Below are 112,677 nucleotides of genomic sequence, written 5' to 3'. Positions count from 1 at the left end.
ATGAAAAAAGCCTTTCAAAACCCGTCAAAAAGGAGTCATGCCGGCGGCCGAGGCGGCATTTTCAATCGGCACCGCAAAACCGATGCCGACAAAAGAGCGCTGCCCGTTGGGGTTGTAGATGGCCGTCACGATGCCGATCACCTCGCCTTCCATGGTGACCAGCGGGCCGCCCGAGTTGCCGGGATTGGCGGCGGCATCGAACTGGATCAGGTTGGTGATGGCCTGATCACCCTCGGGCGAACGAAAGGTGCGCTTGAGTCCCGAGATGACGCCGCTGGACGCCGACGGGCCAATGCCAAACGGATAACCCACGGCGACCACGCCGTCACCCGGCGCCAGGTCCGTCGTCGAGCGCAGCGTGGCCGCCATCAGGTCGTCGGGAATCTTGTGCGCCTGCAGCACCGCCAGGTCGTTCTCGGGTTGCACGCCGGTGATGCTGGCGGTGGACTCCAGCCCGTCGGCAAAGGTGAGCTTGATGATTTGGGCACCCTGCACAACATGCAGGTTGGTCAGGATGATGCCCTTGTCCGTGATGACGACGCCGGTGCCAACGCTGCGGTCGGTGTGCTCGTCGCCGTCCTTGTCCTTGGTTGGCTTGCCCAGCCCGGTCACGCGTACCACCGACGGAATGATGGCCTCGTAGGCCTTCACCGCTGGAGAGGGAAGCACGGTCGTTTCCAGGGTTTTCAGCACGGCGGCGTTGATGTCCTTCTGGGTCAGCTTGCGGACGCCAGGCTGCATCGAGGAAATCAGGCTGATCGCCAGCAGTAGCGCCAGCAGCCCGACCACCGACCACAGCAGGTGAATGTTGTGGGCGGACAGATGCCGCATGAGGCGCGCGGTGCTGGAGACGGGCTGCTCGGGCCGTTTGACTTCCAGCGGCGCAGGCTCGGCGCCATCGGTGCCCACTGGCCCCGGCGCGGGACGCTGGCGTTGGGAGCTACTGTAGAGGGCATGCCTGCGCATCCGTTCACCTGTGAGGTTGTGTCAAAAACCGGCGGACAAGAAATGCACCGTATCATGATTTCTGCTTTGATGCACATGCTGAACGCCACGCCAAGGGCTTGTTGAAACAACCGCTTTCGGTTTGTTTCAACTGGTCTCATGAAGTGCCGGCTTGCGCGGCAGCGCCATCACGCATGCGGCATTTCATCTTGAAAAAGCTGCACCAGTGCTGGTTTCATTTGTATGTCAACATGCCAGACCAGGCCAACCCCTTTTGCTTGACGCCACCCCCTTCATGACCTTCTGGATCGACACCCATTGCCATCTTGACGCCGCCGAGTTTTCAGCCGACCTGGGCGACGTGCGCGCGCGCGCTTCAGCCCAAGGAGTGGCGCATTGCATCTTGCCGGCCGTGGCGGTGGGCAACTTCGAGGCGGTCCGGCTGCTGGCGCATCGTTTTTCCGACAGCTATGCGCTGGGCATTCACCCGCTGTGCGTGCCCGGTGCGCAGGAGGCCGACCTGCAGACGCTGGATGCGGAGTTAAGCCTTCGCCGTGACGACCCACGCCTGGTGGCGGTGGGTGAAATCGGACTGGATTATTTCGAGCCTGCGCTCAAGCAAAGCCTGATGCGCGAACGCCAGGAATTTTTCTACCGCGAGCAGCTCAAGCTGGCGCGCCAGCACGGCCTGCCGGTCATGCTGCATGTTCGGCGCTCGGCCGACAAGCTGCTCAAGCACCTGCGCGAGCTCAAGCCCGGGGGCGGCTGGCGCGGCATTGGCCACGCCTTCAACGGCAGCGAGCAGCAGGCAAATGAATTCATCAAGCTGGGGCTGAAGCTCGGCTTTGGTGGCAATGTGACCTTTGACTCGGCGCTGCAAATCCGGCGCCTGGCCAGCCGCTTGCCGCTGGAGGCGCTGGTGATGGAAACCGATTCGCCCGACATTCCGCCGCACTGGCGCTACCGCACCGCAGCGCAGCGGGAGGACGGGCAGGGCCAGGGGCGCAACGAGCCGGCCGAACTGCCACGCATTGCCGGCGTGCTGGCGCAGCTTCGCGGCTTGACGCCTGAGGCGCTGGCCCGGGCCACCACGGCCAATGCGCTGCAGGCTTTTCCCAAGCTCCAGGGGTTGATGCCGTGCTGACCGGCCTGGCGCCGCTGGTCTCTGGCAACACCCGATTGCTGATCTTGGGCAGCTTTCCCGGTGTGGCCTCGCTGGCCGCGCAGCAATACTACGGCCATCCGCAAAACCGGTTCTGGAAAATTTTGCAAGCCATTTGGCCCTCTTGCGCAATGCCCACCGGCACTAATAGCTATAAAATACGTAGCGAATGGTTGCTCGACAGGGGGCTGGGCCTGTGGGACGTGTATGCCGCCTGCGAGCGCGAAGGCAGCCTGGACAGCCGCATCCGCAAGCCGCAGGTGAATGATTTTTCGCCGTTGCTCTGCTGGTGTCCGGACCTGCAGGCGATCGCGCACAACGGTGGTGAGAGCTTCAGGCAGGCGCAGCATGTCAGCGCTGCGCTGACAACCGTGGCATCTCCTCTGGCCAAGCAGGGGCCGCAGGACCGGCTTTGCCGGACTGCCGGCGCAGCGGCCCCCTCGGGGGGCAGCGCACTACACGAAGTGAAAAGCGTGGGGGTACTATTTCACAAACTCCCGTCCACCAGCCCGGCCAACGCGTCCTGGTAGTTTGAACGCAAGCTCGCTGCCTGGCGCGAGGTTTTTGAAGCACATGGATTGACTGACAAGCAATGAGCAAACTTCCGTTTCCCTCGACCACCGAGGACGTTTTCAAGGCCTGGGCGCTGGAGCGTGCCACCCAGCGCAAGGGCGGCCTGTCGCCACGCTCGCTGGCGTCCTACCATTCACTCTGGACCGGCTGGACCGAGTATTTGATGACGCACGGCCCGCTGGCCTGGAACGAGGCCAAGTCAATCGACGTGCGTGCCTACCTCGAAGCGCTGAGCCCGCGCGGGCAGGCGCGCGGCATGCTGCATGTCAGCACCGTGACGCAGCGCCGCTACTACCGCGTGCTGAAAAAGATCTATGCCTTTGCCCAGGCGCAGGACTGGGTGGCCGACAACCCGGTCGATGCCGGCGCGTCGGTGTCGCCCACCGAGCAGATGGATTCGCTGGTGTTCCATGCGCTTGACTGGGACGCGCTGCTGCAGGCTGTGGCGCCGCCCATCGACCCGCCGCCGCAGGACCAGCCCTGGCTGGAAGTGCGCGACCAGGCCATCCTGCGCCTGATGATGCAGGCAGCCCTGACGGTGGCCGAACTGGCCGGGCTGGACATCGGCGACGTGCAGCATCCCCGGCTGGGTTCTGCCCGGGGCGTGGCCGAACTCTGGCCGACCGGTGACACCGCACCCGGCGGGGAGGCGTCGGCGGTCATGCTCGACCTGAGCGGCGCCCGAAAGGCGCAGGACCGGCGTGTCACCTTGCCGGGGGAAGCCAGCGCGGCCGTGCTGGCCTGGCTCACGGTGCGCGCCACGCTGCCGCTGCCGCAGGACGCCGGCACGCCGCTGTTCGTGTCGCGCAAGAAGGCCGGCCGGCTGACGCCGCGCGCGCTGTTCCACCTGGCCAACCGCCATGTGAGCAGCACGCTGGGGCCGCGCTACCCCGACACCGTTCTGGCGCATGCCGGGCCGATGACGCTGCGCAACTCATGCATCGTGCGCTGGCTCGATGCCGGCCTGCACGACGACGACATCCTGGCCCGCGCCGGTCTGCGTGAAGCCCAGGCCTTGCTGCGCCTGCGCAAGCATGTGCATGCCGCCGCTGCAGCCGATGCTGGCGCGCTGCAGGCATGAGGTAAAAATGGGGTTTGCGCCTGTGGCGTATCCCTTGAAAAAATTCCTGATCGCTATCCATGTCATCCAAAGAAAATCCAAATGCCCGGGTCCTGCCCGAAGTCAACTTTTCCGACTTCGGCGACGTGCGCTTCCTGCACCTGGGGACCGAATGGGTGCAGGGTTCGATGCTGAAGGACGCGCCCTACGACATCGAACTGGAGTATGTGCAGCGGATGATGGCCGGCCTGCTGTTCCTGGACGCCGAATCGGTGGCGAAGAAGCATGCGATGCAGCTCGGGCTGGGGTCGGCTGCGCTGACCAAGTTCTGCCACAAGAAGCTGCGCATGAAAACCACCGCCATCGAGATCAACCCGCAGGTGGTCACCGCCTGCAGGCTCTGGTTCAAGCTGCCGCGCGATGATTCAAGGCTGCAGGTCATCGAGGCCGATGCCGCCGACGAAATCAAAAAGCCGGCGCACCGGGGCACGGTCGATTTGCTGCATGTGGACCTGTATGACCATGAAGCGGCCGCGCCGGTGCTTGACGATGCCGATTTTTATGCCAACTGCCGTGAACTGTTGACAGACAGCGGCGTGATGACGGTCAACCTGTTCGGCCGCGATTCGAGCTACGAACAGTCGCTGGTCAAGATGGCCGAGGCCTTCGGCCCGGAGTCGATCTGGGCCTTCCGGCCGACGCGCGAGGGCAACACCGTGGTTCTGGCCCAGTTCGAGCCGACGCGGCCTGAACGCGAGGAGTTGCTGCAGCGCGCCGGCACCATCGAGTCGCGCTGGGACCTGCCGGCCAGAAAATGGCTGCGGCTGTTCAAGCCGGTGCTGTGAATTTCAATTTTTTCCAACAACCCTTGTGGTGAAGAGTCATTCATGCGTGCTGTGCACCCCCCCATACCACCCCTGAATCCGGGCTTTGGAAGGCTGCATGCCGGGCCTTTGGACTGGCGCAAGCTGGTCGAATGGCTGGGCGAAGATGGCCTCATCAGTGCCGCCGACGCGCAGCGCACCATCGCCCGCTGCGCGCAGGTGCAAAGCGCCCAGCATCCGATCGTCCGGCTGGCCAGCATTGGCATGACGCGGGTGCCAGACGGCAAGCCGCTGGACGCGGACGCGATCAGCGAGTGGCTGGCCGGACGTGCCGGGCTGCAATACCTTCGCATCGACCCGCTCAAGGTCGATGTCGGCAAGGTGGCCGACTCCATGTCGGCGGTCTATGCCGAGCGCCACAAGGTGCTGCCGGTGCAGGTCACGGCGCAGGAACTGGTGATTGCCACGTCCGACCCATTCGTCACCGAATGGGTACCCGAGGTCGAGCGCCAGTCCCGGCGCAGCGTGCGCCTGGTGCTGGCCAATCCGCTGGAAATAGCCAAGTTCACGGCCGAATTCTTTGCGCTGGCCAAATCGGTCAAGGCCGCGCTCAAGTCAAACAGCGGCTCGGGTTCGGCCAGTTTCGAGCAACTGGTCGAGCTGAACAAGACCAGCCGCCAGCTCGACGCCAACGACCAGGGCGTGGTGCAGGTGGTGGACTGGCTCTGGCAATACGCCTTTGACCAGCGCGCCAGCGACATCCATCTGGAGCCGCGCCGCGAGCAGGGCGTGATCCGCTTTCGCATCGACGGCATTTTGCATCCGGTGTACCAGCTGCCGATGGGCGTGCACAACGCCATGACGGCGCGCATCAAGCTGCTGGGCCGGATGGACGTGGTTGAAAAGCGCCGGCCGCAGGATGGCCGCATCAAGACCCGCAACCCGCGCGGCGACGAGGTGGAAATGCGCCTGTCCACGCTGCCCACGGCCTTTGGCGAAAAGATGGTGATGCGCATTTTTGACCCCGACACGACGGTCAAGAACCTCGATGCGCTGGGCTTTTCGGCGCATGACGCCGAGCGCTGGGAGCAGCTGGTCAAAAAGCCCCACGGCATCATTCTGGTCACCGGTCCGACCGGTTCGGGCAAGACCACCACGCTGTATTCAACGCTGAAAAGGCTGGCGACCGAGGAGGTCAACATCAACACGATTGAAGACCCGATCGAGATGATCGAGCCGGCCTTCAACCAGACCCAGGTCCAGCCGATGCTCAACTTCGGTTTTTCCGAAGGCCTGCGCTCGCTGATGCGCCAGGACCCGGACATCATCATGGTCGGTGAAATTCGTGACCTGCCCACCGCCGAAATGGCGGTGCAGGCTGCGCTCACCGGCCACCTGGTCTTTAGCACGCTGCACACCAACGATGCGCCCTCGGCGGTCTCGCGCCTGATGGAACTCGGCGTGCCGAATTACCTGATCAGCGCCACGCTGCTCGGCGTGCTGGCCCAGCGGCTGGTGCGCACGCTGTGCAGCCAGTGCCGCCAGCCCGATGAAGAGGCCCGGCGCGAAACGCTGGCCGAACTGGTCAAGCCGTGGCAGGTCACCGGCAGCTACCGGCCCTACAAGCCGGTGGGCTGTGTCGACTGCCGCATGACCGGGTTCCGGGGGCGGATGGGGCTGTACGAGTTGCTGACCGTGAGCGAAGCCTTCAAGGAAAAAGTCTCCCGGGAGCCGAGCATTGACGCGCTGCGCCGCCAGGCCATCAGCGAAGGCATGCGGCCGCTGCGGCTGGCCGGTGCGCTGAAAGTTGCCGAAGGGTTTACCACGATCGAGGAAATCCTCGCCACCACGCCGCCCCTGTCCTGATATCGCCAATCCGGAAATCGGACCGTATTCGGAATTCTTGACTCTGGATGAACTGCTAGGGGTATCCCCGATGTAGGTGAAAGCCACATTATTCGGCAAGGTCTTTGAATGCACAATCCAGCGATTCACACTTTATCGAGGAGACATACCGTGAGAATCAAGAGTCAAAAAGACTTTTTTTCCGGGCTCATGTTCATGGGCGTCGGCGTGGCGTTTGCCTGGGGGGCAACGACCTACAACGTGGGCAACGGCGCGCGCATGGGGCCAGGCTACTTTCCGCTCTACCTGGGCGTTCTGATGACGATCCTGGGCGCAGGCATCACCTTCAAGGCGCTGGTGGTGGAAACCATGGGCGGCGACAAGATTGGCAAATGGGCCTGGAAGCCGCTATTTTTCGTGATTCTGGCCAATCTGGTGTTTGGCGCGCTGCTTGCCGGCTTGCCGTACTTTGGCATTCCTGCCATGGGCCTGATCGTCGCCATTTATGCGCTGACCTTCATTGCCAGCATGGCAGAAGAAGGCTGGAGGTTCAAGCCCACTTTTGTCTTGGCGTCCGTACTGGCCGTCGGCAGCTACCTTGCTTTTGTGATTGCGCTGAAGCTGCAGTTTCCGGTGTGGCCCGAATTCATTACCGGTTAAGGAGAATAAAAAAATGGAACTGATTGAACACCTTTCGCTGGGTTTTGGCGTGGCCTTCACGCCGATCAACCTGCTGTATTGCCTGGTCGGCTGTATTCTGGGAACGCTGATTGGTGTGCTGCCCGGCATTGGCCCGGTGGCGACCATCGCCATGCTGCTGCCAGCCACTTACGCACTGCCGCCGGTTTCGGCGCTGATCATGCTGGCCGGTATTTATTACGGCGCGCAATACGGCGGCTCCACCACAGCCATCCTGGTGAATTTGCCGGGAGAGTCGTCCTCGGTCGTCACCTGTATTGACGGCTACCAGATGGCCCGAAAAGGCCGGGCGGGTCCGGCACTGGCGGCTGCGGGTCTGGGTTCGTTTTTCGCCGGTTGCGTCGGCACCCTGATCCTTGCGGCGTTTGCGCCGCCGCTGACCGAATTGGCTTTCAAGTTTGGCCCGGCCGAATATTTTGCACTGATGACCCTGGGCCTGATTGGCGCGGTGGTGCTGGCTTCGGGTTCGCTGCTCAAGGCCATTGCCATGATCGTGCTGGGCCTGCTGCTTGGCCTGGTGGGCACCGACGTGAATTCGGGCGTGGCCCGTTTCAGCTTTGACGTTCCCGAACTGACCGACGGCATCGGCTTCGTGGTGATTGCCATGGGCGTGTTTGGCTACGGCGAAATCATCAGCAACCTGGCGCAGCCGGAGCATGAACGTGAAGTGTTCACCGCTGGCGTGTCGGGCCTGTGGCCGACCAAGCAGGATTTCAAGGACATGACGCCCGCCGTGCTGCGCGGCACTTTCCTGGGTTGCGCGCTCGGTATTCTGCCCGGTGGTGGCGCCTTGCTGTCGGCTTTTGCCGCTTATGCGTTGGAAAAAAAGATGAAGATGAAGCCGGGCGAAGTGCCTTTCGGCCAGGGCAACATCCGCGGCGTGGCGTCTCCCGAGTCGGCCAACAATGCCGGATCGCAAACCTCCTTCATTCCGCTGCTGACACTGGGCATTCCGCCCAATGCCGTGATGGCGCTGATGGTGGGTGCCATGACGATCCACAACATCCAGCCCGGACCGCAGGTCATGACCAGCAACCCCGAACTGTTCTGGGGCCTGATTGCCTCGATGTGGATCGGCAATGCGATGCTGGTGATTTTGAACCTGCCGCTGATCGGCATCTGGATCAAGCTGCTGACCGTGCCTTACCGCTACCTGTTCCCGGCCATCGTGCTGTTCTGCGCCATCGGCGTGTACTCGACCAACAACAACACCTGGGACGTGTGGATGGTGGGCCTGTTCGGCATCATCGGTTACATCTTTGTCAAGCTGGGCGCTGAACCCGCCCCCTTGCTGCTGGGCTTCATTTTGGGCCCGATGATGGAAGAAAACCTGCGCCGGGCGCTGCTGCTCTCGCGTGGCGACTGGAGCGTGTTTGTGACCCGTCCGATTTCTGCCGGCCTGCTGGCGGTGGCCGTGTTGATGCTGGTGATCGTGCTGCTGCCCGCCGTCAAGAACAAGCGGGAAGAAGCCTTCGTCGAAGAATGACGCTGGCGCCCTGAAGGCCTCCACAAAAACGGCACCTTCGGGTGCCGTTTTTCGTGGGCGCTGCCGATTCCCACCGGCAGTTCGACAAGGAACGGCCGGCCTTCTCTAATCAAGGGGAGTGCCGCCCGAATGCTAGATGCCGCCAGCCGCCCGGCCCGTGCCAAACTTCAGGCCATGCGACATGCAGGTTTTCGCGGCGTTCCGGCCGTGTCGAGTAAGCCCCTTTGAACAATATTTCTGAATCAAATACAACTCCGCCGCAAGGCGAGCCTGCACAGATAGCGCCTAAAAGCATAGCTGGCGGATTGCTGCTGGCGAGTTTTGGCGCGATCGCCTTCAGCGGCAAAGCAATCATCGTCAAGCTGGCTTACCGGCATGGCGTCGATGCGGTCACGCTGATCATGTACCGCATGCTGTTTGCGCTGCCGATCTTCGCGCTCATGGCCTGGTGGGCGAGCCGGGGCAAGCCACCGCTTACCCGCAAGGACTGGCTCGGCATCGTGTGGCTTGGCGTGACCGGCTACTACCTGGCCAGTTTCCTGGACTTTGCAGGTCTGGCCTATATCAGCGCCTCGCTGGAGCGGCTGATCCTGTACCTCAACCCGACACTGGTGCTGCTGCTGGGCCTGGTGTTTTACCAGCGACGCATTGCGCTGCCGCACCTCATCGGCATGGGCCTCAGCTATGCCGGCGTGGCGCTGGTGTTCGGCCATGAGATCACGCTGCAGGGCAGCGAAGCCGCCTGGGGCGCGCTGCTGGTGTTCGGCAGCGCCATCAGTTATGCGCTGTACCTGGTCTACAGTGGCGAGATGGTCAAGCGCCTGGGTTCGTTGCGGCTGGTCGGGCTGGCCACCAGCGTGGCCTGCCTGTGCTGCCTGCTGCAGTTCGCCCTGTTGCGCCCCTTGAGTGCCGCACTGGTGGCGCCCGAGGTGATCTGGCTGTCGGTGCTGAACGCCACGCTGTGCACCGCTGTGCCGGTGCTGATGGTGATGATGGCGATTGAACGCATCGGCGCCAGCCTGGCCGCGCAGACCGGCATGATCGGCCCGCTGTCCACCATCCTGATGGGCGTGGTGATTTTGGGCGAGCCGTTCACCGCTTGGGTGGCCGCCGGCACGGTGCTGGTGATCGCGGGGATTTTTGTCTTCACACGGGCGGCGCGCTAGCATTTCATGGCGAAAGCCGGCGGGCCAGACTTCGTATCATGGATGTTTTTTGGCTCTCACGCCCTTTAAGGAATCAACATGGATTTAGGAATCGCCGGTAAACATGCGCTGGTCTGCGGCGCCAGCAAGGGGCTGGGTTTTGGCTGCGCGCAGGCGCTGGTGCGCGAAGGCGTGCATGTGCTCATCGTGGCGCGCGGCGCCGAAGTGCTGGAAGCCTCTGCTAATAAATTAATAGCTGACAGCGCCCGTCCAGCATGCGCAACAGTCCAGTTTGTGGCTGCAGACATCACCACGGTCGAAGGCCGTGCTGCTGTCTTTGCGCTGCGCAAGGAGTTCGACATCGTCGTCACCAACGCTGGCGGCCCGCCGACGGGAGACTTCCGCGACTGGGACAGGGATGCCTGGATCAGGGCCGTCGATGCCAACATGCTGACGCCCATCGAACTGATCAAGGCGACGGTCGATGGCATGGCCGCACGCGGCTTTGGCCGCATCGTCAACATCACGTCCAGTTCGGTCAAGTCACCGATTGACATCCTGGGCTTGTCCAACGGTGCGCGCAGCGGGCTGACGGGTTTTGTCGCCGGCGTGGCGCGTACCCAACTCGCCGCGCAGGGCGTCACGATCAACAACCTGCTCCCGGGCAAGTTCGACACCGACCGCATTGCCACCACCGTGCGCGCCGCGTCCGAGAAGTCGGGCAAGAGTGTTGAAGAGATTCGACGCACGCAACAGGCGCAAATCCCTGCCGGCCGTTACGGCACGCCTGAAGAGTTTGGCGCCATCTGCGCGTTCCTGTGCAGCCAGCAGGCCGCCTACATGACCGGCCAGAACGTGCTGGCCGACGGCGGGGCATTCAGCGGTACCTTTTAAACCAGATTGGAGTTCTGCAAAAAAATTTTGCAGAGATTCCAAATTCACCGGAATAAAGCGTGGGGCAGTTCCGTCTATCCGGTTGTCTGCTACAGACTTCAACCTAAGGACTCACTCCCATGAAAATCCAGTTATTTCCAGCCTTGATGATTTCCTGTGCTGCTGCACTGTTTGCGCCGCTGTCCCATGCCGAAGCTCCCATCAAGGCCACGGACGGCGTGATGGTCACGGCCGCAGGCAAGACGGTTTACACCTTCGACAACGACACGGCCGGCAGTGGCAAGAGCGTTTGCAACGGGCCTTGTGCCGGCCTGTGGCCACCAGTGGTAGCCGGCGCCGATGCCAAACCAGAGGGTGATCTGACGATCATCACCCGCGACGACAGCGCCAGGCAGTGGGCTTACAAAGGCAAGCCGATCTACCTCTACGCTTCGGACACCAAGGCGGGCGACCGCAGCGGCGACAACTTCAAGAACGTCTGGCATGTCATCAAGCCTTGAGCCCGATATGAATTGAATTGTTGTCGACTCAAGCCACGCCCATTCCATGCGCGCTCAGGACGAAGCCGATATCGTTGCCTGCATCCCGAGCCTGCGCCGCTATGCGCGCGGGCTGAGCGCTGACCGCGAGCGCGCCGACGACCTGGTGCAGGACACGCTGGAGCGCGCCTGGGGACGATTCGGGTTGTGGCAGCGGCGCGGTGAGGTCAGGGCCTGGATGTTCGGCATCATGCACAACCTGTTCATTGACCGGCTGCGCAGCCAGCGCAGCGCGCCCGAGCAATCCGCAGGCGATGCGTTTCCTGAATCGCCTGATCGCGCGACGCAAGCCGACCGGCTGGAGGTGCGCGATCTTGACCGGGCGCTGCAACGCCTTCCGCCTGAACAACGGGCGATTCTGCTGCTTGTCGGTGTGGAGGAAATGAGCTACCAGGAAGTGGCCGGTGTGCTCGGCGTGCCGTTGGGCACGGTGATGTCGCGGCTGTCGCGCGGGCGCGAGCGCCTGCGGGCTGAACTCGAAGGCCGCGAAGTGAGCCGCACACTTCAGCGTGTGAAATGACATGGAAAAAATCAAGCCAACGCCCCCCGGCACAACGCCCATCACCGAAGCGGATTTGCATGCCTATGCCGACCATCAATTGCCGTCGGCACGACGGGCCGAGGTCGCGCAATTTTTGCGAACCCGGCCCGATGAACTGCGCCGGGTACAGGACTGGCAAGGCCAGAACGAGTCGCTGCGCCAGATGCTCAATCCGGTGCTTGAGGAGCCGCTGCCCCTGCGACTGCCGCTGCAGCCCGAGGCCATTGCATGGCCCTGGCGCGGTCTGGCCGCGGGTGTGGCCATTGCCGTGGTCAGCGCGAGTTCGGCTTGGTTCACGCGTGGATCGATGGATGACCGTGCGGTCCAGCTCGCCTCCCGCGCGAATCCTTCTCTTTCAGCCTACAAAGATGGACACCTGAGCGGTTTTGCCCGCCGGGCGGCTGTGGCCCATGTGGTTTACAGCCCCGACATCCGGCGTCCGGTAGAGGTGGGCGCCGACCAGGAGCAGCAGCTGGTGACCTGGTTGTCCAAGCGTCTGGGCACTGAGGTGAAGCCGCCCAGCCTGAATGCCGTGGGTTATGAACTGATCGGCGGGCGCTTGCTGCCGGGAGATTCCGGGCCCGTGGCGCAGTTCATGTACCACGACGGCACGGGTCAGCGCCTCACGCTCTACGTCACCCGTGAAGTGCCCAGAACGGCAGGCCCGTCAGAAACGGCTTTCCGGTTTGGAAAGGACGGTCCGGTCAACGTCTTTTACTGGGTCGACAAGGACTTTGGTTACGCCATTTCGGGCGGATCGGACCGCGAAGAATTGATGCGCGTGTCCAAAGAGGTCTATCGGCAGCTCGGTCGGGGGTGAACTTGCCAAACGCAGAGGCTGCTTGGACTGGCCGCCGCGCTTGTTCCTTTTTCCTGGCAAGCCCTCCAGCTTTCAAGCCTCTCTTTTTTAACTGAAACCAAATTTGTCAAGGACGCATTCATGAACGCCAATCGCCGGGATATTCTTAAATACACCGCTGCGGCAGCCGCTGCCACAGCACTGCCCGCCAGCTTTGCCCAGAACACCACAGGTGCAATCGATTCACGCGACCGAGTCTTCATCACCAATGAAGACTCGAATACGCTGGTGGTCATCGACCCCCGCACCAACACGGTTGAAACCACCATCAACCTGACCAGCTTTGACGAAGATCCGCGCCCGCCGTTTCGCTACATCACCGCTGGCGTCGCACCGACCCATGCGGCGATGATCCACAAGCCGCTGTACCACGGCTGCATCGACGCCCACGGCGCCGTGCCCTCGCCCGATGGCCTTTTGCTGGCCACCAGCGGGCGCGGTTCCAGCAATATTTATTTGATCGACGCGGTGGAAAAGCGCGTCATCGGCAACACGCCCAATCCGGTTGCCGGACCCACCACCACTGCGGAGCGCCTGTCCAGCGGCATCCTGCTGGGACGCGAGCCGCATGAGCCGACGTTCAGCCGCAATGGCAAGGAACTGTGGGTGGCCTTGCGCGGCGAGGGCCGCATTGCCATCCTGGATGTCGAGCGCGCCCTGCGGCAGTTGCGGGGCTCCGAAGTTTCGTCGGTGCGCCAGTTCTTGCCCACGCTGAACGGCCCGGCGCAGGTCTGGTTCAACCGCCAAGGCACGCTGGCCTTTGTGGCCAGCCAGAAGGTGGCGAAGGTCGATGTGTTTAGCGTCAACCTGGACGCCAACGGCCACTCGCAGCCGAAGCACCTGCGCACGCTCGATATCAGCGCGCAGGACAAGCTGGGCTTCACGCCCTTCATGAAAACCACGCCAGACGGCAACGAACTCTGGTTCTCCCACAAACTGGCGGATGCGCTGTCGTGCCGGTCGACGCGCGAGGGCTTCGAGTTGCTCGACAACGTGTCGCTGGGGGCCATGGGACGGCCCAACCATGTGGAGTTTGTGGCCAATGCCCAAGGCAGTGTGGTGTATGCCAGCCTGGCGCGAGTGGACGACAGCGGTCCCGGCGGCGTGGCATCGAGCCAGATCGCGATCATCGACCGCAGCGCAAAAACCGGCGAGCGCAAGATGGACAACAGCTTTTTCAGCCATGGCCGCGAATCACACGGCCTGTGGACCAATCCTGAAAACACCTTGCTCTACGTTGCCCACGAGCAGGACGAACTGCCCGGCACGCCCAACGCCGGCCAGACGGTATGCAGCGCCTTCGATGTCAGCGACCCGTTCAAGCCGAACTTCATCGCGCAAATTCCGCTCGGCAACCTGGCCCTGCCGTCGGGCGGCCTGCGCAACAAGAAGAGCATCAACCTGGTGTACGTGCGGCCCGGGGTGAAAGGCCAGACGGCATGAACGGCGCCGCCAGGATTCGTACACGACTGACGCTGGCCGTCGCCATGGCCTTGCTGGCGTGCAGCGCTGCGGCGCAGCAGGCCTCTGGACATGGCCAGGCAGCCATGCAGGCAGACTCGGCATCCCGGTTTCAGGCAGACATGGACGCGGGCATGGCGCGCATGATGCAGGACATGCATGCGCTGGACTACAGCGGCAATGCGGACGCGGATTTTCTGGCGATGATGATTCCTCACCATGCGGGTGCGGTCGACATGGCGCGGCTGCTGCTCAGGCATGGCCGCGATCCGGCAACCCGCCAGCTGGCGGAAGAGATCATGGCCGGTCAGACCATCGAGATTGAAAGCATGACGCGGCGGCTTGCCGCATTGCGTCAACCCGCATCTGCCAGCCCCAGGCCGGAGTTTCCGTCCCTGGGTGGCAACCGCGGAAATTGAGGGTGCCTGCCTAACGCCGCGCCGACCCCGCGATGCCGCCGACGATCAGCAAAAATGTCAGGCCGTGGTAGAGCTGCGGCAGCTCGCCCAGGAAGGCCGCTGACAGCAGGGCGGCAAACAGCGGCGTCAGGTTGGTGAAAAACCCGGCCATGGCCGGACCGACCCGCTGCATGCCCAGCCCCCAGCAACGACAGGCCACGACCGCCGGCCCGATGGCGATGTACAGCAGCGCCGCGACCAGCGACCAGCCCCAGCGAATGTGCGCATCCACCAGCGCCCATTCACCCGCTGCGAGCAAGCCGGACCAGCCCAGCCCGAAAAAGACCTGTGCGATCAAAAAGGCTGCCCAGTCGGTGCGAAGTTCAGCAGGCTCCCTGGGTTGCGACAGCAACCAGCTGTAAAACGCCCAGGCCAGCGTGGCCAGCAGCAAATACATGTGGCCCGGCACCAGCCGCACTTGCAGCAGCAACGACCACTGGCCCCGCGACAGCACCACCAGCACGCCGGCCATCGACAGCAGCGCCCCGGCGATCTGCTGGCGCGACACCGGCCTGCCGAGGCAGACAGCGCCCACCCCCAGCGCAGGAAGTTCAGCGTCATCGGCGGAATCAGCGCATGGACCGCGCGGCCCACCACCGCATTGCCAGCCCACAGCAGGGGCGGCAGCGTCAGCAGCAGGGCGGTGGCGGGACTCAAGCGTTGATTCATGGGCGAGACTTTACCAAGCTGCCGGCCAGTTTCCGCGCAGTCGCTTCGGCGCCCTGTGGCCGCCAGCGGCAGGCCGCGATTCGTGTCACCATGGCGGCCCAGCGCCTTTCGCTGACCCAACGACCCCACCAAGGAACACCTGATGACCGTCATGACCTCCCAAGCCGTCCGCATCGACCAGCACGGCGGCCCCGAAGAACTCAAACTGGTGCAGGTGCCGGTGGGCGAGCCCGGCCCCGGCGAGATCCGCATCCGTCACAAGGCCATCGGGCTGAACTTCATCGATGTGTACCAGCGCAGTGGTCTTTATCAGTTGCCCATGCCCCTGCAGCTCGGCATGGAGGCATCGGGCATCGTCGAAGCCGTCGGCCAGGGCGTCACACACCTTAAGGCAGGCGACCGTGCCGCCTATGCCAGCCAGCCGCCGGGCAGTTACTGCGAAGTGCGCGTCATGCCGGCCAAATGCGTCTGCAAGCTGCCGGATGCGATTTCGTTCGAGACCGGCGCCGCCATGATGCTCAAGGGCCTGACCGCGCAATACCTGCTGCGCCGCACCCAGCCGCAGGGCGGGCTGAAAGAGGGCGATTTCGTGCTGTTTCATGCTGCTGCTGGCGGTGTTGGCCTGATTGCCTGCCAGTGGGCCAAGGCCATGGGACTGCAACTGATAGGAACCGCCGGATCAGACGATAAATGCGCGCTGGCCAGGGAACACGGCGCGGCGTTTGCCATCAACTACGCCAAGGAAGACTTCGTTGCCCGCGTCAAGGAAATCACCGCTGGCCAGGGCGTGAAGGTTGTCTATGACTCGGTCGGCAAGGACACGTTTGACCGTTCGCTCGACTGCCTGCAGCCCTTTGGCCTGATGGCCAGCTTTGGCAATGCCTCCGGCCCGGTTGCGTCGTTTTCTCCCGGCATCCTCGGCCCCAAGGGCTCGCTGTATGTGACGCGCCAGACGCTGTTCAGCCACATCACCACGCGCGAAAGCACGCAGGAAATGGCCGATGACCTGTTCGGGATGGTCACCAGCGGCAAGGTGAAGATTCGCATCGACCAGCGCTTTGCCCTGGCCGATGTGGCCGAAGCGCACCGGGCGCTGGAAGCGCGCAAGACCACCGGCTGCACCATCCTGACGCTGTAGCTTTTGAAGGCGTGCGCTGGCGTCCTGTCAGCGCCTGCGGTAAATCTGTGTAAAGCCGCAGATTGAAGGCAACGCACACTGCTGCCCATGCGTTACAAGCTCAGGCAGGAGATACAGATGCACAAAACCTTCATCGCAAGCCGCCTGGTCGCAGCCACTGTCGCTGCACTGACCAGCCTGCTGGCAAGCGCACAAACCAGCACCGTTCCCGTCGGCATGAGCCACAGCGGCCCGCCTGCGGTGTGGCGCGCCACCTCGCGCCTCGGTTATGCCCCCACCCCTGACCAGACGGCAGCGCTGACGCCCCGGACATGGGCTTTAAACCAAATTGATCTGGCCTACGCGGCGAGTCAGCAAGCGCCTGCCATTCCTCCCGAACTGGCCCGGATCAATTCCCCGCTGGGCGACATTGCGCGCGACTTCCAGGCCGAGCGGGAAGCCCGCAAGGTGCTGCGTACGCCGGTCGCGGCTGAGGGCATGTCCCGGCTGCCCGCTGCTGCAACTGCAGCTGTAGCGGGCGAGCAGGGGTTCAGCCGCGAAATGGCGCAGTCAGCCGCCGCCTGGCGTGTCATGGCCTGCAGCGACCCGGCGCTGGAAAACCCCTTGCTGGCGCGCATGACCGAGTTCTGGTTCAACCACCTGAATGTGTTTGCGGGCAAAGGCAATGTGCGGCCGTTTGTCGGGCATTACGCGGTCAATGTGATTCGCGCCCATGCGCTGGGCCGTTTCGAGGACTTGCTGCTGGCCAGCGCCAGGCATCCGGCCATGCTGTACTACCTGGACCAGGCGCAAAGCAGCAATCGGGGCCTGAACGAAAACTATGCGCGCGAACTGATGGAATTGCACACGCTGGGCGTGGGCGGCGGCTACACGCAAAACGATGTGCATGAACTGGCCCGCATCCTGACCGGCTGGACCGTCAACCTGCGGGACGGCGAAGGTTTCCGGTTTGCAGACCGGTTGCACGACAAGGGCGACAAGATTTTTTTGGACCGGCGTTACACCAACCAGGGCCAGCAGGAGGGCGAGGACGCCATCCGCTTCCTGGCGCGCCAGCCGGCAACGGCGCAGCGGGTGTCGGAACGGCTGGCGACATTCTTTGTGGCAGACAAGCCGCCCGCCGCCTTGGTCGAGCGATTGCGCCAAACCTTTCTGGCCAGCCAGGGCGACATGCGCGAGGTGATGCGCGCGCTGGTGTCGTCGCCCGAGTTCTGGACCGCAGACAACCCGCTTTTCAAAACCCCGATGGACTTTGCCTGCTCGGCACTGACCGCAGGCGGCGGCGTGAAAGACCGGCGCGACATCGCCCAGACGCTGGGCTTTCTGGCCCAGGCCGGCCAGCCCATGCACGGCTGGCCGACCCCCGACGGTTATAAAACCGACGCCGCCACCTGGCTGGCTGCTGAGGCGCTGACGCGTCGCGCCGACTTTGCCATGGGCCTGGCGGCGCGCATTCCGGATGTCTTGTACCTGAATGCCTTTTTGAGCCCGGCCACGCAGGAGCGCATCGCCCGTGAGCCGGCCCGGATGCGAACCGGCCTGATATTGTCAAGCCCCGATTTCATGCGCAAATAAACCAGGAACGCCCACACCATGAATAGCCCAGTTTTTTCTGCTCAAGCCTTGCTGCGCCGCCGCAGTCTGCTCGGCCTCGGGGCCTTGTCCGCGCTGGCGGTTTCCGGCGTTTCACGCCGCGTATGGGCACAGCCCGCGCCAGGGGACGGCAAGACGCTGCCGGGCGGCGGCCGTCTGGTGGTGGTGTTCCTGCGCGGCGCCTGCGATGGCCTGTCGGCTTTTGTGCCTTACGCCGACCCTGACTACTACGCCATTCGGCCCAACATCGCGATTGCAGCGCCCGACGGCACGGCGCAATCCGCCCTTCGGCTTGACAGCACATTTGCCCTGCATCCCGCGCTGAGTCCCTTGCTGCCCTTGTGGCAGCAAGGTGTGCTTGGCTTCGTGCCAGCGGCCGGCCTTCCCGCACCCAACCGGTCGCATTTTGATGCCCAGTACCAGATGGAAATTGCCCGGACTGGCAAAACCAGCAGTTCGCCGGGCTGGCTCAACACCGTGGCCGAATTGAATGCCCGGTCCGGCAAGGCAGGCGGCACTTCTGGCGATGGCAGCGCCGTGGCGATCGGTGTCGGGGAAGCCAATCCGGTCATTCTGGGCGGACCGGCTGCCGTCAGACTGATTGCGCGTGGGCAGACCGCCGAGAAAACCGGCGTGCTGGCCAACGACAAGACGCGTCAGGTCCTGCTGGACCTGTATGGCGGCAATGACAGCCTCAGCGTGGCGTTCCGGCAAGGCGCTGGCAGCCGCATGCAAAGCGCACAAGAACTGACCTCCGAAAAAATGCTGGAGGACGCACGCCGTGACATGTCGATGCGGGAGGCTCAGCGCCTGCCAGCCCGCAGCAGCCTGGACCGCGACGGGACACCCGCCAATCTCCAAATGCAGTCAGCGCAGATGCTCGCCGCCAGCAACGGCGCCGCTGATCCGGTCGGGCTGCAGCTTGATGCGCAGCATCTGGGCACCTTGATGCGCAATGACCGCAAACTGCGCCTCGGTTTTTTGTCAGCCGGCGGCTGGGATACCCATGCCAACCAGGGCGCAGCCACCGGGCAATTGGCCAACAACCTGGGCAATCTGGGGCGCGGCATCGCGCAGCTGCGGCAGATGTTTTCTGAACCCGGCGATGTCATCGTGGTGATGAGCGAGTTTGGCCGCACCAGCTCTGAGAACGGCACGCGCGGGACGGACCACGGTTTTGGCAACGCCCTGTGGCTGATTGGCAACAGCGTGGCGGGCGGGCGCTGGCATGGCGAGTGGACCGGGCTGGCCCATGGCAATCTCAATGAAGGGCGCGATCTGCCGGCACACCATGACTACCGCGCCGTGCTGGCGCAGGTGCTGCGCAGCACCTTTGCCCTCGGCGATTCCCAGCTGGCCAGCGTTTTGCCAAACAGCAGCTGGGACCATCGGCTGGATGGATTACTGAAAAAAGCCTGAGGGGGCGGCGGCACACCGGCTCGCATCAGGCTCGTGGCCGGTCTGGAAACTGAATCAAGGCCCGACCTAGTCTTGCACCACGAAAAATGTTGACGAAAAAGCCTTTTTGCGCAATACCAGTATGCAAAGTCTGCTATTAAAAACGAATCATCCTCAAGCTTTGTCCAGCACGGCAGCTGGCCTCAGCCGGTTGGGCGCCAGCGCGCCGGCCGAATCCAGGATCGGGTAGGCAATCGAGCAGATGTGCGAGTTGATGCGTTTCAGGTCGCTGATCAGGTCGATGTGCAACGAGCTGGTCTCCTGGCTTTGCAGGGTGTTGGCCGACAGCCTGCCCAGATGGCTGGTGGCGTAGGCCCGCTCCAGGTCCCGAAAGCGCGCTTTTTCCTCGAGCAGCTTCTGCGCATCGCGCACATTGCCGTTCAAAAAGACACTCATGCCCAGCCGCAGGTTGCCCTCCAGGCGCTGATGCAGTTCGGTGATCTCGGCCATGCCGGCTTCCGAGAACTGGCGGCCGTGCTTGATCTTCTTGTCCTCGATGTCGATCAGCACCCGCTCGATGATGTCTCCGATCTGCTCCATGTTGATGGTGAAGCTGATGATGTCGGTCCAGCGGCGGCTTTCCTGCTCGTCCAGCGCTTCGAGCGAGATTTTCGTCAGGTAGTACTTGATCGACGAATACAGCTCATCGACTGTGTCGTCCATCTTGCGCAGGGTTTCAGCCAGCCGCAGGTCGTCCTTGCGGATCACCTCGAGCATGCCGCGCAGCATGGTTTCGACCACGTCGGCCTGGTGCAGTGCCTCGCGCGCCGCGCACGAAATGGCCAGCGAAGGCGTGGCCAGGGCCGACGGATCCAGGTGGTGCTGCCGGCCGCTGGCGTTGCCTTTTTCGGGCGTTGGGAGCAACTTTTGAACCCAGCGCGCAATCACCTGCGTCCAGCCGATGAACACCAGGCCGACCAGCACATTGAAGGTCAGGTGAAACATCACCACCACCGTCGCCGGCTCGCCCAGGAACGGGCTGACATGGCGCAGCCACAGACCGACGAAGGGCGCGGCCACGACAATCCCCAGCGCCTTGAACATCAGGTTGCCCAGTGGCACCTGCCGCACTTCAATGGCCGAGCGCGCCGTGGTGATCACCGCCAGCAACCCGCTGCCCAGGTTGGCGCCCAGCACCAGGCCCAGGGCAACATCGCTTGGAATCACGCTGGTGCTGACCAGCGTGGCCGTCAGCAGCACCACGGCCAGGCTTGAATACGACACCACCGCCAGGAAAGCGCCCACGGTGATTTCAAGCAGCATGTCGCTGCCCAGCGACTCCAGCAACGCCCTGACGGCGGGTGCCTGGGTCAGGATCTGCGTGGACGCACTGACCAGTTTCAGCGCCATCAGCATCAAACCCAGGCCAATCAGCACCCGGCCAAAGCGGCCGGCATTGGTCTCGGGTCGCGAGATGAACAGCACCACGCCTGTGAAGATGCACAGCGGCGACAGCCAGGACAGATCGAACGAGAACACCACCGCCATCACGCTCGTGCCGATGTCCGCGCCCAGCATGACGGCCAGCGCCAGCGGCAGCGCGACCAGGCCCTGGCCCACGAAGGAAGAGACGATCAGCGAAGTGGCGGTGCTTGACTGCACCAGCGCGGTCACGCCGACGCCGGACAGGGCGGCCGTGAACCGGTTGCTGATGCTGCGTGCCAAGATGTGGCGCAGGCTGGCGCCGAACACACGCAGGATGCCGGTGCGTACCAGGTGCGTACCCCATACCAGCAGGGCGATGGCGGCCAATAAATTCAAAAGATGCTTCATAGACTTAAGGTAGAAGGCGGCATCCTAGTTTCCTCCTGAAATGTTGTCAGGCGCATGCGGCCGTTAAATTATCTTGTGGCCGGCCCACAGATGGTTCGGCGTGGACGCGACGGGCTGCATCAGGAACTCCGCTGCTGCTGGTCTCTGGCAGGCGCATAGACTGCAACCGCGCCTGCGGACAAAGCCTGCGTCCATGGCGGCAAAAAGCGCGTGCTGTTAAGGGACAGAACGGATGAACCACGGCAAAGCAGCGGGATAAGAGGTTAACTGCTGGCCGACGTCATTGGCTTGCTTCAGGCCTTTGTCCGCACCGGAGCCAACCCTCAGGGCATCGCAACGTCAGCAAAGAGCGTATTGTTCGTACGGCTTTGGGTTTCATGAAGCATAATGCGGGGCTGCGGGTAGGAAATCTACTTGCACAGGATAGGTGATCGGTTCGTTTCGCGCGCTACGGCGGTACTTTTCAGGTGTGTTGTGCTTTCGGGACCCCATCGCTTTTGTTTTTATGTGTTTTTAAGGAGTCCCCATGGGCAACAAACTTTACGTCGGCAACCTGCCATACACGGTTCGTGACGAAGACCTGCAACAATCTTTCGGCGAATTTGGTTCCATCACCAGCGCCAAAGTCATGATGGAACGCGACACCGGTCGCTCTAAAGGCTTCGGTTTTGTCGAAATGGGCAGCGATGCCGAAGCGCAAGCTGCAATCGCCGGCATGAACGGCCAGTCGCTTGGCGGCCGCAGCATCACCGTGAATGAAGCCCGTCCGATGGAGGCACGTCCTCCCCGTACCGGCGGCTTCGGCGGCGGTGGTGGTGGCTACGGTGGCGGTGGTGATCGTTCCGGCGGTGGCGGCTACGGTGGTGGCGGCGGTGATCGTTCCGGCGGTGGCGGCTACGGCGGCGGCGGCGGCGGTCGCGGCGGCTACTAAGCCCTGCATCCCTGTCAACGGCAGCGATGTCGTTGAACAATAGCTGTCTCAGTCCCGCGCTGAGCAAAGCAAAAAAGGCTTTGAAACTTTAGTTTCGAAGCCTTTTTTGGTTTGGATACAAAAAATCGCGTTGCCAAAATTGACTTGTGAGGATTGATGAATGCGCTGCTGGCTGGTTCCAATACGGCTTGTGCCAGCCGCTGCGTCGTCGCCTGCACGTCACGCTCGGATTGCAGCGCCTCGTGCCTTACTCAGTGACTCGCCTACAACAGCTTACAGGTGGTGAAAGGCTCTGCCAGTGGCTGCGTGGCGGCTTATTGGGTGCGATGATCTTGCGTCATCTGCGCGTCCACCTTGCAGAAAGAACGGGCCATCCCATCAACCGTCAAATTCCAATCATTGTGGCGCGTTGACGAGTTTTTCGTTGCCGTTTGTGCCAGCGTCGCACCGACCGGCAAGCGCAAATCGATGGTGTTCGTCAGCGACGAAAATCAGGTCTGGTATCAGAACGGCAAGGAATTGCCAAGCGGGCCGCGACACGCTGCCTTTCATCGACATCGGTACCTACCCTAGCCCTATGGCGCCCTGAATTGCCCTCAAGCTGCTCCTGCCAAATGCCAAATGCCAAATGCCAAATGCCAAATGCCATCGCCGGGCCGCCCGAGAACCTGGCGATCACGCCTGTCGAAACCCTGGCCATCGTCGCGAACTCGCTCAATGCAGTCGAGGAAACGGCGCCTTCAAGCACGTGCCCGACCACCGCCTGTGGGTGATTGACCTTGCAGCGTTGCCGCCCCGGCTGATCGACACCGTGCTGGTCGGCCGTCAGCCTGCAGAATGTCGATCAACAAGGCCGGCAACCTGGCGCTGGCGGCCAACCGCGCCGACGACTCAGTCATCGTACTGGGCATCAGCGGCAGCAAGGTCGAACTGATCGACGAGGCCGCCATGCACGGCAAGATGACGCACTGAGCAAGGAATCCTTATTTGGCCCGGCGCACCCGCACCAGCTCATCAAGGATCAGGCAGATGGCGCCGATGGTGATGGCGCTGTCGGCAATGTTGAATGCCGGAAAATGCCAGTTGCCATAGTGGAAATCCAGAAAATCCACCACATAGCCGTGCAGCGTGCGGTCCACTACATTGCCGATGGCGCCGCCCAGGATGCACGCCATGGAAAACGAAAACAGTTTTTGCCCTGCATGCGACTTGAGCATCCAGATAATGAAAATGGCCGCCGCCACGCCGATACCGGTGAAAAACCAGCGCTGCCAGCCCGATTCGGATGCCAGAAAGGAAAAAGCCGCGCCGGTATTGTGCACACGGACGACGTTGAAGAAGCTGGTGACATAAGTCGCATCGCCCAGCCGGTAGTAGCCCAAGATCAGGACTTTCGTAAACTGGTCGGCGATCAGCAGGATCAGCGCCAGCCCCAGCCAAGGCAGCATGGCGGTCGTGGTGGATGTTTTCTTGAAGCTCGTCCGGCTGCCGGTGCCGGGCTTGGGTGCGGTGCGGGTGGCCATTATGCGAACTTCCTGTCTTCGCCCAGGCCAAACAGATTGGTCGTGCACCGGCCGCAAATCGTCGGATGCCCGGGATCGATGCCGACATCGTCGCGGTAATGCCAGCAGCGTTCGCATTTGGCATCCATACTGGCGCTTACGCTTGCCTGTAGTCCATCGCCAGCTATTAATTCAATAGCGGAGGTGATGAAGACGAACTTCAGGTCAGCGCCCAGGCTGGACAGCAGCGCATGGTCGTCGGCGTTGACCTGCAGCGCCACGTTGGCCTGCAATGATGAGCCGACCTTGCCCTCAGCGCGCAGGGTCTCGATGTCCTTGTTGACCGCATCACGCAGCTCGCGGATGCGGGTCCATTTAACCAGCAGCGCTGTATCGGCTGCGGGAAATTCGGCATAGGTCTCGATGAAGATCGATTCCGACGCGCCAAAAATCTTCCATGCTTCCTCAGCGGTGAAGCTGAGGAAAGGCGCCATCCAGCGCAGCATGGCGTGGGTGATGGCATGCAGCGCGGTTTGCGCACTGCGCCGGGAAAGCGACTTGGGGCCGGTCGTGTAGAGCCGGTCCTTCAGGATGTCGAGGTAGAACGAGCCCAGGTCTTCGCTGCAATAAATTTGCAGTTTCGAGACCACCGGGTGGAATTCATAGACCTCGTAGTGCGCCAGGATGTCGGCCTGCAGTTGCGCTGCGCGGCTCAGCGCGTAGCGGTCGATTTCAAGGAGTTCGTCAAAAGGCACGGCGTCCAGTGCCAGGTCGAAGTCGCTGACGTTGGCCATCAGAAAGCGCAGCGTGTTGCGGATGCGGCGGTAGGCATCGACAACGCGGGCCAGGATCTTGTCGTCGATGGCCAGGTCGCCCGAATAATCGGTCGAGGCGCACCACAGGCGGATGATCTCGGCGCCCAGCTTGCCGCTGACGGCTTGCGGCGCGACGACATTGCCTTCGCTCTTGCTCATCTTGCGGCCCTTGCCGTCCACCGTGAAACCGTGCGTCAGCAGTCCCTTGTAGGGCGCGCTGTCGTACATGGCGCAGGCGGTCAGCAGCGACGAGTGGAACCAGCCCCGGTGCTGGTCATGGCCTTCGAGGTACAAATCCGCCGGCCAGGCCGACTGCACGGCATGGCTGTGGCGCAGCACATGGTCGTGCGTCGTGCCCGAATCGAACCACACGTCCAGAATGTCGTTGACTTTGGTGTACTGCGCGGCGTCGGCTTCGCCCAGGATGTCGTCGGTGCTGACCTTGCTCCAGGCTTCGACGCCGCCGGCATCGACCATGTCAGCCGCCTGGTCCATGATTTCCATGGTGCGCGGGTGCAACTCGCCGGTGGCAGTGTGCAGGAAAAACGGCAGCGGCACGCCCCAGTTGCGCTGGCGGCTGATGCACCAGTCGGGCCGCCCGGCAATCATGCTTTGCAGGCGCAGCTTGCCGTTTTCCGGGTAGAAGCGGGTTGCGTCGATGGCGGCCAGGGCCAGCTGGCGCAGCGTCTTTTCAGCCTTGTTGCTGGCGAAAACGCCTTGCGTGCCGGCGGTTTCTGCGTCCATGCGGATGAACCACTGGGCCGCAGCGCGGTAGATGACCGGCGTCTTGTGGCGCCAGCAGTGCGGGTAGCTGTGAACGATGTCGTGTGTGGCGAACAGCCGGCCATGCTCGCGCAGCTTTTCGATCACCAGCGGCGCGGCTTTCCAGATGTTCAGGCCGCCAAAGAATGGCAGTTCATTGACATAACGGCCATTGCCCTGCACCGGGTTCAGGATGTCGTCGGTTGCAATGCCGTTGGCGACGCAGGAGTTAAAGTCTTCCACGCCATAAGCCGGCGACGAATGCACGATGCCGGTGCCGTCGTCGGCGGTGGCGTAGTCGGCCACAAAGATCGGGCTCAGACGGCGGTAGCTGTAGTTGCCGCCCTCATCGCCCACGTCATGAAACGGGTGCATGAAGTTCAGCAGCGCCAGGTTCTTGCCCTGCGTGGTGGCCAGCACAGTGCCGGTGAGTTGGTAACGCGCCAGGCATTTTTCGACCAGTACAGACGCCAGCAGCAATAGACCGCGTTCGGTATCGACCAGCGCGTAGTCCAGTTCCGGGTTGAGGTTCAGCGCCTGATTGGCCGGAATGGTCCAGGCGGTGGTGGTCCAGATGACGGCGAAAGCGTCTTTGGCCAAGCTTTCAAGTCCAAAGGCGGCGGCCAGTTTTTCAGGCTCGGCGCATTTGAAGCCGACATCGAGCGTCTGCGATTTTTTGTCAGCGTATTCGATCTCGAACTCGGCCAGCGACGAGCCGCAGTCAAAACACCAGTAAACGGGCTTCAAGCCCCGGTAGACAAAACCGCGTTCGATGATGCGTTTGAGCGCGCGGATTTCATTCGCCTCGTTGCCGAAATCCATCGTGCGGTAGGGGTTGTCCCATTCGCCCAGAACGCCCAGGCGTTTGAAGTCGGCCATCTGTCCGGCGATCTGCTCGGTGGCGAAGGCGCGGCTCTTGGCCTGCACCTCGTCGCGCGGCAGGCTGCGGCCATGCAGTTTTTCAATCGCGTTCTCGATCGGCAGCCCGTGGCAGTCCCAGCCCGGCACATAGACCGCGTCCAGCCCCTTGAGCTGGCGTGCCTTGACGATCATGTCTTTCAGGATCTTGTTGACCGCATGGCCGATGTGGATCTGGCCGTTGGCATACGGCGGGCCGTCGTGCAGCACAAACTTTTCCGCCCCGCAGCGCGCAGCGCGCAGCTTCTTGTAGATGCCTTGCTCTTCCCATTCCTGGGTCCAGCCTGCCTCGCGCCTGGGCAGGTCGCCACGCATCGGAAAAGGCGTGTCAGGCAGGTTCAGGGTGCTGCGGTAATCGGTTTTTGTATCGGACATGAGGTACTTTGATGGCGCTATTAGGGAGGGGCGGCCTGAAGGGACGTAGCCGCGGGGCAGGGCAGTTGGAGCGCCATTCACCGGAAAAAAGTCAATGGGCGAAGGCAGACGCGACGAGATCGTCTAAATTCGGTCGCGCGTGGTCTGGCGGGTGGTTTCAAGGTGCATCGAGGCGAAAAACGCACGCGCATCTTGGCAGTCCCGGGCAATGCCGGTTTTCAGGCTGTCGAGACCGTCATATTTCAATTCGTCGTGCAGTTTATGTAGCAGTTCCACACGGATGATTTTACCGTACGCTCCCTCCGCACCAAGGCGGGTGGGCCAGTCGAGGCAATGCGTTTCCAGCAGCACACGGCCGCCGTTGACATCATCCGGATCGAGCGAAGGCCGGATGCCCAGATTGGCCACGCCCCGCAGCGGCTTGTTGTCCAGGCAGTACACCAGCACTGCAAAAATGCCGCTGGCTGCCGGTTTCCAGTGCGAAAAACGCAGGTTGAGCGTGCGAAAGCCCAGGTCGCGCCCCAGCTTGCGTCCGTGTACAACATGGCCAGAAATGCTGTAGGGCCGCCCCAGCAGGCTGCAAGCCCGGGCCATGTCGCCCTGCGCCAGTGCATGGCGAACGGCCGAACTGGACACCCGCGTCTTGCTCACTTCGTAGCTGTTCATGCGCGCCACATCGAAATCGAGCCGGTCGCCGGCGGCGTCGAGCATGGCATAGTCGCCTGCGCGCTTCAGGCCAAAGCGGAAGTCGTCGCCCACCAGGACATAGCGCGCGCCCAATCCCTTGAGCAGCACTTCCTCGATGAATACTTCAGGCGGCTGCGACGCCAGCCGGGCGTTGAAGGGCAGGATCACGCACTGGTCAATGCCGCAGCGGTCGAGTTCGACGAGCTTGTCGCGCAGCGTGGCAATACGTGCAGGCGCCAGCTCAGGCTTGCGGGCAAGTGCCGCAAAATAGTCGCGCGGGTGTGGCTCGAAGGTCACGGCGCAACTGGGAACGCCCCGGTGCCGCGCCTCGTTTTTTAGCAGGGCCAGCATGGCCTGGTGGCCCCGGTGGACGCCGTCGAAATTGCCAATGGTCAGGGCGCACTCGGATGCCAGCTGAGGATGGTGGTGACCGCGGAAAATTTTCATGCAACGGATTATCGTTTTTATGGCGCCACGGCCCGGCTGTCAAAACATGAAAGGCGGGAAATGTCGATTGGAGCAGTTTTCACACCAGTTTCACCATTTCACTGTATATTGACCCATTGACCGTTTGCCCTCGTGTTTCCATGTTGATGGAGGTTCGTTTTGAAGGTCCTGAAACTCTCCGCCCAGGGATTGCCCCAAGCCTGGATCAGCCTTGAACTGGCCGTGTTGCATTACGCGGCTGACGAAGTGCGCTGGGAGATGGGCGCGCGCGTCGCCACCTTCCACGGCGGGCACAACGCCATCACGGGCGAGCAGTCGATCATCCATGTCAACAGCATCATCGGCACCAAGGGCGTTCCCAGCATCAACCCCTTCGACCTGGTGCCGGGGCTGACCAACAGCAAGCTGTTCATCCGCGACCGCAATGTGTGCGCTTACTGCGCCGATCATGTGGACGAGGACGACCTGACGCGCGAACACATCATCCCGCTGGCGCAGCGCGGGGTGGACACCTGGATGAACGTGGTCACCGCCTGCCGCGCCTGCAACCACCGCAAGAGCAACCGCACGCCCGAGCAGGCCCACATGCCGCTGCTCTACACGCCTTATGTTCCCAGCCTGTGGGAAGACTTCATTCTGCGCAACCGCCGCATCCTGGCCGACCAGATGGAGTTCCTGATGGCGCATGTACCCAAGTCGTCGCGCCTGCTCAGTTGAGACGCGACTGGTTTTGAATCGCGGTGCTTTGTGTTGCGGCGCTATGATCAATTAAGGGTTTCCCCTTAATCATTTTTTATGATCGTTCGTGATCGGCCTTCCGGCATCCGTCTTTTTCTTGTGGTGCGCGGCTCGATCCTGAAACGGATTCACCTCACCTTGCTGGTCAACACGCTCAGTGCGGTTGTGGTGACGGTGGTGCATGGCAACTTTTTGCCCTCAAGATCACGCTGACGACGATTCCGTTCACCCTGATGGCCCTGCCGCTGGCCATTTTTCTGGGTTTTCGCAACTCGGTCGCCTATGACCGCTACTGGGAAGGCCGAAAGCTGTGGGGCGAGTTGGTGCTGCGCTGCCACTCGCTGTCCCGGCAGTGCCAAAGCTTTATCCAGCCGGATTCAGACATGCCTGCCCAGATGCCCGAGGTGCTGGCCGCGCGCCTGCGACTGGTGTACCGCACCATCGCCTTTGTGCAGGCCCTGCGCCTGCAGTTGCGTGACCAGACCGATTACAGCGAAATCCGCCGCTGGGTGCCCCAGGCCGAGTGGTCCCTGCTTCAGGCCGCGTCCAACAAGCACGACCGGCTGGTGCTGGAAATGGGCAAGGAACTGGGGCAGTGCCAGCGCATGGGCTGGATTGACCCCTGCCTGACGGTGACCATTGACCACACCTTGTCGGCCCTGAACGCGGCGGCAGCTTCTTGCGAACACATCAAAAGCACCCCCGTTCCCTTTTCCTACACACTGCTGCTGCACCGCACGGCCTACCTGTACTGCTTTTTGCTGCCCTTCGGTCTGGTCGATACGATCGGCTTCATGACGCCGTTCGTGGTCGCCTACACCTTTTTTGGCCTGGAAGCCAATGATTTGCCACTCGACACGCTGTGCCGGGCAATTGAAATCAACCGGCTCGAATCGCTGGATGAAAGCGTGTTGCCTCCCAAACTGGAACCGGTCAACTATTGCCTGACCTGACCTGACCTGACCTGACTTTGGACGACGTGCAGTTGCGCTCCATCTTCGGCAAAGCCAGGGGTTGTCAGGCGAAAACGCCCGCCGTGTCCTGCATGTGGCTGGAGACTTCACCCAGGTGGTGCAGCGTGTCGCCAAAGCTCATTTCAAGTTGGGTCAGTTTCTTGAAGTAGTGGCTGACGATGTACTCGTCGGTCACGCCGATACCGCCGTGCAGCTGCACCGCCTGCTGGCCAACGAAGCGCATCGACACACCGAGCTGGTACTTGGCCCGGGCCAACGCCCGGCGGCGTTCGTCCGCCGGCGCATTGAGCTTGAGCGAGGCGTAGTAGCTCATCGAGCGGGCGAGTTCGAGCTGCATTTTCATGTCGGCGATGCGGTGGCGTAGCGCCTGAAAGCTGCTGATGGTCACGCCGAACTGCTTGCGCGTGTTCATGTACTCGACCGTGACGGCCAGCGCCCGGTCCATCACGCCGACGGCTTCGGCGCAGGTGGCGGCGATGCCGATGTCGATGGCGTACGCCAGCGCCTCCAGGCCGTCCAGCGTGAGCAGCGTGGCGGGCGCGTTGTCCAGCGTGAGGTCGGCGGCGCGCGCGCCGTCCTGCGTGCCGTAGCCGCGCGTCGTGACGCCGGCCGCCGAGCGTTCCACCAGAAACAGTGCCATCTGGCCGTCGGCCATTGCGGGAACGATGTAGGCATCGGCCTGGTCACCGGCAGGTACTATGCTTTTAATAGCTGTCAGCGCCCATCCATCCTGCGCAGAAGCCGCTTTTGCTTCACATTTTTCTAAATGGTAGCGTGCGGAGCGCTCTTGATAGGCCAGCACGACCAGGCTTTCGCCCGTCGCGATTTTTGGCAGCCAGGCCGCCTTGACAGCTTGCGGCGCATGCACAGACAGCACACCGCTGGCGATCAGGGTCTGGGCAAAGGGTTCGAGCACGATGCCACGCCCGAGTTCTTCCATGACGACCATGCCCTCGACCGGCCCCATGCCGATGCCGCCGTCGTCCTCGGCAATGTAAAGGCCGGTCAGGCCCAGGTCGGCCAGCTCGCCGTAGGCTTCGCGTGAAAATCCGCCTGCCTTGACGATGTTGCCGCGCCGTTCAAAGTCGTAACCCTTGTCAACCCACTTGCGTGTGGCGTCGCGCAGTGATTCCTGGTCATCGGTGAAATCAAAATCCATGATGTTTGTCCTTTAAGTCTTGTTCACTCAACCAAGCGCGAACTGCGCGACGATGTTGCGCTGGACTTCGTTGGAGCCGCCGTAAATCGTCGTCTTGCGCAGGTTGAAGTAGGTCGAGGCCAGCGGCGCATCGGCCACCTCGCCGCCGGGGAAGTCGCCCTGCCAGCCGGCCTCCATGGCTTCCTCGATGAACGGCAGGCTGAACGGGCCGGCGGCCAGCATCATGAGTTCGGCATAGCGCTGCTGGATTTCGCTGCCCTTGATCTTGAGCAGGCCGGCGATGTCGAGCGAGTTCTTGCCCGACTTGTCCGCCGACAGCACGCGCAGCACCAGCATTTCAAGCGCCACCACATCGACTTCGAGCTTGGCGATTTCGTCGCGAAAGCGCAGGTCATCGTAGACGCCTTCGGTCTTGGCGATGCGCTTGAGGCGTTCGAGTTCGCGTTTGGAGCGGTTCACGTCGGCGATGTTGGTGCGCTCGTGGCCGAGCAGGTATTTGGCGTAGGTCCAGCCCTTGTTTTCCTCGCCAATCAGGTTTTCTGCCGGCACTTCGACGTTGTCGAACCAGACCTCGTTCACTTCACACTCGCCGTCGAGCAGTTTGATCGGACGGACGGTGACGCCAGGCGAGGCCATGTCGATCAGCAGAAACGAAATGCCGGTTTGCGGCTTGCCTTCACTGGACGTGCGCACCAGGCAGAAAATCCATTCGCCGTACTGGCCCAATGTGGTCCAGGCTTTTTGCCCGTTGACAATGAATTTGTCGCCCTGACGCTCGGCCTTGCATTTGAGCGATGCCAGGTCGGAGCCGGCACCCGGCTCGCTGTAGCCTTGGGACCACCAGACATCGCCGCTGGCAATGCCGGGCAAAAAGCGCTGTTGCTGTTCCGGGCTGCCAAAGGCCATGATGACGGGCGCCACCATCACCGGGCCAAAGGGCACGACACGCGGCGCCCCGGCCAGCGCGCATTCTTCCTCGAACAGGTGTTTTTGCACCGCATTCCAGCCGGGGCCGCCAAATTCCTTGGGCCAGCCGTGGCCGAGCCAGCCCTTTTGGCCCAGGATCTTGGCCCAGCGCTGCATGTCGTCCCGCGACAGGCGCAGGGCGTTATGCACCTTGTGCGAAATGTCGGATGGCAGGTTGTCATTGACCCAGGCGCGAATTTCTTCGCGAAAGGTTTGTTCTTCGGGGGTAAACGCTAAATCCATGGGTGGTGTCTCCAGTTGTCTGATTTTTAGCACGGACCAGCGTGCCGACCTGTCAGGCCTGTGACAGCCCGAGTTCTTTATACAGGTGCGCCACCTGGCTTTCAAGCAATTCAATACGCTGTTGCATTCGTTCGGCCTGGCCCAGGGAAACCGGCTCGGTTTCCCGGTTGACCGCCTCATCGCCCGTGCCCGCCTGTGTGTAGGGCATTGACAGCGATTCGCCGCACAGCAGGTGCGCCCAGCGTTGCTCGCGCATGCCGGGCGCGCGCGCCAGCTGCACGACCATCAGCGCGCCGCTGTCGTCGCCGCGCGCTTTCAGTTCGGCCAGCGCGTCTTCGACGCTGGCGATGTCGGCAAACTTGTACCAGCGCTCGCTGCTCAGCCGCAACTCGCCCGGCGTCTGCGGCCCGCGCAGCATCAACAGGCCGAGCAGCACCGCCTGCGGCTCGCTCACGCCAAAGCCGCGCTGGAAATTGTGCTCGAAGCGCGGCACGCGGCTGGAACTGGCCTCGAACACCAGGCTTTGTTTTTTCAGCGTGTCGATGGCGGCCTGCGCCTGCGCTTCGGTCAGGTCCATCACCGGGTCGCGGCTGGTTTTCTGGTTGCAGCCAAGCACCAGCGTATTGAGCGACAGCGGATAGCTGTCGGGAACGGTGCGGGCTTTTTCCATCAGCGTGGCCAGCACGCGGGCTTCGTGGGGGGTCAGTGGTCTCATGGGGATAATCTTAGAACAATGAAAAACATCGTCATCCTGATTTCAGGCAGCGGCTCGAACATGGCCGCGATCGCCCGCTCTGCGCAAAAAGAGTACTGGCCAGACACCTTGGGCGTTCGGGTTGCCGCCGTTATCAGCAACAAGCCGGACGCTGGTGGCCTGGCGCTGGCCAGGGACTTGGGCATTGCCACCGATGTTGTGAACCACCGTGACTTTGCGTCGCGCGAGGCGTTCGACGCAGCCTTGATGTCGTGCATCGAGGCGCATGCGCCGCAACTGGTGGTGCTGGCCGGCTTCATGCGTATCCTGACGACCGGCTTTGTCGCGCACTATGCCGGCCGGCTGGTCAACATCCACCCGTCGCTGCTGCCGGCCTTTGCCGGCCTGCACACGCACCAGCGCGCCATCGACATGGGCTGCACGCTGGCCGGCACCACTGTGCACCAGGTGACTGCCGAACTGGACCACGGCCACATCCTGGCCCAGGCAGCGGTGCCGGTGCTGCCCTTTGACACGGCGGACACGCTGGCTGCCCGCGTCCTGACGCAGGAACATTTGATTTATCCCCAGGCGGTTCGCGCTTTTTTTGCGCGCAACCTGCGTTGATCAGGTGGGCAGAACATCCTTGATTCCAGGTGAACTGGATGGAGGCAACTTGTTGCAAGAAGTAAGGATTTGAATCCGGCTGGCTCATGGCACCGTATTTAGTACAGCTGGTCGCGAATCCATCTTGATTCCGGCAGGCGAGGAACCTCAACCCACCTCAACTTCATTTCAAGGATTCAACATGCAAACAAAACACAAGCTCGCATCCATTGGTCTGGCCATGGCCCTGTCCCTTTCGGCTGTGCCCTCATTTGCACAGGTGATGGTCGGTGGCGCTTCGATGCTGCCAACCAAGGACATCATTGACAACGCCATCAACTCCAAGGACCACACCACGCTGGTCGCCGCGGTCAAGGCTGCCGGCTTGGTGGAAACGCTGAAAGGCCCCGGTCCGTTCACCGTGTTTGCGCCGACCAACGCCGCTTTTGACGCGCTGCCCGCCGGCACGGTCGACACCCTGCTCAAGCCTGAAAACAAGGCCATGCTGTCCGGCATCCTGACCTATCACGTTGTGGCCGGCAAGATGGACGCCGCCGCGCTGACCAAGGCGATTGCCGCAGGCAAGGGCAAAGCAACGCTGAAAACCGTGGCCGGCGGCAACCTGACCGCCACTGCCAAGGGCGGCAAAGTCATGGTGATGGATGAAAAGGGCGGCTCGGCCACCGTGACCATCGCCGACGTGATCCAGTCCAATGGCGTGATCCATGTCGTGGACAAGGTGCTGCTGCCCAAGTAAGCCTTGTTGGTGATACGCCGACCCTGAAAGGGCGGCTTGCGGTCCGTGGACTGCAGGCCGCCTTTTTTGCATTCAGGTGGCATGGTTTCGGTTTGCGCCCCGCGTGTAGCACCAGGCCCAGACAACGGGCACGAGCTGCATTGGCAAACGCAGCCACAGCCCCGGAACACTGAACTGCGGGAACAGCTCGGGATGCAGCGCCATCTGCACATTGGCAGGAAACACCGCCACCGAAACCACGACGATTCCCCAAGCGCCCACCACCTGCCAGCGTCGCCGCAGCAGCAGGGCGCCGACGCCTGCCTCGGCAATGCCGCTGGCATACACCAGCGCCAGCGGCCAGGGCAGGTAGGGCGGCATCATGGCCACATAAAAATCGGTGTGCCAGAAGTGGTTCAGCCCTGCGCCGATGAACAGCGCGCCCAGCAGGTAACGGGAAAGTGTTTTGAGGCTTTTCATGCGTGACATGATTCGACGGATGCTGAATGCTATAAAAAAAGTAGCTGTCAGCGTATGTCCAGCATGCGCAAAAGCCATGAAACACTACATTTTTGACTGAAACACCAGCCCGGCGTGCTCGCGCAGCGCATGGAACTTGATCTTGGGCCACTGTTGCTCGACGGCGCGCAGCGTGGCGCTGTGGTCCACCAGCAGCGTCGGCGCATCGACGGCGTCCAGCGCGACACGGTGGGCATTGGCGTCCATGAATTTTTTCAACTCGTTCGGGTCATCACAGGTCACCCAGCGCGCCAGGTTGAAATTGCTTTGCATGATGCGCGCCTTGACGCCGTATTCATGCTCCAGCCGGTGCGCCACCACTTCGAACTGCAGCTGGCCGACGGCGCCCAGCAGCAAGAGCGATCCGGCAATCGGACGGAACACCTGAATCGCGCCTTCTTCACCCAATTGCGTCAACCCGGCGCGCAGCTGCTTGCTGCGCAGCGGGTCGGCCACTTCCACGGCACGGAACATTTCCGGCGCAAAGAAGGGCAGGCCGGTGAACTGCAAGGCTTCGCCTTCGGTCAGCGTGTCGCCCAACTGCAGCACGCCGTGGTTGGGAATGCCGATGATGTCGCCTGCAAACGCCGTGTCCAGCAGCTCCCGGCGCTGGCTCATGAAGCTCACCACCGTATTGGGCCGCAGTTCCTTGCCACTGCGAACGACTTTCAGCTTCATGCCGCGCGTGAATTCGCCGCTGGCCACACGCAAGAAGGCAATGCGGTCGCGGTGCGCCGGGTCCATGTTGGCCTGGATCTTGAACACCACGCCGGAAAATTTCTTTTCTTCCGGATGCACGATGCGCTGCATGGCCGGGCGGTCGGCAGGGGCCGGCGCCAGATCGACCAGCGCGTCGAGCACCTCCTGCACGCCGAAGTTGTTGATCGCCGAGCCGAAGAACATCGGCGTCTGCTTGCCGGCCAGGAATTCCTCGCGGTCGAATTCGGGTGACGCGCCTTCGAGCAGTTCGAGCTCGTCCTGCGCCTGGGTGAATTCGGCGCCAAAGCGTTTGGTGGCCTCCAGGTTGTCAAGGCCCGCCAGGATTTCATCGTCGCCGCCGGCCTTGTCCTCGCCGGGGCTGAAGACGCGCATGCGTTCTTCGCGCCGGTCATACACGCCGTGGAACAGCTTGCCCATGCCGACCGGCCAGGTGAAGGGAACGACGGCCATGCCGAGTTCGCGCTCGATCTCGTCCATCACGCTCATCGGGTCCTGCACTTCGCGGTCCATCTTGTTGACGAAGGTCAGGATCGGCGTGCCGCGCGCGCGGCAGACCTGCAGCAGACGCCGGGTCTGCGGCTCGACGCCGTTGGCCGCGTCGATCACCATCAGCGCGGCATCGACGGCGGTCAGCACACGGTAGGTGTCTTCGGAAAAATCCTGGTGGCCGGGTGTGTCGAGCAGGTTGATGACGCAGTCGCGGTATTCCATCTGCATGACCGACGAGGCGACGGAAATGCCGCGCTGCTTTTCGATTTCCATCCAGTCGGACGTGGCATGGCGCGCGGCTTTTCTGGCCTTGACGCTGCCGGCGATCTGGATGGCGCCCGAGAACAGCAGCAGCTTTTCAGTCAGCGTGGTCTTGCCCGCGTCAGGGTGGGAAATGATGGCAAACGTGCGGCGGCGCTTGACTTGCTTGGCGATTTCAGTGGTTTCGGACATAACCGCTGATTATCAGTGGAATGGCCCCCACGCTTGTCGCTTCGCGTACTGCGCTGCCCCCCGAGGGGGCCGCTGCGCCTGCAGCCCGGCAAAGCCGGTTCTGCGGCCCTGGCTGGTGAGGAAGGGCAGTGCCAGGCTGTGGCCGTTGTTGCTATCGAGAATATCTTGCGTTTATCGCAATACTTCATCGGGCAGGCGGGCAAAGCGCGGCTGGCTTACGCCGTCAATCACCACTTCTTCGTTGAACATCGCCGCCGGCCGCACCCACAAGCCGCGCTCTCCATACAGCGCACGGTACAGCGTCATCGGCTCCAGGGTTTCACTGTGGCGCACCGTACCGATGACTTCGTAGGGCAGGTCTTTGTAGTGGCGGTAAAGTCCCGGCGAGGTTTCAATCAGTGGCGGCAAAGAATCTGGCATGGGCAATTAACAGGCAAGAGAGAAGCTGGGACAATAGGGCGATGCATCCTAACGCCTTACTCGACTGTTGTACCGAGCTTCTTAAGCAGGTTCTTAAATTTGACCATCCTGCCGACATGGTGGTGTCGCGCTATTTTCGCGAAATGCGGCTGGGCCCGCGTGAGCGCGCCACCGTGGCTGAAACCATCTATGGCGTGCTGCGCAAGAAAAACCTCTATGTCTACATGGCCCAGCACGGCTATGGCGTGCCCGAGCGGCGCCTGGCCATCCTGGGCTTTGCTGCGCCGCGCGACTTTCTGTCTGGCGCACTGACCGACCAGGAGCAAGACTGGCTGTCGCGCTGCGACCAGGTCAAGCCGGCCGACCTGATGGAGTTGCACCGCCACAACCTGCCGCAGTGGCTGGTCGAGCCGCTCAAAGCGCAGCTGGGCGACGACTTCTGGCCGCTGGTCGAAAGCCTGAACACGCAGGCCGGGCTTGACCTGCGCGTCAACACCTTGAAGGACAAGAGGGCTGACGTGCAGAAGGAGCTTGCACGGGCAGCCATTAAAACCGTGGCAACGCCGTATTCACCCTGGGGTTTGCGCCTGACCGACAAGCCGCAGCTGGCGAATGTGGACGCCTTCAAGCGCGGCGCCATCGAAGTTCAGGACGAAGGCTCGCAGCTGCTGGCGCTGCTGGTCGATGCCAAGCGAGGCGAGATGGTGGTGGATTTCTGTGCCGGCGCCGGTGGCAAGACCCTGGCGCTGGGCGCGTCCATGCGCACCACCGGCCGGCTGTATGCCTTTGACACGTCGGCGCACCGGCTGGCCGCGCTCAAGCCGCGCCTGGCGCGAAGCGGCCTGTCGAACGTGCATCCGGTGGCCATTGCGCATGAACGCGACGACCGCATCAAGCGGCTGGCGGGCAAGATCGATCGGGTGTTGGTCGATGCGCCGTGCTCGGGCCTGGGCACGCTGCGGCGCAACCCCGACCTGAAATGGCGCCACAACCCGAAGGCGATTGAAGAGCTGACCGCCAAGCAGACCGCCATCTTGCAGAGCGCTGCGCGCCTGGTGAAGCCGGGCGGACGGCTGGTGTACGCCACCTGCAGCATCCTGCGCGAGGAAAACGAGGCGATTGCCGAGGCCTTCAGCGCGGCGAATCCGGACTTTCAGGTGCTGGAAGCGGCGCCCCTGCTAACCCATATCGGCGTCGAGCATGCCAACAAACTCTGCCGGGGTCCGTACCTGCGGCTTTGGCCTTACCTGCACCAGACCGACGGGTTTTTTGCGGCGGTCTGGCAAAAGGCCTGAGGCGGCGTCTGCCTGAAAACCCTTTGGCGAGGGAGGACCTGCCTTGTTGACGAAGCCGGTCTAAGGTATTGCAGCCGTTGCTTCCTCGCTGAAGGGTCTTTAAGATTCAGGCGCATCAATTTATAATCCAAGGTTGTCTGGCGCCACCTTGGAGACAAGCCTTGAATGCGTGGCGGTCCTGGACTTATCCCAAAGGACTTTTATGTTTTTGTTCGATGCCGCCCTTGACTGGCTGGCGCATGGCCTCCTGGCAGCAAGCTGGTGGCAAATCGTGCTTTACGCGCTGGTGACGACGCATATCACCATTGTCAGCGTGACGCTTTACCTGCACCGTCATCAGGCGCACCGCTCGCTCGACCTGCATGCCATTCCCGCACATTTTTTCCGCTGCTGGCTGTGGCTGGCCACCGGCCAGGTCACCAAGGAATGGGTTGGCGTGCATCGCAAGCACCATGCCAAATGTGAAACTATGGAAGACCCGCACAGCCCGCAGGCCCATGGCATCAAGACCGTGCTGTTCACCGGCGCCGAACTGTACCGGGCCGAGACGAAAAACCTTGAAACCATTACCAAATATGGTCGCGGTACGCCCGATGACTGGATCGAGCGCAATCTCTACACCCGCTACAGCTGGCAAGGCGTCGGCCTGATGCTGATCCTCAATTTGGCGCTCTTCGGCGCTGCCGGGCTGAGCGTGTGGGCAGTGCAGATGATGTGGATTCCCATCACGGCGGCCGGCATCATCAACGGCATTGGCCACTACTGGGGTTATCGCAATTTCGAGGCGTCCGATGCCAGCACCAATGTGTCGCCTTGGGGCATCATCATTGGCGGCGAAGAACTGCACAACAACCACCACACCTATCCCACGTCGGCCAAGTTTTCTGTCAAACCATACGAGTTCGACATTGGCTGGGGCTATATCCGCGCCATGGAGATGGTCGGTCTGGCGGCTGTGAAAAAGGTGCCGCCAAGGCTCAAACTGGGTGCGGTGCAGCCGGTGGCCGACGAGAAAACGCTCGAAGCCCTGATCGCCCACCGCTATGAGGTCATGGCCGGTTATGCCCGTGAACTGCGCCGCGCCGGCGAGGTTGAAATTGCCTTGCTCAAAGCCAAAAAAGCTGATGTTTCGATGTTGAAGCTGGCCAATCGCTGGCTGCACCGCGACGAAGACAAGGTGCCGGCAGCCGCCAGGCCGCAAGTGGCCCAGGTCCGCGCCGAGTATCCGGTGCTCGACAAGATGGTCACGATGCGCGAGGAGTTGCGCCAGTTGTGGCTGAGCACATCAGCGTCGCGCGAACAACTCGCCGCTGACCTCCAGGTTTGGTGCCATCGGGCCGAAGAAAGCGGCATCGCTGCGCTGCGCGAATTCTCTATGAAACTGCGTTCTGCCCGCGCCTGATCATTCTCCACAGGCGTTTTTTGAAAAACGCGAAAGCCGCTGCAGCGAACCCTCGCTGAGGCGGCTTTTTTTTGCATCGACGAACACGGCAGGCAAGGGAAGTGGGGAAGTGGGGAAGTGGCAATGTACAGCCGCCCTGTCAAATCCCGCATTCCTTGCCGGCAGGCGGCCAAGCTGAACGGCTTGGGCATAAAAAAACCCGCTGCGGTGACAGCGGGTTTTTTAGCAACACCTGAAGGCGTGGAGGAGGCAAGTTGAATTACTTCAACTTGATTTCCTTGTATTCCACGTGCTTGCGTGCCTTGGGATCAAATTTCATGATCAGCATTTTTTCAGGAGTGGTCTTTTTGTTCTTGTCGGTCGTGTAGAAATGACCGGTGCCTGCAGTCGACTGCAGCTTGATTTTTTCGCGTCCGCCTTTAGCCATGGTAGTTCTCCTTAAACTTCACCGCGGGCACGCAGGTCCACCAGGACTGCATCGATGCCGTTTTTGTCAATCAAGCGCAGACCTGCTGCAGTGATGCGAAGGCGCACGAAGCGCTTTTCGCTTTCAACCCAGATACGGCGGTACTGCAGATTGGGCATGAACCGACGCTTGGTTTTGTTGTTTGCGTGAGAAACATTGTTTCCCACCATCGGGCCTTTGCCCGTTACCTGACAGACGCGTGCCATGAGCGCACTCTCCGTAAAAAATTAGAAATAGGATGCTAAAAAACCCAACGGGCCTGTGCTGGACAGACCCTACGAATGCTCAGCTAAGCCATAAATTATAGCCCGAAAAAAAAATTAGCCGAAATCCAGCGTTTTGGCTGCCCCGGAAACAACGGCATGCGTCACTGGCCCGAAAGCCGACTTTACTCGGTTTGTTCCAGAAACCGTTGGGCATCCAGCGCGGCCATGCAGCCCGTGCCGGCGCTGGTGATCGCCTGCCGGTACACGTGGTCCTGTACGTCGCCCGCGGCGAACACGCCCGGAATGCTGGTCATCGTGGCCATGCCTTGCAGGCCGGTCTTGGTGATGATGTAGCCGTCCTTCATCTCCAGCTGGCCGGCGAAGATGTCGGTGTTCGGATGGTGGCCGATGGCGATGAAGCAGCCCTTGAGCGCCAGGTCCTGCGTGGCGCCGGTTTTCGTGCTTTTGAGCCGGACGCCCGTCACGCCGGAAGCGTCGCCCAGCACCTCGTCGAGCGTCTGGTGCAATTGCAGCTCGATCTTGCCGCTGGCGACTTTTTCATGCAGCTTGTCGATCAGGATGGCCTCGGCCTTGAAGGTGTCGCGGCGATGCACCAGCGTGACCTTGCTGGCAATGTTGGACAAGTACAGCGCTTCCTCGACCGCCGTGTTGCCGCCGCCCACCACGCAGACTTCCTGTTCGCGATAGAAAAATCCGTCGCAGGTGGCGCATCCGGAGACGCCGCGCCCCATGAAGGCGGTTTCCGATTCCAGCCCCAGGTATTTGGCTGATGCGCCGGTGGAAATGATCAGCGTGTCGCAGGTGTAGGTGCCGCTGTCGCCGGTCAGCGTGAACGGACGCTGGCGCAGGTCCACCTGGTTGATGTGGTCAAAAATGATTTCGGTATTGAACCGCTCGGCATGCGCCAGAAAGCGCTGCATCAGCTCGGGTCCCTGGACGCCGTCGACATCGGCTGGCCAGTTGTCCACGTCGGTGGTGGTCATGAGTTGGCCGCCCTGGGCCATGCCGGTGATCAGCACCGGCTTGAGGTTGGCGCGTGCCGCATACACGGCAGCGGTGTAGCCAGCCGGGCCTGAGCCAAGAATGAGAACTCTGGAATGTTTCATGATGAAGGACCCGATGGGAAAATGTTGGAACTCAGGTAGAGTCGGCTCGCGTATGTGTTCAGCAAGGTAAAAACTTTGACAGTATCTGTATTTTGCAAAAGCGCGGCCATTGTAAGAAATCGCCCGGCAATTGTCGGCCATGGGGTTGAAGGGGCAAGCGCATGACCGCCACCATGGTTTCCCGGCTGGACCTGCTTCGCCGCGTGCCTCTTTTTTCAATGCTGACCGCCAGCCAGGCGGTGTCGGTTGCCGATGCCGTGGTCAAGCGGCGTTACCGCAAAGGCGAGGCCATTCTTGAGCAGGGAGAAAATTCCTGTGATCTGACCATTTTGCTGACCGGTCGTGCCCGCGTTGTGTGCCGGGATGCGCGTGGGCGCGAAGTGATCCTGGCCACCTTGCATCCTGGTGATTACGTGGGCGAGATGAGCCTGATCGACCAGGCGCCGCACTCGGCGTCCGTTGTTGCCGAGGTGCAGACCGATGCGCTGGTGCTGGACCAGGTGGAATTTGCGCGCTGCCTTCCCGACAGCAACTCGATGGCCTACGCGGTGCTCAAGGGACTGGTGCATCGCCTGCGCCAGGCCGATCGCAAGATCGAGTCCCTGGCCCTGATGGACGTTTACGGCCGGGTGGCCAGCGCACTGCTCGAATTCGCCGGGCAAGCCATGCCCGGGGCGGACGGCGCGGCCATGATTCGTGGCAGGGTATCGCGCCAGGATATGGCGAAAATGGTCGGCGCTTCCCGCGAGATGGTCAGCCGGGTGATGAAGGACCTGGAGGAGCGCGGCTTTATCGAAACGCAGGACGACGGCTCGCTGCTGGTGAGGCCGCACCTGGACTCGCTGGTCTGACCGCACGCGCTTACAGTCAGGGGCTTGCTCCCGACCAGAAAGCTTCACCCAACTGCGTTAAGCTCCAAGACCCGTTTATGACTTACTCGCTAGACACCCTGAACTCCAGAAATTCCCCTGCTGCGGGCGCGCCCGGCGGCTTTAAACGTGTAGCCCGCGAAGTTGGCCTGATCCTGGGGCTGGTTGGCCTGATCCTCTGGATGGCCGCCTTGCTGAGCTACTCGCCGCAGGATTCGGCCTGGTCAACCTCCGGCAATCCGGACGCCGCCAGCGGCACGCTGGTGGCCGCCAGGAACTGGGGCGGCCATCTGGGCGCCTGGCTGGCCGATGCCAGCTACTTCTTGCTGGGCTTTTCGGTCTGGTGGGCGCTGGCAGCCGGTGGCTGGGTATGGGCGCAGTCGGTCACGCGAGGGCTGCGGCGAGATGTGCTGGCACCCGAGCCTGCCGCGAGCCGCATCCGGTTCTGGCTTGGGCTGTTCCTGCTGCTGGCGGCCAGTGCGGCGCTGGAATGGTCGCGCCTGTACCGTTTCGAGTTCCGGCTGCCGGGCCATGCAGGCGGCGTGATTGGTTATGTGCTCGGCAACCTGGGCGTTAAATGGCTGGGGTTTGCCGGATCGGGCCTGGTCTTCATTGCGCTGGGTTTGATTGCCGTGGCCAGCGTCTTTAATTTTTCCTGGGCCCGCGTGGCCTTGCGCCTGGGCACCAGGATCGACAGCGTCATGGCCCTGCGCCGTGAGAAGCGCGAGTTGGCGCAGGATCTCGCAGTGGGCAAGCAAGCCGTCCGCGAGCGCGAGGAGACGCTCAGCGATGAACGCATCGGGATCGAGGCGCACCACCCGGTGCCGGTCATCATCAAGCAGCCGGTGGTTGAACTGCCGAAAAGCGAGCGCCCTGCGAAGACCAAACCAGGATTGCCGGCAATCACCACAGCGACGGTGACCGCGATCGCACCGGCCGCGCATTCGCCCGTGCCTGGGGTGTCGCATGTGCCCGCCGCCTCGGTTCCGCAGGCCACGGCATGCTCGTCTCATGCCGATTCCCACTTGCCGCAGGTCAGCCTGCTTGACACCGCGCTGCTGAGGCAGGAAAGCGTTGCGTCCGAAACGCTGGAAATGACCTCGCGGCTGATCGAGAAAAAGCTCAAGGACTTTGGCGTCGAAGTGCGGGTTGTGGCCGCAGCGCCCGGCCCGGTGATTACCCGCTATGAAATTGAACCCGCCACTGGCGTCAAGGGCTCGCAGGTCGTCACCCTGGCCAAGGACCTGGCGCGCGCGCTGAGCCTGGTGTCGATCCGGGTGATCGAGACCATTCCCGGCAAGAACTACATGGCGCTGGAGCTGCCCAACGCCAAGCGGCAGATGATCAAGCTCAGCGAAATCCTGGGCTCCAAGGTGTACAACGACGCCACCTCGCTGCTGACCATGGGCCTGGGCAAGGACATTGCCGGCCATGCAGTCGTCGCCGACCTGGCCAAGATGCCGCACTGCCTGGTGGCCGGCACCACCGGTTCGGGCAAGTCGGTCGGCATCAACGCGATGATCTTGAGCCTGCTGTACAAGGCCGATGCGCGCGATGTGCGGCTGCTGCTGATCGACCCGAAGATGCTGGAGATGAGCGTCTATGAAGGCATTCCGCACCTGCTGGCGCCGGTCGTCACCGACATGCGCCAGGCAGCCCATGGGCTGAACTGGTGCGTGGCCGAAATGGAAAAGCGCTACAAGCTGATGAGCAAGCTCGGCGTGCGCAACCTGGCCGGCTACAACGCCAAGATCGACGAAGCCAATGCCAGCGAGGAATTCATCTACAACCCCTTCAGCCTGACACCTGACGAGCCTGAGCCGCTCGAGCGCCTGCCTTACATCGTGGTGGTGATTGACGAGCTCGCCGACCTGATGATGGTTGTCGGCAAGAAGATCGAGGAGCTGATTGCGCGGCTGGCGCAAAAAGCCCGGGCCGCCGGCATCCACCTGATCCTGGCAACGCAGCGCCCCAGCGTCGACGTGATCACCGGCCTGATCAAGGCCAACATTCCAACGCGCCTGTCCTTTCAGGTGAGCAGCAAGATCGACAGCCGCACCATTTTGGACCAGATGGGCGCCGAAGCTTTGCTGGGCATGGGTGACATGCTTTACATGCCGAGTGGTACAGGCTTTCCCATCCGCGTGCATGGTGCGTTTGTGAGTGACGAGGAAGTGCACCGGGTCGTGGCCTACCTCAAGCAGCAGGGAACGCCCAACTACATCGACGGCGTGCTCGAAGGCGGCACGGTCGAAGGGGAGGGCGGCGATCTGGCGGGCGATGCCGGCGGCGAGAAAGACCCGATGTACGACCAGGCAGTAGAGGTGGTGCTGAAAAACCGCAAGGCCAGCATTTCCCTGGTGCAACGTCACCTCAAGATCGGCTACAACCGCGCCGCGCGGCTGGTCGAGGACATGGAAAATGCCGGGCTGGTTAGTGCCATGAGTGGCAGCGGCCAGCGCGAAATCCTGGTGCCCGCAAGGGCGGAGTGATGCTGATGAAACGTTTTTTCGCTACTTTTTTGATAGCTGGTTTCGCCCATGCAGCCTGCGCAGACGGCCTGGAAAGCCTTGAATCCTTCGTCAGGACGGTCGGCAGCGGCCGCGCCGACTTCTCGCAGGTGGTCACCGCGCCGGCCCGGGAAGGCCAGACGGCGCGCAGCAAGACTTCCAGCGGCACCTTCGAGTTCTCGCGGCCGAACCGTTTCAAGTTCATTTACCAAAAGCCTTTCCAGCAAAGCATCGTGGCCGACGGCCAGACCCTGTGGCTCTACGACGTTGACCTGAACCAGGTCACGGCGCGCAAGCAGTCCGCCGCACTGGGCTCGACGCCTGCCGCGCTGATTGCCGCCGCGCCTGATCTGCGAGCGCTGCAGGCCGATTTCACGCTGGCCGCCGCGCCTGAAAAGGACGGCCTGGAATGGGTGGTGGCCACGCCCAAGGCGAAAGACGGGCAGCTGCAGGCGGTGCGCGTCGGCTTTCGCGCCGGCGAGAAACCCGCCGGACTGGCGGCGCTGGAAATCCTCGACAGCTTCGGCCAGCGCTCGGTGCTGACCTTCAGCAAGGTCGAGGTCAACCCAAGCCTGCCCAAAGACGCGTTCCAGTTCAATCCGCCCAAGGGTGCGGACGTGATCCGGCAGTAAACCGGCTGCCTTGCCGCGCAGGGCGCGGTAGCGGCAGCCAAAGCAAGGCGCCTATTTCATGGCCAAGTCCACCACATCGTCCCATCAACCCCTGGCCGAGCGTCTTCGGCCGAAAAACCTGGGTGAAGTCATCGGCCAGCAGCATTTGCTCGGCGCTGGTCTGCCGCTGCGCATTGCGTTCGAGTCGGGCGAGCCGCACAGCTGCATCCTGTGGGGGCCGCCGGGCGTGGGCAAGACGACGATCGCCCGGCTCATGTCGGGCAGCTTCGACGCGCATTTCATCACCATTTCCGCCGTGCTCGGCGGCGTCAAGGACATCCGCGAGGCGGTCGAGCAGGCGACCATCTGGCAGGTGCAGGGCGGCCGGCGCACCATCGTGTTTGTCGACGAAGTACACCGCTTCAACAAAAGCCAGCAGGATGCCTTTTTGCCGCATGTCGAAAGCGGCCTGTTCACCTTCATTGGTGCGACCACCGAAAACCCGTCCTTCGAGGTCAACTCGGCCCTGCTGTCGCGTGCGGTGGTCTATGTACTGCAGCCGCTAACGGAAGCGGATCTCAAGAAAATCGTCGCCAGAGTCATTTCGGAACATGCGCTGCCAGCTATAGAAACCATAGCGGATGAAGCGGTGGACCGTTTGGTGGCCTATGCCGATGGCGATGCCCGCCGTTTGCTCAACACGCTCGAATCGCTCAGCGTGGCCGCCCGAGCTGAAAAGATCACCGAAGTGACCGATGCCTGGCTGCTCAAGGTGCTGGGCGAGCGCCTGCGCCGCTATGACAAGGGCGGTGAGCAGTTCTACGACACGATTTCGGCGCTGCACAAGTCGGTGCGCGGCTCCGACCCCGACGCCGCCCTGTACTGGTTCATGCGCATGCTCGACGGCGGTGCCGAGCCCAAATACATGGCGCGCCGCCTGATCCGCATGGCCAGCGAGGACATCGGGCTGGCCGACCCGCGCGCGCTGCGCCTGGCGCTCGATGCCGCCGAGGTGTATGAACGGCTCGGCTCACCCGAGGGCGAACTCGCACTGGCGCAATGCGTGGTCTACCTGGCGGTCGCGCCCAAGTCCAATGCGCTTTACAAGGCCTTCAACGAGGCCAAAGCGTTCATCAAGCAAGATGGCACACGACCGGTGCCTTTGCACCTGCGAAATGCACCAACAAAGCTCATGAAGCAGCTCGACTACGGCAAAAACTACCGCTATGCGCATGACGAGGAAGGCGGCTTCGCGGCAGGTGAAAACTACTTTCCCGAAGGCATGGCCGCGCCGGGCTTTTACCGCCCCGTCAACCGCGGCCTGGAGATCCGTATTGCCGATAAGCTCAATGAACTGAAGGCAAAAAACCATCAGAAAAACTGATGCCCCGGAAATCCCGCTGATACAGCTTGGGTGCGTCAAAAAATGCGAATTCCACAAGGGTTTACCCCGGAAAAACTGTCCCGTTGGCGCGATTCTCGCTAGAAGCCTGTCGCTACAATTCGCCCATTAGCTCGCCACCTTCACCAGTCAACTGACTGGCGACAGGCGGGCTTTTTGTTAACTCGCGTGTTTTCATGGTGACCCTGTGCAAGCACGACGCCGGCAGAGTTGGCTCATTCAATCAAACGGAGCGGATATGGAAGTTTTGCTACAGCAAATCATCAACGGACTGGTTCTGGGCAGCATGTATGCCCTGATCGCCCTGGGCTACACCATGGTGTACGGCATCATCAACCTGATCAATTTTGCACACGGCGAGGTGCTGATGGTCGGCGCGCTGACCAGCTGGACCATCATCGGCTGGATGCAGGAAGCCATGCCCGGCACGCCTGGCTGGCTGATCCTGCTGATTTCGCTCTTGATTGCCTTCATCGTCTGCGCCGCGCTGAACTTCACGATTGAAAAGGTCGCCTACCGGCCGCTGCGCAACAGCCCCAAGCTGGCGCCCTTGATCACCGCCATCGGCATGTCGCTGCTGTTGCAGACGCTGGCCATGATCATCTGGAAACCCAACTACAAGCCGTATCCGACGCTGCTGCCGTCCGAGCCTTTCCAGTTTGGCGGCGCGGTGATCACCGTGACGCAGCTGTTCATTCTGGGCGCCACCGCCGTGTCGCTGTCCATTTTGATGTGGCTGGTGCATTACACCAAGCTCGGCCGCGCGATGCGCGCCACCGCCGAGAACCCGCGCGTCGCCGCGCTGATGGGCGTGCGCCCCGACACCGTCATTTCCGCCACTTTCATCATCGGCGCCATCCTGGCCGCGCTGGCAGGCGTCATGTATGCCTCCAACTACGGCACGGTGCAGCACACCATGGGTTTCCTGCCCGGCCTGAAGGCTTTCACTGCCGCCGTGTTCGGCGGCATTGGCAACCTGGGCGGTGCGGTGCTCGGCGGCATCCTGCTGGGCCTGATCGAGGCGATTGGCGCCGGCTATATCGGCCCGCTGACCGGCGGCGTGCTGGGCAGCCAGTATTCCGACATCTTTGCCTTTATCGTGCTGATTTTTGTGCTCACGCTGCGCCCCTCGGGCCTGCTGGGTGAACGTGTGGCGGACCGGGCCTGAGGTCCGCATCCACCACACCCACGGAGAAAACCCCATGAAAACCAAAAAAATCGCGACCTTCCTGATCGTTGCGCTGGCCTTGCTGGTGCTGCCGCTGCTGCTGCAGCAGGGCGGCAATGCCTGGGTGCGCATCGTCGACATGGCGCTGCTGTACGTGCTGCTGGCCCTGGGCCTGAACATCGTGGTCGGCTATGCCGGCCTGCTCGACCTGGGCTATGTGGCCTTCTTTGCCGTCGGCGCCTACCTGTTTGCCCTGCTCGGCTCGCCGCACCTGGCAGAGGCCTTTCCCTGGATCGCAGCGAATTTTCCGGAAGGCCTGCACCTGCCGATCTGGGCCATCATCCCGGCAGCCGCCGCGCTGGCCGGCCTGTTCGGCGTCATGCTGGGCGCGCCGACGCTCAAGCTGCGCGGCGACTACCTGGCCATCGTCACGCTGGGGTTTGGCGAGATCATCCGCGTGTTCCTGAACAACCTGGATCGCCCGATCAACCTGACCAACGGCCCCAAGGGCATCAACCAGATCGATTCGATGAAGTTCTTCGGCTTCGACCTGGGCCAGTCGCACACCTTTTTCGGCATCGAATTCGCCTCGGTGTCGATGTACTACTACCTGTTCCTGGCGCTGGTGATTGTCTCGGTCATTATTTGCCACCGGCTGCAAACGTCGCGTATCGGCCGCGCCTGGATGGCCATTCGCGAGGACGAGATTGCCGCCAAAGCGATGGGCATCAACACCCGCAACATGAAGCTGCTGGCGTTCGGCATGGGCGCCACCTTCGGCGGCGTGTCCGGCTCGATGTTTGCGGCCTTCCAGGGCTTTGTCTCGCCCGAATCGTTCAGCCTGATGGAGTCGATCATGATTGTCGCCATGGTGGTGCTGGGCGGCATCGGGCATTTGCCCGGCGTCATCCTGGGCGCGCTGCTGCTGGCCGCGCTGCCCGAGGTGCTGCGCCATGTGGCGGGGCCGCTGCAGGCCATGACCGACGGCCGGCTGGACTCGTCCATCCTGCGACAGCTCTTGATCGCGCTGGCCATGATCACCGTGATGCTGATGCGCCCGCGCGGCCTGTGGCCGTCGCCCGAGCATGGCAAGTCGCTGAACAAGCGCGCCGGCAAAGACCCCATCCAGTCAATCAATCCCTAAGGAGAATGGACATGAGCGAAACCATTCTGAATGTCTCGGGTGTCTCCAAACGCTTTGGCGGCCTGCAGGCGCTGAGCGATGTCGGCATCAAGATCGAACGCGGCCAGGTCTATGGCCTGATCGGCCCCAACGGCGCCGGCAAGACCACGTTTTTCAATGTGCTGACCGGGCTTTATACGCCCGACAGCGGTACGTTCGAGCTGGCCGGCAAGCCCTACAAACCCACCGCCGTGCACGAAGTGGCCAAGGCCGGCATTGCCCGCACCTTCCAGAACATCCGGCTATTTGCCGACATGACGGCGCTGGAAAACGTCATGGTCGGGCGCCATGTGCGCACCCACTCCGGCCTGATCGGTGCGATGTTCCGCACGCCCGGCTTCAAGCGTGAAGAGGCCGAAATCTCGCAGCGCTCGCAGGAACTGCTCGACTACGTGGGCATCGGCAAATACGCCGACTACAAGGCGCGCACCCTGAGCTACGGCGACCAGCGCCGGCTGGAAATCGCCCGCGCGCTGGCGACCGACCCGCAGCTCATCGCGCTCGACGAGCCCGCCGCCGGCATGAACGCCACAGAAAAAGTCCAGTTGCGCGAGCTGATTGACCGCATCCGCAAGGACAACCGCACGATTTTGCTGATCGAGCATGACGTGAAGCTGGTCATGGGCTTGTGCGACCGCGTGACGGTGCTCGACTACGGCAAGCAGATTGCCGAGGGCGTGCCGGCCGAGGTGCAGAAAAACGAAAAAGTGATCACCGCCTATCTGGGCGCAGGCCACTAAAGAAAGCAAAACCATGGCAGCAAACACACTTCTGAAAATTACCGGCCTGCAGGTGGCCTACGGCGGCATCCAGGCGGTCAAGGGCATTGATTTCGAGGTCCACGAGGGCGAGCTGGTCACGCTGATCGGCTCCAATGGCGCTGGCAAGACCACCACCATGAAGGCCATCACCGGCGGCTTGCCGATCCTGGCCGGCGACATCGAATACCTGGGCAAGAGCATCAAGGGGCGCGGCGCCTGGGACCTGGTCAAGGAGGGCCTGGCGATGGTGCCCGAGGGCCGCGGCGTGTTTGCCCGGATGACCATCACCGAGAACCTGCAGATGGGTGCCTACATCAGGAACGACAAGGCCGGCATTGCCGACGACATCGAGAAGATGTTCGTGCTGTTCCCGCGCCTGCGCGAGCGCAAGGACCAACTGGCCGGCACCATGTCGGGCGGCGAGCAGCAGATGCTGGCCATGGGCCGGGCGCTGATGAGCCGGCCCAAGGTGTTGCTGCTGGACGAGCCGTCGATGGGCCTGTCGCCAATCATGGTGGACAAGATTTTCGAGGTGGTGCGTGATGTGTCGGCGCTGGGCATGACGGTGCTGCTGGTCGAGCAGAACGCCAGCCGGGCGCTGGGCATTGCGAACCGGGGCTATGTGATGGAGTCAGGCAATATCACGATGAATGGCGATGCCAAATTGCTGCTGGACGATCCCCGGGTGCGGGCGGCTTATCTGGGTGAGTGATTTTGGTTGTTTTGGTTGTTTTCGCATAGCCTGCTTGCTTGGAAGGCTATTTAAATGATAGCGATTATTTCGCTGCTTGGTTTGGCTGGCCGGGGGTAGCCCGGCGGCTACTTACTTGTCTTTTGCTTCGCCAAAAGAAAGTAAGCAAAGAAAAGGCGACCCGGCTGTCTGGGTCCCTGCGCTTCGCTTCGGGCAACCTGCGCTGCCCCAAAAAAACGGGGGTCGGCGCAAACTCGCTTCACTGCGTTGCGCTCAAACAGCGCGCCGCCCTGATCCCGTTTTTTCGGAGCATCACAGGCCTAGCCAGAACGGGTGGGGATAAATACCAAACACTCGTTTGCTTCTCTTTGCGTTGCCAGATTGCTATGAACTAAATAGCTGCTTACGCAAGCTGGATATGCACCAGAGCCCTGAAAGGCTCTTAAGATTATGACCATGTAACTTGCTGGATGTAATTCCGTCTTACTCCCTCTCCCTCCGGGAGAGGGCTGGGGTGAGGGCTCCCCGATGGCGATTTTGATGATCCGTAGGCGATGCGGACAGGTCAAAAAAATCAATCCACCCGCGCGCCGGAAGCTTTCACCACTTTTTCATACTTCGCCCGCTCGCTTTTCATGAAGGCTTCGAACTGCTCGGGCGAACTGGCGACCGGTTCGGCCATCAGCGTGCTGAACCTGGTCTTGTTTTCGGGTGCCTTCAATGCGGCGACAAATGCCTCGTTCAGTTTGGCGACCACGTCGCGGGGCGTGGCTGCTGGCGCCACCAGTCCCCACCAGGTGTCGATCTCGAAACCTTTCAGCGTTTCGGCCACGGCCGGCACGTCGGGCAAAAAGGCGCTGCGCTGGGCCGTCGTCACCGCCAGCGCCTTGAGCTTGCCGGCCTTGATGTTGGCAGAGGCCGTGGCCAGGTTGTCGAAGTTGAAATCGACCTGGCCGCTCAGCAGCGCCAGCTGGGCCGGGTTGCCGCCGTTGTACGGAATGTGCAGCGCAAAGAGGCCGGCCCGCGACTTGAACAATTCGCCGGCCAGGTGGCCCGCGCTGCCGTTGCCGCCGCTGGCGTAGTTGAGTTTGGCCGGGTTGGCCTTGGCATAGCGGATCAGGTCGGCCAGCGTGTCGATGCTCAGGCGGCGCGCGGTGTCGGCATTCATCACCAGCACATTGGGCACGCGCACCATCTGCGTGATGGCGGCAAAGTCGCTGGCCGCGTCGTACGGCATCTTGCTGTAGAGCCATGGGTTGATGGCCTGCGTGGCGACTGCCGCGATGCCGATGGTCAACCCGTCGGGCGCGGCCTTGGCAATCGCATCGACGCCGATGTTGCCGCCGGCGCCGGGCCGGTTTTCAATGATCACCGTGCCCAGCGATGCCTTCACGCTGTCGGCCATCAGCCGCGCCGTCACGTCGATCGGGCCGCCCGGTGCATACGGGACGATCAGGCGCATGACCCGGGCTGAAGGGGCGGCCGGCTGCGCCAGGGCAGCTGGCGAGGCAGCAGCCCCCAGGACGGCGCCCAGCGCCAGCGCGCCCGTGGCGAGCAGTGAAGTGCGGCGCAAGCGGCAAAAGAGGGCGGAATTGTTTTTCATCAAATTTTCTCAATCAAAAGTGCCGCTGGCGCATGGCTGGCTTGCACTGTCTGCTATCAATTTTGGACTCAAGCGCTTCAAACTTTCCAGGCGCTTCAGGTCTTTTGCGCCTTGTCGGCTTCTGTGGTGAACGCATCGGCAAAGAATTCTTCGGCTGGCAGTCCCGCCAGCGCGGTGTAGTCGTCCCGCGCCGACTCGACCACGATGGGCGCGCCGCAGGCATACACCTGGTGGCCCGAGAGGTCGGCAACATCCTCCAGCACCGCCTGGTGGACAAAGCCGGTGCGGCCCAGCCAGCCGTCTTCGGGCAGCGCGTCGGACACCACCGGCACATAGCGCAGGTTCGGCATCTCGGCCACCCGGGCCTCAATCCAGTCGTTCATGTACAGGTCGGTGGGGCGCCGCCCGCCCCAGTACAGCACGGCGGGGCGCGTGATGCGCTTGAACTGCATGTGCTCGATGATGGCCTTGATCGGCGCAAAACCGGTGCCCGACGCGACCATCACGATCGGCTTGGCGCTGTCTTCGCGCAAAAAGAAGCTGCCATAAGGCCCTTCGATGCGCAGGATTTCCTTTTCCTTCATGGCGGCAAACACATGGTCGGTGAACTTGCCGCCCGGTGTGTGGCGCAGGTGCAGTTCGATGCCCGGCGTCTCCAGTTGGGTGTAGGGCGCATTGGCCATCGAGTAAGAGCGCCGGTCGCCATCGCGCAGCAAGAACTCGACATACTGGCCGGCGTGGTATTTCATGGTGTCGCTGGCGGGCAGCTGCAGGCGCATGACCATCACGTCGGGCGTCGCGCGCACCAGGCTGGTCACGCGCGCCGGCATCTTGCGGATCGGGAACGCGCTTTCGTCGGTCACCTGGCGCGACTCCAGCACCACGTCGCTGTGCGCCACGCCGCAGCAGGTCAGGATGAAGCCGGCGGCTTCTTCCTCGGCCGACAGCGCCTTGGACTGGTGCGCGCCGTGCGTCACCTGTCCTTCGAGCTTCCTGCATTTGCATGAACCACAGGCGCCGTCCTTGCAGCCATAGGGCAGGCCGATGCCCTGGCGGATGGCGGCGGCCAGCAGGGGCTCGCCGGCATTGGCGCTAAAGCTGCGGCCACTGGGCAGCACATTCACGTTGAAACTCATATTCGGTATCCTTGGGCGTTCTGCTGTCTGTCGTTGTGTCACCTGACGTGCCGGTTTCCCGGCCACACCCAATTTTGCCTTCAAACCTGAATCCCCTTGGCGCGCTGCCTGCGCGTTTTCGCCGCCAGCGCGTGCTCATCATCGGTTGTGGCGATGTCGGCCTGCGCCTGGCCCGGCAACTGCCGCCCCGGCTCAAGCTCATCGCGCTGACGTCTTCGCCGGACCGGCTGCCGGCCTTGCGCCGGGAGGGCATCACGCCCTTGCTCGGCAACCTCGACGCGCCGGCCACGCTGCGCCGGCTGGCGGGGCTGGCAACGCGGGTGGTGCACTTGGCGCCGCCGCCCGGCCACAACCCGAACTGGCGGGATGACCCGCGCACTCTGGGCCTGCTGCGCGCCCTGCGGCTGCGCAGCCTGCCAGACGCGCTGGTGTATGGCTCGACCAGCGGCGTTTATGGCGACTGTGCTGGCGCGTTGGTTGATGAAACCTGGCGCCTGAGCCCGAACACGCCGCGCGCGCAGCGCCGGGTGCATGCCGAAGGCGAGGTGCGGCTGCTGGGCCGCGCCACCGGAACGCCGGTGCATGTCCTGCGCATTCCTGGCATCTATGCCACCGACCGCGAAGGCGGCACGCCGCGCGGCCGGCTGCTCAAGGGCACGCCGGTGCTGCGCCATGAAGACGATGTCTACACCAGCCACATCCACGCCGACGACCTGGCGCGCGCCTGCATCGCGGCGCTGTGGCGCGGCAAGCCGCAGCGCATCAGCAACGTCTGCGACGACACGCAGCTGTTGATGGGCGACTATTTCGACCTGGCTGCCGACCTGTACCGCCTGCCCCGGCCGCCCCGCGTGGCGCGCAGCGCGGCCAACGAGCAGCTGCCGCTGATGCTGCTGAGTTTCATGAGCGAATCGCGCCGGCTGGACAACCGGCGGATGAAAAAGGAACTCCGGCTGGCGCTGCGTTATCCAACTGTCAGCGATGGGTTGAGCGGCTTGAAGGGCTAGCGGTAGTTTGTCAAAGCCAAAGGTAGAGGTTGATGCCGTGGCCGGTGCTCAAGGCGCCCAGCAGCGCGGCGAGCTCGGCTGGCGGGGGTTCGCTGGCAAAGGCGGCCCAGCAGCGTGCCAGCCAATGCGCCGGGGTCCGCCAGGCGCGCACCGCGCGCAGCAGGAGAGGCCAGTGCGGCAGTGGTTTTTCGACGTTGGTTTCCCCCCCCCCCGCCTCGGGCGGTGCCAAGGACTGACTCGCACGGTTTTGCATGGCCTCATTCCACCCGCAAGAAGCAAACGCGCAGCACACGAGCGTCCAATGGCGGCGGATCGCCCGGTCGCTCCTGACCATGAAGTCGGCCCAGCCAAGCTCGTCCTTCATTTGTTTGTAGCCTTGTTCGATCCAGTTGCGCAAGCCGTACAGACGCACCATCTCGGCCAGCGGCGCGGGCAGGTTGGTCGTTAGATACCAAGTCGACAAAGCCGGCAACGCGCGCCGATCGGTCGTGGCGCAGATCGCGCGCACTGGCCGGCCCGGTCCATACCCGAGCAGTGTGAGCTCGGCCGCCCACCAGCGCTCGGTGTGGCCATCCCGAAAGCGGCGAGTGACTTCGCGCCAGGCGCGCAGCGGCAGCGACGGCGCCGCATCCTTGAATGAATGGTCTGCCTCTGCTGGCGCCCAGCCGCGCCCGAGCGCACCGTGGCGCGCCAGCACATGGGGCAGGCGGCGCTTGAGCAGCGCCGCTTCGAGCGCATGGTTATCGACGCAAAAACAGTCGGCCACGATGGCGCAAAGCGGGATGCCGGCGGCCTGCGCGCGGTCGACCAGGTCCAGCGCGATTTGCGGCTTGGTACGAAACGCCGGATCCTGCTTTCCCCCTGCGAGCCGCTTCTCGGGCGTGTAGGGCGCCACATGCAGCGGGTAGTAGCAACGTTCGTCGGCCCACAGCGTGGTCACCGCCACGATGCCGTTGTCGACCTTGCCGAGCGAGCCCAGGTACTGGCGCGCCACATGATCGGTGGCGCTGCCGTCCTTGCGGTCACCCGTGTTGTCAATGCCCAGCACCCTTGCAGCCGAGGGCGCCGTCGCGGGCTCTTCTTTGAGCCGTCTCAGGCGTTGCGCATTGACCGCTTCGGCGTCCCAGGTGGCTTCCGACAGGAAAAACTGCAGTCGTTGCACATCGGCCGCCTGGGCCTGCACGAGCGGCTCGGCGCCTACCAACGCTGTGAGTGTCTTGAAGCGGTCGCGCGGCAGCAGCAAGCCGGACAAATAGGTGCGAAAGCCCTGGCGCTGGGCCAGCGTCTGGAGTAAGGGGTCGAACTGCACCGCAAAGGCCTCCAGGGTTTCGGGTGCAAGAGGACATGAAAGACGAGCAGACATGCTGTGAACCCTCCTGCCACTTGGACAAAAGGGCAATCCTTGGTTCCAAAAATTACCGCTGAGGAGCTGGCAAATAACAACTTCCCGTCCGTCATTACCGCGAAGGCGGGAATCCAGCAACACGGCCTGAAACGCTCACATGAATCTGGATACCCGACTTCGCGGGCATGACGCGGGAAGTTATTGCCAACCGCATCCTAAAGCTGGCCCATTGATCCGATGCCCGCCGCCAGAGAATGGGCCTGGCATCGGTAAATATAGCCATTCAGCCACTTTGTGCTTTCCGTATAAACATCTACAGCTATAGAATAAATAGCATTGAGCGCCAGTTTCATTGCCTTGCCGGCTGCCCTGGGCGACTGGACGCAAGCCTTGTGAGATGGCCCAAAAAGCCCGAAGCACCCAAAGTGCGACAATATAAAGCTAAATGACCTCATCTTTTTCGAACCTTTCGCTGGCAGAACCGCTGGCACGCGCCGTAGCCGACATGGGCTACGAAACCATGACCCCCATCCAGGAACAGGCCATTCCGGTCGTGCTGCAGGGCAAAGACGTGATGGGCGCCGCCCAGACCGGCACCGGCAAGACCGCCGCGTTCACGCTGCCCCTGCTGCAGCGCATGATGAAGCACGAGAACGCCTCGACCTCGCCGGCGCGCCACCCGGTGCGGGCACTGGTGCTGCTGCCCACGCGCGAACTCGCCGTGCAGGTGGCCGAACAGGTCAAGCTCTATGCCAAGTACACCAACCTGAACTGCGCGGTGGTGTTTGGCGGCATGGACATGAAGCCGCAGACGCTGGAACTCAAAAAAGGCGTCGAGGTGCTGGTCGCCACGCCGGGCCGCCTGCTCGACCACATCGAGGCCAAGAACACGGTGCTCAACCAGGTCGAATACGTGGTGCTTGACGAGGCCGACCGCATGCTCGACATCGGCTTTTTGCCCGACCTGCAGCGCATCCTGAGTTACCTGCCCAAGCAGCGCATCACGCTGCTGTTTTCGGCGACCTTTTCGCCCGAGATCAAGCGCCTGGCGTCCAGCTTCCTGCAGGACCCGGTGACCATCGAGGTGGCGCGCTCCAACGCCACCGCCTCCACGGTCGAGCAGCATTTCTACAGCGTCAGCGCCGACGACAAGCGCCGCGCCCTGCATCAGATCCTCAAGGCCCGCGACATGAAGCAGGCGTTTGTCTTTGTCAACAGCAAGCTCGGCTGCGCCAAGCTGGCGCGTTCGCTGGAGCGCGAAGGCCTGAAAACCACCGCGCTGCACGGCGACAAGAGCCAGGACGAACGCCTCAAGGCGCTCGAATCGTTCAAAAGCGGCGAGGTGGACCTGCTGGTCTGCACCGACGTGGCCGCGCGCGGGCTGGACATCAAGGACGTGCCGGCGGTGTTCAACTTCGACGTTCCCTTCAACGCCGAAGACTACATCCACCGCATTGGCCGTACTGGCCGCGCCGGGGCGTCGGGCCTGGCCGTGAGCTTTGTCGCCAGCAGCGACCAGCGTCTGGTCACTGATATTGAAAAGCTCATCAATACCAAGATCGAGATCGAGCCGCTGGAGTTCGAGGAAGACACGCCGCGCATCAGCGTGCAGGGCCGCATCAACGACGGCCGGCGCATGTACCGCGAAGGTGACGAGGGCAGGGCGCCCGAGCTGCGCGCCCCCCGGGAGCACACCGAGCGCCGGGAGCGCCGCGAATACACGCCGCACCGCCAGCCCGCCGTGTCGCGCGACCCGTTTTTTGACCGGCCGTACGAGCCCGGCGCGGCGGCAGAATCCCTGCCTTCCTGGGAGGCGTCTTCCAAGGCCAATCCGGCGCGCAACGGCGTGTCGGCCAACATCAAGCCAAAGAAGAAAGTCGCCGCGCTGTTCAAGTCTGCCTGACGTGCCCCGGGCGACGGCACGTGGACTGCGGTCTTCGCCAGCCGCGCCGTCATCGGCCCTTGCCTACGGTGCCTGAAGCGGCTGTCCGGTGACCGGTTCTTTTGGCGGCTGTACGCTATTTGAATGATGGTTGCTCCTTCCTCCCGACTCCAGGCGCTGGCTGCGCTGGGGCTCTCATTGCTTCAGAAAATCTACCGCCCGCTGTGGCGCGCGCTGAACCAGTGGGTCGATGCCGATGGCCTGCGCATGAGCGCGGCCATGTCGTTCTACGGCATCCTCAGCCTGGCGCCGCTGCTGGTGCTGCTGGTGGCCGTCATGGGCTGGTGGCTGGACCGCACCTTTATTGAAAGCAGCCTGATCACGCAGATTGCCAGCGTCATCGGCGAGCAGGGCGCGCAGGTGATCCAGCAGGCCATGACCAGCGCGCAGGAGCCGTCCGAAGGCATCACCGCTTCACTGCTGGCCTTCGGATTGCTGCTGTCCGGCGCGACCGGCGTCTTTGCGGAACTGCAGAATGCATTTGAGCGCCTGTGGCGCCAGGGCGGCGGGCAAACGCCCAGGCAGAAGTGGTGGTACGGCGCGAGCCTGCGGCTGCGCGGCGTCGGCTATATCCTGGCGCTGGGATTCCTGCTGCTGGTGTCGCTGGCCGTCTCGACGTTCACCAACCTGATCTCAAGCTGGGCCGGAAGTTACCTGCCGCTGGAAAAAGTCGTCTGGGTGCTGAACGAGGTGGTGTCGATCGCTTTTTGCATGGCCCTGTTCCTGGGGCTGATGCGCATGAGTTCCGGCCCCAAGCCCGCCTTGCGCTTTTTGGTCATGGGTTCCGTGGCCGGGGCTGTCCTGTTCCAGGTGGGCAAGTACCTGATGGCTTATTACCTGTCCACGGCGGCGGTCGTGTCGGCCTACGGCGCGGCCGGCTCGCTGGTGGTGATCCTGATGTGGATTTATTTCTCGTCCGGCGTGCTGCTGCTGGCGGCCAGCATGGCGCGTGCATGGGCCGACGAGGATGCGCTGGCGGACAAAGAGACGGCAGACGCTTTGGCGGCGTAACCAAGACCGTCTTCCGGTGGGGCCAGGCATCAAGGGCCTGCCCTGCAGGCAGGCATCGAACCGGCTGACCTTTTACTTGCCGGGCTTTTGCGCCTGCTCGCAAGACACCTGAATCAGCTCGAACGCACCGGCAGTCCCCAGCTTGGCAGCCGTCAGGCAACCGCCCCAAACGCAACCGGTGTCCAGCGGCAGCACATGGTGCCGCAAGCCGGTGTGCCGGCGGGCGTCGGCCACCAGCGTGGACCAGTGCCCGAACATGATCAGCGTGTCCTGCGTCAGCCGCCCGGGCACTTCCAACCATGGCAGGTAGCCTTCAGGCGCGCTGCCGGCGCCTTCGTTGCTGCCAAACTCCATTGCCCCTCGCGGGGTGCAAAACCGCAGGCGCGTCAGCGCATTGACGATCACCCGCAGCCGGTCCTCGCCTTCCAGGCTGTCCTGCCACTGGCACGGCGTATTGCCGTACATGGCGCTCAAAAAGCCTTTCAGGTCCGGGCCACGCAAGGCGTCTTCCACCTCTTTGGCCAGCATCATTGTTTGCACTGCGCTCCACTGCGGCAGGACGCCGGCATGCACCATCAACCAGCCATGGTGGTGCAGGGCCATGGGGCGGTGGCGCAGCCAGTCCAGCAGTTCGTGGCGGTCCGGCGCCTGCAGGATGTCGTTCACCGTGTCGTGGCGGCCCGGTAGGCGCACGCCTTGCGACAGCGCCAGCAGGTGCAGGTCGTGGTTTCCCAGCAGGCATTGCGCGGCATCGCCCAGCGCTTTCAAGCTTCGCAGCGTGCCCAGCGAGTCGGGCCCACGGTTTACCAGATCGCCCAGAAGGAACAACGTGTCACGGCTTGGGGAAAAATCAATTTTCTCCAGCAGCCGATGAAAGGGGTCGTTGCAACCCTGAAGGTCGCCGATACAGTAAAGTGACATGGTCTTCATTTTGCCTACGGATCCATGGATTTCCTTCTCATCGTCTTCTTAACGCTGCTCAATGGCGTTTTTTCCATGTCCGAACTGGCCCTGGCCTCCAGCCGAAAGGCCAGACTGAACGCCATGGCCGAGGAGGGCGACAAGGGTTCCCGGGCCGCGCTCGACCTTCTCACCAATCCCACGCAGTTCCTGTCGTCGGTGCAGGTCGGCATCACCTCGATCGGCATGCTCAACGGCATCATCGGCGAAGCAGCCTTCAGTGGCGGCGTGTCCGTGTGGCTTCAGTCCCTTGGCGTGTCCGTGCGTGCGGCCGATATTTCGGCGACGGCGATTGTCGTGGCGGTGATCACCTACGTCACCATTGTCTTTGGCGAACTGGTACCCAAGCGCATCGGTCAGCTGTACCCCGAAACCGTGGCGCGCCTCGTGTCGCGCCCCATGATGCGGGTGGCGGCCGGCGCCAAGCCGTTTGTCTGGCTGCTGTCGGTCAGCACCCAGGCCGTGCTCAAACTGCTGCGGGTAGACAACAGCGCCGGCCGCGCCGTGACGGAAGAGGAAATTGCCGCCAGCCTGGTCGAGGGCGTCGATGCCGGCCTGATCGAGGCGCATGAGCATCAGATGGTGCAAAACGTTTTTCTTCTGGACGACCGCTTGCTGACCTCCTTGATGCTGCCGCGCGGAAGCATCGAATGGCTTGATGCGTCCGCTACGCTGGCCCAGGCGATTGACAAGGCCAGCGTGACAGGCCACTCCTGGTACCCGGTCTGCCGGGGTAGCCTGGACGATGTGGTCGGCGTGGTGAATGTCGCCAAACTGCTTGCGCTGCGGGGCCCGATCCAACTGGCATCCTCCAACGAGGCTTCGGGTTCGGTTCCCACGGTCGCAGACCGCATTGGCCTTTATGCGGTTCCGGCGGTATTCGTTCCGGAAACGCTGACCGGCATGGAACTTCTGGAGCAGTTCCGCGCCCGCTCCACCCGAATCGTTCTGGTCGTCGATGAGTACGGCGTGGTGCAGGGGCTGATGACGCCCATGGACATGCTGGAGGCCATCACGGGCGAGTTGCAGACCGGCACCACCCAGGACGCCTGGGCGACCCGTCGCGAAGACGGCAGCTGGCTGATTGACGGCCTCATGCCCGTCTCCGAACTGAAAGCGCGACTTGACATCAGGGATTTGCCGGAAGAAGACCGTGGGCGCTACAACACCGTGGCCGGCCTTTTGCAGTCGGTTTCGGGTCATTTGCCGTCCACTGGCGAGCGCATCGCCTGCGCCGGATGGCAGTTTGAAATCGTCGATCTCGATGGCAAGCGGATCGACAAGGTGCTGGTGACCGCAACCAGCTAAGTACGTGGTCAGAAATAGTGCCTCTCCTGTCTGATCAGAATGCAGGGCTGCCCAAAGGGCGGTCTGCAGACGCACAGCGGGTGTGTAAATCCAGGTATGAGTATATGGACGGGTTACCGGCAGGACCTCGGGGTGAAGATGAAACGGCTGCTTGGGACGCTGTCGGAAAAAGGCCGGCGGCGCCCTCTGGCGACCGAGGTGGCCAGGCCAGCAGCTTGAAACATCTCGCGTCGCGTCATGCGCAAAGTGCAGGGAGATCGCGTCGATTGCCAGCGAGAACCGGCAGTTTGTGCATGACGCAACACCTAAGGAGGATGCTGTTGAAAAAATGAAGCCATCAAATTTCGATACCGATCAGCAACGCCGCCAAGCCATGCCTTTGCGGGTCTGGCGACTGTCTTTTGGAATTTGCGTGCTGGCTGTACTGGTGCTGGCCCTCATGCCGATGGACGTGCCTGTTCCCAATACGGGTTGGGACAAGTCCAACCATCTGCTGGCGTTTTCCGTCATGGCGCTGCTGGGGCGTCGTGCCTATCCGGGCCGTACGTTGACGGTGCTTGCGGGCCTGCTGGCCTATGGTGCGCTGATTGAAGTGTTGCAGTCCTTCACGCCCAGCCGATCTGCGGATTGGCATGACCTCGTGGCCGATGCCGTGGGCCTGGCCCTGGGATGGGGTGCCGGGAAGCTGTCGCAGGCCCTGAGCAGGCTGCGCGCCAGTCCGTAGACACGATCTTCTGCTTACTGATCCCCACAGGGTGTCCCATGGCTCAGCTTATTGAATAAAATAGCCGACTCAGCTTGCGCCCCATGAGGTCGCGGTGGTTTCAACCCCGGCTTGGCGACAGGCCCTGATTTGAGAAAGTACCCTGATGTCGCCTCGTCTCGCCTGGAGCCTGTTCAGCCTGCATCTTCTTGCGCTGTTTGTCGGTACGCAAATGCCCAATGCCTGGCGCAACGGTTTGGAACAAAGCCTTCACGTCCCGTTTTCACTGTCGTCGTGGGCGCATTTTGTGGTGTTCTGCGGCATGTCGCTGCTGCTCATGATGCGGCCTCTGGCTTACACCGCCCGACGGGTGATCTTGCTTGCGCTGGTGTTGGGGGTTGTGACGGAAGCACTGCAGTTTTTCGCCGCCGACCGGCACCCGCGCTTGCGGGATGTGGGCATCGACATGGCGGGCACCATGCTGGCCGTGTTGATCATGACGTTGCGAAACAGATGGGCCGACGTTAGCCGTCCAGGTCGGCGGTGAACGGTTTTCGTCAGGCGAGCTTAGAAACCATGTTTCCAAAAACAAAAATGATCCACTTTTTCGCAGACCTGGTTTAGCCTGTCAATGCCTTGCCTTTCAGCATCATGGCGGCTGCGCTTTGACCGGTCCTGCTTGGTTTTTCGAAAGAGATGTAATGCCATTTCACCCGCAGGCACGACGATATGGAAAACCTGGGCTGGGTGATTGCCGGTGCTGCCATCCTCGTCTTGTGCTTCAAGTCGCTGCCCATCGGGCTGTGACGCGTGCGGATTGTTTCTGGCTGTCAAATTGCTGAAGAAGAGATATGTCCTCCGGTAGCACTTTTTCTATCTGACCGTAAGCGCATCACGCAACAAAAAACCCGCCATGCCGATACGGCATGCGGGTTATGGATCTGTCTGGTTCTACTGAATGGTGCCCGGGGCCGGAATCGAACCGGCACGCCTTTCGGCGGGGGATTTTGAGTCCCCTGCGTCTACCAATTTCACCACCCGGGCAGTAAAACTCAAGAACGAAATTATGGCACAGTAGTGGGCTATGAAATTTCCAACGATTGAAGACGCCATCGGAAAAACACCGCTGGTCGCACTGCAGCGAATCGCTGCTGCCGAAAACACCGTACGCGGCAACATCATCCTGGGCAAGCTCGAGGGCAACAACCCGGCCGGGTCAGTCAAGGACCGGCCGGCGCTGGCCATGATCCAGGGCGCCGAGGCGCGCGGCGAGATCCGGCCGGGCGACACGCTGATCGAGGCCACGTCGGGCAACACCGGCATCGCGCTGGCCATGGCCGCCGCCATCAAGGGCTACCGCATGATTTTGATCATGCCGGAGGACCTGAGCATCGAGCGTGCGCAAACCATGAAGGCCTTTGGTGCCGAGCTGATCCTGACGCCGAAAAGCGCCGGCATTGAATACTCGCGCGATCTGGCCGAGCGCATGCAGCAAGAAGGCAAGGGCCGGGTGCTGGACCAGTTTTCCAGCCCCGACAACCCGCGCGTGCATTACGAAACCACCGGCCCCGAGATCTGGAACGACACGGCCGGCACGGTGACGCATTTCGTCAGCGCCATGGGCACCACCGGCACCATCACCGGCGTGTCGCGTTACCTGAAGGAAAGAAATCCGGCGATCCGGATCATCGGCGCGCAGCCGAGCGAAGGTTCGCGCATTCCAGGCATCCGCAAGTGGCCCGAAGCCTACATGCCCAAGATCTACGACCCGCGCCATGTCGATGAACTGGTCCTGGTCAGCCAGCTGCAGGCCGAAGACATGTGCCGGCGCATGGCGCGCGAGGAAGGCATCTTTGCCGGCATCTCGGCTGCCGGCGCCTGCTGGGTGGCGCAGGAAACGGCCAAAATGGTGAAGGACGCGGTGATCGTGTTCATAGTGTGCGACCGGGGCGACCGCTACCTGTCCACCGGTGTGTTTCCTGCGTGAAAATCAGGGTTTGGCAACAAAGACATTCATGAACATCGACAAAGAACTCGACACCCGCGGCCTGAACTGTCCGCTGCCCATCCTGAAGGCCAAGAAAGCACTGGTCGACATGGCCAGCGGCCAGCTGCTGCGCGTGGTGTCAACCGATGCCGGATCGGCCAGGGACTTTCAGGCATTTGCCAAGCAGACCGGCAACGACCTGGTGGACCAGCAAACCGTGGGCAATGAATACATCCACGTGCTCAAGCGCCGCTGATTCCGGTTTGCCTTGACGTCGCCAGGCCGGCGGGATTTCGCCTGGTTCTGGCTTTCAAGAAAGACCGGAACCAGGCCGTGCGCTGCTACTTTCCCAGGTTTTCAGCCCGGCGTTCCCTGCCCGACCAGCCGATCTGCAGATGGTCCAGGTAGTTCCTGAAATACACGCCGACTTCAGGGTGCTGCAAGGCAAGCTCCACCGTCGCTTCCAGAAAACCTTCCTTGCTGCCGCAGTCGTAGCGCTTGCCCTGGTACTGGAACGCGTAGACACTTTCGTGTTGCATCAGCCCGGCAATGCCATCGGTGAGCTGGATTTCTCCGCCTGCGCCCTGGGGCTGGCTGCGGATCTGGTCGAAAACGGCTGGCGTCAGGATGTAGCGGCCCGCCACGGCCATTCGGGAGGGCGCTGCTTCGGGCGCCGGCTTTTCGACCATGTGGCTGACCTTCATCAGGCGCTCGCCCGCCATTTCACCGGCCACGATGCCATAGCGCCGGGTGTGCTCGGCCGGCACTTCCTGCACCGCCAGAACCGATTGCTGAAGCGTGCGGAACTGCTCGGCCATCTGCGCCATCACCGACACGCCGCCCGGCGGGCCGACCATCAGATCGTCTGCCAGCAGGACGGCAAACGGTTCGTTTCCGACCAGGTGTTCAGCGCACAGCACGGCATGGCCCAGGCCCAGCGAGCGGGGCTGGCGGACAAAGGCAACGGTCATGTCGTCGGGCTGAACTGAACGCACCAGCGCCAGCAATTCATGTTTGCCAGCTTTTTCCAGTTCGGTTTCCAGCTCGTAAGCCGTGTCGAAATGGTCCTCGATGGCGCGCTTGTTGCGGCCAGTCACGAAAATCATGTCCCGGATGCCGGCTGAATAGGCTTCTTCCACCGCGTACTGGATCAGCGGCTTGTCCACGATAGGCAGCATTTCCTTGGGGCTTGCCTTGGTGGCGGGCAGAAAGCGGGTTCCGAGGCCGGCGACGGGAAATACAGCTTTTCTCAGGATGGGTTTTTGCATGGCGTTTCTTGAAAAATAAGGAAATATTCTCGGGCCTTGACGGCTTGGCCGGCGTCAGACTACGTCCCGGTCCGGCCTGCGTCAATCCCCTGAACAACGGAGCAAAGTGAAGCGGCGCAGCATTATTTGTGCCGTGCCAGCTGCTCGCGAATCTTCTCCAGCGTGTTGGTGAACTCCGTCAGCCGCCTGCGTTCCGTTTCCAGCACAGCGGGCGGCACCTTGGCGACGAAGGTTTCGTTGGCCAGCTTGGCCTGCACCTTGACCAGCTCGCCTTCAAGCCGCGCGGCTTCCTTGCCGAGGCGCGCTTTTTCGGCAGCCATATCGACTTCCATGTAGAGGCAGATGCGCGCATCGCCAATCACAGCCACGGGCGCGGCTTCGGCGGCGGCCACCCATTGGGCCTCCATGGCGAACAGCTTGACTTCACTGAGCTTGGCCAGCGACTTGAGCACCGGCGCCACGGCGTTGATAAAGTCGTCATCGCCCACGACCAGCAGTGGCAGGCGCGTGGCGGGCGATACCTTCATCTCGCCGCGCAGGTTGCGGCAGGCATCGACCAGCGTTTTCAGCTTGGCGACATGCGCTTCGGCCTGTGGGTCGATCTTTTCAGGCTGGCTTTGCGGGTAGGGCGCCTGCCCTATGAACGGACCGGCCTTGCCCGCCACGGGCGCGACTTTTTGCCAGAGTTCCTCTGTGATGAAGGGAATCAAGGGGTGCGCCAGCCGCAGGATGCCTTCCAAGGTGCGGATCAGCGTGCGGCGGGTGGCACGCTTTTGCGCGTCGTTTCCCGTTTGAATCTGCACCTTGGCGATTTCCAGGTACCAGTCGCAGAACTCGTCCCAGATGAACTGGTAGATGTGGCCGGCGACGTTGTCGAGACGGTACTCCAGAAAGCCCTTGGCTACGTCCGCCTCGACGCGCTGCATGGTCGAGGCAATCCAGCGGTCGGCCTGCGAGAAATCAAGGTAGTTTTCCATTTCACCGCCGGGCGCGCACTCGGCTTTGGTGTGCTCTCTCAGGCCGCAGTCCTGGCCTTCGCAGTTCATCAGCGTGAAGCGCGTGGCGTTCCACAGCTTGTTGCAGAAGTTGCGGTAGCCTTCGCAGCGCTTGCTGTCGAAGTTGATGCTGCGGCCCAGGCTGGCGAGCGACGCAAAGGTGAAACGCAGCGCGTCGGCGCCATAAGCGGGAATGCCGGCCGGGAATTCCTTTTCGGTGTTCTTGCGTACTTGCGGCGCGGTTTCAGGCTTGCGCAGGCCTTGCGAGCGCTTGTCCAGCAGCGGGGCGAGTTCGATGCCGTCGATCAGGTCGACCGGGTCGAGCACATTGCCTTCGGACTTGCTCATCTTCTTGCCCTGCGAGTCTTTTACCAGGCCGTGGATATAGACATGCTGGAACGGCACCTGGCCGGTGAAGTGCGTTGTCATCATGATCATCCGGGCGACCCAGAAAAAGATGATGTCGTAACCGGTGACCAGCACGCTCGATGGCAGGAACAGGTCCAGCTCTTTCGTCTTTTCCGGCCAGCCGAGGGAAGAGAAGGGCACCAGTGCCGAGGAATACCAAGTGTCCAGCACGTCTTCGTCGCGGCGCAGCTTCACTTCTGAATACTTAAGTTTGATAAGCAGCGGTCCAAGCTCAGGTTCCTGTTTATGCTTTTCTTCCCAGTACCTTTCTTTTGCTTCTGCCTCATCAACGGCGACATAAACCTGGCCGTCCTCGTCGTACCACGCCGGAATCTGGTGGCCCCACCAGAGCTGGCGCGAGATGCACCAGTCCTGGATGTTGCCCATCCACTGGTTGTAGGTGTTGACCCATTGCTCCGGAACGAACCTCACGGCGCCGCTGTCCACCGCGTCGATGGCTTTTTGTGCAATGGACTTGCCGGTCGGGTCCTGCTCCGACACCTTGTTGACGGCAACGAACCACTGGTCGGTCAGCATCGGCTCGATGATCTGGCTGGTGCGGGTGCATCGCGGCACCATCAGCTTGTGTTTTTTGACCTCGACCAGAAAGCCCTGCGCTTCCAGGTCGGCCACGACGGCCTTGCGGGCGACGAAGCGGTCCATGCCGCGGTATTTCTCGGGCGCGTTGTCGTTGATGGCGGCGTCAAGCGTCAGCACGCAAATGATGGGCAGATTGTGGCGCTGGCCGACGGCGTAGTCATTGGCGTCATGCGCGGGCGTGACCTTGACCACGCCGGTGCCGAAGTCCTTGTCCACATAGTCGTCGGCAATCACCGGAATGGTCCGGCCGCACAGCGGCAGCGTGACTTGCTGCCCGATCAGGTGAACATAGCGATCGTCTTCCGGATGCACCATGACGGCCACGTCGCCCAGCATGGTTTCAGGGCGTGTCGTGGCGACGGTGATGTCGCCCGCGCCATCGGCCAGCGGGTAGCGGATGTGCCACATGAAGCCGTCTTCTTCCTCGCTTTCGACTTCCAGGTCGCTGACCGCCGATTTCAGCACCGGGTCCCAGTTGACCAGGCGCTTGCCGCGGTAGATCAGGCCCTGCTCGTACAACTGCACGAAGGTCGAGGTGACGACCTTGGACATTTTCGGGTCCATGGTGAAGTATTCATGCTTCCACGACACCGAGTCGCCCATGCGGCGCATCTGGCGCGTGATGGTCGAGCCGGATTCTTCTTTCCACTCCCAGACCTTGGCGACGAAGTTCTTGCGCGCCTCGGCGGGGCTGGCGCCCATGTCGTGGCGGGTCTTGCCGGTTTCGGATTGCAGCTTGCGCTCGACGACGATCTGCGTGGCAATGCCGGCGTGGTCGGTGCCCGGCACCCACAGCGTGTTGTCGCCCTTCATGCGGTGGTAGCGCGTCAGGCTGTCCATGATGGTCTGGTTGAAGGCATGGCCCATGTGCAGCGTGCCGGTCACATTGGGCGGCGGCAACTGAATGGCGAATGACGGCTTGGCGGCATCCAGCGTCGGCTCGTACTGACCGCTTTGCTCCCACCGCGGTCCCCAGTGCCTTTCAATGTCGGCAGGCTCGAAGGACTTGGCCAGGCTGTCCAGCCCCGGCGTAAGGGGAAACACCTTGGCGGCGTCGGTGGCAGGGGCGGTCGGGGTAGGGGTGGCAGCGTCGGTCATGGAGCAATGAAAAACGGCATCGCAGGGATGCCGCCTGGGGTTGGATGGAACTGGCCTGATTTTATTCGACGCTGGTGACCGGGTGGCAGGCCTTGAACACGGGGCATTATTTTCCCTGCGATAACTACTCCAACCGCTTTTTAGGGTGACGCGTCATGACAGGAGTCTGTGTCATCCCGGCCCCGGATCAAGTCCGGGGTTTCAGCACCCGGGACCCATGTCTTCCTCCGAGTGCAGTCATAGCACACGGGGCCATGGGTTGCGGATCAAGTCCGCAATGACAAATGAAAAAATGAACAGCTCCGAGGGAGCTGAGTCGTTACGTAAAAATGAATGAGATCGGCTTCTTGTCAAGTACTGTCGAGTGCATGCAGCTATTAAAAAATGAGCAAAATCATGCCTTTGGCACCTCAATGCCGCAGCCCGCATGCACCAGCGGCTGGTTCAGCCACTGTTTCCACGGCACTCAGGCGCCGCCGCCGTGGGCGCGCAACTGGAGTTCGGGATTGAAGGTGTAGTAGCCGTTCTGGGTGCGCAGCCAGAGCTGGCGGCTGGGCTGGTAGCTGCTGTGGACTTCGGCGCGCGACAGCACGCCGTTGAAGTAAACGCGCCGGCGCCGCTCGGGCCGCAGCACGCTGTCGGGCACACGCTCGCTATGTCGCATCAGGTGGTCGGCGCAAAAGCCTTTCAGGTTGCGATAGACGTGCGGATGGGGCACGGCCTGCGAATAGAGCTTTTTGTAGCTCGCCAGCATCACGCCCAGCAGCCAGTATTCGCCCTGGTGGCGTTCCAGCCGGATCAGCCGGCCCGCCGTCTGCACATCGAGCACCGGCGGCGACAGCAGCGGGTACAGCGCATCCAGATGGTGCTGGGTATGCGCCGGGTCGTCCAGAAAACGCTCCAGCGCATGGTCCCAGGCGCTTTGGCCGTAGTGGTCGCGCAGCAGCGGGTCGGCGCCGCGCGCCAGCAGCGCCTCGACCAGCGGCACGTTGCCGCACTGGGCGGCCAGCATCAGCGGTGTGGCGTTGAAGTAGGTACGGTGGTCCACGCCAAACTGGTCGCACTGGCGCAGCACGTCCTTGAAAGCCCGCCCGGCATAGGGCTGGCGCTGGCGTTCGGCCACCACCGCCAGTTTTTTGCTCATGAATTGAGACACGGCCTGGGTTTGCTCAGGGAAGTAACGCGGGTTGCTGAAGCTGTCCATCGCGCGGACGATTTGCAGCGCGGGCTCAAAGCGGCCGGCGTTGGCCAGCTCGTGAATCCAGCCGCTTTGCCCATGCCACAGCGCATAGTCGAGCAGCGCCTGGCGCGGCTTGTTGGAGATTTGCCCCGGCTGGAGCGCCTTGGGCAGCAATTCCTGCAACGCGGCTTCGTCCCACACCGGCCAGCCGGGTTTTTGGGTTTTCAGCACGTTCTGGCGAATCGCGTCGGCCTGCTCCTGCTTGCCCTGCAACTCCAGGCGGCGCGCTTCCTGCGCCCATTCCTGCTGGCTGGAAGTCTGCTGCTGCGCTAGGCTGATCGCGTCATTGGTACGCAAGTCCAGCAGTTGCAGCAGCGGATGGGTGGTGTCGCTTTCGACCAGCAGCAGCTGGTCCACGGCGCGGGTCAGCGCCACATACAGCGCGTTGACGTAGAACTTGAACAGCTCCAGCGAATGGTCGGTCTTGTCGCGGGCCCGGCTGTAGTCCAGCGTGTCGCCTTGCAGGTCTTGCGGCTGCACGCCCTTGGCGATTTCGGCAAAGGCCTGGCGCTGGCCAGAGACCATGTCGACCAGGATTACATTGGCGTATTCCAGCCCTTTCGCCTCATGCACCGAGAACACCAGCGGCGTCTGGAACTGGGCGCGCACGGCGGCCTTGTCTTCGTCGCGCAGGACGATCACGGCAAACTGGGTCGAGCCGCGCGTCTTGGCGTTGAGGTCGCGCCGGGTGCTGTCCTTGTCAAGCAGCAATTGCACCGAACCGCTGCTGTGCGCCGTGGCCTGCACCAGGAAATTGGTTTCGCGGTCAATCGAGCCGAAGCGCGCATGCTTGATTTTCAGCAGCCGGTTGGCCAGCTGCGTCACCGCCTGGGCGTTGCGGAAATTGGCGCGCAGCACCGAGATGGTTTGCGACCGGGCCAGCGATTCGTCCTGCCAGAACAGCGTCTTGACCGCCGCCCACGAAAAGAAATTGGGATGCACGATCTGGTTCGAGTCGCCGCAGAGCAAAAACTGCCCCGGCTTGGCCAGCGTCTTCAGCAGCAGCGCGAGCTGCACGCTGGTCAGGTCCTGCACTTCATCGACCACCATAAAATCGTAGGTCGGCCGGGCTTTGGCCAGCCAGTCGTGGGCCACCAGGTTCACATCGAACAGGCCAGAAGTGGCCAGCCAGGCGCGGTATTTTTCGAACAGATCGAACACCGCCGCCCGCTGTTCGGCGGCCAGCAGCGACTGGCGAACACCCAACGCCAGATAGGCGCCCTGCGTCAACACGCCGTCGGCGCGGCTGGAGATCACGCCGCGAAATTCTTCAAACAGCGCGTGGGCGTCGAGCCCGCCGGTGGCCTGTCTGGCCGCGCTGCGGTAGCGCTCGAACCAGCCGGTGAAGGCGGTGAAATCGAGCTCGCGGCCGGGCGGCACCTGCACGGTTTCAATGAACTCGCGGTAGCTCAGGAATTCCGGCTCCTGGCCGTCGGCCTCAAAGCCGTGGGCAAAGTAGATCGCCTGCGCGCTTTGCGCCAGAAACGCCGATTGCGTCACATACAGCACCCGGCCGCGCGCCAGCCGGAGCTTTTCCAGCGTCAGCGCGGTCTTGCCCGAGCCGGCCGATCCGACCAGGATCAGCGGCGCCGGCGTGTCGTACACGGCCTGCTGCGCGTCGTCAAAGCTCAGCACCTTGTCGAGCACATGGATCTCGCTGCGCTGCGGATGCACGTAGCGCAGCGCCGGGGCTTGCGCGTTCAGGTCGTCGGCGCCGGGCGCGGGCGCGTCGTCCAGGTCCAGCTGGGCCCAGTCCAGCGAAGCGCCGCGCAGGAAGCGCGAGTTGGCGTAGTCGTGGTTGAGAATCACCTCCAGCGCCAGGCACACGGTTTCGTCGCCGTGGCGGGCGAACTGCACCAGCAGCCGGTGGGTCTGGTCGAGCTTGAAGCGCCAGTAGGGCGTGGGCGACAGCTTCTTGAGGTTCGGCTCTTGAAGTCGTCGCGCGCCACGGCCTGCTGCAGCTTGGCAAACTGGGCGCGCACGCGCTGCGTGTCGAGGTGGTGGTGGGTCAGCAGGCGCATGGTCGGCGGGTCCGTCAGAAGAAAAAAGGGATGAAGGCCGGGCTCGCGCAGCGCCGGTACCTGGCCGCTCACTTTACCTGAGCAAACCCTGCATTCCTTGCGTGGCCGGCGCAACGGGGTACCCGATAATCCGGCGCAAAGGATTCCTCTGCCCATGCTGTTTTTGCTGTCCCCCGCCAAAGCCCTTGACTACGCCACGCCGTCTGGCCATGTACCGCACAGCCAGCCGCTGTTCACCCGGCAGGCCGCCGAACTGATTGGCGTGATGCGCGCCAAGTCGCCGCAGGAAATCGCCACGCTGATGAAGCTCTCGGACGCGTTGTCCGGGCTGAATGCGGCGCGTTACCAAGCCTGGTCGCCCCGGTTCACCGCCGCAAACTCGAAGCAGGCCGCGCTCGCCTTCAATGGCGATGTGTATGGCGGGCTGGACGCCGGGACCCTGAGCGACGCGCAGCTGGACTGGGCGCAGCAGCACCTGTGCATCCTGAGCGGCTTGTACGGCGTGCTGCGGCCGCTCGACTGGATGCAGCCTTACCGGCTGGAAATGGGCACCGCGCTGGTGACCGCGCAGGGCAAGAACCTGTACCAGTTCTGGGGCGCGCAGATTGCCGACTACCTGAATGAACGCGCCGCCGCCGACGTGTCGCCGGTGATCGTCAACCTCGCCAGCGAGGAGTATTTCAAGTCGGTCAGCCGCAAGGTGCTCAAGGCGCGTGTCGTGAGCTGCGTGTTCGAGGAGTGGCGCGGTGACCGGTACAAGATCATCAGTTTCATGGCCAAGCGCGCACGCGGCCTGATGGTGCGCTACGCGATTGAAAACAAAGTGGTCGTGGTGGAAAAGCTCAAGGGCTTTGCGGCCGAAGGCTATGGCTTTGACGCCAGCGCGTCGGGGCTGGACCGGCTGGTGTTCCGGCGCCAGCAGGGCATTTGAGGCTGCAGGCGTCACGGCTGTCGGTAAAGTTCAGCTTGCGTGTCGATGTATTTTGATCAATTAACCCTTTGGCGCAAGCCCCATGGGCGAAAGCAGCTATGAAAAAAAGAGCAAACAATATCGACATCGAAGTCGAGGACAGCGGCGCCGCCTTTGATGCGCAGGGCCGGCCGCGCCCGGTTGTGCTGCTCATCATGGGCCTGGGCATGCAGCTGATTGCCTGGCCGCCCGCCCTGGTGCAGGCCTTGCTTGACGCGGGCTACCGGGTGCTGCGTTTTGACAACCGCGACGCCGGCCTGAGCCAGCATTTCGATGCGCTGGGCAAGCCCGGCGTGTCGTGGGCGGGGCTGAAATACCGGCTTGGCTGGCGCATCAGGCCGCCCTACAGCCTGCTGGACATGGCGCGGGATGCACTCGGCGTGCTTGATGCGCTGGACATTGACCGGGCGCATGTGGTCGGGGCGAGCATGGGCGGCATGGTTGCCCAGCGCCTGGCGTTGCTGGCGCCGGCGCGGGTGCTCAGCCTCACCAGCCTCATGAGTTCGAGCGGCGCGCGCGGCCTGCCCGGGCCTGCCCCCGAGGTCAGCCGCGTGTTGATGAGCCGGCCCGCCGGCCCAGGACTGGACGCGGCCATCGGCCATTCGGTGCGTGTCTTCAAGGCCATTGCCAGCCCCGGTTTTCCGATGAGCGACGCCCAGTGGCGCGACCTCGTTGGCGCGGCGGCGCGGCGCAGCCTGTACCCGGTCGGCATTTTGCGGCAGATGGTCGCCGTGCTGGCCGACCGTGGCCGCGCCGATGAACTTGCCGGGCTGAAAAATATCCCGACGCTGGTGGTCCACGGCAAGGCCGACCCGCTGGTGCCGTTTGCCTGCGCCGAAGACACCGCCCGCCGCATTCCCGGCGCGCGCCTGGCCGGCATTGAGGGCATGGGCCACGACCTGCCGCCCGGCGTGGTCGAGCGCCTGCTGGACCTGCTGATTCCGCACCTTGATGCGGCCAACCCGACAACCCCTGTACTCCACCATGAACCTTCCTGAACATTCCGAACTCGGCAAACCGTCTGCTTACGTGGACCAGTACGATGCGTCGCTGCTGTTTCCGATTCCGCGCCTGGCCAAGCGCGAAGAGCTTGGCGTGGGTGCCGCGCCGCCGTTTTTCGGCGCCGACCTGTGGACCGCGTTCGAGCTGAGCTGGCTGAACTTGCGCGGCAAGCCGCAGTTGGCGCTGGCGCATTTCACCGTGCCCTGCGAGACGCCGAATATTGTCGAGAGCAAGTCCTTCAAGCTCTACCTCAACAGCTTCAACAACACCCGGTTTGCCGACGCCGCCGCCGTGCAGGCGCGGCTGCGCGCCGACATCAGCGAAGCCGCCTGGCACGGCGCGCCGAATGCTTCGAGCGTCGGCGTCAAGCTGCTGCTGCCCGAGATGTTCGACCGTGAACCGGTGCATGAACTCGATGGCCTGAGCCTGGACCGGCTGGACGTGGAATGCAGCCGCTACACGCCCGCGCCCGACCTGCTGACCGCCGTGTTTGACGAGCCGCCGGTGACCGAGGTGCTGACCAGCAGCCTGCTCAAAAGCAACTGCCTGGTGACCGGCCAGCCCGACTGGGGCAGCGTGCGCATCAGCTACAGCGGCCCGCAGATCAACCAGGAAGGGCTGCTGCAGTACCTCGTCAGCTACCGCAACCACAACGAATTCCATGAGCAGTGCGTCGAGCGCATCTTCATGGACCTCTGGACGCGCTGCAAGCCGGTCAAGCTGACGGTGTACGCGCGCTACACGCGCCGCGGCGGGCTCGACATCAACCCGTTTCGCACCAGCCACCCGCAGGCCATGCCGCCCAATGTCCGCACAGCGCGGCAGTAGTTGCCCCGACGGAAAAAAAACAGCGGCTCACCGCCATGCGCCGTGCATGCGCGTCAGGCTGGCCGTCTTTTTCCTGGTTTCCCCGGTTGAATGTAGGCAATTGCCCTGACATGTGGAAGCGTGTGTCAATGCCTCAACAATAGGCGCCGATTCATGTTTTTTCTTGAATCCGGAATGCTGTAGCCAGCGTAAAGGCTTAGCAGCAACCGCTGTCATTCAGTCAACCAGTCAATCAGGAGAACCACCATGAAAATGAAAATTGGGCACATCGCCAGGGCGTGCCTGCTGCTCGCCGCAGCCGGAAGCGCCATGGCATCAAGCCACCGCGAAGCGCCGTTCATCACCACCGCTCCGAAGGTGGACGGCACCGACTTCTACATGTTCAACAGCTACGAGGCAGGCAAGACCGGCAACGTGACGATGATTGCCAACTACCTGCCGCTGCAGGACGCCTACGGCGGCCCCAATTATTTTTCGCTTGACCCGAATGCACTCTACGAAATTCACCTGGACAACAACGGCGACGGCAAGGAAGACCTGACCTTCCAGTTCCAGTTCAAGAACGAACTGAAGGACGGCGTCGGCATTGCCTTGGATGTTGGCGGCAAGAAGGTGGCGATTCCCCTGCGCCAGGCCGGTCCTGTCACCAATGCAGCGGGCGCGCCATTGAGTTACACCGAAAGCTTCACCTTGAACGTGGTGCGCGGCGACCGCCGCAGCGGAAAGCGCGAGGCCGTCACGATGGCTGCTGGTGGCGGCAAAACCTTTGGCAAACCGATCGACTACATCGGCACCAAGACCTTCCCCGGCGGCAGCTACGAAGGCTATGCCAATTCCTATATCCAAAATATCAACATTCCCGGCTGCGCAACGCCAGGCAAGGTGTTCGTCGGCCAGCGCAAGGAAGCCTTTTCGGTCAACCTGGGGGTGATCTTCGACCTGGTGAACGCGCCTGCCTCCTTCATCACCAACGAGGCCAATGCGGCAGCGGGTGGCAAGTTCGGCGAACTGGCAGACAAGAACGTCACCTCGCTGGCGCTGGAAGTGCCGGCCAGCTGCCTGACGCAAGGCAATGAAAAAGTCATTGGCGGATGGACCACGGCCAGCCTGCGCCAGGGCCGTCTGCTCAATGGCGCGACGCCGTCCGGTCTGCAGGCCAGCGAAAAAGTGGGCGGTGCCTGGACCCAGGTGTCGCGTCTGGGCATGCCGCTGGTCAACGAGGTGGTGATCGGGCTGAAGGACAAGGACAAGTTCAACGGCAGCAAGCCGCTCAACGACGCAGCCAACTTTGCCGACTACGTGACGAACCCGACGTTGCCAGCGCTGATCGAAACCCTTTTCCCCAGTGCCAAGGCACCGACCAACTTCCCGCGCACTGACCTGATGACCGCCTTCCTGACCGGCCTGCCCACGGTCAACCGGCCGGCCAACATCACCGGCCTGGGCGTGGGCGGTCCGCTGACCGAGATGCTGCGCCTGAACACGTCGATTGCTGCCAAGCCAGCGGCTGCTCAGAACTCACTGGGCGTGGCGGCAGGCGACAACGCTGGCTTCCCGAACGGCCGCCGCCTGGCCGACGACGTGGTGGACGTTTCGCTGCGCGTGGCCATGGGCGCGCTGTGCGTGCTGACGGGCGACACCGACGCGCTGAAGGTTGGCTGCAAGCCGGCCGATGCACCGGCCGGCGGCGTGGCCTTTGTGGACGGCGTGCGTGCCAGCGCGACCGACTTCCAGCAGGTATTCCCTTACCTCAATACCCCGATTCCGGGTGCCAAATAAAAACCGCACCTGAAAAGGAAACATCATGTTAAAGCTCAATTCAAGACTGCTGGCAGGTGCCGCGCTCTCTGCCGCGCTGCTCGCCGGCTGTGGCGGCAACAGCGACGACCATGGCGCCGGCGGCGGTGGGTCGGCCGGCCAGACCATCACCGATGTGGTGGCCTACATCAACGGCCTGATCGCTGGCAACGGCGAGAACACCGATCCGATTGACATCAATCCGCTGACGCTGGCGGTTGACGACAACGCGGATCCGGCACCCTTGCAGTAACCGCAAGGGGTGACGTGGCCCGGCAGTCGAGATTCGTCGATTTCCGGGCCATTTTTACGTAATTTTTTAGGGTGGTGGCAGCGCACCGGCTGGTGGTCCGACATGCTGCGCCCCTTGGCAGTTCTCATGAAAGCACGCGAGATGCACCGTTTTTCCAAACTGATGGCGCTGGCAGGCCTGCTGCTGGCGGTACAGCTCAATGCCGTGGCGGCGACTGCCGTGCAGCCCGCACGGGACGATGAAGTTCTGGAAGTCTTGCCGGCCGTGACCCGCAACCGCCCGGCGCAAACCACCGCAGCGTCGGCAAGCAGCGCGCCGGCCAGTGATCCGGCGGCGGCTGCGGCGCAAGCCCGCGAAGACATTGGCGTGGCCCGGCAGACCGGCGACACCCGGTATTGGGGCCGTGCTCAGGCCATATTGGCCCCGTGGTGGGACCGGCCTGACGCACCTGCCGATCTGGCTGTTTTGCAGGCCACGGTGCAGCAGGGCCGACACGAATTTGCAGCGTCGCGCGCCGTGCTCACGGCAGCACTGACGCGCACGCCCGGTCATGCGCAGGGCTGGCTGAACCTGGCGTCGCTGGAACGCCTTTCATCCCGCTACGCCGAGTCGCTGGCCGCCTGCGATGCCGTCGAACGTTCCGGTCAGGCGCTGTATGCCCAGGCCTGCCGCCTGGAAACCAAATCGCTGCAGGGCCAGAACCTGAAGGCAGGGCAGGATTTTCAGGCATTGATTGACCGGGCTGCCAACGCCAGCCAGCGCAGCTGGTTGCTGTCGCTGCTGGCGGAAAGCGACGAACGCGCGGGGCGGGATGTACAAGCCGCCGACGCCTACACCCGCAGCCTGGCGGCCGAACACGACCTTTACACCGCCATCGCCTTCAGCGATCTGCTGCTGCGCACCGGCAAGACGACCCAGGCGCTCAAGCTGCTCACGCCGTTGCCAGAAACCGATGCCGTCGTGCTGCGCCAAGCCACCGCCTGGAAGCGTCTGGGTGATGCGCGCTGGACGGCCGGGCGCCAATTGCTGCAGTCGCGCATGGACGAGCTGCAGCGGCGCGGCGACGACACGACGCTGCACGGGCGCGAACTGGCGCTGGCGGCCTTGTGGCTGGACGACGATGCGGTGCGCGCGCTGCCCTTGGCCAGGCGCAATCTCCAGCTGCAGCGCGAGCCGCTGGACTGGTGGGTGGCGCTGCAAAGCGCCAGGCAGGCCAATGACCAACAAGCGCTGGCAGAAATTGGCAGCGCCATCCAGGCGGCCGGCTTGCATGATGTGCGACTGGCTTCCATCACTGCTGCGGCCAAGGCCGCCAAATGATGCGGGCGATTCTTTGTCCCCTGAGGCAAGCCGGCTGGCTGCTGGTGCTGTCGTTTGGCTTGGGGCTGGCTGGCAGCCCCGCACAGGCGCACAAGGGCAGTGATGCTTACCTTGAAGTGCAGCAATCTGACGCCACAAGTACCGAAAGCGCTGGAACGTTGCGTGACCTGAGTTTCGTGCTGGCGGTGGCGATTCGGGACCTTGACCTGGTCGTGCCGATGGATGGGAACGCTGACGGCCGCGTGACCTGGGGCGAAGTCAAGGCCGCAACGCCACAGGCGCTGGCCTTGTTCAACCAGCAGGCCCAGCTTGACGCGCCCGCTGGCGCGACGGGTGCCTGCCGCCTCAACTGGCAAACCGACGGCCTGGAACGCCGCAGCGACGGGGTTTATCTGCGCGCTAAAGCAACCGCCCGCTGTCCGGTCGGGCAAGACCTGCGTTTTAGTTACTTGCTGCTGAAGGATCAGGATTCGACCCATCGCCTTCTGGTGGCCGGCCGCATTGGCGGCAAGGACCTGCTGAGCACCATGTCGCCGCAGCAGGGCAGCCTGTTGCTCAGTCCTGGCGTGACCGATGCCGCCATGGCAGGCGGCGGTGCACAGGCAAAAAGCGCTGGCGCTTCCAATCAGTGGTCGGCGCTGCGTGACTATTTCAGCTTGGGCGTTCACCACTTGCTGCAGGGTTACGACCACCTGGCTTTCCTGCTGGCGCTGGTACTGCCGCTGCAACTGAGTTTGCGGCGCAGTCCATCCGCCGCACTGCTGCGCCAGCATCCTGATATCGGGACTGCTGCCTATGCCAGCCGTGCCACCTGGCTGACGTTGCTGCGCACCGTGACGGCCTTCACGGTGGGCCATTCCATCACCCTGATACTGGCGACGTTTGGCTTGACGCAGGCGTCGCCGCTGTGGGTGGAGCCGGCGATCGCGCTGTCGATCGTGGTGACCGCGCTGCTCAACCTGCGACCGGTGAAATGGATCCGCTTTGACGTGCTGGCATTGCTGTTTGGCCTGGTCCACGGCTTTGGTTTTGCCGGCCTGCTGCTCGAAGCCGCCGCACCCGGCGGGCTGCTGCCCTGGGCGCTGGCCGGGTTCAACCTGGGCGTGGAAGCTGGCCAGCTGATGGCCGTGCTGGGCTGGGTGCTGGTGTCGCAGGCACTGGTGGGCCGGTCGTGGTACGCCAATGTGGTGGTGCGCGGCGGATCGGTGCTGCTGGTCCTGCTGGCCAGTTGGTGGTTTTGGCAGCGGGTCGGTTGATTGACGCAAGCAGCTATTGAATCAATAGCTGCTTGCGCCCGCTGCATGTGCGCTACAGGCCTTTTTCATTGAAATATTCAAGGGCGGCGAGGTCCGGAAAGCTGCCGGCGCGCTTTTCCTTCATGGCCGTTACCGCTTCGCGCACATGCTGGTTGCTCCAGATCGCGCCTTGCAGCCAGCCCATCTGCTTGAGCGCGTCGTCCACCGAATGGTCGCGGGCGTAATTCATTGCTTGCTTTGTGCCCCAGATGGCGACGGGCGGCTTGGCGGCAATTTCTTTTGCGCATTGCAGCGCGCCGGCCAGCAGGGCTTCGGGTGTGTCAAACACTTCATTGACCAGGCCATAGGCCAGCGCCCTGGCCGCGCCCAGCTTGCGGCCGGTATAGGCCAGTTCTTTCACCACTGCCAGCGGCATCAGCTTGGGCAGGCGCTGCAGCGTGCCCACGTCGGCCACCATGCCGATGTTGATTTCCTGGATGCAGAAAAACGCGTCAGCCGTGGCATAGCGCAGGCAGCACGCCGTCACCATGTCCACCGCGCCGCCAATGCAGCCGCCCTGGATCGCGGCAATCACCGGAATGCGCAGGGTTTCGAGTTGGGTGAACGTCGCCTGCATGCCGGCCAGCAGGTCGAAGATGGCGGCGCGGCCTTCGGCGCTCTGGTCGTCCAGGGTGCTGCTGCCGGCAAAGGTGTCCAGCGCCATGCCGGCGCTGAAATGCTTGCCGGTGCTGGAAATCACCAGTACCCGGGCCTCCCCTGATGCATGAAGCTGCGTCAGCACCGCATCCAGTTCGCGCCAGAAGGCCGGGTTCATGGTGTTCATGGCCTCGGGACGATTGAGCACCAGGTGGGCAATGTGATCAGAAGTGTCCAGGCTGAAGCAGGCGAGTGGATTCATGGCGGCACTTTATGCCAGCGCACGCCGTCCAGTCAGTCGCACCTGAGACGCTGCGCCGCACGCGGGAGGCTGACGGTGCCGCGCGCCGTGGCCGCCTTCACGCTGGGCCATTCGATCTCGGGTTTGTAGGGATTGCGTCGCGTGCAAGGCCGGAATTTGCTGGCCTTGCATGGCATTGACCCGACCCGGGCCGTGGCTCAAGACGCACCTTGCGCTCCACATTTCGCCTACATCCTGCGGTTTTCCCGCCTTTGACAATCATTTCGAAGTTGAGCGATTTTTGCTGCTGTGCAAGGCATGTCACGGGGATTTTCTGCCGCACTGCGACTGTCTTGCGAGGTGGGCATCGAGTCGGCGCGGCCCGCCAGCACAGCAGCACCGCAAGCTCTTCCAATCGACAGGGCTCTCCTGTTTTCACGCAGATTTTGACAACAGGTTGACATGACAGATTCCTCTTGGTTCAGCACCGCCTCCAGCCCCGGGCCGTCAGCCCCTGAAGGCCTGTTTCGTTCCTTCTGGATGGCGGGCTACGAAGGTGCCGACCATCTGAACAGTGCGGGCTGCCCCCTGTCGATGAACCAGGCCAACCACCACTGGCAGCAGCTTGACGCGGACTATGCCTTGCTGGCCCGCTTTGGCATTCGCACGGTGCGTGAAAGCATTGGCTGGCGCGTCACGGAACAGCAAGGTGATGCCGCATTCGAGCGCTTGCGCCAGCATGCTGGAGTGGCGCAGCAGCACGGCATCGAGGTGATCTGGACGCTGATGCACTATGGCTGGCCTGCCGATATCGACCTGTTGTCGCCGGCCTTTGTCGGGCGCTTTTCAGCGTTCAGCGAAAAGGTGGCCCGCACGCTGTGCAGCGTGTCCAGCGGCCGGCATTTCTACCAGCCGATCAACGAAATTTCCTTTCTGGCCTGGGCGCTGTCATCGACCGGCCTGATGCAGCATGCCCGGCGCACGCTTTTTTCCGGCGATGGAGTGGCGGTAAAAATTCAGCTGGTGCGTGCCGCGCTGCAGGCCTGCAATGCGATGGGCAGTGTGGACCCGCAGGCGCGCTTCATGCACGGTGACCCGCTGATCCATGTCGCGGCGCCGCACGATGCGCCTCCCGAAGTGCGCGAAGCGGCGCGCCGGCAAAGCGCCAGTGCCTTTGAAGCCTGGGACATGCTGTCCGGCCGCGCCGAGCCGCAACTGGGCGGATCGCCCCGGCACCTTGACATCGTCGGCATCAACTATTACCACGACAACCAGTGGACCAAGCAGGGGCATGCCAACGATCCCCTGCACTGGCACCTGCGCGACCCGCGCCGCAAGCCGCTCAGTGAACTGCTCGATTCGGTGTGGCAGCGTTACCGCGCGCCGATGATGCTGGCCGAAACCAGCCATGTGGGCGACGGCCGGGGCCAGTGGCTCGACGATGTGGCGCGGGAAGTCAGCGTGTCCCGGGCGCGCGGCATGCCGATTGAGGGCATCTGCCTGTACCCGGCGATTGACCGGCACGGCTGGGACGATTTTTCGCACTGGCACCGCAGCGGGCTCTGGGACGTGCTGCTGCCATTGCCGGGCGACGAAAAAGTCCTGTCCACACGCGTTTTGTGTGAACCCTATGCCGAGCAACTTCGGCGCTGGCAACGCCATTTGCCCGGCGGTCCGCAGCCTCAAACGGACGTTTCCAGCACCAGCCAATTTATCAACTATCGAGGAGCCGACATGCCAACCATTATTGTTTTTTCACACCTGCGCTGGAACTTTGTCTACCAGCGGCCACAGCACCTGCTCTCGCGCCTGGCCCGGCATTACCGGATCGTCTTCATGGAAGAGCCGGTTCCCAATGGCCGTGATTTTCTGGAGCGGCTGTCGCCCGCCGCCAATATCGAAGTGCTGCGCCCGCACGTGACCAGCAGCTTTCCAGGCTTTCACGACGACCACCTGCCGGCACTGCAAAGCCAGCTGGCCGACTACCTGCGCGACGAGGACATCGACGATTACCTGGTCTGGTTCTACACCCCGATGGCGCTGCCGCTGGCCGCCGAACTGCAGCCCAGCGTGGTGATCTACGACTGCATGGACGAGCTGTCGGCTTTCCTGCATGCGCCGCGCCAGCTGGTCCAGCGTGAAAACGCGCTTTACCAGCTGGCCGACCTGGTGCTGACCGGCGGCCCGAGCCTGTTCCGTTCCAAGCGCGAGCGGCATGACAACGTGCATTGTTTTTCCAGCAGCGTCGATGCCGGGCATTTCGCGTCGGCCGTGGAAAACGGCTTGCCCGACCATCCGGCGCAGTCCGGCCTGGCGCATCCGCGTCTGGGCTACTGCGGCGTGATCGACGAGCGCATCGACCTGGAGCTGATCGCCGCCATGGCCGACGTGCATCCCGAGTGGCAGATCGTCATGGTCGGCCCGGTGGTCAAGATCAACTCGGACAAGCTGCCGCAGCGCAGCAACATCCACTGGCTCGGCCAGCAAGGCTATGAAGACCTGCCGCAGTTCATGGCCGGATGGGATGTCTGCCTGCTGCCGTTCGCGCTGAACGACGCCACGCGTTTCATCAGCCCGACCAAGACATTGGAATACATGGCCGCTGGCAGGCCGTCGGTCAGCACGCGCATCCGCGATGTGGCCGAGCCTTACGGCCATGTCGTGGCGATTGCCGACACGGCGCTGCAATTCATCGACGCCTGCGAGGCGCTGCTGGCCGAATCGGAGGCTGAATCAACCGGCCGCGCCGAGCAGATGCGAAGCATCGTTGCCGCCACCTCGTGGGATGCGACGGTTGACGCCATTCGTGTCCAGATTGACGCGCTGACCCCGCGCCAGACTGTCCCGGTGCAGGATGCGGCCCATTCCGGCTTTGCCATAGACAGCACCTCAGGTTTTGAAGGCCAGCCGTTGGGGCGCATGCAAAATGGCACGGCGCTGGGCGAGGGTGAAGCCCGGCACTATTCCACCGTGGTGATTGGCGCCGGCCCGACCGGCCTGGCGGCGTCCTACCACCTGGGCGAAGGCAGCCTGCTGCTGGAAAAAGCCGGCACGGTGGGCGGCTGGTGCCGCTCGATCGTGGACCAGGGCTTTACCTTTGACTATGCCGGCCACATCATGTTTTCCAACGATGCCTATGTGCTGGACCTGTACAAGACCCTGCTCGGCGACAACGTCCACTGGCAGAACCGCGAAGCCTGGATCCACAGCAAGCAGGTGTACACGCGCTACCCGTTCCAGGGCGCGCTGTACGGCCTGCCGCCCGAAGTGCTCAAGGAATGCCTGATCGGCGCGATTGAAGCGCGTTTCGGGCCGCTGAAGAAAGAGCTTCCCGGCGCAGCCATTTCGGCGCCCTCGGCGGCGACCGCCACGATTTCCCATGCGGCCAGTGGCAGTCCGGTTGCCGGCGTGATCACCAAGGGCACTGCGGCGGCACCGAAGAATTTCGAGGAATTCATCTACAAGGTCTGGGGTGCCGGCGTGGCCAGGCACTTTGCCATTCCATACAACAAGAAGCTCTGGGCCGTGCCGCTCGACGAGATGGAAACCTCCTGGCTGGGCGGCCGCGTGCCCATGCCCGACCTGGAGGAAATGATCGACGGCGCCTTGAAACCGGTGAACAAGCCAATGGGCCCGAACGCGCGCTTCGGCTACCCGCTGCGCGGTGGCTTCCAGGCGCTGATGGACGGCTTTTTGCCGCTCCTTGAAGGCGACGTGGAAATGCAGGCCGATGTGATCGCGGTGTCGCCCTCACGCCGCACGGTGACGCTGAAGGACGGCCGCAGCTACCGCTACGACACGCTGGTCAGCACGCTGGCGCTGCCGCATCTGGTCGCGGCCATGGGCGACGAGGCGCCGCCTTCGGTGCAGGCGGCGGCCAGGGGCCTGCGCCATGTGTCGGTGCGCTGCGTCAACCTGGGCATCGGCCGCGAAAACCTGACCGACAAGCACTGGATCTATTACCCGGAAGACACGGTGTTTCACCGCATCTTCGTGCAGGGCAACGCCAGCCCGCACTGCAACGCACCCGGCGGGTTCGGCCTGACGTGCGAGATCACCTATTCGCCCTACAAGCCGCTGCCGTGCGACGGCCAGCAACTCATCGACCGCTGCATCCGCGAGTGCATCGAGGTCGGCATGTTCACTGAAGACGACGCCATTCTGGCCGCGAACCAGCTGGACATGCCGTATGCCTATGTGGTTTACGACCATGACCGCGCCGCGCATGTTGAAACCATCCGCCACTGGGTTGCCCGGTCCAACATCATCCTGGCGGGCCGCTACAGCGAATGGGAATACTACAACTCGGACCATGCCTTCGTGGCCGGCAGGAACGCCGCCGTCCAGGCCGAGGCGCTCAACGAGCAGCTGGCAGCCGACACGCTGCCAGCCCGCAAGGCTGCGGGGTCCAGCCCGTCGCCGTGAGGAGCGAAGGGCTGAACGCCATCGCCTTGCCCGCCCCTGCGCGGCGGTCACGGCGAAGGGCGCCTGACGCTGTTTCAGGGTTCCCGCATTAATCAAGCAGGTCCAGCCAGTCGCACCTGAGCCGCTGCGCCGCGTGGGCCTTCCTGCGCCAGTACACATACAGCCGCGGCGTGCAGGCCCCCAGCAGGCAGAGTGGAAAAGCCCAGTAGGCTTCAGCTTCGAAAGCAGGAATCCAGCCTACCCAGCCCATCAACCACAGCGTCAGCACGGCTTCCCACATCCGGCATTCCTGCGGCTGCGATGCATGCCGCGCTTCCCGCCAGTGCTTGATGCGCTGGAGCTGCGCCAGCGTGATGCGGTTCCAGGGTCTTGGTTTGGGGTGGGACAATTGCGACATGCAAGCCTCCGTACGAAGCGTCCACGGTAAGTTTCGCGAAAGCTTTTGTCAACGTATTCCCATTGCCTTTTTTGTGTCCGGCGGTGCAATCCAATTTGCAGTCAAACCGCTATGGCATTGCTTCGCCCGGGCCGTTTCAGCATGTGCTTGGGCTCGTGCCTGATCTCGGATTGGTTGAAAAACGCAATCAGCTCCGGCGACGGCGCGGCACCACACCCAGCTGTACGCTGAGTTTTCCAGGCAACGCTGACACGTTGAAGGGGCGCGGCGCCAGGTCAACCAACTGGTCGGCCTGCCAGACCCGGACCTGGGCTGCGCCCTCGGGCAGGTCGTCGAACACGGCCAGCCCTTCGGCGCTGGTCTTGGCGGCCCAGGGCGTCTCGCTGACATAGACATAGCCACGCATCGAGCCATGGATGAAGCAGCCCAGCAGCGTGGCACTCAGCGCACCTGCCTTTGCCAGCGTGACCTCGGTTGGCCTGGACGGCTTGCCGGCGCTCTTGCCTTCAAGGCGCAATTCAAAGCCCGCCTGTGTCGCGTTGAACTGTCCCATGCCCGCAGGCGACGAGCGCACATGGTGGTCCCACGGGTCGTTGTTGATGAAACTGAGCCGGGCGCCCACAGGCACGAGCGTCACATTGGGCAGGAACTGCATTTTTTCCTGCGCAATGGTGGCCTGCGTGGGCAGCGGCACTTTTGGAAGCGCCGACTTGTCGGACGGAAAGACCAGCACGATGGCGTCAGGCACGGGCTGGCCTTCCTTGTCGACGACTGCAACGCTCAGGCTGCCGGCCATAACGCCTGCACAGGCGGCCAGCATGGCGCTGGAAAAGAGAAATTTTTTCATGGTGTTGCCGGTTGCTTCAGTGAATGGTGATGGCGTCGCGGTGCATGGGTGCCAGCAGCGCCAGCATCTGGTTTTGTCGGGAAAAGGGAATGCCCTGCGCGTCCATGCTGCGCTGCAACACCTCCACCAGCGCATGAAAGTCCGACTTGCGGATGTCCAGTTCGGCATGTGCGGTTTTCATGTCGGCGCCCTGGTAGACGCAGGGTCCGCTGCCTAGCGCGCAGAACTGTTCGACCAGCTGCTCCTTGACATGCTGCTGGTTGGCAGGCAGGAAGTGCGGGCGGGTGCGTGGGTCCGCCAGCAGCCGCGTCATGAAATCATCCATCAGCGACACCAGGCCGGCTTTTTCGCCAAAGGCTTTGTAAAGCGTGTCGTTCAGGGGAATCGTCTGGGCGATGGTCGTGCCAGCCATCAGCAAGCCGGCTGCAGCCAACACGAACGAGAGAAGGGTTTTTTTCACGGGGTTTCCTTGCGTAGAGGTGGCAGGCACGGGTTCAGAAAGCGGCCTGGGCCGACAGGTAGTAGCCGGTCTGCCGGCGGCTGCCGGTGGTGGCGGGCACGATCACGCCCAGGTCCACCCAGGCCAGCGTCAGCGAGACATTCTTGTTCGGCGCCCAGGCGATGAACACGTCTTTCCAGTCGCTCGAACGCAGGCCATTGCCCAGCCCTGCAGCGCGGCCCGCCGTTTCAAGCCGGTTGCGCATGAAACGGTATTCGGCGCCCACGGCAATGTTCTTGCTGACCAGGTAGGCCGCTGACAACTCGGGCTGCAACCGGTAACTGCTTTCATCGCCACCCAGCGTGGCGCCAAAACCCAGCAGTCCATTCTGGTTGGCCTTGGTGGCGCGCAGCGTTCCGTTGAGCAGCAGTCCCCGGCCCAGCAGCAACTTGGTGGCACTGACATAAAAATCGGTACCGTGGCGTTTGGCACCCAGTGCTTCGAGCGTTGCGTCCAGCCCGGTTGAGCCCAGTTGCTTGAACTGCACGCCGACGGCCACCTGCGGCATGAGCGTATCGCTGTCGAGCACCGCATCGCCGAGCATCCGCACCTTGGCGCCGACGATGGATTGCTTGAGGTGCAGGCCTGGCAGGCCCAGCGCCTTGCCGGTGTCCCGCGTGTTGAAGTCCTGCTGGGCAATTGACAGTTCGTAGCGGTCATGGATGCCGATGGCCGCACCGTAAATGTTCAGGCCGTAATCCCCGGTGCCCACTGTCGTCAGATAGGCCGAAGCGCCTACTTCCCCTTCGGTGGCATTGCTGCCAACCACCGCCCACGGCGTGAGTCCGCCGCCAGCTGTGCCTTCAACCGTGCTGACGCCTCCGGTGAGCAGCAGTTTGCCGGTATCGGCCCGGGCATTGGCCCCGCCAAGCAATGCGGCCCAGGCTGCAAGCAGCGCAAAAGCGAGTCGTGAATTCATCAAGGTCCAATCCTGAATAAAAGTATGAAGACGTATTTTGTGTGAACGTTTGATACGCAGCCCTTGTCGTGTTGGATTCACCGGCCTGCATGTCGAACCTGCTGCACAGGACTGTCGGTCAGTTGGGCCGAGGATTTAATGAAAAAAATATGTTTGGGCGATTCAGGGGTCGTTTGGGAAAAATGACCGTGTTTTCTGCCCGCTGGCAGCGGCTGTCAGGCACCTGGTGATTTCCGATATGAAGTGCAAAAGCCGAAGAAAAAATAAGTCCTGAACATGACACCAGCGCCCCAAATGCCCGCATTCCGCCCACGAAAACAGCAGAGTCATCGCCATTGAACGAGCGCAGGGGTTAAGCCATCGGGCCATTGTTGTCCTACAACCACATCAGCAAGCGACCGACCCAAAAACCTTTCCCAGGCTCTAGATTGAAAGCAGCTGGCAAACCTGCCGGCCTGGCTCATTCACCTGACGGTTTCACAAGAGGCCGGACATTCAAGGAGACTTATCATGAAGGCATTCAATACCGTGGCCTCTGCCCTGGCAGTGGCCGCATTGGCCGGCAGCTTCGGCCTGGTCCAGGCGCAAACCGGGCCTGCAGCCACCAGCACCACCCCGGGCAGCACGACAGGCCCCGGCGCGACAGGCGTCGGCGGAGCTTCCGGCATGGGTGCAACGCCGGGTGCCGCTGGCACCTCCGGCGCGGCAGGGACTTCTGGCGCCGGGGGCGCGGCCGGCACCTCAGGCGCCAGCACCACCCCCGGCAGCACAACAGGCCCCGGCGCAACAGGCGTGGGCGGAGCCTCCGGCATGGGTACAACACCGGGCGCCGCTGGAACGTCTGGCGGGGCCGGGACTTCGGGCACGGGCGGTGCCGCAGGCATGGGTGGATCAGCCACGGGTTCCGGCTCTGGAATGGGTACGGGCGCCGGCATGACGAACAACAGCGGTGGTACAGGCTCCGCCATGACCACACGCCGCGCCCGCGCCGACCGCAACTGAAGTTTTTTTCAGGCGGCCTCGCCTGGCTGGCCGATGACTTCCCCGGTGGCACCTTGCACAGTGGCAGGCGCCCCGGGGAGTTTTTTGCGTTTGTAATGCTTCAGGACAGCGCGGTGTCCAGCAGCATCATGACCACGAAGCCAACCATCAACCCACCGGTCGCAAAGGTTTCATGGCCCTCGCGGTGCGATTCGGGAATGATCTCGTGGCTGATGACATACAGCATGGCCCCTGCGGCGGCGGCCAGTCCCCAGGGCAGCAGGCTGGCCGACAGGCTGATCACTGCCACGCCCAGCACCGCCGCCACCGGTTCCACCAGGCCCGACAGCATGCCGATGCCCGCCGATCGCCAGCGGCCATAGCCAACGCCGCGCAGCGCCAGTGCCACCACCATGCCTTCCGGCACATCCTGGATCGAGATGCCCGTGGCCAGCGCCAGCGCGGCCACCGGGTCGGTGCCGGCGAAGGCCACGCCAATCGCCAGGCCCTCGGGCAGGTTGTGCAGACCGATGGCCAGCACGAACAGCCACACACGTTTGAGGGCGCGCGCCTGCCGGCCTTCAAGCCCCTTGACGAAATGCTCGTGCGGCACCAGGCGATCCACCAGCATCAAAAACAGCGCGCCGGCCATGATGCCCGCCCCCACGATGCCGCCAGCCCCCCAGGCGCTGGCGCCTTGCAGGCGGGCGCTGGCCAGCGCAGGGATGATGAGTGAAAACGAACTGGCCGCCAGCATCACGCCGGCGCCAAAGCCCAGCAGCGTGTCGTAGGTGCGCTGCGAAAACTGGTGCGACAGCAGCACCGGCAGCGTGCCCAGTGCCGTGGCCAGCGCTGCCATGGCGCCGCCGGTCAGTGCGCCGCGCATGCGCGGGTCGTCCAGCGGCAGCATGCGAAAAATGGCGGACAGCAGCACTGCAGCGCCGCCCAGGCAGATGGCCAGACCCATCAGGCGGCGCCAGTGCATGCTGCGGGCGGTCTGCGGATTTATGCCACTGGCGGCAGCGCGCTGTTCGGCGCCGCAGCTCGCGGCAGGGTCGTCTTGGGCAGGCATGTTGTGGAATCGGCAATCAATTTGAAGGGTTAGAAAAGCTCGTAATTTGCTATTTTTTCAATAGCTGTAGAGTCAATAGGGACGGGCGGGATAGGTGGTTTTTGTTCAAAAAAAAGCAACTCGGCCGCCTGGGCCAGCGTACTGGCCCTTACCCCCAGCAGCCGCAGCCTGCGGTCGAGTGGCACACGCTTCAGGCACAGCCCCGCAATTTTGCGGATGGCCTGCGCATCGGCGGTGTAGGCCTGCACCGTCTGATCGCGTGTGGCAATTCGGAAATCGTCATAGCGCAGCTTGATGCCGATGGTCTTGGCCACATAGCCTTTCCTTTGCAGATCGGCGGCCACCTGCTGGCACAGCCGGGTGAAGATCGCGCCCAGCTCGGCCTTGTCGCGCACTGCATCCAGGTCGCGCTCGAAGGTGGTCTCGCGGCTCATGCTGACCGGCTCGCTCTGGGTGACGACCGGGCTGTCGTCGCGGCCCCAGGCCACCTCATGCATCCAGGCGCCGCTGGCCTTGCCGAACCGGCCGATCAGGAACTGCCGGTCCTGCGCGGCCAGCTCGCCGATGGTCTGGATGCCCAGGGCCGCCAGTTTTTCGCCTGCCTTGGGGCCGATGCCGTTGATCTTGCGCACCCCTAGCGGCCAGATGCGGGCCTGCAGGTCGTCCTCCTGGACGATGGAGATGCCGTTGGGCTTGTCGAACTCGCTGGCCATTTTGGCCAGCAGCTTGTTGGGCGCCACGCCGATGGAGCAGGTCAGGCCGGTCTTTTCAAAGATGGCCCGCTGGATCAGCCGGGCCAGTGCCCGTCCGCCCTCCCGCTGGCCGCCGGGCACGTCGGTGAAGTCGATGTAGACCTCGTCGATGCCCCGGTCCTCTACCTGCGGCGCGACCTCGGCAATCGTGCTTTTGAACAGGCGCGAGAAGCGGCGAATCTCGTCGAAATCCACCGGCAGCACGATGGCCTGCGGGCACAGCCTGGCGGCCTTCATCAGGCCCATGGCCGAACCCACGCCAAATTGCCGGGCCGGGTAGGTGGCCGTGGTGATGACGCCCCGGCCCACGTAGTCCTTGAGCAGCGGAAATTCGGCCACCGGGATGAAGCGCAGTGCCCGCTCGCCATGCTGGGCCATCAGCGCCTCATCGACCGTGCGCCGCCCGCCGCCAATCACCACCGGCAGGCCCTTGAGCTGCGGATAACGCAGCAATTCGACCGATGCGAAGAACGCATCCATGTCGAGATGGGCAATGCGCCGGGGCAGGGCGGGTGGAGCTGGCTCGGGAATCACATTCTGGATTGTGCCGCGCTTCGGGCGTGCCGTTCATGGCACAAAGCTGTTGGGTCACGGCATGCGAATTTCCTGCAGGATTTTTTGCCGTTCTGGCGCCACCCTGCCATCCTGGTCAACCTCTTCAAGGAGGAAAAACTATCCGTCATGCCCGCGCAGGCGGGTATCCAGAACCGCACGCATGGCCTTTGCGAACGTCGCTACTGGATTCCCGCCTTCGCGGGAATGACAAATCTCACGGTGAGCTGAGCAGTTACGATAAAACCAGCTCGCAAGCCAGCTCGCAAGCCAGCGCGCAGGGTGACTCGCCAGTTCCGCCGCAGCTGCAGGGGTGACAATCACGGCACGCAAATTGCGCGGCTTTTTAGCCCGGGCGGCGCAGCCCCCGTTGTTGAACTTCCCAAGAGGTGTTTTCGTGACCGTTCCCATTGCCTTGTCCCGTCGTTCCATGCTCCATACCGCGCTGGGCGCTGCTGCCGCACTGGCCCTGGCGAGCCCGCAGGCGCTGGCGCAAAAGGCCTGGCCGGCCAAGCCGATCCGCTGGATCGTCGCCTACCCGGCCGGCGGCGGCCAGGATTTCCTGGCGCGCCACCTGTCGGTGCAGATGGGCCGGCAGCTCGGCCAGTCCATCATCATCGACAACCGCCCCGGTGCGGCCGGCATCATCGGCACCGACGCGGCGTCCAAGGCGCCCGCCGACGGCTACACGATGGTGACAGGGGACAACGGCGCCATGGTACTGAACACCGCGCTGTACAAGAAACTTCCCTACAGCCCGGTCGACTTCACGCCGCTGGGCTTCATGGCCGGTTTTCCGCTGATCCTGGTGGTCAACCCGGACAGCCCGTTCACCAGCGCGCGCCAGTGGCTGGCAGCGGTCAAGCGCTCGCCGGGCGCGTACAGCTATGCCTCGCCGGGTGCCGGCAGCCCGCACCATCTGGCGATGGAGCTGATCAAGGAACGCACCGGCAGTTTCATCGTGCACGTGCCCTACCGGGGAACGGCGATGGCGATCCAGGATGTGATGAGCGGGCAGCTGCCGATGATGATCGTTGATACCGCCGGTGGCCTGGCGCAGATTCGCGCAGGCAAGGTGCGCGCGCTGGCGGTGCTGTCGCCCCGGCGCATTGCCGCCTTGCCCAACGTGCCGACGCTGGCCGAGTCCGGTGTGCCGGATTTCGAGGCCGTTGCCTGGCAGGGACTGTTTGTTCCGAAAGGCACGCCGCCCGACATCGCGGCGCTGCTGTCGGTCGAAATGCAAAAGGCCATCCTGGTGCCTGAAGTCAAGACCCGGCTGGAGGAGTTTGGCCTGGAAGTCACACCGTCCGACGGACCGCAGCTGGCCAGCTTCATCGCGCGTGAAACGACGTTCTGGCACCAGCTGATCCGCGAACGCCACCTGTCGCTCGACTGAAACGAGGGCCGCTGGGGGGCTCAAGCTGCGGTGCCTGTCAACAGTGGTGTCGGTTTGTAAACCGCTGCTGACCTCCATCGGCCTCCGGTCCAGAATCTGGCCCCTGTTCCTCGGCGGCGGGGCTGACAGCCGGTGGCGGCTTTCACCGACACCGGCGCAAGCCCATGCATGAAAAATGAACGGTTAACCCTTTCAAGGAACACGCTGCCATGAACTACGTCACCACCGCCGACAAGACCGAGTTGTACGTCAAGGACTGGGGCAACGGCCAGCCGGTCATCCTGCTGCATGGCTGGCCGCTGTCGGCCGACAGCTGGGACGACCACGCGATGGCCCTGGCCGACGCCGGCTACCGCGCCATTGCCTACGACCGCCGGGGTTTTGGCCGTTCGTCGCAGCCCTGGAGTGGCTACGACTACGACACGCTGGCCGACGACCTGGCCGCCGTGATCGAGCAGACCGGCGCGCAGGATGCAGTGCTGGCCGGCTTTTCGATGGGCGGCGGCGAGGTGGCGCGCTACATGTCGCGGCATGGCGGCAAGTCGGTGTCCAAAGCGGTGCTGGTGTCGTCGGTCGTTCCTTTCATGCTGAAAACCGACGACAACCCCAAGGGCACGCCCCAGTCGGTCTTCGACAAAATGACCCGGGGCATGAAGGAAGACCGCGCCGAGTTTTTCGGCAAGTTTTTCGAGGATTTTTACGGCGTCGGCATGCTGTCGAGCCCGGTCAGCGACGAAGTCATCGACTGGTCCCGCCAGGTGTCGATGCAGGCCAGCCTGAAGGCCACGCTGGCCTGCGCGGCAGCATTCGCAACCACCGATTTCCGCCCGGACCTGGCCGCGTTCAAGGTGCCGACGCTGATCATCCACGGCACCGGCGACAAGATCGTGCCGATCGACGCGGCCGGCCGGGCAGCTGCCAAGGGCATTCCCGGTTCAACCCTGCTGGAATACGAAGGCGCGGCGCATGGCCTGCTGGTCACCGAGAAGGAGCGCGCGACGCGTGACCTGCTGGATTTCCTCAAGCGCTGAACCGGGAAGGGGCTTGGCGGCCGCCCTATAAGGCAGCGGTCAGGTATTCTTGAAGTCGTAGCTGCCCGGCAGCAGGATGCTTTTGTCCACCGTATTGATGTCGGTGCGGCCGCAAAATGCCATGGTGATGTCGAGTTCCTTGTGGATGATCTGCAGCGCCTTGGTCACGCCGGCCTCACCCATGGCGCCCAGGCCATAGACCATGGCGCGGCCAATCAGCGTCCCGCGTGCGCCCAGCGCCCAGGCCTTTAGCACGTCCTGGCCGGAACGGATGCCGCCGTCCATCCACACTTCGATGTCCGAGCCGACGGCTTCGACGATCTCCGGCAGCGCCGAGATGCTCGACGGCGCGCCGTCGAGCTGTCGGCCGCCATGGTTGCTCACGACGATGGCGTCGGCGCCGCTTTGCACGGCGAGCCGGGCGTCTTCCACATCCTGGATGCCCTTCAAGATCAGCTTGCCGCCCCATTTTTCCTTGACCCAGGCGACGTCGGCCCACGACAGGCGCGGGTCGAACTGCTCGTTGGTCCAGGCGGACAGCGAATTCATGTCGCTCACGCCCTTGACGTGGCCGACCAGGTTGCCGAAGGTGTGGCGGCGCGTGCCGGCCATGCCCAGGCACCAGCGCGGCTTGGTCATCAGGTTGATGATGTTGGCCAGCGTCGGCTTGGGCGGCGCCGTCAGGCCGTTCTTCAGGTCCTTGTGGCGTTGGCCGATGACCTGCAGGTCCAGCGTCAGCACCAGTGCGTCGCAACCGGCCTTGCGGGTGCGCTCGATCATCGCGGCCATGGCGTCGCGGTCGCGCATCATGTAGAGCTGGAACCAGAAAGGGCGCTGCGTGTTGGCGGCAATGTCCTCGATCGAGCAGATGCTCATGGTCGAAAGGATGAAGGGAATGCCGAACTTCTCGGCCGCCCGGGCCGCCTTGATCTCGCCGTCGGCATGCTGCATGCCGGTCAGGCCGACCGGCGCAATCGCCACCGGCATCTTCACGTCGATGCCGACCATCTTGGTGGCCGTGCTGCGGTTTTCCATGTTCACCGCAACGCGCTGGCGCAGCTTGATCTTCTGGAAATCCGTCTCGTTGGCGCGGTAGGTGCCTTCGGTCCACGAGCCGGAATCTGCATAGTCGTAGAACATGCGGGGAACGCGTTTTTGCGCCAGCACGCGCAGGTCTTCGATGTTGGTGATCACGGTCATGGGGCTTGTCTCCTGAAGCGCCTGATGCTAGCGCTTTGGGCATTTCTGGCGAGTGAATAATTTTTTTGGTTTCACAATTTATTTCAACATCGCCGCAGCCAGGGCGCTGGAGGGGCATGGATCAGTCGCTTCGCCCGGAAGGCATGGCTGCGCTGGCTTGCCGCAAGCCGGCGCCGCGCACTTCCAGCCGGATCTCGTCAGCCACCTGGCCGCCGGCGCACCTCGGTGCCGCGCGCAAACTCCCGGCCGTCCATCCGCCAGCGCAGGCCGTGCCCCTGCGCGCTGAACGTCAGGCGCTGGTGCGCCGGCGGAATGTCCGGGTCTAGCGCAATGATGGTGCCCGATGCGGGCGCGGTGATGCGCGGCGGCGATGAGAAATTCAAGACTTTCAGGCCTTTTCCGCCCGTCCTGCCTGTGCTTTAAGCTACTGAATCCATAGCAAAGAGCGATTGTTCGGTGCCCTGGATGAACCATTCGCTGCGCGCCGCTTCAAACTGATTGCCAAACGCCGTGCGGACCTGCACCACGCCCGGCGGCGGGCCGGGCGCGCGGCTGGGTTCGGTTTGGTGCAGGTGGTTCATCAGCGCCGCCCAGACTGGCGCCGCGCCGCTGGCGTTGCCGACCCACACGCCAACGGTGTAGCGCTGCGAAAACCCCATCGCCCAGTTGTCGCGCATGTCCTTGCTGGTGCCGGTTTTCACCGCTGTCCAGAAGCGCGTCGCCAAAATGGAATCGGTGCCGAAGGTTCGGGCGCGCGCCAGCGGGTCGGCCAGGATGTTGCTGACGATGAAGGCGGCGCGCGGGTCAACAAGCACCACGACGGCGCCGTCCTCGACATGGCGGCCGCGCAGCTCGCGCAGGTGCTGCTGCAGCGTTTGCACGGCGAAGCGTTGCAGCGGGGCGCGCAGGGTGGACGTGATGGTTTCAGGATTCCAATTCGGAGAGCCCCCACCCCGACCCTAGCCCAGTGGGGGAGGGAGTGATTCAGGGAGGATCCTCTGGCGCTGCTGCCCCAGCGGAGGAGGGAGCAAGGCGGGAATCTCATGGCTGTTTTGCGCATGACTCCCTCCCCCTTTGGGGGAGGGCTGGGGTGGGGGCTGTCCCCGCACCACAAGCCGGCGCGCCAGATGCGGCGCTATCCCTTCTCTGGCATCAAAATCCCGGCGCTGCAGCGCGGCGGCCAGGGCAGCCTCGCGCTCGTCCAGCCCGTGCGCCGCCTTGCCGAACAGCGTGCGGCTGAGCGCATCAATGCCGACCAGCTCGCCGCGAAACGGCACCAGGTTCAGGTACGCCTCCAGGATCTGGTCCTTGCACCAGCGCTGCTCCAGCACCTGGGCGGCAAAGGGCTGACCGATTTTTTGCGTGATGTTGCGCCCGCTGTTGCTGGCGCGCAGGTCGTCGTACAGCAGCCCGGCCAGCTGTATGCTGAGCGTGGACGCGCCCCGCGTTTTGGTGTTCCACAGGTTGGCCCAGGCCGCACCGGACACCGCCCGCCAGTCCACGCCGCTGTATTCGTAAAACCGCTTGTCTTCACTCAGCACCAGCGCCGTGCGCAGCGCCGGCGAAATGTCGGCCAGGGCGACCCACTGGCCGCGCCGCACGCTGGCATCGGTTCGCACGCGCTGGAGCAGTTCGCCATGACGGTCCAGGATCAGGGAGTCGGACGGATGAAATTCCTGCTTTACTTGGTTAAAAGTGCCTGTAGCGCAGACGAGCAGGTCGCAATATGCTATTAAAAGTGTAGCAAATCAGCGTTTGATAAAAGAGGAGCCGTCAGGGCTGGTCAAGCGTGTCAATGCAGAACCGCACCGCATCGACGATGGGTTGCCGCGCTGCATTTGCGATGACGAGGCCAAACCTTCCAGATGGTCATCGCCTGCCGCTTGATGAGGGCAGGCTTTGGGCACAGAACAAGACAGCGCTGAAGTCATCACAGGGGACGTATGAAGGAAGCGAAATACTCACTTGATGAAATACCCGGCCACTTTCCAGCGGGTATCCCGGTCTTTCATGATCGTGACAGTTTCGATGGCGAGCGACTTGAATGCGAACTCGGTTTCGTACTGAATCAGCACATAATCACCGTCCGGAACGCCGGCCAGCGTGCGCGAGAAGGTGGCGGCCTTGAGCGTGCGCGACTTCACGCCGCCCAATGGTGAGCGGCTGGCTTGCAGCGCGCTTTCCCATTGGGGCTGGGTAACCGAGCTTTGCAGCAGGCTTGCTGCCTCGCGTCAGCTGCGCGCATGGTCGCCAGCGTCAGTCAGCGCCAGCCACTGGGTAGCGGCCACTTCAGCCCGGCTGAGCGGGCCGGATGGCAAGGCGACGGGTGCCTGCACAACCGGCGCGCCGACAGGCGCGGGCGTACTGGCCGGGTTAGCGGGGCTGACAGGCGTGGCGTGGGCGTTGCTCTCCTGGGCAAACAGCCCGGCGCAAAAAATGCTGGTGGCGGCAACGACCAATGCGGTAAGGAATTTCATGCAAGTTTCAGGTAGCGTTGGTCACAGCAGCGGCTCGGTATGGCCCGGCGCGCGGTTCAGCAGCTGGGTGCGCTGGTTGAGGCTGACCGAGCGGTAGCGCTCGTAGTGGCGCAGGATGTCGACGATGATTTCCTCGGTGCGCAGGTACTGGATGTCGTAGCCCTGGCGGCCGTCCTCGAAGAACGTCATCGGCTCGAACACCTGGTCGCGCTCGGTCTCGCGCGCCGCTTCGCGCACCATGAACACCGGCACTGCGCGGCTGACGGCCTTGACGCCATAGACAAAGTCGCGCAGCGTCGGGTCGGGAATCGTCAGGCGCAGCACGCCTTCGGCCAGGTCGTCCTCGTGCACGCTGGCGGCCACGCCGCGCTGGCCCAGCTCGCGCGCCACGTCGCGCATGGCCTGCAGCACGCCGGTCTGCATGAAGTTCAGCACGTCCTGGCGGGTCGACTGGTGCACGATCTGCTCCAGCCGCCGGCGCCAGTGCTGGCCGCTCCAGAAGTTGGTGGCCGGTGCCAGGTCTTGCGTCGAATGCGCCACGTCGGCCTGCAGGCCGCGCCAGAGGCCATAGCACAGCGCCAGCATGATGACGGCCACCGGCAGCGCGGCCACCAGCGTCATCGCCTGCAGTGCGCCCAGCCCGCCGGCCAGCAGCAGCACGGCGGCGGTCACGCCCAGCACCGCCGCCCAGAACAGGCGCTGCCAGATGGGCGAGCGCGGGTTGCCGCGCGAGGCAATCGCATCGACCACAAAGGCACCCGAGTCGGCCGAGGTGACAAAGAACACCCCGATCAGCAAAATCGCCAGCCACGACACCGTCGTCGTCAGCGGCAAAAAATCAAAAAAGCGGAACAGCAGCGCATCGACATTGCCCACGGTTTGCGCCAGCGCGCCCTGCGCCACATGGGTATCGATCCAGATGGCGCCATTGCCAAACGCCGTCATCCACAGCAGGTTGAAGGCGGTCGGCACCAGGAGCACACCGATGATGAACTGGCGAATGGTGCGGCCGCGCGAGATACGGGCAATGAACATGCCGACAAACGGCGACCAGGAAATCCACCACGCCCAGTACAAAATGGTCCAGCCGCCAAACCAGCCTTCGTCGCGCGTCGGTTCATAGACAAAGGTGCGCAGCGACATGTTGACCAGGCTGGACAGGTAGCCGCCAATGTTTTCGCTCAGCGCCTGAAACAAATACACCGTTGGCCCGGCAATGATGACAAAGCCCAGCAGCAGGAACGACAGCGACAAATTGAACTCGCTCAGGCGGCGCACGCCCTTGTCCAGCCCGCTGACCGCCGAGATGCCGGCCAGCAACACCACCACGAAGATGATGCCGATGCGAAAGGCGTTGGTCGTGGTGTCCCAGCCGCCCACCTTGTTCAGCCCGGCCGCCAGTTGCAGCGCGCCGTAGCCCAGCGTGGTGGCAATGCCGGCAATGGTGCCGACCAGCGCAAAGGCATCGACACCGTGGCCAATCGGGCCGTTGATGCGTTCCTTGAGCAGCGGGTACAGGCCCGAGCGCAGCGTCAGCGGCAGGTTGTAGCGAAAGCCGAAGTACGCCAGCACCAGGCCCATGGTGCCGTACACCGCCCAGGCGTGAAAGCCCCAGTGGAAAAACGTCACCTGCAGCGCCTCCCTGGCCGCTGCCGGCGTGCCGCCGATTTGCGTCGGCGGCTTGAGATAGTGCTGCAGCGGCTCGCCCACGCCAAAGTACATCAGGCCAATGCCCATGCCGGCGGCAAACAGCATGGCGGTCCAGGACAGGAAGTTGAACTCCGGCAGGGCGTCATCGGGGCCCAGCCGGATGTCACCAAAGCGGCTGGCCGCCACCATCAGCAAAAACACCAGGAACACCGTGACCGCGCTGGTATAGAACCAGTCGAAGTGGCTGACCACCCAACTTTGCGCGCCCGAGAAAAACAGGTCGGCGCGCTGCGGAAACATGCCGCAAAACACCAGCAGGCCGCCCAGCACCAAGAGCGCCGGCACCACGACCTGCGGCACCAGCGTGGTCAGCGGCGCGCGCTCCGGCGTGGGATAAGGGGATGTGATGCCGGGGGCAGTGGAAGAAGTGGAAGAAGTGGAAGAAGTGGAAGAAGGGTCTTGCATGCGGTGGACTCCTTGGGTGGGCTCGAAGGCAACCCGGCTTCAACGCCCTTGCGCAGCCGGGGCAAGCCTGATACGACAGGTGCAAGTGAATCGGGTCAGCGGCGCATCGTACGCCTTGCCCAGGTCCAGGCGTATCGGTCAATGACTATTTTTCTGCCTCCACCTTCATCCGCGCATTGGGCGCCTCGCCAAACATCTCGGGTGCATACAGCGCTTCGACGCGGCTGGGCGGCAGGGCGAAGCTGCCCACGTTGTTCAGGCGCACGGTGTAGTCCATCTTCACCACGCCCTTGGGCAGGAACTCGTAATAGCTGCGATAGGCCTCAAAACTGCGTTCCTCGAACGCCGGCCAGCCTGCGCCGGTCTTTTTCTCGCCGCGGGTGGCAATTTGCGAGTCGCGCCCCAGGCCATTGCCCAAAACCGTCGCGCCGCCGGGAATCGGGTTGCTGATGACGACCCAGCGCATGTCGGCCGAGGCGTTGACTTCCAGCGTGATGCGCAGCACGTCGCCGCGCGTGTACTGGCCTTTCACCGCCTGCTCTACCGGCGTGATGGGCCTGCTGATCTGGTAGCCGGCGTTGAACGAGGCCTTGAGCGGCGCGGTCGCCAGCGACTGCAGCGTGGGCCAGGGCTTGCCGCGGCTGTCGTGACCTGCAATGGGAAACTGACGGCATTGGCCAGCAGGCGGCCCGAGGCACCCTACAAGCCTGCGGGTAGTTCCAGCGTGAACCGGCCCAGTTCGGCAAAGAGGGGCTTGAAACGGAGGTCCGTGACCCGGCTGTCGCCATCGCCGGTGTCGGATTCAAAAGCCGGCCTGGATTCGCCGCCGGCAGACTTCAGGCGAATCGCCTCAGCCAGCTTGCGCGCCACCGGCGCATTAAAGCTCAGCCGCATCGGCCGGCGGCCTTGTCCAGGTTTTGCGATTTCAGCAGGGCGTCGCGTTCGGCGCCATCGATCAGCCGCAACGGCCCGTGCTCGCCCAGGCCTTCCACCGAACAGCAGACGTTTTGCTGCAGGCTGGCCAGCGTGCCTGGCCCGTTGAGTTGCAGCACGAAATACTGCGCTTCGTCGATGGTCTGGTAAGTGCCGGGGCCCAGATTTTGAATAATGGTCTGCCACTATTGAATTGATAGCTGCTTGTGCCCGTCAGTATTGCGGAAGAGGGAAATTTGAAGCCTGAAACGGCTGTGACGGTGCAGCGCACGTCTGGCGGCAGGTACTTGTCGAACTCATCAATCCATTCGCGGTTGCCGGTCCAGCGGCCTGCACCCTGAGCCGCCTGCGCATCGCTGCAGCGCACGGCAAGCGGGGCAGGGGCTTTCGGATCGCCGAAGTTGACCACCGCCTCGTCAAATCTGACAACGACCTGCCGGACCTGGGCGACAGCGCCAAGATGAGGATGGCTGGGATGCTGGCCACGTTGACTGCTTGTCTGGCGCTTGAGCGTGGTCTATTTCCGCCTGCTTCCCTAGCGCATATCTCATGAAAAAACCCCTGCCAATGTATTTCAGTCACCTCAGCGGCGCCCGTGCCCGCGTTCCCGGGCAGGCACCATGACGCGGCGCTGGGAACTCGATGCGCTTCGGGGCCTGATGCTGGTCCTGATGACCGTCACGCACCTGCCGACCCGGCTGAGCCCGCTGCTGGGGCAGCCCTTCGGCTATGTATCCGCCGCCGAGGGTTTGACCTGCTGTCGGCCTACATGGCGGGCATGGTGTATGGCCAGATGGCGAACCGCAAAGGCATCGACGCCATGCGACTGGCCTTCTGGCGGCGCGCGCGCAAGGTGTATGCCTGCCATGCCGCGATGCTGCTGTTCTTGTTCACGGTGATCGCCGCGGTCGGGCTGCGCATTGACGAGCCTGCCGTCAAGGACCTGATGTCGCACTACCTGGCGCATCCCATGACAGCGTTGCTGGCCGGCCTGTTGCTGGTCTACAAGCCGCCGCTGCTCGACATCCTGCCGGTGTACATCCTGTCCATGCTGGCCAGCCCGTGGGGGCTGGCGCATGGGCTGCGCGGCGGCTGGCGCTCGGTGATGGCCGCAAGCCTGGGTCTGTGGCTGCTGGCCCAGTTCGGCCTGGGCCATTGGGTTTACGACAGCACCGTGCGCCTCACCGGACTGGCCGTTCCGTTTGATGAAACCGGGGCGTTCGGCACGTTTTCCTGGCAGTTTTTATGGGTTCTGGGCTTGTGGATGGGTGCCAGCCGGACCGAGGCCGTGCCCGTGCCGTTTGTTTTTCCGCGCTGGGCCATGGCGCTGGCAGTACTGGTGGCCGTGACCTGCCTGGTGTGGCGGCATGCGGTCGGACAAACCCCTTTTTTGTCGAACGCCGGCCTGAACCTGTTGTTCGACAAATGGCTGCTGGCACCGTTTCGCCTGCTCGACCTGTTGGCGCTGATGCTGGTCACGATCCGCTTCGGGCCCGTGTTCATGCAGCACATTCCGCGCCTGCCTGCACAGGAAACGCTGGGCGTGGCGTCACTGCCGGTGTTTTGCGCGCCAATCCGGCCACCCGTCCCGTGGGGCTGGATGCGCTGGTGTTGGCTGCCAGCTTTGCCGCGCTGTATGGCGTCGCCAGGCTTTCCCTGTGGCTCGATGCGCGCCACGCCGTTGACAAACCTAGCGGCCCACTGCCGCAGACGCATGCTGGGGATTCGGGTCCGTCTGCGCCGCCGCCGCAGCCGGCGCCACAGACAGATCAGCCGCAATCACTGATTGCCAGAGCCAGTAGCCCGCTTCATTCAGGTGCAGCTGGTCGGCCAGGAAAAGCTCGGGTCGCGGCAGGCCGTCGGCCGCGAGCATGGGATTGAAAATATCAATGTAGCGCGCGTTCGGCACGGTCTGCACATAGCCGGCCATCAAGGTGTTGGTTTGCCTGATCCGGGGAAGCAGCGCCTGCCGCAAGGGGCTGGGCTTGATCGAGATGTAGCTGATGCGGGTGTCTGGCAGTTCGGCCCGCACGCTGTGCACGAAATTGGCAAAACTGCGCAGCACGGCGTCGGGCGTGCGTCCCTCGGTCAGGTCGTTGTCGCCTGCATACACCATGACATGCCGGGGCTTGTACTGGATCACCAGTTCGCGCACCAGCGCATTGCAGTCGCGCATGGTCGAGCCGCCAAAACCCCGGTTGAGCAGGACGGGCAGTTGCCGGAAATCCTGCGACATGCTGGACCACAGCCGAATTGTCGAGCTGCCGACGAACAGCACGCCATCGCTGGCCGGGCGCTGCTGCCTGTCGGCCAGGGCAAAAGCATCCAGGCTGGACTGCCAGCGGGTCAAGGCCGGCGAGGGCGCAGGCGCGGCAGGCTGTGCCTGCATGCTGTAAGCCTGCAGGCCGGAGAGCAAAGGGATTTCAGCGTGTGCCGACAAGGCGGCGCCCCCGGCAACTGCCACAAACGGCAGAAGTGCCCATCGATGAACAAGGGAACGGCAGCGTTGCAGGGCAAGACGTGAATCAGGTGTCATGGGCATTCAAGAATGGGTTTTTGGCCAACAAGCTTGGTGCTGCTGCGCAATCAGGCGTTCTTGCGAGGATTGCACAGACCGGGTGATCGATTCGCCAGGCCAAAAGGCGAATGAAGAGCGCCGGATAATACCTTTTCAGCCGTCAATGCACGTACAAAAGTGCACGGTGTCCACGTAAGTAGCCTGTTTTTGTGGCTCCTGCACCGCATGGTTGTGCATGCCGCCATCAAGGCATCCGCTGGACAAAGTCGGACCGACGCCCGCTTTGCCGCTGGAATGCCGTCAGCCGTCAGCCCAGGTCCACCGGCACGAAAATCCGGCTGTCGCCGCGCAAGATCAGCAGCGCGACCGATTTTTGCGATTTCGCCACGGCGCTACGCACCTGGTCGATGCTTTTCACCGGAATGCCGTTGATCGACAGCAGCACGTCGCCCGCCTGCACGCCGGCCAGGGCCGCCGGTCCGCTGGCCTGCTGCACCACCAGTCCGCTGTCGGTGCCGGCCTGCTGCTGCTCGTCGGGCTGCAGCGGACGCAGTGCCAGTCCCAGTTTTCCCTGGCCGGGTGCGTCCTTCCTGCTGGCAACCTGCGCGGCCTTGTCATCGGCATTGGCCAGCCGTGCGGTGAGTTCCTTGGCCGCACCCTGGCGCCAGACATTGAGCCTGACGCTGTCGCCGGGCGCGGCCAGGCCGATCACCGCCGGCAGGTCGCCCGACGACACGATGGGCTGGCCGTTGACCTGGCGGATCACATCGCCCGGTTGCAGGCCCGCCTTTTCGGCCGGGCTGCCTTTCTCGACCATGGACACCAACGCGCCTTCTGGCTTGTCGAGCTTGAAGGAGTCGGCAAAGGCCTGGTTGACCTCCTGCACCGCCACGCCCAGCCGGGCATGCTCGACCTTGCCGGTGGCAACGATCTGGTTCTTGATCTTGTTCGCGATGTCGATCGGAATGGCAAACGACACACCCTGGTAGCCGCCGCTGCGGGTGTAGATTTGCGAGTTGATGCCGACCACTTCGCCGCGCGCGTTGAACAGCGGGCCGCCCGAGTTGCCGGGGTTGATGGCGACATCGGTCTGGATGAAAGGCACGGCGCTGTCGTCGGGCAGTGAGCGACCCTTGGCGCTGACGACGCCGGCGGTCACGGTGTTTTCAAAACCGAAGGGCGAGCCGATGGCCAGCACCCATTCGCCGACTTTCAGCTCGCTGGTCTTGCCCAGCTTGGCGACGGGCAGGTTGCTGGCCGCGATCTTCAGCACGGCAATGTCGGTCTTGGTATCGGCGCCCAGCACCTTGGCGCGGAACTCGCGCCGGTCGGTCAGCTTGACGGTGACTTCCCTGGCGCCGCGCACCACATGTGCATTGGTCAGGATGATGCCGTCGTCGCTGACGATGAAGCCCGATCCCTGGCCGCGCGTCGGCATTTCCTGCTGTGCGCCGGGTCCGCCCCGGTTTGCGCCCGGGTGCCCCTGGCCCTGCTGGAAGCGGCGCAACAATTCGCCCAGCGGGCCGCTGAGTTGGGGGTCGTCCTGCGCTTCGTCGCCGCCGTCCTGCGCCAGTGGCGAGTCGTTGGACACCTGGGTGGTGCCGGTGACGCTGATGTTCACCACCGACGGGCCGTAGCGCTCGGTGATTTGCGAAAAGTCGGGCAGGGCCACAGGTGTGGCCCCAGGGCCTGCGGCAACGAAGGCGGGCGGCGAGACGGCGGCGCTGGCTGGCGTTTGCAGCGCATTGAACGCGCCGACCCCGGCGCCGCCGATGGCGCCAGCGGCCAGCAGTGCGGCAACCAGGCGGGTATTGCTTGAAACGGCTGATGTCATGAAAAAGCTCCTGTCGGGTAAGGCACGCGTTGGTGCCGATGCAGACAAGTATCAGGACGCAGGCTTAGGCGAAACTTAAAGTTGATCCACGTGGCGAGGTGCAGCCGGCGCAAATCGCACCTCGACCTTCAGGCCGCCCAGGCGCGCCGATTCGCCCAGCGCCAGCACCGCGCCGTGCCGGTCGGCAATCGCCTTGACGATGGCCAGCCCCAGGCCGCTGCCGGTTTGCTGCGCCGTGTCGCTGACCCGAAAGAAGCGGTCAAACACGCGCGGGCGGAGTTCTGGCGCAATGCCCGGTCCGCTGTCTTCGACCGTCAGCACCGGGCTGCCGTCCACCAGCGCCAGCGACATATCGACCTGGCCGCCCGGCGGCGTGTACTTGACGGCGTTTTCCAGCAGGTTGCGCAGCAGGATGCGCAGCGCCTCCTTCTGGCCGCTGACGGGCGGCACGGCTTGAGCGGAAGCGTCTTCGGCCAGCCCCAGGTCGATGTGCCCGAGCCGGGCCTGCGGCAGGGTGTCGGCCACGGCCAGTTGCACCACCTGCTGCAGATCGACCGGCTGGGTGCCGCTGGCCGGGGCCGGGCCAGCTTCCTCGCGCGCCAGCAGCAGCAGTTGCTCGACGCCCCGGATGGCCCGGTCCAGCCCCAGGTTCAGGCGCGCCACGGCGGCCTCGCGCGCGGCCCGGTCACCGTCCACGCGGCGCAAGGTTTGCGCCTGCAGCTTGAGCGCCGTCAGCGGCGAGCGCAACTCATGCGCGGCATCGGCGACAAAGTTTTTCTGCGCCTCGAAGGCATGGCGCACCCGGCCGAACAGCAGGTTGAGTTCATCGACCAGCGGCCGCACCTCGTCGGGCAGGCCAGCGCCCTGCAAGGGCGAAAAATCGTCGGCGGCGCGGCTGGCGACGGCCTGGCGGGTGCGTTCGATGGGCGCCAGCGAGCGCTTGATGATCCACCAGACCGCCAGCATCAACAGCGGCGTGAGCCAGGCAAACGGCAGCACGGCACGCAGCGCCAGCGCCCGCGCCCGGGCGGTGCGCGCGCTCAGGTCCTGGGCGATCTGCACGGTCTGCAAGGGCGTTTGCAGCGTGTATACCCGGTAGCGGTTGCCGTGTGCCTCGACATCCGAAAACCCCAGCACCGCGCGCGGCGGCAGCGCCGAGCGGGTGGAGCGGAAAATCTGCGTGCCGTCCTGGCCCCAGATTTGCACGAACAGGTCGTAGGCCGAATCTTCTTCAACCCCGGCCTGGGGCAGCCCGAGCGGAATGCCGCCGCGCAGCGAGCGCGCCATCTGCTGCAAATGGTCGTCGAACAATGCATCGGCCTGGCGCAGCGCGCCGCGGTAGGCGGTGACGGCCTGCAGCACGGCGGCCAGCAAGATCGCCACCAGCACGAACCACAGCAGGCGCCGCTTGAGGGAATGCGCCCCCACGCTTGCCGCTTCGCGTGCTGCACTGCCCCCCGGGGGGGCTGGCCTTGCCTGGGGCGGCCCGGCGCTGCGGCCGTCATGCGCCGTTTTCATTCCCGGGGCACCACGTAGCCCAGGCCGCGAACGTTCTGGATGAAGTCGTTGCCGAGTTTCTTGCGAAGGCCGTGGACATACACCTCGACCGCGTTGCTGCTGATGTCGTCCTTCCAGCTGAACAGCTTTTCCTCCAGCTGGGCGCGGGACAGCACCGCGCCGGGCCGGGCAATCAGCGCTTCCAGCACCGCCCATTCGCGCGCCGACAGCAAGATCGGCTGGCCGTGGACCGTGGCTTCGCGCGTTGCCGGGTTCAGGCTGACGCCCTTGTGCGCAAACACCGGCTCGCCCCGGCCGGCACTGCGGCGCAGCAGCGCGCGGATGCGCGCCAGCAACTCGTCGATGTCATAGGGCTTGAGCACGTAGTCGTCGGCGCCGGCATCCAGCCCGGCAATGCGCTCGGCCACGCCGTCGCGCGCCGTGGCCACCAGCACCGGCACGGTGGCGCGGCGCTGGCGCAGGGCGCGCAGCACGTCCAGGCCGTCGCGCTGGGGCAGACCCAGGTCGAGCAGCACCAGGTCGTACTGCTCGCTGCGCAGCGCCGCGTCGGCCATGACGCCGTCACGAACCCAGTCCACGGCATAGTGCTCGGCGCGCAGCACCTGCAGCACGGCCTCGCCGATCATGGCGTCGTCTTCAACCAGCAATAAGCGCATGGGGTTTTCCTTGAAGTGGCATACACAGTCTGATGCGTACAGCTTAGACGGGACTTAAAACGCGCGCGCTGGCGGCCAGCGTGCAGCGCGGCGCGAGAATGCTGATTGATCGCTCCTGTTTTCATAGCTAAAAGCGTAGATGGAGCATGCGCTACAGGCCAAAAGTGTTTGAAATGACATCGGTTTCAAGCCGCGCTCAGTCGCCGTTTCGCCGCCACACGAGTCCCAGCGCACTGACCTTTTGCCAGGTCGTGGCGCGCTCGTCGGCCAGCACGTCCAGAAAATCCGACAGCCGCTTGGACTTGGCCATGGTGTAGAACGTCAGCACCAGCGCCAGCACAAAGACGAGGGCAAAAATCCACAGCCTGCGGCCCATCGGGGCGTCTGCCTCGGCCAGCAGGTTCATGCCCAGGAAACCCGTCGTCACCGTCCCGATCAGGCCGAAGATCGTCACCACCGTCAGCCGCACCACGGTGTTGGCCTGGCGGCGCAGGCTGTCGGCATCCAGATAATTGTTCATCTCGCCAATGCGCTCCTTGACCTCCTGGTACAAAGAATGGACCTCCAGATGGCCGGCGCACAGGCGAAACAGCGCGCGCACCTGGCCCTGCTCGGAAATGTCATGGAACCAGTAGCGGTGCGTGAAGCGCAAAAACCCGGCAAAGCTGTCGCGTATCGTGCGCTTGAAGGCGCGCACGCTGGGCGCGTCGGCAATGTCCAGGTTCTTCAGCGCCTCGGCCAAGCGGTCCGAGAACATCAACAGCGCCGCCTTCTGGAAATGCGCAATCAGGAACAGCAAAAAATGCTGGTGCCGGAACTGCGCCAGCACGCCGCGTTCGGGACAGACGAAAAACGCGCTGTTCGCATCGCCCAGCACCAAAAAGTTATGACCGCTGCACAAATAGCGCGTGTGAGGCGCCGCGCCGCCTTCGCCCCAGAAGCGGTCGTAGCAAAAGCGCCTTTCAAAGTCGCCCGGCTCGGCTTCGGCGTAAGGCGTGCGGGTGTCAAGGTTGGCGTCGGGCGGCCCGAGCACCAGTGCCAGGCGGATGAAGTCGCTGCGGCTCACGTCGCGCGGACGGTCCACCGCCAGAAAGGCCAGCTGCGGCATCCGGTAGTACTCGATCTGCCGGTAGCGCAGGCTCCCGGCCTTGCCGGAATGGTCGCCCACCAGCGGTTCAAGCAGCCAGGCCCAGTGCGCGGCCACACGCGGCGCGCGGTGCTGGCTGACATGCGCCATGAACACCTCGCGCTGGCTGGCGTCCGACTGCGCCAGCACCTCGCCGTCGTGGCCCAGCCATTCGGCGCTGAGCAGGCAGTGCTGGGCGTTGCCGTTGGCGTCCCAGCTGGCCGGGTAGCCCCGGCCAAAGCGGTACAGCAGGTCTTGCGCCTGCACCAGCGTCAGGTCGCTGGCGCTGACCTCGACATTGAGCAGCACCAGGTCCAGGTCGAGAAAAAAGTACAGATCAACATGGGCGATGTCGAGCATGACCGGCGCCGCGCCCGGATGCGTCACGGCGCGCAGGGCCTTGACATCGCTGCGGCGAAACACCCGCATCGGCGAGCCCGCCGTTGCTCCCGTGCCGCTCGGGCTGCGCCCCTCGCCGTACAAAAACCGCTGCACATAAGGCAAAAAGCTGACAAATTCGTTGTAGTGGCGCTCGTGAAAGCGGCCGCTGCCCGGGCTGTATTCATCGACCACCTCCTGCCAGGGCGACGCCTCGCCCATGTTTGCCAGCAGTTCCCAGGGCTTGGCATGCCGGCCTTCGGAGCCGCGCACCGGCATCAGGCGCAAGGGCCAGAGCAGGGCTTGCCGGAACTGCCTGACGCAGACGGGAGGGAATTCAGTGGGCATCGGAAGTCGCCTTGCATGGACAGGGGGGCAAAGTGTATGGGACCGGGGGAGGGCGCCGCTTGAAAGGGCCGTTGGAATCTTGCCTGGAATAAAGAGGCACGAAAATCGTCATCAGACGATGCTAATATAAATGCTTTCTGTCATTTTTCAACGACCTCAAGGAGCCACCCTGATGCGAACCACACTGGCCCTGGATGACGAATTGCTGGCAAAGGCCGAGAGCTACACCGGACTGAAAGAGAAATCGGCTCTGGTGCGTGAAGCGCTGAAAGCCCTGATCGAGCGCGAGAGTGCGCGCCGGCTGGCCTTGCTGGGCGGCACCGAGCCTTTGCTCCAGCCGATTCCCCGCCGTCAAGGGCAAGACTGAATCCGTATGGTGTTGGTGGACACCTCTGTGTGGGTTGCGCATTTGCGGCGCGGCAACAGCGAACTGGCGGGTCTGCTCCAACGTGGGCAGGTACTGTCGCATCCTTTCGTTCTGGGAGAGCTCGCCCTGGGCAGCTTGCAGCAGCGCGCCACGATCTTGGACGCCCTGCAAAACCTGTCGCTGGCATGCGTGGCCAGCACAGAGGAAGTGATCGGTTTTATAGGTTCTCATGCGTTGCACGGGCTGGGCATTGGCTATGTCGAGGCGTGTTTGCTGGCCAGTGCGCGCCTGACGCAGGGCTGCGTGCTGTGGACGCTGGACAAGCGCCTGGCGGCTGCTGCTCAGCGCCTGGGTGTGGCGGCTGGCTTGCCGCATTGAAGGGCAGGTTTTTCAGTCGATGGACGGGATCTGTCCTTCATGTCTGCGACCCCTCAAGCCTTTGATACCAGTCGGCATACGGCGTATTTTTACCAGGTGCCGGTTGAAATCCTTGGCACCATCGGTCCACCAGACCGGGCCGCGTTCCCCCGGCGCAATTTTTGCGGCGTTGACTTCGGCCCGGGCTTGCGCAAGCCTGGCTGCGTCATGGGCATCAAGCGCAGTCTTCACCGCGCGCCGGGCGTTCATGAGTTGCTGCACCAGCGCGCCGCGTGCTTCATCAGGCAGGGCGGGATGGGTGGCTCGCCACAGCCGGCCGCGAACGACGAAGTAGCGCAAATCGGGGGGTGTGGATGGGCTCATGAAGGCTTCACTGACAAACGCTTCTTCATGCGGGATTCAAGCACCGGCTGACGACGCACTCAGCGGTTTAAGTTTCGTCACAGGCTTGCCGATGACTGGGCTGGAGATGAACAAACCTGTGGGCATTGGAGCAGGTGAGGGAATTGAGGCGAAAGAACTGGACGGGAGATAAACAGTTGAGGTCTGACCGCATTCCCATGCACGTCAAGGCGCAGCGTGACCTGCGTCTTGGCGGCACTGCCCGGCGGGCGGCCATGGCCGGCCTTCGGCCAGGACCTCGCGGCACTTGGCTACTTGGGGCAATCATTGGGAACAAGCATCGTTCGCCCGGAAAGCAGGCCAAGCGACACCTCGGAGGGCGAAATCTTCTGCATTGCGCCAGTTACCGGCGAAAGCAGCGGGCACCGGCCGGTTTCGACAAGGCGGCCGTTCTCCAGCCCGACGATTCGAAGTTGCAGGCGAGTTGCGTCAGGCACCAGCAGGCGTGTCTTGCCGGCAATCAAAAATGGCATCGACAAAGCCAATTCCTGCGTTCGGTACACATGATTCGAGAGCCCGTCAAGCGCCGAGATCTCGACGAGAGCCTCGCCTTGCCTCCGATAAACCTTCAGCGTGCCGCCGATGTGCGGCGTCATGACCGCGGCGATCTCCGCACGCCCGTCGCCGTCCAGGTCGGCGACGCCGACCGGATTCAGCCAGCGCATCGGCGTCCCGATCGGTGGAGATTGCGCGCTTATCTCAAGGCGGCCCGCGCGCAATCGAAGCATCATCAGCCGCGCGCCGGTGGCGCGGTTGCTGACAACAGCAAGAATCTCTTCCGGCTCATTGGCCGCCAGCCTGACGATTCGCGGCGTCAGATCCTCGAATACTTCGTTCTCCGGCAATTCGAACATCAGGCGCCGCCCCGCATCGGTCGTCGCCGTCACGCGGGCGTATTCATGCGGCCGGCCAAGCGCGAAATGCCCGTACCGTTCAACAGGCACTGCGAAGTCTGCATTGGCGATCCTTTCGGCGATGGCATTTGGCGCGGTGAGCGCGAATGCGATGGCTAAAACCAGTCGTTTAAAAAAGTCCATGGTGTTTTTGGGGATGGGGCTAACGTATGGAGTTCGGCGGTTGCGTAGCAGTGCGATGCCACGCCGGATTAGCACCTTGGGGCCGGAACAAGCATTCGTGGCGCCACCCGAAAGTGAAAAGCCAGGCAGCGCTGCTACTATGGAAAGCATAGCTGGAAGCGCAGGCAGAGCGTGCGCTACCGGCACCCTGGGCGTGAACTTTGGCATGGATGACCGTGTGAACCCAACGTTTGAGTTCAGCGGCTGCCGAAGGCAGTGCGCTGCAGCGAAGGGTTAGGCAACTGTGCCTCGCGAAAGCACAAAGTCATTTTGCATTTCACAGCCAGCGCTGTACTGCCTCAGCTGTGTCAGTCGGCTTGGTGTTGAAGCACAGCTTGGCTTGAGGAGCGTGCGCGTGCACGACGTTTATCAACTTTTCAAACAATAGGAAGTTTCCTGCGATCGTTCGAACGCCGGCCCCGATGAGGATGCAATCGAACCGCTTCTGCTCCAGTTGGTCTCGAACAACTGCCTCAGCAGTTTCGCCAAAATCGGTCAAGCACATTTGCACGTCGTAGCCGCGGTCAGTCAAGCTGTCTTCAGAGGCTTTGAGGCCGGCCAATACCTTCGCCGCGTCCATGCCAGGATAAGCCGCGTAGTCGGGATCGGAGAAATCAATGAGTGTTGGTTGCAAGCCAATCACCAGGACACTTTTCTTGTCTGCCATATATTTCTCCAATTAGTCTGTGCTTGACGGAAAGCAAGCAGGGTAATGATTGTGTACGGGGAGCGGGTGAATGAGCGTGGCATTTTTTCAGCTGCCCAACGTTTGACATGAGCTGAGGACAACAGCAAGCGAAGCTTGATGTTGGCTGTCCGCTTGATAAAAGGGTTAGGTTCCGTTATTTCGTAGCAGCCAATAGGCCACACCCACTGCGCAAAGTAGCCAAATACCCACGATGAAGACTGCAGCGGTTCGGCTGCGTGGGCGATCAAGTACCTCGGCAGCCTTTACGCGAGACGACTCAAGGATGTGCGGCGGCAAGAGCCGAATAACGATCATGAGACCGAGCGGAACAATGAGCAGGTCATCAAGATAGCCAAGAACCGGAATGAAGTCGGGTATGAGATCAATGGGGCTGAGCGCATACGCTGCTACTGCAATTGCCAACACGCGAACCCAAAGTGGAGTTTCCGGGTCACGGGCTGCGAAATAGACCGCCACCACATCGCGTTTGATGCCGCGGGCCCAATCTTTGGCTGTGGCGAGAAGTGGCATAGAGACCTAACGTAAATTGGTGCCGGAACAAGCACGCGTGGCACAACCCGAAAGTGAAAAGCGCTATAGCGTGCCACTATGAAAAGCATAGCGGTATGCGCAGGAAGAACGTGCGCTAGCGGCACTTTTGGCATGAAGATTGGCATGGGGCGTTTCTGCAAACCTAACACTTGAATTAAGCCGACCCTCGAAGCGGGTTCGGCTTGAATGAATTGTTAGGTGCCACCCCGACGTTGTTGAAGGTCGCCATATAAGCGCTCCAGTGACTGTCGTGTCGATTGACTAACAGGGTTATTTGCCAATTGCAGGTCGATGTAACCAAGAACACTGTCAGTTTCATCCGCTGAGATCGATCTGACCAGTGCTTTTGACAATGCTTCGTCAATAAATACGGTGGCTTGCCCGCTTATGCGACCACTCTTGATCAGTGAAATAGCTCGTTTAAGGTCGCTCATAGTGCATTAAAGGGCGCATGCAACATCTAAAACCCTTTTCTCGATGTTTCCGCGTTCTGGCGTGTAATAGGTCCGATCGTACGGATTGACATAGTTCCGCTCTTCATCCTTATGGCCAGCGTTGTATTTATATGTGTGAATCTGGCTTACGTTCAAGTTCTGGCAGTTGACCTTGAACAGCACTTCCGTAAAGTCTTTTGGAAAAGATGCATCATTCCTATGATCTGCCATCGTCAGGATGGAGATCATGGTTTTATTCTCATTTGGTTTTACAGAGTCTGCGTCGTAGTAGAAGACCGTATTGCTCGGGGTTCTAGCAAGTCTTACCCATGACTGGGAGAAGGCGCTTGATGGTAGTGCTATGCAGATGAGTGCAGGAATGAGCAGATGAATTTTCATGAATGAAACCGTCTGTGAAATGGATGAGCGGCGAACATTGTCTCGTGGCATCTAACGTTTGAATTCAGTGGGCGGCGAAGCCGATCCACTGCAATGCCGGGTTAGGACCTTGGTGCTGGAATAAGCATTCGTGGTGCAACGCGGAGGTAAAAAGCGCGGCAGCGCCGGTGCTACGGTAAGCATAGCTGGAAGCACAAACAGGGCGTGCGCTAGAGGCACATTTGGCGCAAGTTTCGGCATAGGGCGTTTCTGCAAACCTAACTAAAGTTAGAGGCTTTTATCGAAATTCGAGACCATCCGGGCCTGCATCGGATTCGTGATTAGCGCAGGCGTTCCGAAAGAAAACTCAGGATACGCTCGACCGCCTCATGCGTCGGCTCGCCCGCGCGATCAATGAGGCCGATGGTCAGCACACTGTGCGGCGGCTCGGGCTGAGGCTTTGCCGACGCGGCCGGAAGCTCAATTCCCTCGAAAGCGTCACCGAGCTCGCGGCGCAGAGTCGCAAAGCGCGGCGCTCTGCAGAACATCGAGTCGCCGTGAAAACGCACCCCCAGCACCTTCAGCCCATCCTCGGCGGATCGACGTCGTGCATTGGCGAATGTCTCGGGCGTCACGTGTACTGCGGCAGCCTTGGCGCGGGTGATTGGAAGCGGGAACGACGGATGCCCCATGACGGGCGCCAGCACCCATGGATCGAGGGTGAGCGTGAGCGCAAAGTTGCCGGTAACGCACATGCCGATTGCACCGATGCCGCGGCCGCCCATTTGCTCGTGAATATGGCGACCTAGTGCGCGCAGCCAGTCCGCTATCGGGCTCGATCGATTTTCGGCGAGTACATGGAATTCGCGGTTAACGCAGCAGAGTTTCAAGAGCTCAGGTACGCGGTTGAGCGGCGACGTCTTCACCCCGACGGGGCCGAACATTCTCGGCATGAACACGGTGAAACCTGCGTCCGAGACGCGCCGGGCAAAGTGCGCCACCTCGACGGAGATCCCCGGCACCTCGTGCATGATCAGGACGGCGGGACCTTCACCTTTTCGGTACACGCATCGCTCGCGTTCCTGATGAGTGAACGAGAACGTCGAGAAATCTTTCAGCAGGTCCATGAGGGTAGTCCAATGCGCTGGCAGCCAAAAACCGAGTGGTCTACCAGCATCTTAATCCTCGGGGCTGTCTCGTGGTAATCCAAGGCGTGTGAAGCGACCGGGGGTCAAGGTGCTGAATTACGGTCCGTGTGAAAGCGCCTGGATATGAAGCAGCTCTTCCCACGGGGATCTTTCAAGCCGGGGTACACGCACAACATCTGGCATTCGACCCTGGTCACCAAAGGTAGATGTGCGTGCCCGGGAAGGATCTGCATTGGTGAAATCTAACATTGAATTTCCGTGGTCGAGAAGCAATCCACTGCAATGCTGAGTATTCCGGACCAACGTGACCGGTGATTCCGGGATCGTGACCGACGTTCCGGTGAACGTGACCGGGAGGATTCCGGCAACGTGACCGCT

Annotated in this window: 105 protein-coding genes, 1 tRNA gene and 5 pseudogenes (1 of these 111 only partly in view); 59 read left to right on the top strand and 52 right to left on the bottom strand. The window is 62.9% G+C overall.

Annotation, left to right across the window (positions count from 1 at the left end):
* Together IWX85_RS11030 and IWX85_RS11025 are read right to left on the bottom strand one after the other, a co-directional pair.
* Positions 1-2, bottom strand: a 2-nt sliver of a protein-coding gene (locus IWX85_RS11030; RefSeq protein WP_036805359.1) for a MoxR family ATPase. 1,021 nt of this gene lie to the left of the window's left edge; only 2 of the gene's 1,023 nt are visible here; the start codon is cut by the window's left edge — 2 of its three bases fall inside, at positions 1-2; its stop codon lies beyond the left edge, outside the window.
* A 22-nt stretch (positions 3-24) separates the two neighbouring features.
* On the bottom strand, positions 25-966 hold the full coding sequence (locus IWX85_RS11025) for a S1C family serine protease (RefSeq protein ID WP_036805357.1): 942 nt from the start codon (positions 964-966) through the stop codon (positions 25-27).
* A 274-nt stretch (positions 967-1,240) separates the two neighbouring features.
* Here IWX85_RS11025 and IWX85_RS11020 point away from each other — a divergent pair, with 274 nt between their 5' ends.
* The 14 genes from IWX85_RS11020 to IWX85_RS10955 all read left to right on the top strand — a co-directional run bounded on the left by IWX85_RS11020 (position 1,241) and on the right by IWX85_RS10955 (position 14,452).
* On the top strand, positions 1,241-2,089 hold the full coding sequence (locus tag IWX85_RS11020; protein WP_196869777.1) for a TatD family hydrolase: 849 nt from the start codon (positions 1,241-1,243) through the stop codon (positions 2,087-2,089).
* Positions 2,083-2,637, top strand: a complete 555-nt coding sequence (locus IWX85_RS11015) for a DNA-deoxyinosine glycosylase (RefSeq protein WP_196869753.1) — start codon at positions 2,083-2,085, stop codon at positions 2,635-2,637. Before IWX85_RS11020 ends, IWX85_RS11015 begins: the two co-directional genes overlap by 7 nt.
* A gap of 62 nt (positions 2,638-2,699) precedes the next feature.
* Entirely contained in the window at positions 2,700-3,761 is a 1,062-nt protein-coding gene (locus IWX85_RS11010; RefSeq protein WP_036805354.1) for a hypothetical protein, read from the top strand.
* Between the two features lie 59 nt (positions 3,762-3,820).
* Positions 3,821-4,585, top strand: coding sequence for a spermidine synthase (locus IWX85_RS11005; protein ID WP_196869752.1), 765 nt, complete (start codon positions 3,821-3,823; stop codon positions 4,583-4,585).
* A 42-nt stretch (positions 4,586-4,627) separates the two neighbouring features.
* Positions 4,628-6,430, top strand: a complete 1,803-nt coding sequence (locus tag IWX85_RS11000; protein WP_196869751.1) for a GspE/PulE family protein — start codon at positions 4,628-4,630, stop codon at positions 6,428-6,430.
* Between the two features lie 150 nt (positions 6,431-6,580).
* Positions 6,581-7,069 carry a tripartite tricarboxylate transporter TctB family protein gene (locus IWX85_RS10995; RefSeq protein WP_036805350.1) on the top strand — a complete coding sequence of 163 codons (489 nt, stop codon included), beginning with the start codon at positions 6,581-6,583 and terminating at the stop codon, positions 7,067-7,069.
* 13 nt (positions 7,070-7,082) lie between these two features.
* Positions 7,083-8,594, top strand: coding sequence for a tripartite tricarboxylate transporter permease (locus IWX85_RS10990; protein ID WP_196869750.1), 1,512 nt, complete (start codon positions 7,083-7,085; stop codon positions 8,592-8,594).
* A 233-nt stretch (positions 8,595-8,827) separates the two neighbouring features.
* On the top strand, positions 8,828-9,760 hold the full coding sequence (locus tag IWX85_RS10985; protein WP_051984450.1) for a DMT family transporter: 933 nt from the start codon (positions 8,828-8,830) through the stop codon (positions 9,758-9,760).
* Between the two features lie 78 nt (positions 9,761-9,838).
* The gene (locus IWX85_RS10980; protein WP_036805344.1) at positions 9,839-10,633 is read left to right on the top strand and encodes an SDR family oxidoreductase; all 795 of its coding nucleotides are present in this window, start codon (positions 9,839-9,841) and stop codon (positions 10,631-10,633) included.
* A 119-nt stretch (positions 10,634-10,752) separates the two neighbouring features.
* Positions 10,753-11,133, top strand: coding sequence for a hypothetical protein (locus IWX85_RS10975; RefSeq protein WP_051984069.1), 381 nt, complete (start codon positions 10,753-10,755; stop codon positions 11,131-11,133).
* Between the two features lie 46 nt (positions 11,134-11,179).
* Complete coding sequence (locus IWX85_RS10970; protein ID WP_036805338.1) at positions 11,180-11,692, top strand: RNA polymerase sigma factor; 513 nt, start codon at positions 11,180-11,182, stop codon at positions 11,690-11,692.
* 1 nt (position 11,693) lies between these two features.
* On the top strand, positions 11,694-12,533 hold the full coding sequence (locus tag IWX85_RS10965) for an anti-sigma factor (RefSeq protein ID WP_196869749.1): 840 nt from the start codon (positions 11,694-11,696) through the stop codon (positions 12,531-12,533).
* A gap of 120 nt (positions 12,534-12,653) precedes the next feature.
* Positions 12,654-14,015 (top strand): YncE family protein, encoded by a 1,362-nt coding sequence (locus IWX85_RS10960; protein WP_196869748.1) that lies wholly within the window; start codon positions 12,654-12,656, stop codon positions 14,013-14,015.
* Positions 14,012-14,452 (top strand): DUF305 domain-containing protein, encoded by a 441-nt coding sequence (locus tag IWX85_RS10955; protein ID WP_231379685.1) that lies wholly within the window; start codon positions 14,012-14,014, stop codon positions 14,450-14,452. Before IWX85_RS10960 ends, IWX85_RS10955 begins: the two co-directional genes overlap by 4 nt.
* A 10-nt stretch (positions 14,453-14,462) precedes the next feature.
* Here the strand turns inward: IWX85_RS10955 and IWX85_RS10950 are convergent.
* A pseudogene (locus IWX85_RS10950) lies at positions 14,463-15,160 on the bottom strand (DMT family transporter).
* A gap of 142 nt (positions 15,161-15,302) precedes the next feature.
* On the opposite strand from IWX85_RS10950, the gene IWX85_RS10945 reads away from it, so the two are divergent.
* The 3 genes from IWX85_RS10945 to IWX85_RS10935 all read left to right on the top strand — a co-directional run bounded on the left by IWX85_RS10945 (position 15,303) and on the right by IWX85_RS10935 (position 19,310).
* Positions 15,303-16,298, top strand: a complete 996-nt coding sequence (locus IWX85_RS10945; RefSeq protein ID WP_081932396.1) for a quinone oxidoreductase — start codon at positions 15,303-15,305, stop codon at positions 16,296-16,298.
* Between the two features lie 117 nt (positions 16,299-16,415).
* Positions 16,416-17,873 carry a DUF1800 domain-containing protein gene (locus IWX85_RS10940; protein WP_196869747.1) on the top strand — a complete coding sequence of 486 codons (1,458 nt, stop codon included), beginning with the start codon at positions 16,416-16,418 and terminating at the stop codon, positions 17,871-17,873.
* An 18-nt stretch (positions 17,874-17,891) separates the two neighbouring features.
* Positions 17,892-19,310 carry a DUF1501 domain-containing protein gene (locus IWX85_RS10935; protein WP_196869746.1) on the top strand — a complete coding sequence of 473 codons (1,419 nt, stop codon included), beginning with the start codon at positions 17,892-17,894 and terminating at the stop codon, positions 19,308-19,310.
* A gap of 153 nt (positions 19,311-19,463) precedes the next feature.
* On the opposite strand, the gene IWX85_RS10930 is transcribed toward IWX85_RS10935, so the two are convergent.
* On the bottom strand, positions 19,464-21,122 hold the full coding sequence (locus tag IWX85_RS10930) for a Na/Pi cotransporter family protein (RefSeq protein ID WP_036805333.1): 1,659 nt from the start codon (positions 21,120-21,122) through the stop codon (positions 19,464-19,466).
* 526 nt (positions 21,123-21,648) lie between these two features.
* On the opposite strand from IWX85_RS10930, the gene IWX85_RS10925 reads away from it, so the two are divergent.
* The 4 genes from IWX85_RS10925 (at position 21,649) to IWX85_RS20755 (ending at position 23,025) form a co-directional block, all read left to right on the top strand.
* Entirely contained in the window at positions 21,649-22,053 is a 405-nt protein-coding gene (locus IWX85_RS10925; protein ID WP_036805331.1) for an RNA-binding protein, read from the top strand.
* Between the two features lie 354 nt (positions 22,054-22,407).
* Positions 22,408-22,626: a hypothetical protein gene (locus IWX85_RS10920; RefSeq protein ID WP_196869745.1), complete on the top strand. Its 219-nt coding sequence runs from the start codon at positions 22,408-22,410 to the stop codon at positions 22,624-22,626.
* 62 nt (positions 22,627-22,688) lie between these two features.
* Positions 22,689-22,826: a hypothetical protein gene (locus IWX85_RS10915; protein ID WP_196869744.1), complete on the top strand. Its 138-nt coding sequence runs from the start codon at positions 22,689-22,691 to the stop codon at positions 22,824-22,826.
* Between the two features lie 64 nt (positions 22,827-22,890).
* Positions 22,891-23,025: a hypothetical protein gene (locus tag IWX85_RS20755; protein WP_255529433.1), complete on the top strand. Its 135-nt coding sequence runs from the start codon at positions 22,891-22,893 to the stop codon at positions 23,023-23,025.
* 11 nt (positions 23,026-23,036) lie between these two features.
* Here IWX85_RS20755 and lspA read toward each other — a convergent pair whose 3' ends face one another.
* The 3 genes from lspA to IWX85_RS10900 form a co-directional block, all read right to left on the bottom strand.
* Complete coding sequence (lspA, locus tag IWX85_RS10910) at positions 23,037-23,576, bottom strand: signal peptidase II (protein ID WP_036805329.1); 540 nt, start codon at positions 23,574-23,576, stop codon at positions 23,037-23,039.
* Complete coding sequence (gene ileS / locus IWX85_RS10905; protein WP_196869743.1) at positions 23,576-26,425, bottom strand: isoleucine--tRNA ligase; 2,850 nt, start codon at positions 26,423-26,425, stop codon at positions 23,576-23,578. Before ileS ends, lspA begins: the two co-directional genes overlap by 1 nt.
* A 123-nt stretch (positions 26,426-26,548) precedes the next feature.
* Positions 26,549-27,559, bottom strand: a complete 1,011-nt coding sequence (locus tag IWX85_RS10900) for a bifunctional riboflavin kinase/FAD synthetase (RefSeq protein WP_196869742.1) — start codon at positions 27,557-27,559, stop codon at positions 26,549-26,551.
* Positions 27,560-27,718: 159 nt separating this feature from the next.
* Here IWX85_RS10900 and IWX85_RS10895 point away from each other — a divergent pair, with 159 nt between their 5' ends.
* The gene (locus tag IWX85_RS10895; RefSeq protein ID WP_036805320.1) at positions 27,719-28,276 is read left to right on the top strand and encodes an HNH endonuclease; all 558 of its coding nucleotides are present in this window, start codon (positions 27,719-27,721) and stop codon (positions 28,274-28,276) included.
* A gap of 78 nt (positions 28,277-28,354) precedes the next feature.
* Positions 28,355-29,250: pseudogene (locus IWX85_RS10890) on the top strand (bestrophin family protein).
* A gap of 64 nt (positions 29,251-29,314) precedes the next feature.
* On the opposite strand, the gene IWX85_RS10885 reads toward IWX85_RS10890, so the two are convergent.
* The 3 genes from IWX85_RS10885 to IWX85_RS10875 are packed head-to-tail and all read right to left on the bottom strand — an operon-like array spanning position 29,315 to position 32,354.
* Positions 29,315-30,430 carry an acyl-CoA dehydrogenase family protein gene (locus IWX85_RS10885; protein WP_196869741.1) on the bottom strand — a complete coding sequence of 372 codons (1,116 nt, stop codon included), beginning with the start codon at positions 30,428-30,430 and terminating at the stop codon, positions 29,315-29,317.
* A 27-nt stretch (positions 30,431-30,457) separates the two neighbouring features.
* Positions 30,458-31,639, bottom strand: coding sequence for an acyl-CoA dehydrogenase family protein (locus IWX85_RS10880; protein ID WP_036805318.1), 1,182 nt, complete (start codon positions 31,637-31,639; stop codon positions 30,458-30,460).
* A gap of 52 nt (positions 31,640-31,691) precedes the next feature.
* Positions 31,692-32,354, bottom strand: a complete 663-nt coding sequence (locus IWX85_RS10875) for a YceH family protein (RefSeq protein ID WP_196869740.1) — start codon at positions 32,352-32,354, stop codon at positions 31,692-31,694.
* Positions 32,355-32,372: 18 nt separating this feature from the next.
* Between IWX85_RS10875 and purN the strand changes: the two genes are divergently transcribed.
* Both purN and IWX85_RS10865 read left to right on the top strand, forming a co-directional pair.
* On the top strand, positions 32,373-32,960 hold the full coding sequence (gene purN / locus IWX85_RS10870) for a phosphoribosylglycinamide formyltransferase (RefSeq protein ID WP_036805316.1): 588 nt from the start codon (positions 32,373-32,375) through the stop codon (positions 32,958-32,960).
* A 181-nt stretch (positions 32,961-33,141) separates the two neighbouring features.
* Positions 33,142-33,696 carry a fasciclin domain-containing protein gene (locus IWX85_RS10865; RefSeq protein WP_196869739.1) on the top strand — a complete coding sequence of 185 codons (555 nt, stop codon included), beginning with the start codon at positions 33,142-33,144 and terminating at the stop codon, positions 33,694-33,696.
* A gap of 72 nt (positions 33,697-33,768) precedes the next feature.
* Here IWX85_RS10865 and IWX85_RS10860 read toward each other — a convergent pair whose 3' ends face one another.
* From IWX85_RS10860 to IWX85_RS10850, 3 genes are all read right to left on the bottom strand, one after another.
* Positions 33,769-34,155, bottom strand: coding sequence for a MauE/DoxX family redox-associated membrane protein (locus tag IWX85_RS10860; RefSeq protein ID WP_036805309.1), 387 nt, complete (start codon positions 34,153-34,155; stop codon positions 33,769-33,771).
* Between the two features lie 84 nt (positions 34,156-34,239).
* On the bottom strand, positions 34,240-35,856 hold the full coding sequence (locus tag IWX85_RS10855) for a peptide chain release factor 3 (RefSeq protein WP_036805305.1): 1,617 nt from the start codon (positions 35,854-35,856) through the stop codon (positions 34,240-34,242).
* Positions 35,857-36,027: 171 nt separating this feature from the next.
* The gene (locus IWX85_RS10850; protein WP_196869737.1) at positions 36,028-36,276 is read right to left on the bottom strand and encodes a DUF1653 domain-containing protein; all 249 of its coding nucleotides are present in this window, start codon (positions 36,274-36,276) and stop codon (positions 36,028-36,030) included.
* 41 nt (positions 36,277-36,317) lie between these two features.
* Between IWX85_RS10850 and IWX85_RS10845 the strand changes: the two genes are divergently transcribed.
* Both IWX85_RS10845 and IWX85_RS10840 read left to right on the top strand, forming a co-directional pair.
* On the top strand, positions 36,318-37,571 hold the full coding sequence (locus IWX85_RS10845; protein ID WP_036805299.1) for an RsmB/NOP family class I SAM-dependent RNA methyltransferase: 1,254 nt from the start codon (positions 36,318-36,320) through the stop codon (positions 37,569-37,571).
* Between the two features lie 202 nt (positions 37,572-37,773).
* A complete protein-coding gene (locus IWX85_RS10840) occupies positions 37,774-38,973 on the top strand; it encodes an acyl-CoA desaturase (protein ID WP_036805295.1) in 1,200 nt (399 codons plus the stop codon).
* A gap of 259 nt (positions 38,974-39,232) precedes the next feature.
* Here the strand turns inward: IWX85_RS10840 and rpmG are convergent, their stop codons facing one another.
* The 3 genes from rpmG to trxB form a co-directional block, all read right to left on the bottom strand.
* Entirely contained in the window at positions 39,233-39,400 is a 168-nt protein-coding gene (rpmG, locus tag IWX85_RS10835; RefSeq protein ID WP_011802584.1) for a 50S ribosomal protein L33, read from the bottom strand.
* Positions 39,401-39,411: 11 nt separating this feature from the next.
* Positions 39,412-39,645, bottom strand: coding sequence for a 50S ribosomal protein L28 (rpmB, locus tag IWX85_RS10830; RefSeq protein WP_036805292.1), 234 nt, complete (start codon positions 39,643-39,645; stop codon positions 39,412-39,414).
* Positions 39,646-39,827: 182 nt separating this feature from the next.
* Positions 39,828-40,772, bottom strand: coding sequence for a thioredoxin-disulfide reductase (gene trxB / locus IWX85_RS10825; protein ID WP_036805289.1), 945 nt, complete (start codon positions 40,770-40,772; stop codon positions 39,828-39,830).
* A gap of 161 nt (positions 40,773-40,933) precedes the next feature.
* Between trxB and IWX85_RS10820 the strand changes: the two genes are divergently transcribed.
* The 8 genes from IWX85_RS10820 to IWX85_RS10785 all read left to right on the top strand — a co-directional run bounded on the left by IWX85_RS10820 (position 40,934) and on the right by IWX85_RS10785 (position 49,988).
* Positions 40,934-41,623, top strand: coding sequence for a Crp/Fnr family transcriptional regulator (locus IWX85_RS10820; RefSeq protein ID WP_036805286.1), 690 nt, complete (start codon positions 40,934-40,936; stop codon positions 41,621-41,623).
* A 77-nt stretch (positions 41,624-41,700) separates the two neighbouring features.
* Positions 41,701-44,133, top strand: a complete 2,433-nt coding sequence (locus IWX85_RS10815; RefSeq protein WP_196869736.1) for a DNA translocase FtsK — start codon at positions 41,701-41,703, stop codon at positions 44,131-44,133.
* 5 nt (positions 44,134-44,138) lie between these two features.
* Complete coding sequence (gene lolA, locus IWX85_RS10810) at positions 44,139-44,783, top strand: outer membrane lipoprotein chaperone LolA (protein ID WP_196869735.1); 645 nt, start codon at positions 44,139-44,141, stop codon at positions 44,781-44,783.
* Positions 44,784-44,841: 58 nt separating this feature from the next.
* The gene (locus IWX85_RS10805) at positions 44,842-46,146 is read left to right on the top strand and encodes a replication-associated recombination protein A (protein ID WP_196869734.1); all 1,305 of its coding nucleotides are present in this window, start codon (positions 44,842-44,844) and stop codon (positions 46,144-46,146) included.
* 256 nt (positions 46,147-46,402) lie between these two features.
* Complete coding sequence (locus IWX85_RS10800; RefSeq protein WP_196869733.1) at positions 46,403-47,332, top strand: branched-chain amino acid ABC transporter permease; 930 nt, start codon at positions 46,403-46,405, stop codon at positions 47,330-47,332.
* Positions 47,333-47,366: 34 nt separating this feature from the next.
* Positions 47,367-48,476: an ABC transporter ATP-binding protein gene (locus tag IWX85_RS10795; protein WP_036812371.1), complete on the top strand. Its 1,110-nt coding sequence runs from the start codon at positions 47,367-47,369 to the stop codon at positions 48,474-48,476.
* Between the two features lie 11 nt (positions 48,477-48,487).
* Positions 48,488-49,255: an ABC transporter ATP-binding protein gene (locus IWX85_RS10790; protein ID WP_036812370.1), complete on the top strand. Its 768-nt coding sequence runs from the start codon at positions 48,488-48,490 to the stop codon at positions 49,253-49,255.
* 13 nt (positions 49,256-49,268) lie between these two features.
* A complete protein-coding gene (locus tag IWX85_RS10785) occupies positions 49,269-49,988 on the top strand; it encodes an ABC transporter ATP-binding protein (RefSeq protein WP_036805275.1) in 720 nt (239 codons plus the stop codon).
* Between the two features lie 553 nt (positions 49,989-50,541).
* Here IWX85_RS10785 and IWX85_RS10780 read toward each other — a convergent pair.
* Positions 50,542-51,570: a tripartite tricarboxylate transporter substrate binding protein gene (locus IWX85_RS10780; RefSeq protein ID WP_196869732.1), complete on the bottom strand. Its 1,029-nt coding sequence runs from the start codon at positions 51,568-51,570 to the stop codon at positions 50,542-50,544.
* Positions 51,571-51,665: 95 nt separating this feature from the next.
* Positions 51,666-52,706 (bottom strand): CDP-6-deoxy-delta-3,4-glucoseen reductase, encoded by a 1,041-nt coding sequence (locus IWX85_RS10775; RefSeq protein ID WP_036805272.1) that lies wholly within the window; start codon positions 52,704-52,706, stop codon positions 51,666-51,668.
* A gap of 74 nt (positions 52,707-52,780) precedes the next feature.
* Here IWX85_RS10775 and IWX85_RS10770 point away from each other — a divergent pair, with 74 nt between their 5' ends.
* The gene (locus tag IWX85_RS10770) at positions 52,781-53,713 is read left to right on the top strand and encodes an NAD-dependent epimerase/dehydratase family protein (protein WP_036805269.1); all 933 of its coding nucleotides are present in this window, start codon (positions 52,781-52,783) and stop codon (positions 53,711-53,713) included.
* 10 nt (positions 53,714-53,723) lie between these two features.
* On the opposite strand, the gene IWX85_RS10765 is transcribed toward IWX85_RS10770, so the two are convergent.
* Positions 53,724-55,076: an IS701 family transposase gene (locus tag IWX85_RS10765; RefSeq protein WP_196869731.1), complete on the bottom strand. Its 1,353-nt coding sequence runs from the start codon at positions 55,074-55,076 to the stop codon at positions 53,724-53,726.
* A gap of 427 nt (positions 55,077-55,503) precedes the next feature.
* Here IWX85_RS10765 and IWX85_RS10760 point away from each other — a divergent pair, with 427 nt between their 5' ends.
* Both IWX85_RS10760 and IWX85_RS10755 read left to right on the top strand, forming a co-directional pair.
* Entirely contained in the window at positions 55,504-56,961 is a 1,458-nt protein-coding gene (locus tag IWX85_RS10760; protein WP_196869730.1) for a DEAD/DEAH box helicase, read from the top strand.
* 123 nt (positions 56,962-57,084) lie between these two features.
* A complete protein-coding gene (locus tag IWX85_RS10755) occupies positions 57,085-58,011 on the top strand; it encodes a YihY/virulence factor BrkB family protein (RefSeq protein WP_370584262.1) in 927 nt (308 codons plus the stop codon).
* A 72-nt stretch (positions 58,012-58,083) separates the two neighbouring features.
* Here the strand turns inward: IWX85_RS10755 and IWX85_RS10750 are convergent, their stop codons facing one another.
* Complete coding sequence (locus IWX85_RS10750; RefSeq protein ID WP_036812365.1) at positions 58,084-58,932, bottom strand: symmetrical bis(5'-nucleosyl)-tetraphosphatase; 849 nt, start codon at positions 58,930-58,932, stop codon at positions 58,084-58,086.
* Positions 58,933-58,956: 24 nt separating this feature from the next.
* On the opposite strand from IWX85_RS10750, the gene IWX85_RS10745 reads away from it, so the two are divergent.
* From IWX85_RS10745 to IWX85_RS10735, 3 genes are all read left to right on the top strand, one after another.
* The gene (locus IWX85_RS10745) at positions 58,957-60,279 is read left to right on the top strand and encodes a hemolysin family protein (RefSeq protein ID WP_036805261.1); all 1,323 of its coding nucleotides are present in this window, start codon (positions 58,957-58,959) and stop codon (positions 60,277-60,279) included.
* Between the two features lie 328 nt (positions 60,280-60,607).
* A complete protein-coding gene (locus IWX85_RS10740) occupies positions 60,608-61,003 on the top strand; it encodes a VanZ family protein (protein WP_231379684.1) in 396 nt (131 codons plus the stop codon).
* 145 nt (positions 61,004-61,148) lie between these two features.
* Positions 61,149-61,529, top strand: a complete 381-nt coding sequence (locus tag IWX85_RS10735) for a VanZ family protein (protein WP_036805258.1) — start codon at positions 61,149-61,151, stop codon at positions 61,527-61,529.
* Positions 61,530-61,941: 412 nt separating this feature from the next.
* Here IWX85_RS10735 and IWX85_RS10725 read toward each other — a convergent pair.
* Positions 61,942-62,026 (bottom strand) — tRNA-Leu (locus IWX85_RS10725).
* 40 nt (positions 62,027-62,066) lie between these two features.
* Here IWX85_RS10725 and cysM point away from each other — a divergent pair.
* Both cysM and IWX85_RS10715 read left to right on the top strand, forming a co-directional pair.
* A complete protein-coding gene (cysM, locus tag IWX85_RS10720) occupies positions 62,067-62,969 on the top strand; it encodes a cysteine synthase CysM (protein WP_036805256.1) in 903 nt (300 codons plus the stop codon).
* Between the two features lie 28 nt (positions 62,970-62,997).
* Entirely contained in the window at positions 62,998-63,225 is a 228-nt protein-coding gene (locus IWX85_RS10715) for a sulfurtransferase TusA family protein (RefSeq protein ID WP_036805254.1), read from the top strand.
* 85 nt (positions 63,226-63,310) lie between these two features.
* On the opposite strand, the gene galU is transcribed toward IWX85_RS10715, so the two are convergent.
* The 4 genes from galU to IWX85_RS10695 form a co-directional block, all read right to left on the bottom strand.
* Complete coding sequence (gene galU / locus IWX85_RS10710) at positions 63,311-64,237, bottom strand: UTP--glucose-1-phosphate uridylyltransferase GalU (RefSeq protein ID WP_036805246.1); 927 nt, start codon at positions 64,235-64,237, stop codon at positions 63,311-63,313.
* Positions 64,238-64,359: 122 nt separating this feature from the next.
* Positions 64,360-67,338, bottom strand: coding sequence for a valine--tRNA ligase (locus tag IWX85_RS10705; RefSeq protein ID WP_196869727.1), 2,979 nt, complete (start codon positions 67,336-67,338; stop codon positions 64,360-64,362).
* A 466-nt stretch (positions 67,339-67,804) separates the two neighbouring features.
* Complete coding sequence (locus IWX85_RS10700; RefSeq protein ID WP_196869726.1) at positions 67,805-70,435, bottom strand: ankyrin repeat domain-containing protein; 2,631 nt, start codon at positions 70,433-70,435, stop codon at positions 67,805-67,807.
* Positions 70,384-70,599 carry a hypothetical protein gene (locus tag IWX85_RS10695; RefSeq protein ID WP_196869725.1) on the bottom strand — a complete coding sequence of 72 codons (216 nt, stop codon included), beginning with the start codon at positions 70,597-70,599 and terminating at the stop codon, positions 70,384-70,386. The genes IWX85_RS10700 and IWX85_RS10695 overlap by 52 nt, the downstream gene beginning before the upstream one ends.
* A 154-nt stretch (positions 70,600-70,753) precedes the next feature.
* Here IWX85_RS10695 and yaaA point away from each other — a divergent pair, with 154 nt between their 5' ends.
* The 7 genes from yaaA (at position 70,754) to IWX85_RS10660 (ending at position 78,025) form a co-directional block, all read left to right on the top strand.
* The gene (gene yaaA, locus IWX85_RS10690) at positions 70,754-71,530 is read left to right on the top strand and encodes a peroxide stress protein YaaA (protein WP_196869724.1); all 777 of its coding nucleotides are present in this window, start codon (positions 70,754-70,756) and stop codon (positions 71,528-71,530) included.
* Positions 71,531-71,628: 98 nt separating this feature from the next.
* Positions 71,629-72,567: an alpha/beta fold hydrolase gene (locus IWX85_RS10685; RefSeq protein ID WP_196869723.1), complete on the top strand. Its 939-nt coding sequence runs from the start codon at positions 71,629-71,631 to the stop codon at positions 72,565-72,567.
* Positions 72,554-73,399, top strand: coding sequence for an NADPH-dependent 7-cyano-7-deazaguanine reductase QueF (queF, locus tag IWX85_RS10680; RefSeq protein ID WP_196869722.1), 846 nt, complete (start codon positions 72,554-72,556; stop codon positions 73,397-73,399). Before IWX85_RS10685 ends, queF begins: the two co-directional genes overlap by 14 nt.
* 246 nt (positions 73,400-73,645) lie before the next feature.
* The gene (locus IWX85_RS10675; RefSeq protein ID WP_196869721.1) at positions 73,646-75,178 is read left to right on the top strand and encodes a DUF4331 domain-containing protein; all 1,533 of its coding nucleotides are present in this window, start codon (positions 73,646-73,648) and stop codon (positions 75,176-75,178) included.
* Positions 75,179-75,203: 25 nt separating this feature from the next.
* Positions 75,204-75,449 (top strand): hypothetical protein, encoded by a 246-nt coding sequence (locus tag IWX85_RS10670; RefSeq protein WP_036805229.1) that lies wholly within the window; start codon positions 75,204-75,206, stop codon positions 75,447-75,449.
* A gap of 126 nt (positions 75,450-75,575) precedes the next feature.
* Positions 75,576-76,769 carry a lipopolysaccharide assembly protein LapB gene (locus tag IWX85_RS10665; protein WP_196869720.1) on the top strand — a complete coding sequence of 398 codons (1,194 nt, stop codon included), beginning with the start codon at positions 75,576-75,578 and terminating at the stop codon, positions 76,767-76,769.
* Positions 76,769-78,025 carry a HupE/UreJ family protein gene (locus IWX85_RS10660; protein WP_196869719.1) on the top strand — a complete coding sequence of 419 codons (1,257 nt, stop codon included), beginning with the start codon at positions 76,769-76,771 and terminating at the stop codon, positions 78,023-78,025. The genes IWX85_RS10665 and IWX85_RS10660 overlap by 1 nt, the downstream gene beginning before the upstream one ends.
* A gap of 52 nt (positions 78,026-78,077) precedes the next feature.
* Here the strand turns inward: IWX85_RS10660 and IWX85_RS10655 are convergent, their stop codons facing one another.
* Positions 78,078-78,923 (bottom strand): enoyl-CoA hydratase-related protein, encoded by an 846-nt coding sequence (locus tag IWX85_RS10655; protein ID WP_196869718.1) that lies wholly within the window; start codon positions 78,921-78,923, stop codon positions 78,078-78,080.
* 441 nt (positions 78,924-79,364) lie between these two features.
* On the opposite strand from IWX85_RS10655, the gene IWX85_RS10650 reads away from it, so the two are divergent.
* Positions 79,365-83,327 carry a glycosyltransferase gene (locus IWX85_RS10650; protein ID WP_231379683.1) on the top strand — a complete coding sequence of 1,321 codons (3,963 nt, stop codon included), beginning with the start codon at positions 79,365-79,367 and terminating at the stop codon, positions 83,325-83,327.
* Positions 83,328-83,415: 88 nt separating this feature from the next.
* Here the strand turns inward: IWX85_RS10650 and IWX85_RS10645 are convergent, their stop codons facing one another.
* The 4 genes from IWX85_RS10645 to IWX85_RS10630 form a co-directional block, all read right to left on the bottom strand.
* Positions 83,416-83,724 (bottom strand): hypothetical protein, encoded by a 309-nt coding sequence (locus IWX85_RS10645; RefSeq protein WP_196869717.1) that lies wholly within the window; start codon positions 83,722-83,724, stop codon positions 83,416-83,418.
* Positions 83,725-83,911: 187 nt separating this feature from the next.
* Positions 83,912-84,571 carry a plastocyanin gene (locus IWX85_RS10640; protein WP_036805220.1) on the bottom strand — a complete coding sequence of 220 codons (660 nt, stop codon included), beginning with the start codon at positions 84,569-84,571 and terminating at the stop codon, positions 83,912-83,914.
* A gap of 16 nt (positions 84,572-84,587) precedes the next feature.
* Positions 84,588-85,031, bottom strand: coding sequence for a group 1 truncated hemoglobin (locus IWX85_RS10635; protein WP_036805218.1), 444 nt, complete (start codon positions 85,029-85,031; stop codon positions 84,588-84,590).
* Between the two features lie 34 nt (positions 85,032-85,065).
* Positions 85,066-85,989, bottom strand: coding sequence for a DUF3034 family protein (locus tag IWX85_RS10630; protein WP_196869716.1), 924 nt, complete (start codon positions 85,987-85,989; stop codon positions 85,066-85,068).
* Between the two features lie 510 nt (positions 85,990-86,499).
* Here IWX85_RS10630 and IWX85_RS10625 point away from each other — a divergent pair.
* A complete protein-coding gene (locus IWX85_RS10625; RefSeq protein WP_051984062.1) occupies positions 86,500-86,991 on the top strand; it encodes a hypothetical protein in 492 nt (163 codons plus the stop codon).
* A gap of 100 nt (positions 86,992-87,091) precedes the next feature.
* Here the strand turns inward: IWX85_RS10625 and IWX85_RS10620 are convergent, their stop codons facing one another.
* Positions 87,092-87,955 carry a ZIP family metal transporter gene (locus IWX85_RS10620; RefSeq protein ID WP_036812351.1) on the bottom strand — a complete coding sequence of 288 codons (864 nt, stop codon included), beginning with the start codon at positions 87,953-87,955 and terminating at the stop codon, positions 87,092-87,094.
* Positions 87,956-88,071: 116 nt separating this feature from the next.
* Complete coding sequence (locus tag IWX85_RS10615) at positions 88,072-89,274, bottom strand: DNA polymerase IV (protein ID WP_231379682.1); 1,203 nt, start codon at positions 89,272-89,274, stop codon at positions 88,072-88,074.
* Positions 89,275-89,280: 6 nt separating this feature from the next.
* Between IWX85_RS10615 and IWX85_RS10610 the strand changes: the two genes are divergently transcribed.
* From IWX85_RS10610 to IWX85_RS10600, 3 genes are all read left to right on the top strand, one after another.
* Positions 89,281-89,577, top strand: a complete 297-nt coding sequence (locus IWX85_RS10610) for a hypothetical protein (protein WP_196869715.1) — start codon at positions 89,281-89,283, stop codon at positions 89,575-89,577.
* A 166-nt stretch (positions 89,578-89,743) separates the two neighbouring features.
* Positions 89,744-90,742 (top strand): Bug family tripartite tricarboxylate transporter substrate binding protein, encoded by a 999-nt coding sequence (locus tag IWX85_RS10605; protein ID WP_370584261.1) that lies wholly within the window; start codon positions 89,744-89,746, stop codon positions 90,740-90,742.
* 209 nt (positions 90,743-90,951) lie between these two features.
* Complete coding sequence (locus tag IWX85_RS10600; protein ID WP_196869714.1) at positions 90,952-91,773, top strand: alpha/beta fold hydrolase; 822 nt, start codon at positions 90,952-90,954, stop codon at positions 91,771-91,773.
* 39 nt (positions 91,774-91,812) lie between these two features.
* Here IWX85_RS10600 and IWX85_RS10595 read toward each other — a convergent pair whose 3' ends face one another.
* The 8 genes and pseudogenes from IWX85_RS10595 to IWX85_RS10565 all read right to left on the bottom strand — a co-directional run bounded on the left by IWX85_RS10595 (position 91,813) and on the right by IWX85_RS10565 (position 98,617).
* A complete protein-coding gene (locus IWX85_RS10595; RefSeq protein WP_036805210.1) occupies positions 91,813-92,973 on the bottom strand; it encodes an alpha-hydroxy acid oxidase in 1,161 nt (386 codons plus the stop codon).
* Between the two features lie 121 nt (positions 92,974-93,094).
* Positions 93,095-94,706, bottom strand: a pseudogene (locus tag IWX85_RS10590) (transglycosylase domain-containing protein).
* A 228-nt stretch (positions 94,707-94,934) separates the two neighbouring features.
* Positions 94,935-95,189 carry a DUF4019 domain-containing protein gene (locus tag IWX85_RS10585; RefSeq protein WP_196869771.1) on the bottom strand — a complete coding sequence of 85 codons (255 nt, stop codon included), beginning with the start codon at positions 95,187-95,189 and terminating at the stop codon, positions 94,935-94,937.
* A gap of 15 nt (positions 95,190-95,204) precedes the next feature.
* Positions 95,205-95,450, bottom strand: a complete 246-nt coding sequence (locus IWX85_RS10580; RefSeq protein ID WP_196869713.1) for a hypothetical protein — start codon at positions 95,448-95,450, stop codon at positions 95,205-95,207.
* Between the two features lie 21 nt (positions 95,451-95,471).
* Positions 95,472-97,565: a BCCT family transporter gene (locus tag IWX85_RS10575; RefSeq protein WP_196869712.1), complete on the bottom strand. Its 2,094-nt coding sequence runs from the start codon at positions 97,563-97,565 to the stop codon at positions 95,472-95,474.
* Between the two features lie 145 nt (positions 97,566-97,710).
* Positions 97,711-98,205 (bottom strand): annotated as a pseudogene (locus tag IWX85_RS10570) (hypothetical protein); the annotation flags it as partial.
* Between the two features lie 59 nt (positions 98,206-98,264).
* Positions 98,265-98,459, bottom strand: coding sequence for a hypothetical protein (locus IWX85_RS20445; RefSeq protein WP_231379681.1), 195 nt, complete (start codon positions 98,457-98,459; stop codon positions 98,265-98,267).
* Positions 98,450-98,617, bottom strand: coding sequence for a hypothetical protein (locus IWX85_RS10565; RefSeq protein ID WP_196869711.1), 168 nt, complete (start codon positions 98,615-98,617; stop codon positions 98,450-98,452). Before IWX85_RS10565 ends, IWX85_RS20445 begins: the two co-directional genes overlap by 10 nt.
* Before the next feature lie 501 nt (positions 98,618-99,118).
* Here IWX85_RS10565 and opgC point away from each other — a divergent pair.
* Positions 99,119-100,284: pseudogene (gene opgC, locus IWX85_RS10560) on the top strand (OpgC domain-containing protein).
* On the opposite strand, the gene IWX85_RS10555 reads toward opgC, so the two are convergent.
* The 5 genes from IWX85_RS10555 to IWX85_RS10535 form a co-directional block, all read right to left on the bottom strand.
* Entirely contained in the window at positions 100,189-100,887 is a 699-nt protein-coding gene (locus IWX85_RS10555; protein WP_196869710.1) for an SGNH/GDSL hydrolase family protein, read from the bottom strand. The pseudogene opgC and the gene IWX85_RS10555 sit on opposite strands and share 96 nt — an antisense overlap.
* Positions 100,888-101,323: 436 nt before the next feature.
* Positions 101,324-102,850, bottom strand: coding sequence for a Do family serine endopeptidase (locus tag IWX85_RS10550; RefSeq protein WP_196869709.1), 1,527 nt, complete (start codon positions 102,848-102,850; stop codon positions 101,324-101,326).
* 75 nt (positions 102,851-102,925) lie between these two features.
* The gene (locus IWX85_RS10545; protein WP_196869708.1) at positions 102,926-104,368 is read right to left on the bottom strand and encodes an ATP-binding protein; all 1,443 of its coding nucleotides are present in this window, start codon (positions 104,366-104,368) and stop codon (positions 102,926-102,928) included.
* Positions 104,365-105,024, bottom strand: coding sequence for a response regulator (locus tag IWX85_RS10540; RefSeq protein WP_196869707.1), 660 nt, complete (start codon positions 105,022-105,024; stop codon positions 104,365-104,367). Before IWX85_RS10540 ends, IWX85_RS10545 begins: the two co-directional genes overlap by 4 nt.
* 196 nt (positions 105,025-105,220) lie before the next feature.
* Positions 105,221-106,876, bottom strand: coding sequence for a CorA family divalent cation transporter (locus IWX85_RS10535; RefSeq protein ID WP_196869706.1), 1,656 nt, complete (start codon positions 106,874-106,876; stop codon positions 105,221-105,223).
* Between the two features lie 172 nt (positions 106,877-107,048).
* Between IWX85_RS10535 and IWX85_RS10530 the strand changes: the two genes are divergently transcribed.
* The gene (locus tag IWX85_RS10530) at positions 107,049-107,243 is read left to right on the top strand and encodes a type II toxin-antitoxin system VapB family antitoxin (RefSeq protein WP_196869705.1); all 195 of its coding nucleotides are present in this window, start codon (positions 107,049-107,051) and stop codon (positions 107,241-107,243) included.
* 6 nt (positions 107,244-107,249) lie between these two features.
* On the top strand, positions 107,250-107,621 hold the full coding sequence (locus IWX85_RS10525) for a type II toxin-antitoxin system VapC family toxin (RefSeq protein WP_196869704.1): 372 nt from the start codon (positions 107,250-107,252) through the stop codon (positions 107,619-107,621).
* 12 nt (positions 107,622-107,633) lie between these two features.
* Here the strand turns inward: IWX85_RS10525 and IWX85_RS10520 are convergent, their stop codons facing one another.
* Positions 107,634-107,984: a hypothetical protein gene (locus IWX85_RS10520; protein ID WP_231379680.1), complete on the bottom strand. Its 351-nt coding sequence runs from the start codon at positions 107,982-107,984 to the stop codon at positions 107,634-107,636.
* Here IWX85_RS10520 and IWX85_RS10515 point away from each other — a divergent pair.
* Positions 107,983-108,156, top strand: a complete 174-nt coding sequence (locus tag IWX85_RS10515) for a hypothetical protein (RefSeq protein ID WP_196869703.1) — start codon at positions 107,983-107,985, stop codon at positions 108,154-108,156. The genes IWX85_RS10520 and IWX85_RS10515 overlap by 2 nt on opposite strands.
* A 118-nt stretch (positions 108,157-108,274) precedes the next feature.
* Here the strand turns inward: IWX85_RS10515 and IWX85_RS10510 are convergent, their stop codons facing one another.
* The 6 genes from IWX85_RS10510 to IWX85_RS10485 form a co-directional block, all read right to left on the bottom strand.
* Positions 108,275-109,060 (bottom strand): hypothetical protein, encoded by a 786-nt coding sequence (locus tag IWX85_RS10510; RefSeq protein WP_196869702.1) that lies wholly within the window; start codon positions 109,058-109,060, stop codon positions 108,275-108,277.
* Between the two features lie 316 nt (positions 109,061-109,376).
* Positions 109,377-109,766: a hypothetical protein gene (locus IWX85_RS10505; protein ID WP_196869701.1), complete on the bottom strand. Its 390-nt coding sequence runs from the start codon at positions 109,764-109,766 to the stop codon at positions 109,377-109,379.
* A gap of 165 nt (positions 109,767-109,931) precedes the next feature.
* Entirely contained in the window at positions 109,932-110,318 is a 387-nt protein-coding gene (locus tag IWX85_RS10500; protein WP_196869700.1) for a YkvA family protein, read from the bottom strand.
* 215 nt (positions 110,319-110,533) lie between these two features.
* Positions 110,534-110,773 carry a hypothetical protein gene (locus tag IWX85_RS10495; RefSeq protein ID WP_196869699.1) on the bottom strand — a complete coding sequence of 80 codons (240 nt, stop codon included), beginning with the start codon at positions 110,771-110,773 and terminating at the stop codon, positions 110,534-110,536.
* A gap of 6 nt (positions 110,774-110,779) precedes the next feature.
* Positions 110,780-111,172 carry a surface-adhesin E family protein gene (locus IWX85_RS10490; protein WP_196869698.1) on the bottom strand — a complete coding sequence of 131 codons (393 nt, stop codon included), beginning with the start codon at positions 111,170-111,172 and terminating at the stop codon, positions 110,780-110,782.
* A 320-nt stretch (positions 111,173-111,492) separates the two neighbouring features.
* Positions 111,493-112,278, bottom strand: coding sequence for a dienelactone hydrolase family protein (locus IWX85_RS10485; protein ID WP_196869697.1), 786 nt, complete (start codon positions 112,276-112,278; stop codon positions 111,493-111,495).
* Between the last annotated feature and the right edge of the window lie 399 nt (positions 112,279-112,677).

This window comes from Polaromonas sp. CG_9.11 (assembly GCF_015752225.1).
Lineage (GTDB): Bacteria > Pseudomonadota > Gammaproteobacteria > Burkholderiales > Burkholderiaceae_C > Polaromonas.
Note: the sequence above shows the minus strand (reverse complement) of the source record. Positions and strands in the feature narration are given on the sequence as shown.

Bases quoted from the DNA above. Each gene is read 5' to 3' on its own strand.
- IWX85_RS10540 (WP_196869707.1), bottom strand. From the start codon at position 105,024: ATGCGCTTATTGCTGGTTGAAGACGACGCCATGATCGGCGAGGCCGTG.
- IWX85_RS10880 (WP_036805318.1), bottom strand. From the start codon at position 31,639: ATGGATTTAGCGTTTACCCCCGAAGAACAAACCTTTCGCGAAGAAATT.
- IWX85_RS10580 (WP_196869713.1), bottom strand. From the start codon at position 95,450: ATGAAATTCCTTACCGCATTGGTCGTTGCCGCCACCAGCATTTTTTGC.
- IWX85_RS10595 (WP_036805210.1), bottom strand. From the start codon at position 92,973: ATGACCGTGATCACCAACATCGAAGACCTGCGCGTGCTGGCGCAAAAA.
- IWX85_RS10805 (WP_196869734.1), top strand. From the start codon at position 44,842: ATGGCCAAGTCCACCACATCGTCCCATCAACCCCTGGCCGAGCGTCTT.
- IWX85_RS10705 (WP_196869727.1), bottom strand. From the start codon at position 67,338: ATGACCGACGCTGCCACCCCTACCCCGACCGCCCCTGCCACCGACGCC.
- IWX85_RS11025 (WP_036805357.1), bottom strand. From the start codon at position 966: ATGCGCAGGCATGCCCTCTACAGTAGCTCCCAACGCCAGCGTCCCGCG.
- IWX85_RS10900 (WP_196869742.1), bottom strand. From the start codon at position 27,559: ATGAAAATTTTCCGCGGTCACCACCATCCTCAGCTGGCATCCGAGTGC.
- IWX85_RS10940 (WP_196869747.1), top strand. From the start codon at position 16,416: ATGCACAAAACCTTCATCGCAAGCCGCCTGGTCGCAGCCACTGTCGCT.
- IWX85_RS10945 (WP_081932396.1), top strand. From the start codon at position 15,303: ATGACCGTCATGACCTCCCAAGCCGTCCGCATCGACCAGCACGGCGGC.
- IWX85_RS10795 (WP_036812371.1), top strand. From the start codon at position 47,367: ATGAAAACCAAAAAAATCGCGACCTTCCTGATCGTTGCGCTGGCCTTG.
- IWX85_RS10935 (WP_196869746.1), top strand. From the start codon at position 17,892: ATGAATAGCCCAGTTTTTTCTGCTCAAGCCTTGCTGCGCCGCCGCAGT.
- IWX85_RS10545 (WP_196869708.1), bottom strand. From the start codon at position 104,368: ATGAAAACGGCGCATGACGGCCGCAGCGCCGGGCCGCCCCAGGCAAGG.
- IWX85_RS11000 (WP_196869751.1), top strand. From the start codon at position 4,628: ATGCGTGCTGTGCACCCCCCCATACCACCCCTGAATCCGGGCTTTGGA.
- IWX85_RS10655 (WP_196869718.1), bottom strand. From the start codon at position 78,923: ATGAATCCACTCGCCTGCTTCAGCCTGGACACTTCTGATCACATTGCC.
- purN (WP_036805316.1), top strand. From the start codon at position 32,373: ATGAAAAACATCGTCATCCTGATTTCAGGCAGCGGCTCGAACATGGCC.
- IWX85_RS20755 (WP_255529433.1), top strand. From the start codon at position 22,891: ATGTCGATCAACAAGGCCGGCAACCTGGCGCTGGCGGCCAACCGCGCC.
- IWX85_RS10515 (WP_196869703.1), top strand. From the start codon at position 107,983: ATGAAGGCTTCACTGACAAACGCTTCTTCATGCGGGATTCAAGCACCG.
- IWX85_RS10675 (WP_196869721.1), top strand. From the start codon at position 73,646: ATGAAAATGAAAATTGGGCACATCGCCAGGGCGTGCCTGCTGCTCGCC.
- IWX85_RS10645 (WP_196869717.1), bottom strand. From the start codon at position 83,724: ATGTCGCAATTGTCCCACCCCAAACCAAGACCCTGGAACCGCATCACG.
- queF (WP_196869722.1), top strand. From the start codon at position 72,554: ATGAACCTTCCTGAACATTCCGAACTCGGCAAACCGTCTGCTTACGTG.
- IWX85_RS10975 (WP_051984069.1), top strand. From the start codon at position 10,753: ATGAAAATCCAGTTATTTCCAGCCTTGATGATTTCCTGTGCTGCTGCA.
- IWX85_RS10555 (WP_196869710.1), bottom strand. From the start codon at position 100,887: ATGCAGGCACAGCCTGCCGCGCCTGCGCCCTCGCCGGCCTTGACCCGC.
- IWX85_RS10695 (WP_196869725.1), bottom strand. From the start codon at position 70,599: ATGCGCCTGCTGACCCACCACCACCTCGACACGCAGCGCGTGCGCGCC.
- IWX85_RS10550 (WP_196869709.1), bottom strand. From the start codon at position 102,850: ATGACATCAGCCGTTTCAAGCAATACCCGCCTGGTTGCCGCACTGCTG.
- IWX85_RS10615 (WP_231379682.1), bottom strand. From the start codon at position 89,274: ATGGATGCGTTCTTCGCATCGGTCGAATTGCTGCGTTATCCGCAGCTC.
- IWX85_RS10815 (WP_196869736.1), top strand. From the start codon at position 41,701: ATGACTTACTCGCTAGACACCCTGAACTCCAGAAATTCCCCTGCTGCG.
- IWX85_RS10660 (WP_196869719.1), top strand. From the start codon at position 76,769: ATGCGGGCGATTCTTTGTCCCCTGAGGCAAGCCGGCTGGCTGCTGGTG.
- IWX85_RS10600 (WP_196869714.1), top strand. From the start codon at position 90,952: ATGAACTACGTCACCACCGCCGACAAGACCGAGTTGTACGTCAAGGAC.
- IWX85_RS10785 (WP_036805275.1), top strand. From the start codon at position 49,269: ATGGCAGCAAACACACTTCTGAAAATTACCGGCCTGCAGGTGGCCTAC.
- lolA (WP_196869735.1), top strand. From the start codon at position 44,139: ATGAAACGTTTTTTCGCTACTTTTTTGATAGCTGGTTTCGCCCATGCA.
- IWX85_RS10630 (WP_196869716.1), bottom strand. From the start codon at position 85,989: ATGAATTCACGACTCGCTTTTGCGCTGCTTGCAGCCTGGGCCGCATTG.
- IWX85_RS10510 (WP_196869702.1), bottom strand. From the start codon at position 109,060: ATGGACTTTTTTAAACGACTGGTTTTAGCCATCGCATTCGCGCTCACC.
- IWX85_RS10765 (WP_196869731.1), bottom strand. From the start codon at position 55,076: ATGTCTGCTCGTCTTTCATGTCCTCTTGCACCCGAAACCCTGGAGGCC.
- IWX85_RS10760 (WP_196869730.1), top strand. From the start codon at position 55,504: ATGACCTCATCTTTTTCGAACCTTTCGCTGGCAGAACCGCTGGCACGC.
- IWX85_RS10875 (WP_196869740.1), bottom strand. From the start codon at position 32,354: ATGAGACCACTGACCCCCCACGAAGCCCGCGTGCTGGCCACGCTGATG.
- IWX85_RS10820 (WP_036805286.1), top strand. From the start codon at position 40,934: ATGACCGCCACCATGGTTTCCCGGCTGGACCTGCTTCGCCGCGTGCCT.
- IWX85_RS10745 (WP_036805261.1), top strand. From the start codon at position 58,957: ATGGATTTCCTTCTCATCGTCTTCTTAACGCTGCTCAATGGCGTTTTT.
- IWX85_RS10925 (WP_036805331.1), top strand. From the start codon at position 21,649: ATGGGCAACAAACTTTACGTCGGCAACCTGCCATACACGGTTCGTGAC.
- IWX85_RS10495 (WP_196869699.1), bottom strand. From the start codon at position 110,773: ATGAGCGACCTTAAACGAGCTATTTCACTGATCAAGAGTGGTCGCATA.
- IWX85_RS10865 (WP_196869739.1), top strand. From the start codon at position 33,142: ATGCAAACAAAACACAAGCTCGCATCCATTGGTCTGGCCATGGCCCTG.
- IWX85_RS10485 (WP_196869697.1), bottom strand. From the start codon at position 112,278: ATGGACCTGCTGAAAGATTTCTCGACGTTCTCGTTCACTCATCAGGAA.
- IWX85_RS10775 (WP_036805272.1), bottom strand. From the start codon at position 52,706: ATGAGTTTCAACGTGAATGTGCTGCCCAGTGGCCGCAGCTTTAGCGCC.
- IWX85_RS10915 (WP_196869744.1), top strand. From the start codon at position 22,689: ATGCCAAATGCCATCGCCGGGCCGCCCGAGAACCTGGCGATCACGCCT.
- IWX85_RS10930 (WP_036805333.1), bottom strand. From the start codon at position 21,122: ATGAAGCATCTTTTGAATTTATTGGCCGCCATCGCCCTGCTGGTATGG.
- IWX85_RS10525 (WP_196869704.1), top strand. From the start codon at position 107,250: ATGGTGTTGGTGGACACCTCTGTGTGGGTTGCGCATTTGCGGCGCGGC.
- IWX85_RS10790 (WP_036812370.1), top strand. From the start codon at position 48,488: ATGAGCGAAACCATTCTGAATGTCTCGGGTGTCTCCAAACGCTTTGGC.
- IWX85_RS10505 (WP_196869701.1), bottom strand. From the start codon at position 109,766: ATGGCAGACAAGAAAAGTGTCCTGGTGATTGGCTTGCAACCAACACTC.
- IWX85_RS11005 (WP_196869752.1), top strand. From the start codon at position 3,821: ATGTCATCCAAAGAAAATCCAAATGCCCGGGTCCTGCCCGAAGTCAAC.
- IWX85_RS10640 (WP_036805220.1), bottom strand. From the start codon at position 84,571: ATGAAAAAATTTCTCTTTTCCAGCGCCATGCTGGCCGCCTGTGCAGGC.
- IWX85_RS10755 (WP_370584262.1), top strand. From the start codon at position 57,085: ATGATGGTTGCTCCTTCCTCCCGACTCCAGGCGCTGGCTGCGCTGGGG.
- IWX85_RS10845 (WP_036805299.1), top strand. From the start codon at position 36,318: ATGCATCCTAACGCCTTACTCGACTGTTGTACCGAGCTTCTTAAGCAG.
- IWX85_RS10735 (WP_036805258.1), top strand. From the start codon at position 61,149: ATGTCGCCTCGTCTCGCCTGGAGCCTGTTCAGCCTGCATCTTCTTGCG.
- IWX85_RS10500 (WP_196869700.1), bottom strand. From the start codon at position 110,318: ATGCCACTTCTCGCCACAGCCAAAGATTGGGCCCGCGGCATCAAACGC.
- IWX85_RS10750 (WP_036812365.1), bottom strand. From the start codon at position 58,932: ATGTCACTTTACTGTATCGGCGACCTTCAGGGTTGCAACGACCCCTTT.
- IWX85_RS10620 (WP_036812351.1), bottom strand. From the start codon at position 87,955: ATGCACTGGCGCCGCCTGATGGGTCTGGCCATCTGCCTGGGCGGCGCT.
- IWX85_RS10850 (WP_196869737.1), bottom strand. From the start codon at position 36,276: ATGCCAGATTCTTTGCCGCCACTGATTGAAACCTCGCCGGGACTTTAC.
- rpmB (WP_036805292.1), bottom strand. From the start codon at position 39,645: ATGGCACGCGTCTGTCAGGTAACGGGCAAAGGCCCGATGGTGGGAAAC.
- cysM (WP_036805256.1), top strand. From the start codon at position 62,067: ATGAAATTTCCAACGATTGAAGACGCCATCGGAAAAACACCGCTGGTC.
- galU (WP_036805246.1), bottom strand. From the start codon at position 64,237: ATGCAAAAACCCATCCTGAGAAAAGCTGTATTTCCCGTCGCCGGCCTC.
- IWX85_RS10980 (WP_036805344.1), top strand. From the start codon at position 9,839: ATGGATTTAGGAATCGCCGGTAAACATGCGCTGGTCTGCGGCGCCAGC.
- IWX85_RS10855 (WP_036805305.1), bottom strand. From the start codon at position 35,856: ATGTCCGAAACCACTGAAATCGCCAAGCAAGTCAAGCGCCGCCGCACG.
- lspA (WP_036805329.1), bottom strand. From the start codon at position 23,576: ATGGCCACCCGCACCGCACCCAAGCCCGGCACCGGCAGCCGGACGAGC.
- IWX85_RS10520 (WP_231379680.1), bottom strand. From the start codon at position 107,984: ATGAGCCCATCCACACCCCCCGATTTGCGCTACTTCGTCGTTCGCGGC.
- IWX85_RS10625 (WP_051984062.1), top strand. From the start codon at position 86,500: ATGAAGGCATTCAATACCGTGGCCTCTGCCCTGGCAGTGGCCGCATTG.
- IWX85_RS10990 (WP_196869750.1), top strand. From the start codon at position 7,083: ATGGAACTGATTGAACACCTTTCGCTGGGTTTTGGCGTGGCCTTCACG.
- IWX85_RS20445 (WP_231379681.1), bottom strand. From the start codon at position 98,459: ATGCGGCTGAGCTTTAATGCGCCGGTGGCGCGCAAGCTGGCTGAGGCG.
- IWX85_RS10860 (WP_036805309.1), bottom strand. From the start codon at position 34,155: ATGAAAAGCCTCAAAACACTTTCCCGTTACCTGCTGGGCGCGCTGTTC.
- IWX85_RS10650 (WP_231379683.1), top strand. From the start codon at position 79,365: ATGACAGATTCCTCTTGGTTCAGCACCGCCTCCAGCCCCGGGCCGTCA.
- ileS (WP_196869743.1), bottom strand. From the start codon at position 26,425: ATGTCCGATACAAAAACCGATTACCGCAGCACCCTGAACCTGCCTGAC.
- trxB (WP_036805289.1), bottom strand. From the start codon at position 40,772: ATGAAACATTCCAGAGTTCTCATTCTTGGCTCAGGCCCGGCTGGCTAC.
- IWX85_RS10610 (WP_196869715.1), top strand. From the start codon at position 89,281: ATGGGCAATGCGCCGGGGCAGGGCGGGTGGAGCTGGCTCGGGAATCAC.
- IWX85_RS10780 (WP_196869732.1), bottom strand. From the start codon at position 51,570: ATGAAAAACAATTCCGCCCTCTTTTGCCGCTTGCGCCGCACTTCACTG.
- IWX85_RS10965 (WP_196869749.1), top strand. From the start codon at position 11,694: ATGGAAAAAATCAAGCCAACGCCCCCCGGCACAACGCCCATCACCGAA.
- IWX85_RS10885 (WP_196869741.1), bottom strand. From the start codon at position 30,430: ATGGATTTTGATTTCACCGATGACCAGGAATCACTGCGCGACGCCACA.
- IWX85_RS10575 (WP_196869712.1), bottom strand. From the start codon at position 97,565: ATGCAAGACCCTTCTTCCACTTCTTCCACTTCTTCCACTTCTTCCACT.
- IWX85_RS10740 (WP_231379684.1), top strand. From the start codon at position 60,608: ATGAAGCCATCAAATTTCGATACCGATCAGCAACGCCGCCAAGCCATG.
- IWX85_RS10530 (WP_196869705.1), top strand. From the start codon at position 107,049: ATGCGAACCACACTGGCCCTGGATGACGAATTGCTGGCAAAGGCCGAG.
- IWX85_RS10535 (WP_196869706.1), bottom strand. From the start codon at position 106,876: ATGCCCACTGAATTCCCTCCCGTCTGCGTCAGGCAGTTCCGGCAAGCC.
- IWX85_RS10670 (WP_036805229.1), top strand. From the start codon at position 75,204: ATGTTAAAGCTCAATTCAAGACTGCTGGCAGGTGCCGCGCTCTCTGCC.
- IWX85_RS10490 (WP_196869698.1), bottom strand. From the start codon at position 111,172: ATGAAAATTCATCTGCTCATTCCTGCACTCATCTGCATAGCACTACCA.
- yaaA (WP_196869724.1), top strand. From the start codon at position 70,754: ATGCTGTTTTTGCTGTCCCCCGCCAAAGCCCTTGACTACGCCACGCCG.
- rpmG (WP_011802584.1), bottom strand. From the start codon at position 39,400: ATGGCTAAAGGCGGACGCGAAAAAATCAAGCTGCAGTCGACTGCAGGC.
- IWX85_RS10955 (WP_231379685.1), top strand. From the start codon at position 14,012: ATGAACGGCGCCGCCAGGATTCGTACACGACTGACGCTGGCCGTCGCC.
- IWX85_RS10685 (WP_196869723.1), top strand. From the start codon at position 71,629: ATGAAAAAAAGAGCAAACAATATCGACATCGAAGTCGAGGACAGCGGC.
- IWX85_RS10715 (WP_036805254.1), top strand. From the start codon at position 62,998: ATGAACATCGACAAAGAACTCGACACCCGCGGCCTGAACTGTCCGCTG.
- IWX85_RS10665 (WP_196869720.1), top strand. From the start codon at position 75,576: ATGAAAGCACGCGAGATGCACCGTTTTTCCAAACTGATGGCGCTGGCA.
- IWX85_RS11020 (WP_196869777.1), top strand. From the start codon at position 1,241: ATGACCTTCTGGATCGACACCCATTGCCATCTTGACGCCGCCGAGTTT.
- IWX85_RS10960 (WP_196869748.1), top strand. From the start codon at position 12,654: ATGAACGCCAATCGCCGGGATATTCTTAAATACACCGCTGCGGCAGCC.
- IWX85_RS10840 (WP_036805295.1), top strand. From the start codon at position 37,774: ATGTTTTTGTTCGATGCCGCCCTTGACTGGCTGGCGCATGGCCTCCTG.
- IWX85_RS10800 (WP_196869733.1), top strand. From the start codon at position 46,403: ATGGAAGTTTTGCTACAGCAAATCATCAACGGACTGGTTCTGGGCAGC.
- IWX85_RS11010 (WP_036805354.1), top strand. From the start codon at position 2,700: ATGAGCAAACTTCCGTTTCCCTCGACCACCGAGGACGTTTTCAAGGCC.
- IWX85_RS10970 (WP_036805338.1), top strand. From the start codon at position 11,180: ATGCGCGCTCAGGACGAAGCCGATATCGTTGCCTGCATCCCGAGCCTG.